General features: G+C 63.4%; 101 protein-coding genes, 1 tRNA gene and 1 riboswitch (2 of these 103 running past the window's edge). Of the genes, 45 read left to right on the forward strand and 57 right to left on the reverse strand.

The genetic code is table 11. The features are described from left to right. The 3 genes from ACWTU9_RS02315 to ACWTU9_RS02325 all read left to right on the forward strand — a co-directional run. Positions 1–1012 carry the 3' portion of a DegQ family serine endoprotease gene (locus tag ACWTU9_RS02315; RefSeq protein ID WP_455856906.1) on the forward strand. The gene continues 515 nt to the left of window position 1, outside the view, so only the last 1012 of its 1527 coding nucleotides appear in the window; its start codon lies beyond the left edge, outside the window; it ends in the stop codon at positions 1010–1012. A gap of 131 nt (positions 1013–1143) precedes the next feature. Beyond that, positions 1144–1755 (forward strand): molybdopterin-dependent oxidoreductase, encoded by a 612-nt coding sequence (locus tag ACWTU9_RS02320; RefSeq protein ID WP_455856907.1) that lies wholly within the window; start codon positions 1144–1146, stop codon positions 1753–1755. Then, the gene (locus ACWTU9_RS02325) at positions 1752–2492 is read left to right on the forward strand and encodes an FAD-binding oxidoreductase (protein WP_455856908.1); all 741 of its coding nucleotides are present in this window, start codon (positions 1752–1754) and stop codon (positions 2490–2492) included. The genes ACWTU9_RS02320 and ACWTU9_RS02325 overlap by 4 nt, the downstream gene beginning before the upstream one ends. Positions 2493–2505: 13 nt before the next feature. Here the strand turns inward: ACWTU9_RS02325 and ACWTU9_RS02330 are convergent, their stop codons facing one another. From ACWTU9_RS02330 to ACWTU9_RS02360, 7 genes are all read right to left on the reverse strand, one after another. Beyond that, positions 2506–3975 carry a nucleotidyltransferase family protein gene (locus ACWTU9_RS02330; protein ID WP_455856909.1) on the reverse strand — a complete coding sequence of 490 codons (1470 nt, stop codon included), beginning with the start codon at positions 3973–3975 and terminating at the stop codon, positions 2506–2508. Then, complete coding sequence (locus tag ACWTU9_RS02335; RefSeq protein ID WP_455856910.1) at positions 3972–4646, reverse strand: glycosyltransferase family 2 protein; 675 nt, start codon at positions 4644–4646, stop codon at positions 3972–3974. Before ACWTU9_RS02335 ends, ACWTU9_RS02330 begins: the two co-directional genes overlap by 4 nt. Further along, complete coding sequence (locus ACWTU9_RS02340) at positions 4646–5398, reverse strand: glycosyltransferase family 2 protein (RefSeq protein ID WP_455856911.1); 753 nt, start codon at positions 5396–5398, stop codon at positions 4646–4648. Before ACWTU9_RS02340 ends, ACWTU9_RS02335 begins: the two co-directional genes overlap by 1 nt. Next, entirely contained in the window at positions 5395–6444 is a 1050-nt protein-coding gene (locus ACWTU9_RS02345; protein WP_455856912.1) for a serine kinase, read from the reverse strand. The genes ACWTU9_RS02340 and ACWTU9_RS02345 overlap by 4 nt, the downstream gene beginning before the upstream one ends. A gap of 50 nt (positions 6445–6494) precedes the next feature. Beyond that, complete coding sequence (locus ACWTU9_RS02350) at positions 6495–6920, reverse strand: PqqD family protein (RefSeq protein ID WP_455856913.1); 426 nt, start codon at positions 6918–6920, stop codon at positions 6495–6497. 149 nt (positions 6921–7069) lie between these two features. Beyond that, positions 7070–8170 (reverse strand): 2Fe-2S iron-sulfur cluster-binding protein, encoded by a 1101-nt coding sequence (locus tag ACWTU9_RS02355; RefSeq protein ID WP_455856914.1) that lies wholly within the window; start codon positions 8168–8170, stop codon positions 7070–7072. Positions 8171–8248: 78 nt separating this feature from the next. Further along, positions 8249–9496 (reverse strand): aromatic ring-hydroxylating oxygenase subunit alpha, encoded by a 1248-nt coding sequence (locus tag ACWTU9_RS02360; protein WP_455856915.1) that lies wholly within the window; start codon positions 9494–9496, stop codon positions 8249–8251. Between the two features lie 117 nt (positions 9497–9613). Beyond that, a riboswitch (cobalamin riboswitch) is annotated at positions 9614–9815 on the reverse strand. A 499-nt stretch (positions 9816–10314) separates the two neighbouring features. Here ACWTU9_RS02360 and ACWTU9_RS02365 point away from each other — a divergent pair. From ACWTU9_RS02365 to ACWTU9_RS02375, 3 genes are all read left to right on the forward strand, one after another. Continuing rightward, entirely contained in the window at positions 10315–10518 is a 204-nt protein-coding gene (locus ACWTU9_RS02365; RefSeq protein WP_455856916.1) for a DUF680 domain-containing protein, read from the forward strand. Positions 10519–10599: 81 nt separating this feature from the next. Then, positions 10600–10803 carry a DUF680 domain-containing protein gene (locus tag ACWTU9_RS02370; protein WP_454587540.1) on the forward strand — a complete coding sequence of 68 codons (204 nt, stop codon included), beginning with the start codon at positions 10600–10602 and terminating at the stop codon, positions 10801–10803. Between the two features lie 117 nt (positions 10804–10920). Beyond that, positions 10921–11160 carry a DUF680 domain-containing protein gene (locus ACWTU9_RS02375; RefSeq protein WP_455856917.1) on the forward strand — a complete coding sequence of 80 codons (240 nt, stop codon included), beginning with the start codon at positions 10921–10923 and terminating at the stop codon, positions 11158–11160. Positions 11161–11234: 74 nt separating this feature from the next. Here the strand turns inward: ACWTU9_RS02375 and ACWTU9_RS02380 are convergent, their stop codons facing one another. From ACWTU9_RS02380 to ACWTU9_RS02400, 5 genes are all read right to left on the reverse strand, one after another. After that, complete coding sequence (locus ACWTU9_RS02380; RefSeq protein WP_455856918.1) at positions 11235–12347, reverse strand: ABC transporter ATP-binding protein; 1113 nt, start codon at positions 12345–12347, stop codon at positions 11235–11237. A gap of 65 nt (positions 12348–12412) precedes the next feature. Beyond that, positions 12413–14077, reverse strand: coding sequence for a beta-galactosidase BglA (bglA, locus tag ACWTU9_RS02385; protein ID WP_455856919.1), 1665 nt, complete (start codon positions 14075–14077; stop codon positions 12413–12415). Positions 14078–14082: 5 nt separating this feature from the next. Further along, entirely contained in the window at positions 14083–15237 is a 1155-nt protein-coding gene (locus ACWTU9_RS02390) for a carbohydrate ABC transporter permease (RefSeq protein WP_352555766.1), read from the reverse strand. 1 nt (position 15238) lies between these two features. Beyond that, positions 15239–16252, reverse strand: a complete 1014-nt coding sequence (locus ACWTU9_RS02395; RefSeq protein ID WP_454575933.1) for a carbohydrate ABC transporter permease — start codon at positions 16250–16252, stop codon at positions 15239–15241. Between the two features lie 204 nt (positions 16253–16456). Continuing rightward, positions 16457–17812, reverse strand: coding sequence for an ABC transporter substrate-binding protein (locus ACWTU9_RS02400; protein ID WP_455856920.1), 1356 nt, complete (start codon positions 17810–17812; stop codon positions 16457–16459). A gap of 364 nt (positions 17813–18176) precedes the next feature. On the opposite strand from ACWTU9_RS02400, the gene ACWTU9_RS02405 reads away from it, so the two are divergent. Next, positions 18177–19199: a substrate-binding domain-containing protein gene (locus tag ACWTU9_RS02405; RefSeq protein ID WP_455856921.1), complete on the forward strand. Its 1023-nt coding sequence runs from the start codon at positions 18177–18179 to the stop codon at positions 19197–19199. An 856-nt stretch (positions 19200–20055) separates the two neighbouring features. On the opposite strand, the gene ACWTU9_RS02410 is transcribed toward ACWTU9_RS02405, so the two are convergent. Continuing rightward, entirely contained in the window at positions 20056–20787 is a 732-nt protein-coding gene (locus tag ACWTU9_RS02410; RefSeq protein WP_455856922.1) for a hypothetical protein, read from the reverse strand. 625 nt (positions 20788–21412) lie between these two features. On the opposite strand from ACWTU9_RS02410, the gene ACWTU9_RS02415 reads away from it, so the two are divergent. From ACWTU9_RS02415 to ACWTU9_RS02430, 4 genes are all read left to right on the forward strand, one after another. Then, positions 21413–22759 (forward strand): NAD(P)/FAD-dependent oxidoreductase, encoded by a 1347-nt coding sequence (locus tag ACWTU9_RS02415; protein ID WP_455856923.1) that lies wholly within the window; start codon positions 21413–21415, stop codon positions 22757–22759. A gap of 206 nt (positions 22760–22965) precedes the next feature. Beyond that, a complete protein-coding gene (locus tag ACWTU9_RS02420) occupies positions 22966–23142 on the forward strand; it encodes a hypothetical protein (RefSeq protein ID WP_192255001.1) in 177 nt (58 codons plus the stop codon). 175 nt (positions 23143–23317) lie between these two features. Beyond that, the gene (locus ACWTU9_RS02425) at positions 23318–23884 is read left to right on the forward strand and encodes an OsmC family protein (protein ID WP_455856924.1); all 567 of its coding nucleotides are present in this window, start codon (positions 23318–23320) and stop codon (positions 23882–23884) included. Next, positions 23884–25176: an NAD(P)-binding domain-containing protein gene (locus ACWTU9_RS02430; RefSeq protein ID WP_455856925.1), complete on the forward strand. Its 1293-nt coding sequence runs from the start codon at positions 23884–23886 to the stop codon at positions 25174–25176. Before ACWTU9_RS02425 ends, ACWTU9_RS02430 begins: the two co-directional genes overlap by 1 nt. A 21-nt stretch (positions 25177–25197) precedes the next feature. Here the strand turns inward: ACWTU9_RS02430 and ACWTU9_RS02435 are convergent, their stop codons facing one another. The 13 genes from ACWTU9_RS02435 to puuE all read right to left on the reverse strand — a co-directional run bounded on the left by ACWTU9_RS02435 (position 25198) and on the right by puuE (position 39752). Then, positions 25198–26580, reverse strand: a complete 1383-nt coding sequence (locus ACWTU9_RS02435; RefSeq protein ID WP_455856926.1) for a S8 family serine peptidase — start codon at positions 26578–26580, stop codon at positions 25198–25200. A 139-nt stretch (positions 26581–26719) separates the two neighbouring features. Next, a complete protein-coding gene (locus ACWTU9_RS02440; RefSeq protein ID WP_455857124.1) occupies positions 26720–27388 on the reverse strand; it encodes an anti-sigma factor in 669 nt (222 codons plus the stop codon). Between the two features lie 14 nt (positions 27389–27402). Further along, positions 27403–27969, reverse strand: coding sequence for a sigma-70 family RNA polymerase sigma factor (locus ACWTU9_RS02445; RefSeq protein WP_352555779.1), 567 nt, complete (start codon positions 27967–27969; stop codon positions 27403–27405). A gap of 147 nt (positions 27970–28116) precedes the next feature. Continuing rightward, entirely contained in the window at positions 28117–28956 is an 840-nt protein-coding gene (locus tag ACWTU9_RS02450) for an alkaline phosphatase family protein (RefSeq protein ID WP_455856927.1), read from the reverse strand. Positions 28957–29073: 117 nt separating this feature from the next. Then, on the reverse strand, positions 29074–30729 hold the full coding sequence (locus tag ACWTU9_RS02455) for an ABC transporter ATP-binding protein (RefSeq protein WP_454587524.1): 1656 nt from the start codon (positions 30727–30729) through the stop codon (positions 29074–29076). Beyond that, positions 30729–31556 carry an ABC transporter permease gene (locus ACWTU9_RS02460; protein ID WP_455856928.1) on the reverse strand — a complete coding sequence of 276 codons (828 nt, stop codon included), beginning with the start codon at positions 31554–31556 and terminating at the stop codon, positions 30729–30731. The genes ACWTU9_RS02455 and ACWTU9_RS02460 overlap by 1 nt, the downstream gene beginning before the upstream one ends. 8 nt (positions 31557–31564) lie before the next feature. Further along, positions 31565–32524: an ABC transporter permease gene (locus ACWTU9_RS02465; RefSeq protein ID WP_454575943.1), complete on the reverse strand. Its 960-nt coding sequence runs from the start codon at positions 32522–32524 to the stop codon at positions 31565–31567. Positions 32525–32540: 16 nt separating this feature from the next. Further along, positions 32541–34127 carry an ABC transporter substrate-binding protein gene (locus ACWTU9_RS02470; RefSeq protein ID WP_454587522.1) on the reverse strand — a complete coding sequence of 529 codons (1587 nt, stop codon included), beginning with the start codon at positions 34125–34127 and terminating at the stop codon, positions 32541–32543. 154 nt (positions 34128–34281) lie between these two features. Continuing rightward, positions 34282–36267: a CocE/NonD family hydrolase gene (locus tag ACWTU9_RS02475; protein WP_455856929.1), complete on the reverse strand. Its 1986-nt coding sequence runs from the start codon at positions 36265–36267 to the stop codon at positions 34282–34284. Positions 36268–36363: 96 nt separating this feature from the next. Next, the gene (locus tag ACWTU9_RS02480; RefSeq protein WP_455856930.1) at positions 36364–36957 is read right to left on the reverse strand and encodes a nucleoside deaminase; all 594 of its coding nucleotides are present in this window, start codon (positions 36955–36957) and stop codon (positions 36364–36366) included. A gap of 4 nt (positions 36958–36961) precedes the next feature. Next, the gene (locus ACWTU9_RS02485) at positions 36962–37462 is read right to left on the reverse strand and encodes an ureidoglycolate lyase (RefSeq protein WP_455856931.1); all 501 of its coding nucleotides are present in this window, start codon (positions 37460–37462) and stop codon (positions 36962–36964) included. Then, positions 37459–38322, reverse strand: coding sequence for a bifunctional allantoicase/(S)-ureidoglycine aminohydrolase (locus ACWTU9_RS02490; protein ID WP_454587518.1), 864 nt, complete (start codon positions 38320–38322; stop codon positions 37459–37461). Before ACWTU9_RS02490 ends, ACWTU9_RS02485 begins: the two co-directional genes overlap by 4 nt. A gap of 11 nt (positions 38323–38333) precedes the next feature. Then, positions 38334–39752 carry an allantoinase PuuE gene (gene puuE / locus ACWTU9_RS02495; protein ID WP_455856932.1) on the reverse strand — a complete coding sequence of 473 codons (1419 nt, stop codon included), beginning with the start codon at positions 39750–39752 and terminating at the stop codon, positions 38334–38336. 183 nt (positions 39753–39935) lie between these two features. Here puuE and uraH point away from each other — a divergent pair, with 183 nt between their 5' ends. From uraH to xdhC, 4 genes are all read left to right on the forward strand, one after another. Then, complete coding sequence (gene uraH / locus ACWTU9_RS02500) at positions 39936–40310, forward strand: hydroxyisourate hydrolase (RefSeq protein ID WP_454587516.1); 375 nt, start codon at positions 39936–39938, stop codon at positions 40308–40310. Between the two features lie 3 nt (positions 40311–40313). After that, positions 40314–41795 (forward strand): xanthine dehydrogenase small subunit, encoded by a 1482-nt coding sequence (xdhA, locus tag ACWTU9_RS02505; protein WP_455856933.1) that lies wholly within the window; start codon positions 40314–40316, stop codon positions 41793–41795. Further along, positions 41795–44152: a xanthine dehydrogenase molybdopterin binding subunit gene (gene xdhB / locus ACWTU9_RS02510; protein ID WP_455856934.1), complete on the forward strand. Its 2358-nt coding sequence runs from the start codon at positions 41795–41797 to the stop codon at positions 44150–44152. Before xdhA ends, xdhB begins: the two co-directional genes overlap by 1 nt. A gap of 62 nt (positions 44153–44214) precedes the next feature. Then, a complete protein-coding gene (gene xdhC / locus ACWTU9_RS02515; protein WP_455856935.1) occupies positions 44215–45225 on the forward strand; it encodes a xanthine dehydrogenase accessory protein XdhC in 1011 nt (336 codons plus the stop codon). 13 nt (positions 45226–45238) lie between these two features. On the opposite strand, the gene ACWTU9_RS02520 is transcribed toward xdhC, so the two are convergent. The 3 genes from ACWTU9_RS02520 to ACWTU9_RS02530 form a co-directional block, all read right to left on the reverse strand. Beyond that, positions 45239–46492 (reverse strand): LLM class flavin-dependent oxidoreductase, encoded by a 1254-nt coding sequence (locus ACWTU9_RS02520; protein ID WP_455856936.1) that lies wholly within the window; start codon positions 46490–46492, stop codon positions 45239–45241. Beyond that, complete coding sequence (locus tag ACWTU9_RS02525) at positions 46489–47403, reverse strand: LLM class flavin-dependent oxidoreductase (protein ID WP_455856937.1); 915 nt, start codon at positions 47401–47403, stop codon at positions 46489–46491. Before ACWTU9_RS02525 ends, ACWTU9_RS02520 begins: the two co-directional genes overlap by 4 nt. A 168-nt stretch (positions 47404–47571) precedes the next feature. Next, positions 47572–48492, reverse strand: coding sequence for a LysR substrate-binding domain-containing protein (locus tag ACWTU9_RS02530; protein ID WP_455856938.1), 921 nt, complete (start codon positions 48490–48492; stop codon positions 47572–47574). A gap of 139 nt (positions 48493–48631) precedes the next feature. On the opposite strand from ACWTU9_RS02530, the gene ACWTU9_RS02535 reads away from it, so the two are divergent. The 4 genes from ACWTU9_RS02535 to ACWTU9_RS02550 are packed head-to-tail and all read left to right on the forward strand — an operon-like array spanning position 48632 to position 52998. After that, a complete protein-coding gene (locus tag ACWTU9_RS02535; protein WP_455856939.1) occupies positions 48632–49849 on the forward strand; it encodes a urate hydroxylase PuuD in 1218 nt (405 codons plus the stop codon). A 2-nt stretch (positions 49850–49851) separates the two neighbouring features. After that, positions 49852–51171 carry a guanine deaminase gene (gene guaD / locus ACWTU9_RS02540; protein ID WP_455856940.1) on the forward strand — a complete coding sequence of 440 codons (1320 nt, stop codon included), beginning with the start codon at positions 49852–49854 and terminating at the stop codon, positions 51169–51171. Positions 51172–51223: 52 nt separating this feature from the next. Continuing rightward, positions 51224–51727 carry a heme-degrading domain-containing protein gene (locus ACWTU9_RS02545; RefSeq protein ID WP_455856941.1) on the forward strand — a complete coding sequence of 168 codons (504 nt, stop codon included), beginning with the start codon at positions 51224–51226 and terminating at the stop codon, positions 51725–51727. Then, the gene (locus ACWTU9_RS02550) at positions 51724–52998 is read left to right on the forward strand and encodes a glycerate kinase type-2 family protein (RefSeq protein WP_455856942.1); all 1275 of its coding nucleotides are present in this window, start codon (positions 51724–51726) and stop codon (positions 52996–52998) included. Before ACWTU9_RS02545 ends, ACWTU9_RS02550 begins: the two co-directional genes overlap by 4 nt. Before the next feature lie 9 nt (positions 52999–53007). Here ACWTU9_RS02550 and ACWTU9_RS02555 read toward each other — a convergent pair whose 3' ends face one another. From ACWTU9_RS02555 to ACWTU9_RS02570, 4 genes are all read right to left on the reverse strand, one after another. Next, positions 53008–54474 carry a UdgX family uracil-DNA binding protein gene (locus ACWTU9_RS02555; RefSeq protein ID WP_455856943.1) on the reverse strand — a complete coding sequence of 489 codons (1467 nt, stop codon included), beginning with the start codon at positions 54472–54474 and terminating at the stop codon, positions 53008–53010. A gap of 2 nt (positions 54475–54476) precedes the next feature. Then, entirely contained in the window at positions 54477–55712 is a 1236-nt protein-coding gene (locus tag ACWTU9_RS02560) for a putative DNA modification/repair radical SAM protein (protein WP_455856944.1), read from the reverse strand. Positions 55713–55800: 88 nt separating this feature from the next. Further along, positions 55801–57186 (reverse strand): glutamine synthetase family protein, encoded by a 1386-nt coding sequence (locus tag ACWTU9_RS02565; RefSeq protein WP_455856945.1) that lies wholly within the window; start codon positions 57184–57186, stop codon positions 55801–55803. A gap of 77 nt (positions 57187–57263) precedes the next feature. Further along, positions 57264–58646: an aspartate aminotransferase family protein gene (locus ACWTU9_RS02570; RefSeq protein ID WP_455856946.1), complete on the reverse strand. Its 1383-nt coding sequence runs from the start codon at positions 58644–58646 to the stop codon at positions 57264–57266. 156 nt (positions 58647–58802) lie between these two features. Here ACWTU9_RS02570 and ACWTU9_RS02575 point away from each other — a divergent pair, with 156 nt between their 5' ends. Then, on the forward strand, positions 58803–59255 hold the full coding sequence (locus ACWTU9_RS02575; protein ID WP_455856947.1) for a hypothetical protein: 453 nt from the start codon (positions 58803–58805) through the stop codon (positions 59253–59255). 3 nt (positions 59256–59258) lie between these two features. Here the strand turns inward: ACWTU9_RS02575 and ACWTU9_RS02580 are convergent, their stop codons facing one another. Both ACWTU9_RS02580 and ACWTU9_RS02585 read right to left on the reverse strand, forming a co-directional pair. Further along, positions 59259–60233: a WD40 repeat domain-containing protein gene (locus tag ACWTU9_RS02580; protein WP_455856948.1), complete on the reverse strand. Its 975-nt coding sequence runs from the start codon at positions 60231–60233 to the stop codon at positions 59259–59261. A gap of 251 nt (positions 60234–60484) precedes the next feature. Then, entirely contained in the window at positions 60485–61543 is a 1059-nt protein-coding gene (locus tag ACWTU9_RS02585; protein WP_455856949.1) for a CobW family GTP-binding protein, read from the reverse strand. A gap of 423 nt (positions 61544–61966) precedes the next feature. On the opposite strand from ACWTU9_RS02585, the gene ACWTU9_RS02590 reads away from it, so the two are divergent. Next, the gene (locus tag ACWTU9_RS02590) at positions 61967–62437 is read left to right on the forward strand and encodes a MarR family winged helix-turn-helix transcriptional regulator (protein WP_112621551.1); all 471 of its coding nucleotides are present in this window, start codon (positions 61967–61969) and stop codon (positions 62435–62437) included. A 15-nt stretch (positions 62438–62452) separates the two neighbouring features. Here ACWTU9_RS02590 and ACWTU9_RS02595 read toward each other — a convergent pair whose 3' ends face one another. Then, entirely contained in the window at positions 62453–63313 is an 861-nt protein-coding gene (locus ACWTU9_RS02595) for an AraC family transcriptional regulator (protein WP_455856950.1), read from the reverse strand. 47 nt (positions 63314–63360) lie between these two features. Between ACWTU9_RS02595 and ACWTU9_RS02600 the strand changes: the two genes are divergently transcribed. From ACWTU9_RS02600 to ACWTU9_RS02620, 5 genes are all read left to right on the forward strand, one after another. Then, positions 63361–63768, forward strand: coding sequence for a DUF2000 family protein (locus ACWTU9_RS02600; RefSeq protein WP_455856951.1), 408 nt, complete (start codon positions 63361–63363; stop codon positions 63766–63768). A gap of 331 nt (positions 63769–64099) precedes the next feature. Further along, the gene (locus ACWTU9_RS02605) at positions 64100–64984 is read left to right on the forward strand and encodes a DMT family transporter (protein ID WP_455856952.1); all 885 of its coding nucleotides are present in this window, start codon (positions 64100–64102) and stop codon (positions 64982–64984) included. Between the two features lie 65 nt (positions 64985–65049). After that, a complete protein-coding gene (locus ACWTU9_RS02610) occupies positions 65050–66072 on the forward strand; it encodes a LacI family DNA-binding transcriptional regulator (RefSeq protein ID WP_454576025.1) in 1023 nt (340 codons plus the stop codon). Then, a complete protein-coding gene (locus ACWTU9_RS02615) occupies positions 66069–67052 on the forward strand; it encodes a 2-hydroxyacid dehydrogenase (RefSeq protein WP_455856953.1) in 984 nt (327 codons plus the stop codon). Before ACWTU9_RS02610 ends, ACWTU9_RS02615 begins: the two co-directional genes overlap by 4 nt. Before the next feature lie 90 nt (positions 67053–67142). Further along, positions 67143–67553, forward strand: coding sequence for a hypothetical protein (locus ACWTU9_RS02620; RefSeq protein ID WP_455856954.1), 411 nt, complete (start codon positions 67143–67145; stop codon positions 67551–67553). Between the two features lie 10 nt (positions 67554–67563). On the opposite strand, the gene ACWTU9_RS02625 is transcribed toward ACWTU9_RS02620, so the two are convergent. After that, entirely contained in the window at positions 67564–68337 is a 774-nt protein-coding gene (locus ACWTU9_RS02625) for a gamma-glutamyl-gamma-aminobutyrate hydrolase family protein (protein WP_455856955.1), read from the reverse strand. A gap of 292 nt (positions 68338–68629) precedes the next feature. On the opposite strand from ACWTU9_RS02625, the gene ACWTU9_RS02630 reads away from it, so the two are divergent. Continuing rightward, a complete protein-coding gene (locus tag ACWTU9_RS02630) occupies positions 68630–69739 on the forward strand; it encodes a TRAP transporter substrate-binding protein (protein ID WP_455856956.1) in 1110 nt (369 codons plus the stop codon). An 82-nt stretch (positions 69740–69821) separates the two neighbouring features. Here the strand turns inward: ACWTU9_RS02630 and ACWTU9_RS02635 are convergent, their stop codons facing one another. From ACWTU9_RS02635 to ACWTU9_RS02650, 4 genes are all read right to left on the reverse strand, one after another. After that, entirely contained in the window at positions 69822–70850 is a 1029-nt protein-coding gene (locus ACWTU9_RS02635; RefSeq protein WP_455856957.1) for a zinc-dependent alcohol dehydrogenase family protein, read from the reverse strand. A 19-nt stretch (positions 70851–70869) separates the two neighbouring features. Then, entirely contained in the window at positions 70870–72648 is a 1779-nt protein-coding gene (locus tag ACWTU9_RS02640) for a TRAP transporter large permease (RefSeq protein WP_455856958.1), read from the reverse strand. Then, entirely contained in the window at positions 72645–73250 is a 606-nt protein-coding gene (locus ACWTU9_RS02645) for a TRAP transporter small permease subunit (RefSeq protein ID WP_455856959.1), read from the reverse strand. Before ACWTU9_RS02645 ends, ACWTU9_RS02640 begins: the two co-directional genes overlap by 4 nt. A gap of 198 nt (positions 73251–73448) precedes the next feature. Then, positions 73449–74354: a branched-chain amino acid ABC transporter permease gene (locus ACWTU9_RS02650; RefSeq protein WP_455856960.1), complete on the reverse strand. Its 906-nt coding sequence runs from the start codon at positions 74352–74354 to the stop codon at positions 73449–73451. A 144-nt stretch (positions 74355–74498) separates the two neighbouring features. On the opposite strand from ACWTU9_RS02650, the gene ACWTU9_RS02655 reads away from it, so the two are divergent. The 6 genes from ACWTU9_RS02655 to ACWTU9_RS02680 all read left to right on the forward strand — a co-directional run bounded on the left by ACWTU9_RS02655 (position 74499) and on the right by ACWTU9_RS02680 (position 83226). Next, positions 74499–75110 carry a CGNR zinc finger domain-containing protein gene (locus ACWTU9_RS02655; protein WP_455856961.1) on the forward strand — a complete coding sequence of 204 codons (612 nt, stop codon included), beginning with the start codon at positions 74499–74501 and terminating at the stop codon, positions 75108–75110. Beyond that, a complete protein-coding gene (locus ACWTU9_RS02660; protein ID WP_455856962.1) occupies positions 75103–75633 on the forward strand; it encodes a hypothetical protein in 531 nt (176 codons plus the stop codon). The genes ACWTU9_RS02655 and ACWTU9_RS02660 overlap by 8 nt, the downstream gene beginning before the upstream one ends. A gap of 220 nt (positions 75634–75853) precedes the next feature. Next, positions 75854–79324 carry an indolepyruvate ferredoxin oxidoreductase family protein gene (locus ACWTU9_RS02665; protein ID WP_455856963.1) on the forward strand — a complete coding sequence of 1157 codons (3471 nt, stop codon included), beginning with the start codon at positions 75854–75856 and terminating at the stop codon, positions 79322–79324. A gap of 141 nt (positions 79325–79465) precedes the next feature. After that, positions 79466–81781, forward strand: coding sequence for a putative bifunctional diguanylate cyclase/phosphodiesterase (locus tag ACWTU9_RS02670; protein ID WP_455856964.1), 2316 nt, complete (start codon positions 79466–79468; stop codon positions 81779–81781). Positions 81782–82171: 390 nt separating this feature from the next. Then, positions 82172–82936, forward strand: coding sequence for an N-acyl amino acid synthase FeeM domain-containing protein (locus ACWTU9_RS02675; RefSeq protein ID WP_454587484.1), 765 nt, complete (start codon positions 82172–82174; stop codon positions 82934–82936). Positions 82937–83076: 140 nt separating this feature from the next. Further along, complete coding sequence (locus ACWTU9_RS02680) at positions 83077–83226, forward strand: DUF3096 domain-containing protein (protein WP_127866594.1); 150 nt, start codon at positions 83077–83079, stop codon at positions 83224–83226. A 9-nt stretch (positions 83227–83235) separates the two neighbouring features. On the opposite strand, the gene ACWTU9_RS02685 is transcribed toward ACWTU9_RS02680, so the two are convergent. Further along, a complete protein-coding gene (locus tag ACWTU9_RS02685; RefSeq protein WP_455856965.1) occupies positions 83236–84051 on the reverse strand; it encodes an alpha/beta fold hydrolase in 816 nt (271 codons plus the stop codon). A gap of 284 nt (positions 84052–84335) precedes the next feature. On the opposite strand from ACWTU9_RS02685, the gene ACWTU9_RS02690 reads away from it, so the two are divergent. From ACWTU9_RS02690 to ACWTU9_RS02705, 4 genes are all read left to right on the forward strand, one after another. Next, entirely contained in the window at positions 84336–84560 is a 225-nt protein-coding gene (locus ACWTU9_RS02690) for an aa3-type cytochrome c oxidase subunit IV (RefSeq protein ID WP_454587482.1), read from the forward strand. A gap of 81 nt (positions 84561–84641) precedes the next feature. Beyond that, positions 84642–85892, forward strand: a complete 1251-nt coding sequence (locus ACWTU9_RS02695) for a Re/Si-specific NAD(P)(+) transhydrogenase subunit alpha (protein WP_455856966.1) — start codon at positions 84642–84644, stop codon at positions 85890–85892. Beyond that, on the forward strand, positions 85892–86317 hold the full coding sequence (locus ACWTU9_RS02700; protein WP_455856967.1) for a proton-translocating transhydrogenase family protein: 426 nt from the start codon (positions 85892–85894) through the stop codon (positions 86315–86317). The genes ACWTU9_RS02695 and ACWTU9_RS02700 overlap by 1 nt, the downstream gene beginning before the upstream one ends. Positions 86318–86323: 6 nt before the next feature. Then, positions 86324–87721 carry an NAD(P)(+) transhydrogenase (Re/Si-specific) subunit beta gene (locus tag ACWTU9_RS02705; RefSeq protein WP_455856968.1) on the forward strand — a complete coding sequence of 466 codons (1398 nt, stop codon included), beginning with the start codon at positions 86324–86326 and terminating at the stop codon, positions 87719–87721. A gap of 66 nt (positions 87722–87787) precedes the next feature. Here the strand turns inward: ACWTU9_RS02705 and ACWTU9_RS02710 are convergent, their stop codons facing one another. Then, on the reverse strand, positions 87788–88705 hold the full coding sequence (locus ACWTU9_RS02710; RefSeq protein ID WP_455856969.1) for a hypothetical protein: 918 nt from the start codon (positions 88703–88705) through the stop codon (positions 87788–87790). Positions 88706–89044: 339 nt separating this feature from the next. Between ACWTU9_RS02710 and ACWTU9_RS02715 the strand changes: the two genes are divergently transcribed. Then, on the forward strand, positions 89045–90475 hold the full coding sequence (locus tag ACWTU9_RS02715; protein ID WP_455856970.1) for a hypothetical protein: 1431 nt from the start codon (positions 89045–89047) through the stop codon (positions 90473–90475). Positions 90476–90522: 47 nt separating this feature from the next. Here the strand turns inward: ACWTU9_RS02715 and gyrB are convergent, their stop codons facing one another. From gyrB to ACWTU9_RS02730, 3 genes are all read right to left on the reverse strand, one after another. After that, positions 90523–92994 (reverse strand): DNA topoisomerase (ATP-hydrolyzing) subunit B, encoded by a 2472-nt coding sequence (gene gyrB, locus ACWTU9_RS02720; protein ID WP_455856971.1) that lies wholly within the window; start codon positions 92992–92994, stop codon positions 90523–90525. A gap of 145 nt (positions 92995–93139) precedes the next feature. Then, positions 93140–95770: a caspase family protein gene (locus ACWTU9_RS02725; protein ID WP_455856972.1), complete on the reverse strand. Its 2631-nt coding sequence runs from the start codon at positions 95768–95770 to the stop codon at positions 93140–93142. Between the two features lie 89 nt (positions 95771–95859). After that, positions 95860–96426, reverse strand: coding sequence for an NADPH-dependent FMN reductase (locus ACWTU9_RS02730; protein WP_455856973.1), 567 nt, complete (start codon positions 96424–96426; stop codon positions 95860–95862). Positions 96427–96642: 216 nt separating this feature from the next. On the opposite strand from ACWTU9_RS02730, the gene ACWTU9_RS02735 reads away from it, so the two are divergent. Next, a complete protein-coding gene (locus ACWTU9_RS02735) occupies positions 96643–98013 on the forward strand; it encodes a cytochrome P450 (RefSeq protein ID WP_455856974.1) in 1371 nt (456 codons plus the stop codon). Positions 98014–98032: 19 nt separating this feature from the next. On the opposite strand, the gene ACWTU9_RS02740 is transcribed toward ACWTU9_RS02735, so the two are convergent. The 7 genes from ACWTU9_RS02740 to ACWTU9_RS02770 all read right to left on the reverse strand — a co-directional run bounded on the left by ACWTU9_RS02740 (position 98033) and on the right by ACWTU9_RS02770 (position 104356). Then, complete coding sequence (locus tag ACWTU9_RS02740) at positions 98033–99013, reverse strand: complex I NDUFA9 subunit family protein (protein WP_455856975.1); 981 nt, start codon at positions 99011–99013, stop codon at positions 98033–98035. Positions 99014–99117: 104 nt separating this feature from the next. Next, positions 99118–99570, reverse strand: coding sequence for a DoxX family protein (locus ACWTU9_RS02745; protein ID WP_455856976.1), 453 nt, complete (start codon positions 99568–99570; stop codon positions 99118–99120). Positions 99571–99899: 329 nt separating this feature from the next. Beyond that, positions 99900–100901 carry an Ldh family oxidoreductase gene (locus ACWTU9_RS02750; protein ID WP_455856977.1) on the reverse strand — a complete coding sequence of 334 codons (1002 nt, stop codon included), beginning with the start codon at positions 100899–100901 and terminating at the stop codon, positions 99900–99902. A 106-nt stretch (positions 100902–101007) separates the two neighbouring features. Beyond that, a complete protein-coding gene (locus tag ACWTU9_RS02755) occupies positions 101008–101817 on the reverse strand; it encodes an ABC transporter permease (RefSeq protein ID WP_455856978.1) in 810 nt (269 codons plus the stop codon). Then, on the reverse strand, positions 101817–102530 hold the full coding sequence (locus tag ACWTU9_RS02760; protein WP_455857125.1) for an ABC transporter permease: 714 nt from the start codon (positions 102528–102530) through the stop codon (positions 101817–101819). The genes ACWTU9_RS02755 and ACWTU9_RS02760 overlap by 1 nt, the downstream gene beginning before the upstream one ends. Before the next feature lie 158 nt (positions 102531–102688). After that, positions 102689–103486 carry a transporter substrate-binding domain-containing protein gene (locus ACWTU9_RS02765; RefSeq protein WP_455856979.1) on the reverse strand — a complete coding sequence of 266 codons (798 nt, stop codon included), beginning with the start codon at positions 103484–103486 and terminating at the stop codon, positions 102689–102691. 54 nt (positions 103487–103540) lie between these two features. After that, the gene (locus ACWTU9_RS02770) at positions 103541–104356 is read right to left on the reverse strand and encodes an ABC transporter ATP-binding protein (RefSeq protein ID WP_454587466.1); all 816 of its coding nucleotides are present in this window, start codon (positions 104354–104356) and stop codon (positions 103541–103543) included. A 214-nt stretch (positions 104357–104570) separates the two neighbouring features. Between ACWTU9_RS02770 and ACWTU9_RS02775 the strand changes: the two genes are divergently transcribed. The 4 genes from ACWTU9_RS02775 to ACWTU9_RS02790 all read left to right on the forward strand — a co-directional run bounded on the left by ACWTU9_RS02775 (position 104571) and on the right by ACWTU9_RS02790 (position 108551). Continuing rightward, the gene (locus ACWTU9_RS02775) at positions 104571–105443 is read left to right on the forward strand and encodes a dimethylarginine dimethylaminohydrolase family protein (RefSeq protein ID WP_455856980.1); all 873 of its coding nucleotides are present in this window, start codon (positions 104571–104573) and stop codon (positions 105441–105443) included. After that, positions 105413–106081, forward strand: coding sequence for a TetR family transcriptional regulator C-terminal domain-containing protein (locus tag ACWTU9_RS02780; RefSeq protein WP_455856981.1), 669 nt, complete (start codon positions 105413–105415; stop codon positions 106079–106081). Before ACWTU9_RS02775 ends, ACWTU9_RS02780 begins: the two co-directional genes overlap by 31 nt. Continuing rightward, positions 106078–107658, forward strand: a complete 1581-nt coding sequence (locus tag ACWTU9_RS02785; protein ID WP_455856982.1) for a 5-guanidino-2-oxopentanoate decarboxylase — start codon at positions 106078–106080, stop codon at positions 107656–107658. The genes ACWTU9_RS02780 and ACWTU9_RS02785 overlap by 4 nt, the downstream gene beginning before the upstream one ends. Before the next feature lie 185 nt (positions 107659–107843). Then, the gene (locus ACWTU9_RS02790; RefSeq protein WP_455856983.1) at positions 107844–108551 is read left to right on the forward strand and encodes an SDR family NAD(P)-dependent oxidoreductase; all 708 of its coding nucleotides are present in this window, start codon (positions 107844–107846) and stop codon (positions 108549–108551) included. 113 nt (positions 108552–108664) lie between these two features. On the opposite strand, the gene ACWTU9_RS02795 is transcribed toward ACWTU9_RS02790, so the two are convergent. The 4 genes from ACWTU9_RS02795 to aroA all read right to left on the reverse strand — a co-directional run bounded on the left by ACWTU9_RS02795 (position 108665) and on the right by aroA (position 113781). Beyond that, complete coding sequence (locus tag ACWTU9_RS02795) at positions 108665–109486, reverse strand: MOSC domain-containing protein (protein WP_455856984.1); 822 nt, start codon at positions 109484–109486, stop codon at positions 108665–108667. A 151-nt stretch (positions 109487–109637) separates the two neighbouring features. Beyond that, entirely contained in the window at positions 109638–111335 is a 1698-nt protein-coding gene (gene rpsA / locus ACWTU9_RS02800) for a 30S ribosomal protein S1 (protein ID WP_112563700.1), read from the reverse strand. A 204-nt stretch (positions 111336–111539) separates the two neighbouring features. Further along, a complete protein-coding gene (gene cmk / locus ACWTU9_RS02805) occupies positions 111540–112190 on the reverse strand; it encodes a (d)CMP kinase (protein WP_455856985.1) in 651 nt (216 codons plus the stop codon). Positions 112191–112422: 232 nt separating this feature from the next. Next, a complete protein-coding gene (aroA, locus tag ACWTU9_RS02810) occupies positions 112423–113781 on the reverse strand; it encodes a 3-phosphoshikimate 1-carboxyvinyltransferase (RefSeq protein WP_455856986.1) in 1359 nt (452 codons plus the stop codon). A gap of 206 nt (positions 113782–113987) precedes the next feature. Between aroA and ACWTU9_RS02815 the strand changes: the two genes are divergently transcribed. Then, a complete protein-coding gene (locus tag ACWTU9_RS02815; protein ID WP_142867911.1) occupies positions 113988–114383 on the forward strand; it encodes a TIGR02300 family protein in 396 nt (131 codons plus the stop codon). A 173-nt stretch (positions 114384–114556) separates the two neighbouring features. Beyond that, positions 114557–114615: transfer RNA gene (locus ACWTU9_RS02820), tRNA-Ala, on the forward strand; it runs 17 nt beyond the window's last position.

Below are 114615 nucleotides of genomic sequence, written 5' to 3' on the forward strand. Positions count from 1 at the left end.
GGCGGACAAGCCGCTGCCGACCGTCAAATGGGGCGATTCCGACAAGCTCATGCCGGGCGATCAGGTGCTCGCCATCGGCAATCCGTTCGGCATCGGCACGACGGTCACCGCTGGCATCGTGTCGGCGCGGGGCCGCGACCTCAACAGCGGGCCGTTCGACGATTTCATCCAGATCGACGCACCGATCAATCACGGCAATTCCGGCGGCCCGCTGGTTGATGTCGCGGGCAATGTCGTTGGCATCAACACCGCGATCTATTCGCCCAATGGCGGCAGCGTCGGCGTCGGCTTCGCCATTCCGTCGGACCAGGCGCAGAAGGTCGTCGCCAAGCTGATGAAAGGCGGCAACATCCAGTACGGTTATCTCGGCGTCCAGATCCAGCCCGTGACGCCGGATGTGGCCGGCGCCGTCGGCCTCGACCATCCCGGCGGTGCGCTGGTTTCAGAGGTTACCGAAGGATCGCCGGCGGCAAAGGCCGGCATCAAGACCGGCGACGTCATCACCAGCTTTGCCGGAGAGCCTATCAAGGATCCCAAGGACCTGTCGCGCGCCGTCGCCGATGTCGCGCCCGGCGCGAAGGAAACGCTCGATGTCTGGCGCGGCGGCAAGACGGTGCAGATCTCCGCCGATGTCGGTCGCAACAGCGACGATGTGAAGACGGCCTCCACCGAGGGCGACAATCAAGAACCGTCGGCCGGCCAGGCGCTACGCGTGCCCTCGCTTGGCCTTGGCCTGACCGACCTCACGCCCGATATCCGCGAAGAGCTGAACCTTGCGTCCAACCAGCGTGGTGCCGTGGTCGAGCGCGTCAATCCGGACAAGGCGGCCTCGAATGCCGGCCTGCAGCCGGGCGATGTGATCGTTGCCGTCGACCAGTTGCCGGTGCGCAACGCAAGGCAAGCCAACCAGGCGATCGCCGAGGCCGGCAAGTCGGGCCGCAGGTCGGTGCTGCTCTTGGTCGACCGCGGCGACGCGCAGATCTTCGTCGCCGTGCCCTTCGCCGCCGGCTGAGGCATGAAGCGGCAGGTTCGCCGGCGCAGCCGACGACCCTGCTTTTCGGCCAAAATTCCTGTTGCCCGCCGGGACGTCTTCGAGAACACTGCGGCAGGCCAGCAACGGCCTGCTGCAAACGGACAGTCCCAATGGTCACTCGCGGTTTTTCCTCCGGTCGAAAGCCTCCAACCGAGACCGACGCGCGCATTCCGCCCGGGCAATATCTCGAACCGGGTTTTCCGGTGCTGTCGGCGGGGCCGACGCCCCGGGTGCGCACCGAGGACTGGTCGTTCACGCTCAAGCATGGACCACGCCCGATCAAGAAGTGGAACTGGGCCGAGTTCAATGCGCTGCCCGTGACCAAGATGACGCGCGATATCCATTGCGTCACCGCCTGGACCAAGTTCGACACCGCCTGGCAAGGCGTGCTGGTCGACGACATTCTTGCCGATGCCGGCATCGAAGCGCCGACCGGCTTCCTGCTGGCGCATGGGTATGATGGCTACACCACCAACGTGCCGGCCAAGGATCTTACCACCGGCAAGGCGATGGTGGCGCTGCTCTACGAAGGCAAGCCGATCACGGCTGACCATGGCGGGCCGGCGCGGCTCCTGGTGCCGCATCTCTATTTCTGGAAGTCGGCCAAATGGCTGAACGGGCTGCAATTCACCGAACGCGACGAGCCGGGCTTCTGGGAATTGCGCGGCTATCACATCTATGGCGATCCCTGGCGCGAACAGCGCTATAGCGGCGATCCATGAGCGAAGCGCCGCAATCTCCCTGGCAGACGGCGAAAATCACCCGGATCGAAAAGCGCACGCCGCGCGTCACCAGTTTCTTTTTCGCGCTGTCGCGGCCTTTCGCCTATCGCGCCGGACAGCATGTCGATGTCAGGCTGACGGCGCCGGACGGCTACCAGGCGCGCCGCTCCTACTCCATCGCCTCGGCGCCGGAGAGCGGCGCCACAGTCGAACTGGCGATCGAGAAACTCGACGACGGCGAGGTCTCGCCCTTCTTCCACGAGGTGGCGACGGTCGGCGACGAGATCGAGCTGCGCGGGCCGCTCGGCGGCCATTTCGTCTGGTCCGATGGGGATGGCGGGCCGCTGCTTCTGGTCGGCGGCGGTTCCGGCGTGGTGCCGCTGATGGCGATGGTGCGCCACCGGAGCTTGCGCAAATCGACGGTGCCGGTCGCACTGATGTTTTCGGTGCGGGTCTGGGACGAGGTGATCTTTCGCGACGAGCTGATCGGCCTCGACGACCGCCGCGACGGGTTCGACCTGGTGCTGACGCTGACGCGCGAGGCGGCACAGCGTCCGTCCGACTATTCAAGGCGCATCGACACGGCCATGGTAATGCAAGCGCTGGCGCGGCTGCCGCAACCACCGACGCTGGCCTTTGTCTGCGGCTCGAATGCCTTCGTCTCGGCCGCCGCCCAGGCGTTGATCGACGCCGGCTTGCCGGCGGAAATCATCCGCACCGAGCGCTATGGCGTCTGAGTAGGTCCGCTCGTTAGGCGTGCAAAAACCGCGCCGACAGCAATTGGAACGGCAACGCGCCATAGGCGGCGACGTCAGCCTCATTGTCCCAGTTTCGGAATTGGCGCGACGGCCGGGCTTCGAGGACCAGCGCCTGGCCGGCGGTCTCCAGCTTCACCCGGCCGCGAAACCGCAGCACCTTTTCGCCGCCGGCGCGGCTGATCGCCATCGAGCGCAACCGCGCGATATGCCGGTCGCCGGCATTGATCTCCATCTCGATGCGTCGGCGAACCGGCGGAACGACGATCCGGACGGTGATGTCCAGCATCATCTCTCCAGCCCTGTCGGCATGCGGAAGAGCCTGCGAAAGCGCAAATGGCGGCGGCACCGGCCTTGCCTTGTACGGCATCGACCTGCCACGCCAGACAAGTTCGGGTGCCGGCTGCAGGCGGCCTTTCCTGCGTTTCAGGCGCAACTGCTTGGCCAAGCCGCGGGAAAGCCAGACCAGGCTGCCGAAATCGGTGCGCGGCTTGGCCTGCAGGACCGAAGACCAACGCGACAGGCCGGCGCGATCGGCCATCGCCACGGTTCTGGCGAGTTCGGCCGGCGGCACCGCGATGCCGATCTCCAGGCTGAGGTATGAGAGCGCCACCGCAGCGGCGACGGCCAGGCGGCGCCTGGCGACTACGTCGGCGAACACCTCCCAGTCGACTTCGCCCCCTTGAATGGCGACCGCACAGTCGACCAGCCAGTCGCTGTGGGTATGGGCATCGAGGCCGCCATGCCCGATGGCGAGCGCCATGCGGTCAGCAGGCGAGGGCACGAGCAGGTTCACACCATTGAATTCGGCTGCAAGCGCGCGCTGCCAGATCGCCAGATCGTCCTCGGTGCTTTGCTGCGACCCGTCATAAGCGAACTGGTGCAGGTCGATGTCGCCGAAACTGCCCTTGAAGAAGTTCATCGAGCGCAGCGACGCCAGTCTGGTGCGCAGATATTGCGGGCTGACGCCGGTGGCGATCTGCCAGTCGCGCTCGCTGAGCACGTCGAAGGCTGCAACCATGTCTTGCGGGCGCACCAATATGTCGATGTCGTGCGCCACCCGGCCGCGCTGCGCCGACGCGTCGACGGCGATGCGGCTGGCGCCCTTGATCAGCATGACGGCGCAGCCGGCATCGATCATCGCCTGCAAAGCCGGCTCGGCCTCGCGCATCGCCAGCCGCGATTTGGTCCACAGCATCTTTTGCAGACCGACCAGACGGGGGTGCGCCGGATGGGCGGCGAGCTTGCGGCCGAACCTGTCGGATATCGCCGCCAGCAGCCGGTGCTCACGAAAGGCAACCTGGTCGATGTCGTTCTCGTCGAGCCAGCGCGCGGCGCAGCGGCCGGCGGCCTCCTCGTCGGGCAGCAAGGCAGCCTTCAACAGCTGGTCGAGGCCGCCGGTCGGCCACGACCAGCCATAGTCGGGAAACCGGCGGCCGATGCGGCGGATCGTCGTGGCAGTCAATTCTCAACCGCCTTGTTTCGCGCCCGGCGCTGCATTGCCAGCCGGACGACTTCGAGATAGCCGCGGTCGCGCGAGTCGCGGCCATAGGACAGGCTGCCGGGCCTGATGCGGCGCAAGGCCAGCACGTCGTCCAGCATGTCGAGCACAAAGCCCGCTTCGCGCGTCCGGGCGATCCAGTCGATCATCTCGCCGCGTCCGCCCGGCGGATCGATGATCGGACCGACCGCCTCGGCCACCTCCCGGCGGATCATCATCGTCGTGCGCGACCAGCCCGGTACAGCGGCAGCCTCAGCCACATCGGGCCGGCTATCGCGGAAACTGCGCATATGGGTAAAGACACCCGCCGTCGCCGGAAATCGCTCGAAATGCGCAAGCTGTTTTTCGATCTTGGCCGGCAGCCACAGATCGTCGGCATCGACCGTCGCCACCAGCGGTGTCGACAGCGCCGATATGCCCTTGGTGGTGGCGCTGCCGGGGCCGGCATTGTCCTGGCGCAGCAGCGTCACCGGCATGTTCAGCGTGCCGATCACAGCGGCAAGATCGTCGCTCGAGCCGTCGTCGACGACGATTATGGCATTTGGCTTGACAGTCTGGGCAGCGACCGAGCGCAGGGTCTCGGCGATGGTGCCGGTCGCGTTGAACGCAGGGATGACGACGCCGTAGCTGGCCATTACGAGAACCGCCAATCAGCGAGTGGCCTCAGATCGAAGATGCCTTCGATCGGCCGCAGCGATGGGTCGGCCTCGCGGCGCTTCATCGATTTGAAGACGGCGCGCATGAATTCGCGGGATTGGACATCGGCTTCCCTTGTCATGTTGCCGGGATGGCGTCGGTAGTAAAGCGCGACCGTATCGGGCATGACATATCTAGGGCCGCTTTCGAAGATGCGCAGCAGGTAATCGGTGTCCTCGGCCTGCTTGAAATCCGTATCGAAGCCGCCGATCCGGTCGACAAGCCGGCGCCCGAAAAGGCCGGCAGACAAATGAATGCCGCGAACCGTGATGCTATGGCTGCCGGCTTCGGGCTCCAGCGTATCATCGTCTATGCCGTCGACCAGCATCATCAGCGAATAGGTCAGTTCAAGGCAGGGATCGTTCTCGAAACAGGCAAGATCCGCCTTGAAGCGGCCCGGCGGGGAAATGTCGTCCGAATCGAGGAACGACACCAGTGCGGTCTGCGGCAGCAATTGCCTGAGACCGGCGTTGCGCGCTCGCGTCACCCCTGCGTTTTCCTGCTGGAAAAGGCGAATGCAGGGTGCCTCCGCGATCAGCGAGCGCACCACCTCAGCCGAGCCATCGGTCGACCCGTCATCGATGACGATGATGTCGAGGTCGGCGGCATCGCGCTGTCTGAGCAGCGAGCGCAGCGCAGAGCCGACATAGCGCTCGCGGTTGTGGACCGGCATGATCACGCTCAGCTTCACGACAGGCCCCGAACCAGGAAATCGGCAATCGCGCCGGCAATCTCGCGCGGCTCGGTCCCCAGCGACAGCCGGTAGCACGGCAGATCGCGAGCGAGTTCGCTGAAAAAGCGAAAGCCCGCCTCCCGCTCGCCCGGCATTTGCACGATGCCGGACGGCGCCAGCGCAATCATGGCGTCCTTGCGCGCTATGGGCATGATCGAGCTTTTCGTACCTCCACTGATATGGGGCACCATCAACGCAATAATGTCCAGACTCGCAGGAATTCGCCGGGATGCAATCTCGTCAATGTGAAAGGCGTGCTTGCCTTGCCAGTTCAGGGGTTGGTACGATTTCAGCCTGCGGTCCAGTTGCAGCCGCCTGAATCCTTCCGGGTCCTGCTTGAGCGTGGCAAACAGCGGATACGCCGTCACGTCTTCGGTCCTGTCTATCAGCACATAGTCGTCGCCGACGCTGTCGAGCCCGTTGATAAGGCCGGCGACGACAGTTCCCGATTTGCCGGCACCACCGGAGCCGGCCAGCAGCACACCCTTGCCGCCGATACCGAGGGTGCCGGCATGGGTGAGCCGCATGCCGCGCGCCGCATATTCCCAATGCAGGAAGGCCCGCAGCGGCGCCCCTTGTTCCCATGGCGGGAAGGCGTCGGCCGACATCATCAGTTGCGCCCCGACATGGCGTTGCGGATCATGGAACTGCCAGAAGTCGAGGTCGTGATAATAGCTGCCGCGCAATCCGGCCTCGGCCAGCCGGTTGGCAAAGGCATGATGGTTGTACTCGCCGCGGCCCCAGCTCGCCGGGGCGGCAACGCCGGCTATGCCCGGATGGGCGACGAAAATGCGGCAATCGCCGGATGCAGATGAATTGTCCGGAGTCGGTATGAAGGCGCGGCCCATGGCGTCCGCCAGCGCGCCATGATAGAGATGGACGGTCAGATCCAGCCAGGGCAACCGAACCTTGGTGGTGACGGGATAGCATGCAGCGGCGTCTTCTGCCGCCGCCAGCACATGGCGGGCATAGTCCGGCAGGGTTTGCAGCGTGATCGAGGGCATGGCCTGATTGTTCCAGCGTCCGGCACCGCGCCGGGTCGCCCGGGAAATGTCTATGCCTGCTTCACCGCAGGCCAGCCGAGCGGTTCCTCGACCTCATGGATGGGATCGACGATGATAAGATCGGCAAGATCGTCATGGACGTCGACCTTGAGCGGCTCACTGGTGGCGGCGAGTTCGGCCGCGAGCTCGCTTGAGAGCGGCTGCTCCGCCGTTTCGGCAGGCGCGAGCAGCCCGAAGTCGACCAGTCGCGCAATGAAGCTGTCGAGGTCAGCAGAACCGATCGTCGCTGCGCCGCCGGCGCTCGCTCCGACCAGCGACTGGGCGGCGACTCCTGACGACAACGCCTGCCATACCCGGCTGCCGGAATCGGAAAAGCCGAAATATTTGCCGTTCGAAAGGTCGAGAACGACGGCCTCGCCATCGAACGATTCGAAAACGATTTCCTTGCTCGCCACCGCGTAGACCCGCTGCTGCATCGCTTCTTCCCCGCCGCAGCCGCCCGGAACAGGCCGCTCATGTTACACGATTTGCCGGGCTCCCCTGAAACTGCGTCTAACCAGTTGGTCTTTCTTTGGCAAGTCAAGGCCCAGCGAGGACGGCCAGGGTGGCGGCGTTGTCAGTTCGATCAGGCCTCGATTTCGAGCGCCGACAGCGGTTTCGAGCAGCAGGCAAGGATGAAGCCGTCCTCGATCTCATGGTCGAGGATGCCGCCATTGTGGCTCATCTCGACAGCGCCGGAGACCTTCTTCACCTTGCAGGTGCCGCACAGGCCGAACTCGCAGGCGGCTGGTATCCGCACGCCAGAGGCGCGCGCCGTCTGCAGCACGGTCTGGCCAGCGACGCAGGCGGCGTCGACCTCCGAAAGCGAGAAGCGGATCGGTGTCACGGCTTCGACAGGAACAGCGGTGCCGTCTTCAGCTGGTGAGGCAAACGGCGCTGGGACTTCCTCCACCGCAGGCGCGGCAAAACTCTCCTGATGATATTTCGTCATATCGAAGCCGGCGGCATCCAACATGCCGCGCACGGCGCGCATGAACGGATCGGGGCCGCAGCAAAAGATCTCGCGTTCGCGGAAATCGGGCGCCAGCAGCGGCAGCCGGATCGCGTCGATGCGGCCCATATGACCGTACCAGCCTTCACGGCTCGAGCGTTCCTCGATCATGAAGCCGAGCGACAGGCCGGGCATATGGCCGCCGAGCAGTTCGAGTTCCTTGCGGAAGATGATCTCTTCGGCACGCCGCGCGCAGTTGACGAAGCCCACATCCGTCCATGGCGCGCAATCGTTCAGCCAGCGCAGCATCGACATCATCGGCGTCACGCCGGAGCCGGCAGAAATGAACAGATATTTTGCCGCCGGGTGGCTGTGCAACGAAAAATCGCCGGCCGGTCCATAGGCCTTGACGTGCGAGCCGGGCACCAGATGGTCGAACATCCAGCGTGTGCCGATGCTGCCGGCCTGTGCCTTCACCGTCACCGCGATCGAAAACGGCCGCGACGGCGAGGATGACAGCGTGTAGGTGCGCATCAGCGGCCCGTCCGGTGTCGGCAGCTCCAGCGTCACGAACTGGCCCGGCTTGTAGCGGAACCAGGTCTGGTTGTCGGAGCGGAAGGTGAAGGTCTTGACGTCAGGCGCCTCGTCGCTGACGCCGATCACTTCCAGCACCTGCAGCTTGTCGTTCCACGGCGCCATCTGGTCGAGATGGCGATAGAGCCCAAGATCCGTCATCGCATTCATCCCTCAAGTCCTTTTGCTCTGCTCATGTCATGATCCCAAAACCGCGAAACACTTTTGGGCGACATGAGCTCACGCCACGCTGCGCAGCGCCGGCCGGCCGCCTTCGGCAAGACGGGGACCGATGAAGCCCGCGTACCATTCGACGAATTGGATCACGCCACCCTCGTGCAGCTCCGAATAGGGGCCCGGCTCATAGGCCGGCGACAGGATGCCGAAGGCGTTTTCCTCGACGATGCGGCGGTCCTGGTCGTTGGTCTCGGTCCAGACATGCGTGAGCTCTTCAAGGCTGTAATCGACGCCCTCGATCGCATCCTTGTGTACCAGCCACTTGGTTGTCACCGCGGTTTCGGTGGCGCTGATCGGCAGCACGCGGAAGGTCACGGCATGGTCGATCAGGATGTGGTTCCAGGTCGTCGGATAGTGGTAATGCATCAAGGTGCCGATGCGATCGGCGGCAACGGTGTCGGAAAGGTTCTTCGTCACCGCGCGCTTTCCCGTCATCGTATAGCTGACGGCATCGCGCAGCAGCGGCGCGCGGGTGGCGCGATATTGTCCGGCCGGATCGATGCGGAACTTGCTCGGCAGGCCCGCCGCCTCACATTTTGCCCAGTGCGCCACCATCTCCGGGTCGCTGTCTGCGCCCTGCACACCGGTCACGGTCGGCGCTTCCGGAAATGTCTTGCACAGTTCGGGATGGTTGCCGGCGCAGTGATAACACTCGCGGTTGTTTTCCCAGACCAGCTTCCAGTTGCCCTTCTCGATGATCGTGCTCTCGAAGGCGACCTTGGCTTCATTCAGCCGGTGCGGCTTGAGGTACGGTTCGATCATGGCCCGCATCGGCGCGAAGTCTGCGGGTTCTTTCGCCAGGCAAATGAAGACGTAACCGGCCACACTTTCGCAGGCGACCGGCTTCAGGCCGAACTGGCTCTTGTCGAAACCCTCGGCCATCTGGCGGGCAAACAGCAGTCGGCCATCCAGCTCGTAGGTCCACTGGTGATAGGGGCAGACGAGCTTCGCCGCCGTGCCTTTCTCAGTGTTGCAGACGCGGCTGCCGCGATGACGGCAGGAATTGTGAAAGGCGTTGATGTTGCCCTTCTGGTCGCGGACAAGCACCACCGGATAGTCGCCGATCTGCACGGTGATATAGCTGCCGGGCTTCGGCAGCTCGCAATCATGGCCGATGAACAGCCAGTCGCGATACCAGATCAGCTCCATGTCGAGCTTGAAGTAGTCCGGGTCGGTGTAGAAGGGCTGCTCGAGCGAATAACCTTGCTTACGGCTGTTCAAGAGCCTCTGCATGTCGTTGCGCGCATCCATAGTTCTGTCCTCATGGTTCAAGGACTGAACTTGGTGGTGATGGAGGAAGGATCGGCTGCAGGCCAGCGCGATGCCGGACATGCACTATCCACCTCTTGACCGCCCACCGCGATCAGTCGAGTTCAAGTATCTCGGGCTGGTTTCCGGGCTCTGGAGTTGTCCTGCGGACCATCGCGACACCTTCCCAGGCTTCTCGCCCAGTGGTCTCCCGTTGCGACTTGAACTCCACCACCGTTGCGGGGGCAGCGCCGGATTCTGACCGGCTTCCCAATTCTCCGCTCCGTCGTCACGAAGCGGCACCTGAGATGCGATCATCTAATCACGGCAGCGGTCGCGACATCGGCATGAAAGCGACATCGTCTCCATGCGGCGCGACACGCATCGCATGCGCATAGGCTGGCGACTGCGGGGCCGAAATCCTGATTTGGCGAGCGATCTTTGCTGTTTCGAATCGCCTCTTATCCGGCTCTTGGCCGGGTCAAAAAAGACCAACAGTATCGAAAAGTGACTATTAGCAATTTCTAAAATCGAACCGAACGGTTCGTTTCTGTTGACAATGCGTGCAGGACGGTGTGAACGCTGACGCCCTGACACACTCGGTGAGCCTGATGGCGCTGTTACGTAAGGCTTTGTATTATTTGCATAAAACGAGATGGTAGGCATGCTTACGAAAATTACAAGAGGTGAAGTCATGGCCCAGCCGGAACAACTTCGTGATTGGAAACCAGCCTCTGGCTTTCCCACATCGGGCCTGTCCGAACGACGCGAATTCTCCCACCACACGCCGCTAGACGGACAGACAAACTGGAGTGCTAAAAATGAAAAAGATCATCCTCACTGCCGCCGCCGTTTTGGCCGTCACCGGCAGCGCCTTCGCTAGTAGCGACAATTACGGTTCCAATGGAGCGAACCAGCCCACCGCAGCGGCTGACGGCTCGTATACGGCTTCCATTCAGAAGTCGGCGCCCGTTGATAAGCGGCCCGTCGTTCAGGGCAGCGACCGCAACCTCTTCGGCCATTAACAGCTGATCCCGATCCAAACAAAAAGAGTGGCGGCCCATCCGTCGCTGTTGGGATCTCCAAGAAATTCAGGAGTATTTGAAATGAAAAAGATTATCCTCGCTGCCGCCGCCGTTGTGGCCATTTCCGGCAGCGCTTTCGCCGCCAGTGACAACTATGGTTCGAACGGTGCCAACCAGCCTGCGGTTACGTCGACCGACAGTGGCCACACGGCTTCGGTTGCGAAGTCGGATTCGGCTGCTCAGGCCCCCGCACAGGGCGCCGACCGCAACCTCTTCGGCCGCTAACGGCCGATCGGGATCCGACCTCAGGGTTTTCCAACAACGATCCCGGTCGAACATCGAACAAATCGCAGAGCGGCGGGATAGCCGCTTTGCCGCATGATGAAACTCAGGAGACCTGAAATGAAGAAGATTGCTCTTGCTGCCGCTGCGCTTTTGGTTGCCGCCGGCAGTGCTTACGCCCGCAACGATAATGTCGGCTCCAGCGCCGTCGACAACCAGGCGACCGCCAACGTCGACAACACACGGACGTCGTCGGTTCCGAACACCGGTTCGCCGGTCTACAAGCTGTTGAACTCGTCGGGCGACGTACAGAAATCCGTGCCGCAAGGCAGCGACCGGGACCTCTTCGGCAACCGCTAACAGCCGAAGTTTCCAAAAAAAAGCGGCGGGCCTGGCCCGCCGCTTTTTTTCATGCCGATACGACGAGCCGACTCTCAGGCAGCCTTCACTTCCACCGGCTTGAGCGAGAACGAGTGTCCGTCGGCATCGAAGATGTGCAGGTCGCCGGCATCCGCAGTCAGCCGGAGCTTTGCACCGCGCTTGACCTCGACATTGCCGGGCAGCTTGGTCACCAGCGGCAGGTCGGCGCGGCCGATGTCGATATAGACCAGCTGGACCTCGCCGAGCTGCTCGACATAGTCCACCACGCCTTCGAAGAGATATTCCGTGCCGGTGGCGACCGACAGATCCTCCGGCCGCACGCCGAAGCTGACCGCCGCACCCTTGGCGGACGCCGGCGTTGCGATCGGCACTGTCGCCTTGCGGCCGCCGACATGGCTGACGACGGTCGGGTCGCCCGTCTTGTCGATGGTCGCCGGCAGGATGTTCATGGCCGGCGAGCCGATGAACTGGGCAACGAACAGATTGCCGGGCTTCTTGTAGAGGTCCATCGGCGTGCCGACCTGCTCGATATGGCCGTCCTTCAGCACCACGATGCGGTCGGCCAGCGTCATGGCTTCGACCTGGTCATGGGTGACGTAGATCATGGTCGTGTTGGGCATCGATTCCTTGAGCTTGGCGATTTCGATGCGGGTGGCGACGCGGAGCGCGGCGTCGAGGTTCGACAGCGGCTCGTCGAACAGGAACACCTTCGGGTTGCGCACGATGGCGCGGCCGATGGCGACGCGCTGGCGCTGGCCGCCCGACATCGCCTTGGGCAGACGGTCGAGATATTTGGTCAGTTGCAGGATTTCCGCTGCCTGCCGCACCCTTTTGTCGATCTCGGCCTTGCTTTCCTTGCCGATCTTCATCGAGAACGCCATGTTGTCGTAGACGGTCATGTGCGGATAGAGCGCGTAGGACTGGAACACCATGGCGATGCCGCGCTTCGAAGGCGGCACATCGTTCACGACCTCGCCGGCGATCTTCAGCTCGCCGGAGGTGATCTCCTCAAGCCCGGCGATGGACCTCAGCAAGGTCGACTTGCCGCAGCCCGAAGGGCCGACAAAGACGATGAACTCGCCCGACTTTATGTCGAGGTCGATGCCATGGAGAATGTGCAGATTGCCGTATGATTTCTTCACTTGTCTCAGCGTGACATCGGCCATGATTTCCTCCCAGTGATTTCCCTAGAGAACCCAGATTTCCTCAAGAAATTCCGCTTCGTCAAAACTCAGTCGATACGCCCGAACCAGGCGCCGTAGCCGCCGAGGCGGATGGAGCCTGTGCCGGATTGTCCCGAAAAACCGTGTCCGGCCAAGGGCTGCAGCGCCTGGCCGCCGAGATCGACCTCGGCCGGCCTGCTGCCCAGATTGAAGACGCAGACGATTTGCTCGTTGCCCTCGCGGCGGGTGAAGGCGACGGTGTCGCCCTCGCTTTCGATGAACTCGATGTCGCCTTTGGCCAGCGCCGGATGCTGGCGGCGGAAGCCGAGAAAGCGCCGGTAGTGCTCGAGCAGCGAGGCGGCGTCGCCCTGCTGCACGTTGACCGCTTGCGACAAATGCTTGCCCGGTACCGGCAGCCAGGGCTTGGCCGTCGAAAAGCCGGCATTGCTGGCGGCTGCATCCCACACCATCGGCGTGCGGCAGCCGTCGCGGCCCTTGAATTCGGGCCAGAAGCGGATGCCGTAGGGGTCCTGCAGATCCTCGAACCTGAGCTCGGCTTCGCCCAGCCCAAGCTCCTCGCCCTGATAGAGGCAGACCGAGCCGCGCAGCGACATCAGCAGCGCCGAGATCACCTTGAGATAGGCGGCCGGATCGGCCTCATCGGCGGCCCAGCGTGAGGCCGGACGCATCACGTCATGATTGGAGAAGGCCCAGCATGACCAGCCATCGCTGGCGACCTTGCCGAAGGCCTCCAGCACTTGACGCACCTTGGCGGCGCTGATCTTTTCCGGCGCCAGGAAATCGAAGGAATAGCACATGTGGACGCGCTTGCCGCCGGCCGTGTAGGCGGCGACCACTTCCAGCCCGCGCTGCGAATCGCCGACTTCGCCGACGGCCGCAGTCGCCGGATATTCGTCGAGCAGCGCCCGGAACCGTTCGAGGAAGGCAAGGTTCTCCGGCCGGCTCTTGTCGTAGATATGGTCCTGATAGTTGTAGGGGTTGACCGCAGGTGCGGTCTGGTCGTTACGCTCTTCCGGCGGCAGCGGCGGATTGTTCTCCAGCCCCTGGCTGTGGAAGTAGAAATTGATGGTGTCGAGGCGGAAGCCGTCGACGCCGCGCTCCAGCCAGAAGCGGGTGACGTCGAGCAGCGCGTCCTGGACTTCCAAATTGTGGAAGTTGAGGTCCGGCTGTTCGGACAGGAAATTGTGCAGATAATATTGCTGGCGGCTGGTGTCCCACTGCCAGGCCGAGCCGCCGAAGATCGACAGCCAGTTGTTGGGCGGCGTGCCGTCCGGCCTGGCATCCGCCCAGACATACCAGTCGGCCTTCGGGTTGCTGCGGCTGGCGCGGCTCTCCTTGAACCATGGATGGATGTCGGCAGTGTGCGACAGCACCTCGTCGATCATCACCTTGAGGCCCAGGTGATGGGCTTCCGCAACCAGCGCGTCGAAATCGGCGAGCGTTCCGAACATCGGGTCGACGTCGCAATAGTCCGAGACATCGTAGCCGAAATCCTTCATCGGCGACTTGAAGAAGGGCGAAATCCAGATGGCATCGACGCCCAGCGAAGCGATATAGGGCAGCCTGCGGATGATGCCCTTGAGATCGCCGATGCCGTCGCCGTTGGAGTCCTGATAGGAGCGCGGATAGATCTGGTAGATCACCGCGCCTCGCCACCAGTCGCGATCGACGGCGAGATCTGGCTTCGAGGTCGCCTTCAAAGCGGATTGCATTACTCTCAACCTCCTTTGACCGAGCCGGCAAGCAGCCCGCGTACGAAATAGCGCTGCAGCGAGAAGAACACGATCAGCGGCACGATGATGGTGACGAAGGCCGATGTCGTCAGGATTTCCCAGTCGCCGCCGCGCGAACCGAGCAGCGCATTGAGCTTGGCGGTCAGCACGATCTGATCGCCCTCGGTACCGAGGAAAACCATCGCCACCAACAAATCGTTCCACACCCACAGGAACTGGAAGATGGCGAAGGAGGCCAGCACCGGGAACGACAGCGGCAGCACGATCTTGACGAAGATCTCGAAGTCGCTGGCGCCGTCGATGCGCGCGGATTCCATGATCTCGCGCGGCAGGCCGGCAATGTAGCTGCGCAGGAGATAGATGGCGAAGGGCAGGCCGAAGCCGGTATGCGCCAGCCAGATGCCGAGATAGGTTTTCGACGGCACGCCGAAGAAAGTGCCGACGCCGTTGTAGAGTTTGAGCAACGGAATCAGCGACATCTGCAGCGGTACGACCAGCAGGCCGATGATGACGGCGATCAGCAGCGCGCGGCCGGGAAAGCGCATCCAGGCCAGCGCATAGGCGGCGAAGGCCGCGATCAGAATCGGGATGACGGTCGCCGGAATGGTGACGGTCAGCGAGTTCATGAAGGAGCGGCCGATGCCTTCGGAAAACAGCACCGTGTTGTAATTGTCGGTGGTGAATTTTGGCGGCGCCGACGAGGCATAATAGACGCGCTGGCCGCGATCGCCTTCGAAAGCCTTGGGCGAGCTCATGACGAACGTCCCGTCGGCATTGAGCTGCAAGGTCACGCCATCGCCGAGATCGGCGGCCGTGCCGGCCGGATATTGCGTCGGCGCAGCCGACTTGACGCCGAAGGCGCTGATGTTGCGGGCGGCAGCATCGCCGAAGATGTTGCCGGCAAGCACGAATTTGCCATCCTTCTCGACCTGCGCCGAGGCCGGCGGCAACCGGCCGGCTTCGGTCTGGGTGGAGCTGGAGAACGAGTTCCACCAGCCCGAGGCGATGATCTGGTCCTTGTCGCGCAGCGAGGAGACCAGGATGCCGAGCGTCGGGACGGTCCAGATGGCAACGAAGATGAGCACGGCGATGTGGACGCCGAAACGGCTGGCAAAGGATTTTCCGGTCGCAACGGCCATCTCAATGCCCTCCCGTCTCTTTGTTCGCCTGGCGGATGTTCCAGACCATGATCGGGATGACCGCGATCATGATGATGATGGCGATGGTGGCGCCGCGGCCGAAATCACCGCCGCCGCGGAACATCCAGTCGAACATCAGATTGGCCAGCACCTGGCTGTTCCATTGGCCGTTGGTCATGGTCAGCACGATGTCGAACACTTTCAGCACCAGGATGGTGATGGTCGTCCAGACCACGGCAATGGTGCCCCAGATCTGCGGCACCATGATTTTCCAGAAGATCTGGAACGGGTTGGCGCCGTCGATGACAGCAGCTTCGAGGGTCTCCTCGGGAATGCCGCGCAGCGCCGAGGACAGGATGACCATGGCAAAGCCGGTCTGGATCCAGATCAGGATGATCATCAGGAAGAAATTGTTCCAGAACGGCAGCGATATCCAGACCTGCGGCTGGCCGCCGAAATACTGGATGATGGCGTTGAGCAGGCCGATCTGCGTCTGGCCCTCGCCGCGATATTCGTAGATGAATTTCCAGATCACGCTGGCGCCGACGAAGGAGATCGCCAGCGGCAGGAAGATCAGGCTCTTGGCGATCGTGCCCCACCAGATCTTGTCGGTGAGCACGGCGATGATCAGCCCGAGGAAGGTGCACGCCGCTGGCACCACCGCCAGCCAGATGATGTTGTTGAGGATCGAGTTGCGGAACTCGCGGTCGCCGAACGCCCATTCATAGTTGGCGAGGCCGACGAAGTGCTGGCCGCCGCGATCGAGGAAGGACAGCCAGAGCGTCGCCACCACCGGGTAGATCAGATAGACGGTGAGGATGATCATTGCCGGGCCGACGAACAGCCAGGGACGAACCAGCCCTTGCCGGCGCAGATTGTCGATGGCCGCAGCCCCGGCGACGCCGCGCGACGGGAAAATCAGGTCGACCAGCTTGTTGGCGCCCCAGAAATAGGCGACGCAGCCGCCGACGCCGATGATGATGACAAAAATGGCCGAAAGAATCTGAGCCGCCATGGGTCCCTCTCCCTGCGCATGATCGGCCGGGCTTTGAACAGCCCTGGCGATGTGGCGATGCGCCGATTTAAGTTATTCGGAACGAACGAACGCAAATCGGTCCGGCGAACTGCGCCGGTCTGATCCGGGCCAACGGGGCCCGGATCCAGTCTGTGGAGGACGTCCTGAAAACGGCAGCCTGAGCGGCTGCCGATTTGCCGCTGATTACTTGATCGCGTCCCAGCTCTTCTGGATGTCGGTGGCGACATCCTGGGCCGACTTGCCGCCGACCAGGTCGATCATGCCGGTCCAGAAGGCGCCGGCGCCGATCTTGCCCGGCATCAGGTCCGAACCGTCGAAGCGGAAGGTGGAGGCATTGGCGAGGATTTCGCCCTGCTTCTTCAGCGCGTCGCTGGCATAGGCATCCTTGTTGACCGACTTGAGCGGCGTCACGAAGCCGCCCTGGGCCATCCAGATTTCATGCGCCAGCGGCATCTTCAGGAATTCGATGAACGCGCGGGCACCCTTGCTGTCTTTCGTGATCATGGCGAGCGTACCGGCGCCGAGAACGGGAGTGCCAAGGTCGGGCTTCGAGGCGTAGGGCGGGAAGTAGAAGAAGTCGGCGTCCTGCCCAACCTTGGTCCCTTCCGGGAAGAAGGTCGGGATGAACGAGGCCTGATGATGCAGGTAGCATTTCGGCGGCACCGAGAAGAGGCCCTTCGGGCTGTCGCGGAAGTCGGTCGCGGCAACCGCCTTGGCGCCGCCATCGACCATCTTGTCGTCGGTGGCGATCTTGCCGAAAATGTCAATGGCGTTGACCACCGCCGGATCGTTGAACGGAATCTCGTTCTTCACCCACTTGTCGTAGACGTCAGGCGTCTGCGTGCGCAGCATGATGTCCTCGACCCAGTCGGTCGCCGGCCAGCCGGTGGCGCCGCCCGAGCCGAGACCGATGCACCACGGCGTGCCGCCGTCGGCGATGATCTTCTTCTCGAGATCCGCAAGCTCTTCCTGGGTCTTGGGAACCTTGTAGCCGGCTTCCTCGAAATTGTCCGGCGAGTACCAAACCAGCGATTTCACGTCGGCCTTGTAGGGGAAGGCGAAGAAGCCCGGCTTGCCGTCCTTGTCCTTGAAAGTGCCGAGGTCGACCCATGACTGGCCGGCGCCGTAATTGTCCTTCACCCATTTGGCGGTGTCGTCGCCCAGCGGCGTCAGCAGGCCCTTGGAGGCCAGGTCCTGGATCAGGCCCGGCTGCGGCAGCACGGCGATGTTGGGCGGGCTGCCGGCCTGGGTGTCGATGACGATCTGCTGTTCGTAATTCTCCGACGAGGAGTATTTGATCTCGGCGCCGGTGGCTTCCTGGAAATATTCCAGAACCGTGCGGATGAGGCCCTCGTCCTCGCCGCGCCATGGCCCGAAGATGGTCAGCATCTCGCCCTTGAGATCGACCTTTTTCAGCTCTTCGTAGTTGGCCCAGTTGAAGCGCTTGTCTTCACCCGGCTTGAACTTCAGTTCGGCTTGCGCCGGCAGGGTCAGGGCGAGCGTTGCAAACGCGGCGCCAAGCAGAAGCATCTTCTTCATCGCATTCCTCCCAGTGGTCACATATATCAGGACGGAACCTCCATTCCGTCCGCCGACGCCGCAGGACTGTGACTCACTCAGAAAGGAACCGCAACCTTTCGAAAGAGTCTTCCAAAGCGCTTTGGTCTTTTTGATCTCGCCATTGAATCCAATGGAAGTCAAGAGGCTAGGAGCCAAATCGATTTAATTTCGGGCCGCAACACTTGATAAAGTGCAGTGCAGCATAGTTTTTTGGCAGCGCAACAGCAAATTATGCTTCAATCTGGCCGGACCAGTGCGTATGGTCGCCAAGCTCGGCTGCGCCCATCACGGCGCCCGCGTGGATTCAAAATTAAAAGCGCTTTGAGGCTTGGAGGCCTCCCGGGTGAACCTGAAGCAGCTCTCCCATATGCTGGCTCTGTCGCAGACAACGGTCAGCCGCGCGCTGAACGGCTATCCGGAGGTCAACGAGGAAACCCGCCGGCGCGTGGTGGATGCCGCCAAGCGCCACGGCTACCGGCCCAATCCGAGCGCGCGCCGGCTGGCGACCGGCAAGACCGGTATGATCGGCTATGTCCTGCCGACCGGCGCCTCCGTCGATATCGACCCGCATTTCGTCGAATTCCTTTCCGGCCTGGGCGACTATGCCCGCTCGCACGAACTTGACCTCGTTCTGTCGCCGGCAGATGCCGACGACCAGGAGACCACCTATCGACGCATCGTCGCCAACCGACAGGTCGACGCCGTCTACATCTCCTCGCCGCGGCCAGCCGACCGGCGGGTGGCGCTGGTCAACACGCTGGGCATTCCCTTCATCGTCCATGGCCGCAGCGACGGCTTCGACTTCGACTACCCGTTCACAGACATCGACAATGAGGGCGCCTTCCACGAGGCGGCCCGGCTGCTGGTCCAGCTCGGTCACCGCCGTTTGGCCCTGATCAATGGCGATGACCGCGAAACCTTCGCCATCCACCGTGAGCGCGGTATGCGCCGCGCGCTGGCCGCCAGCGGCCTGACGCTCGGCGAGCGCCATGTCTGCTCGGTGACGATGACCGAGGAGAACGGCTATCGCGCCGCCCGGCGCCTGCTCGAACAGAGCGAGCCGCCGACAGCGATCGCCTGCTCCAGCCTGATCATGTCGCTGGGCGTCGTGCGCGCGGTGCGCGACCTTGGCCTGACCATTCCCGGCGACCTGTCGCTGATCGCCCATGACGATGTCTTCCCATGGCTGAAGCCGGAAAACTTTTCCGTGCCGCTGTCGACGACGCGCTCCTCGATCCGCCTCGCCGGCGCCCGCGTCGCCGAGCGGCTGGCGGCGCGCATATCGGGGCTGGAAGAGGGCGCGCGCGGCGAGGTCTGGCCGGTCGACCTGGTGGTGAGAGGCTCGGTGGCCGGCGCGCCGGGTTAAACCAGAACTCTCAATCGCTGGAAGCGACGACCTTGGTTCGACACAGACTCGCCGTCTGTCGTCCAGCCGACAGGCACTCGTTATGTTACCGCGGTGACCCTTCCCGCCGCATCGAGGCGACATGTGACTTTCGCTTGTCGCACTTGGATATCGCCTTGGCGCGCGTACTGTATTCGCACCTCGATCGGCGCCATCAGCGCAGCGTGACGTTGGCGCATTGGACCGGCACTCACCGCCGACACACGCAAGGCGCCAAGCGGCGTTGCGGCAGACACGATCGCCGCGCGGCAGGCGCTCACGACTGCGGGCGTCGCCCCGGGTTTCGCTTTCAATGATGCCAGGGGCCCAAAGGGATAGCCCGTGATAATCCTACCGAGCTCGCCGCGCCCGGCTTTGGAGGGCTTGAGGGTGGATGGCAGGTCGATGGTGCGCGTGGCGCTATTGGCCGAAACAACGGCAGTGTTGTCTGGGGCCGGGCTGCCGCTTGTAGCCGCCGCAGCGGCGGACGGGTTCTTGGTACCTGTCGATACGCTTGCGCTTGCGTTGCCCAAATTGCCGCCAGCATCGACACCGACGCCAAGCGACCCGTTGCCCGTGCCGACCGATGCCCCAACAGTTGTTCCGCCCACACCGTCGACGCTCGCACCCACCCCCACAGAGACGCCCTGCTGACCGGCGCTCACTCCGGCCCCGACCCCGAGACCGCCGACCTTGCCGCCACCCCCCACGTCAACGGCCGACGCAGGTCCAGTGGCTACTCCGATCATTATTGCGACTGCCACGTATTTGTACATTGCGGGATTCCTCCTGCGGCACAGGTCTGGGCTCGCCCCAGCCGCACTCTTGGCGTTCACCATCAAGGCCCCTGCGGGGTCGGGAGCAATGCGTCGGGAAGGGTAATGGTCGTCGCCACCACAACCCGTTTTGACGATTTCTGAACCTTCTTGTTCTTCTCCTGCAACCCCGGTTGACGGGCCGGCTGGCTTGCAAGTGGACCTGCCGCGACCCGAGCTTCGGTTGCGTGCTTGATACGCGCGATGCGACGCACACTTTGGGCTTTGACGAGCTCGATCGCCTTGCGCGCAGCGCTGAGGTTGATGGCCATGCGGACAACCTTTTCGCGCGCTTGCTCCAAAGCAGCGCTCAACTCTGCGGAAGCCTGCTTTGCCGCGTCGCGTTCCTGGAGGGCACCGTCGAGATCACGCACGACTGATTCCGTCCATGCGCGTTCCAGCTTCAATGCGTCGCCGGCCTGCTTCAAAGCGGCCTCGGCCGCCTGTCGGCCCTTTTCGGCATTGGCCCGTTTGGCCGCAGCCAGATCTGCGCTTGTCTTGTTGGCGTCGCTGGCCTGGCGGGCTAAGGTGAGTTCGTGTTCGGAGAGCTCAACCCTGTGCCGCTCCTCATCGAGCGCTCGGTTGAGGGCTTCGTCTCTTTGACCCGCCTCCTTCAAGGCTTGTCCCTGCTTGGCCGCAGTGTCGGCAGCTACGCGTGCCTGCTCACTGGCGTCGCGTTCGGCGCGCTGCATCAAGTCCAGTTGCGCTTTTGCCGCCGCCAATTCGCTCTGCGCTGCAACGAGCTTCTGCTGCATTGCGGCGCCATCGTCTGCCGGAGATATCAGCCACAGCAGCAATATGCATAAGGGAATGGCGCTCCACCTCCAGTGGCCCATGCTAAAATGAATCCAGGCCGGACGCGTGTCGCCTTGGAGCTCTGAAGATGATCCACCTCTGAACGTCAATGGCGCGAACCTCGCTGCTAGTTATTCTCACCACACTCAGGACCACGCCATTCGGTCGTGCTTGCGGTGAGCAATTTCAGCATGCCAGTTCTCTTCGTATGAACCGATTTTGGCCGAAGGGAAACTTGCACTAATTGAGATTGTTCCCAATGCTTGTGCCAACTACCTAATAAGGCTTAGGTGTCCAAAAGGCGTAGGTGACCGGCTGGTGGTTGCTGAAGGTCAACGTGCCGTGCGACCGTTGCGGGCGCCTTCCCTTGGTCGGTATTCCTGTGTGATGGTCGGAGACGTGACTCCCATCGAAGGAGATTGCCATCATGTACGACTAGATCATCGCATAGCTCGGCATAGGAGGCCTGCGAAGGTTTCAGAGCTTTGCTGTCGTGGGACAATGGTCTGCCTGGACCTGTCCTTGATTTGGCTTGTAGGGGGTGGCAACCAGTAAGCCATCGACCAGTCATCCAGGGTGTATCGCTTGCCCAAATTCCCGTTCTCCGAAACGGATCCAATCCAACATCCTGGGCCACCGCCGAAGAGTTCGGAGGTGGTGATCGTTGGCGGCGGTGTTATCGGCGTAACGACGGCGCTTTTCCTGGCGCAGCGCAACATTCCGGTGACGCTGCTGGAGAAAGGCCGCGTTGCAGCCGAGCAGTCCTCCCGAAACTGGGGCTGGATCAGAAAGCAGGGACGAGACGCCGACGAGTTGCCCATCGTCATCGAGGCTATTCGCCTGTGGCGGCAACTGGCCGAGGAATGCGGCGAAGACATCGGGCTGGCCCAGACAGGCGTGACCTATCTGGCTGAGACCGACAAGGACATGGCCGGCTTCGAGGCGTTCATGAAGATCGCCGCGATCCATGATCTCGACACCCGCCTCCTGGACGGTGACGAAACCGCGAAGTTCATCAAAGGCATGTCGCGCAGGTTCAAAGGCGCGATGACGACGCCGTCCGACATGCGTGCGGAGCCTTGGCAGGCGGTGCCTGCGCTTGCCCGGCTTGCCGTGCGAAAAGGAGTCAAAATCGTAGAGAATTGCGCAGCGCGAACCCTCGAAATCTCAGGTGGCAAAATCAAGGGCGTGTGGACCGAGGCGGGATACATCGAGGCCTCCAGCGTATTGGTCGCGGGCGGCGCGTGGTCATCCCTGTTCTTGCGCAGACACGGCGTCTCCATCCCCCAACTCAGCGTCAGGGTAACCGCAGCCGCGACCGAGCCCTTGCCCGAAATCTATCCGGGCGCCGCAGCTGATGAACATATCGCTTTCCGGCGCAGGCAGGATGGCGGCTACACGCTCGCCGCCGGCGGCAGCCATCTGCTTTACGTGGGGCCTGACGCATTCCGGCACGCCACCAAATATCTTCCCGCCCTCAGGGGCAATCCACTGGGAACACGCTACTTTCCGTTCGCTCCATCGGGCTACCCCGATGCCTGGTCGACGCCGCGCGATTGGGCGCCGGATTCGCGAAGCCCTTTTGAGAGAATGCGAGTGCTCAGCCCGGCTCCTGAACCGGCCCGTCTGCGTTCGATAGAACGCAGATTCAAACGTCTTTTTCCGCAATTCGAGACGGTTCGCCTAAAGGCCGGCTGGGGCGGCATGATCGACGCAATGCCCGACGTCGTCCCCGTCGTGGATCGCGCGCGGGCAGTCGGCGGTCTTTTCATCGCGACGGGGATGAGTGGTCACGGCTTCGGCATCGGGCCTGGCATAGGTCGCGTCGTCGCCGACATGATGCAGGGAAACGCGACGGGGCACGACCTCAGCCGTTTCCGACTGTCGCGCTTTTATGATGGAAGCCCTGTCCGGTTGGGTCCGGCCCTCTGAATTGGTCACGCGTAACTTCTTCTTCGTCAGCGCCTTCGCGTCCAGCCACCCGTAGCCGGAATTCCTCGCGCTGGTCGTCTGCGATTTTGTTACCGAGTGCCGGTTTTGGTGTAACTTTGCAGATACAAATGTGGAGCATTTAACAGACTGTTGAGCGACTCCTCGGGCATATCCCCGACGCGCCCAAAGCTCTACAGGAGATGAAGATGTCAATGTTTGAAACGGTCGCGCGCTATGGAGCGGCCATCAAAAACGCCCGGGAAGCACGAAAATCCGAACGCGTTCTGAATAGCCTGCCGTTGGAAATTCAAAAGGACATTGGCTGGCCGGTTACACCGCGCCAGAAAAGGCTCTCGTCCAACAGTTGGGGCAGGATCCTCTGAACGTGGCCCCCCAAACCTCAGCGATCCCTGGAGTTCGGCCTTGCCGGAGTTACGCCAGCGCAGCGCTTCGCCAAGGCGATTCCACGCTCACTCCCATGCTGCGCACAACACGCCCGTGAGAAGACATTCCGTCCGCTGCAAGCCGGACCCTCACCTGTCAACAGGAGTACGACATATGACCAAACACACGGAAACCGCTACAAATGGTGTCAACGTAGCCGCCTTGCTTGGCGCCCGCGACGCGCTGAAGGATGCCCCCGAGGCCGCCCGCTTCAAGTGGCGCGCGACCAGTGAGTGGGTCAAGGGGACCCACAATCGAGCTACGGTCGACGGATTCTTCGGCCTTGGCGCGGAACAACAGCATCGCCAGACCTACAAGTTCGAGTCCGATCACCCCGAAATCTTTGCATCCGAGGACAAGGGGGCGACACCGGTCGAGTTTGTGCTGGTCGGCCTGGCCGGCTGCCTGACCGCGGGTATCGCGGCTGTCGCGCAAAACCGCAACATCCAGCTCCACTCGGTCAAGGCGACGCTCGAAGCCAGCATGGATATCCAGGGCATCCTCGGCATCGATCCGGACGTGCGCAATGGCTTCGACGGCATCAAAGTGCATTACGATATCGACGCGGACGCCAGCGCAGAAGACATAGCCGCTCTTGTCGCGCAGTCGCAGAAGCGCTCGGCCGTCTTTGACGTGATCGCCAACCCAACCGATGTCACGGTCACATCGAGCAAGTCCTGATGAGCGAAAGCACATCGCGCGGGATCGCCGGCACCGTTGACGTCGTCGTCATCGGTGCCGGTCACTCGGGCCTGGCGATGAGCTATCTGCTGGGCCAGCACTCGCTCAGGCATGTGGTTCTTGAGCGAGGCGAGGTCGCGAACAGCTGGCGCACGGAACGCTGGGATTCGCTGCGCTTGCTCACGCCCAACTGGATGGCGCGGCTCCCCGATTATCCATACCAAGGCGACGACCCGGACGGCTACATGAGCGCCGGGCAGGTGGCCGATTTCATTTCCGATTACGCCACACATACATCGGCACCGGTTCTGACGCGCACCACAGTCGCCAGAGTTGTGCAGAGCAGCCACGGCTTTCGGGTGGAAACCCAAAATGGAGACTGGCTGTGCCGTGCCGTTGTGCTCGCGACTGGCGCCTTCAACAAGCCGGTCATACCGCGACTGGCCGAGGCCATGCCCGCGACCCTCGGACAGCTGTCGGCTCACTCCTACCGCAATCCGGGGCAACTTGCCCCTGGGGGCGTGCTGGTCGTTGGGGCATCGGCGACAGGCCTGCAATTGGCGCAGGAGATTCAGCTTAGCGGCCGGCCCGTCACGCTCGCGGTGGGCGAACACGTCCGGCTGCCGCGCGCTTATCGAGGTCGCGACATCCAGTGGTGGATGCTTGCGACGGGCGTACTCGACCAGCGGATCGAAGACGTTGACGACCCCGACCGCGCCCGAAGGGTACCATCGCCGCAGCTTGCCGGCACATCAGACCGCGCCACGCTCGACCTCAATGTCCTACAGGGGCAAGGCGTTAAAATCGTCGGACGCCTGATGGGCGTTCGAGACGCAACAGCCCAGTTTTCCGGATCGCTTCGCAACGTCTGCGCGCTCGCCGACCTCAAGATGAACCGGCTGCTCGCTTCAATCGACGAATGGGCAGAGGCGAATGCATTCTTCGGCGTCGGTCCCGTCGAGCGTTTTGCCGCCACTGCAATCGGCGTCGCGCCGCAACTGAAGCTCAAACTCGGCGAAGACATTCGCACGGTGCTGTGGGCCACCGGTTTTCGACCTGACTTTTCCTGGCTGGACTTGCCGATCTTCGATCGCAAGGGCGACCTCAAGCATGATCGAGGCGTTGCTGAGGTTCCCGGGGTCTATGTGGTGGGACTGCCATATCTACGTCGTCGGAAATCGAGCTTCATTCACGGTGTCGAAGACGATGCGCGGGAACTTACCGCCCATCTGACCAGCTATCTCGACGGGACGCTCAAGCGTGAGATGCCACTGCGCGCTGTTGCCACGTGAAGCGGACCGCGCGCCGCAAACTCACTTCTTCGCCGCTTCAGCCGCCTTGGTGTCCAGCAACCCGTAGCCGAAATCATTGTCCCGCCCCTTCGGGCCGAGATCCCTCGCGGTGGCGGCCAGCGCCTTTTCGATATCGTCGGCCGAGCGCTCGGGTGCGGCGTGGATCAGGTTGGCGATCGCACCGGAGACGATGGCGGCGGCAAACGAGGTGCCGGTGACGACGTCCGAGCCGGCGCCGCTCGGCGCAACCATTTCGACGCCGGGCGCGGAGATGAAGACGTAGGCGCCGCGATTGGCCTGCTGCATCAGCCCGTCCTTGGCATCCGTGGCTGTCACCGCGATGACGCCGTCATAGGCGGCCGGATAGCCATAGGGCGCCTTCGGACCGTTGTTTCCTGCGGCGGCGACGAGAATGATGCCGAGCCCACGGGCATTGCGGCAAGCGGTGGCGAGCAGGTCGTTCTTGGGGCCGACGAAGCTCATATTGATGATCGAGACGTTCTGGTCCGCCGCCCAGTCGAGCGCCGACAGGATGACATCCATGGTCGACTTGCCGCCTTCGAAGGCCCGCGCATGGTAGATCCGCGCGCCGGGCGCCATGCCTTCGAGCGCACCGACGCCGGCAATCAGCCCGTCAACCGAGGTTCCGTGGTCACGCTTTTCGATCGGCACATTGGGCATGGCGTCGAACTGGTCGGCAATGACGCCGGCCAGCGCCGGATTGGTGTCGTCAATGCCGGTGTCGATGACGGCGACGCGCACGTTTTCGCCGCTGGCCTTCTTGTTGTCGAGCTGGATGCGCTCGAAGGCATAGTTGACGATGCCGGCCGCCTGTTGCAGCGAATAGACATGGTTGGGCTCGCGCCGCTGGGTGCGGCCGTCGGCGGCCAGCTGCGCCAGCACGGTGCCAACCGGGCGGCCATCGGGGATGCCGAAGCGCACCAAAGTAGTGCCGAGCAGACGCGACTGGCGCTGCGAGCGCACTTCAAGGCCGAAAGAGGCTGCGATCTGCTGGACGGCGCCGGCATCGCCATCGATGGTCACCAGCACTTCGTCGGGCACGAATTCGCCGACCACGGCGCGGCGCGGCGCAGTCGCGACAAGATCGGTCGGCGAAACGATCGCTCCGCCGGCCGGCGGTCCGGCCTGCGAGTCGGCAGGCGGCGCTGACGGCCGAGGCGTCGGCACCGGCGCTGCGGAAGCGGGTGGATTGGGAAACAGGTCGACGATCAGGGCCGGAAGGACAACAGTGCCCTGGTCGCCGCCCGCTCCGCCATTTGCACCATTGTCGTCCTTGGGGCAGTCGGCAGCCGCCGCACTGGCCGGGTCGGTGCAGTCGGTCTTTGTGCGGCCGGCATTGGGATCTTTGGTCTGCGCCGACGCAGGCACGGCGGCGATTGTCATCGCCGCCGCCAGAGCAATTCCAAGAAAAGTGCGTAGCGGTTTTCTGTCCGGAATTGCGTCAAAACAAAAAGATAGAGCGGTCCGGCGTTTCGGTGAAACGGTGAACCGCTCTAGGAGTGCTGCAAATCGAATGACCGCCTTAGCTGCCATCAACCGGTTTCCTTCCCTCGATCACAGTCTCCGTGAAAGGCTGGGCGGCAATAAGGCCGACGAGCTTGGCGTAGTCTGCTCCGGTCTTGGCCGGGATGGCGATGCGGAAGACGCCCGAGGCGGTCGGCCCGCCGGCGATCTTCAGCCCGTTCTGGTCGAGGAATATGGCGATGTCGGACATCCTGGCCTCCGGCTTGAACTTGACCAGCGCGAAGGGCAGTTTCGCCAGGTCATCCTCGGCCCCGGCAATCTCGAAATCATTGCCCTTGCCGCCGGTGTGCACGTAGGACTGCACCACCACCAACGCCAGCAAGACCGCGGCTGCCGCCCAGGCGACGCCGACCGGCACCGCCATGAAACGGTCGAACGCCTGCGCCAGCCAGGAACGGCCCGCCGGGGCGCGCGCCGGCCCGGCCTCGGCGTCGAGCGCCTTGGCAAAGCGGCTGAGCGCGGCGGCCGGCGGCCGGATCGCTTCATTGGCGGCAGTGGTGCCGGAGAACTCGGCCTCGGCCTCGCCAAGCGCCGCCATCGCGGCCGGATCTGTTGCCAGCCACTCTTCGACGGCTTCGAGGTCGGAACCTTCCAGCGAGCCGTTCAGGTAGAACGGCAGCAGCGTTTCCATTTCGTCGCGGCGCGACATCTTTTCAGCGGCGCTCATATCTTCAGGATTGCTCATGGCCACCCCCTATCGTAACCGGCGGCCTTCAGGGCTTCGCCGAGTTTCTTGCGGGCGTAGAACATTCGGGTCTTGACGGTGGCGACGGGGATGTTGAGCACCTCGCCGATCTCCGTCACCGACTGTCCGTGGTAGTAGGCAAGGTCGATCACCGAGCGGTGTTCTTCCGGCAAGGCATCGACGAAGCGCCGCAAGGCGGCGCCCTTGTCTTCCTTCATGGTGGCGACTTCGGGCGTGTCGGCGCTGTCGGGAACCTGCGCCGCATCGTCGTCGTCGATCCAGTCTTCCTTCTTCTTGCGCAGCATCGAAAGCGCCTTGAAGCGGGCGATGCCGAGCAGCCATGTCGAGACTTCCGAGCGTCCTTCGAAGCCGGGCGCCTGGCGCCACAGCTCAAGAAAGACCTCGTTTGCGATATCGTCGGCCATCATTTCCGATCCTGTCTGGCGCGCCACGAAGCGGTAGACCCGCGCGTGATGACGCATGAACAGCAGCCGAACAGCGGCACGGTCGCCCTTCGCGACCCGGTCGACAAGCGCGCGATCAGTCTCGGTCGCTGCCGTCATGGCCGGTCGAGCCGCCTGGCTCCTGTTAGCTCTGTCGCCGATCGTGCCAAAAAGGTTCATCCTTCCGCCAAAGGAATTTTGCGGAAGCTAACCGAAGAAGATGTGTGTTGCCAGTGGGGGCTGTGGGGGAAGGGAAGAGCGCCCAGCTCAATCCAGAAAAGCCTTCGCCTTCATCGTCGCCGGCACTGCCACGCCCAGCCGCTTCAGCACGGTCGGGGCCAGCTGCAGCTGGTCGAGCAGCGTATCGGCCTCCGGCCCTTTGCCTTGCCCGAAATAATACAGCGCGAAATCCTGCATTTCGTCGTCATGGCCGCCATGATGGCCGCGGCCTGTCTGGCCGTGGTCGGCGGTGACGATCACCTCGTAGCCGGCTTGCCGCCAGCCTGGCAGGAAGGCAGCCAGCATGCCGTCCATCGCGTAGACGGCATGATCCATCTCGTGGCAGTCATGGCCGAAGCGGTGGCCCATCGAATCCAGCGTACAGGTGTGCAGGATGCCATAATCGATACCGTGGCGCCGGGTCAGCATGGTCAGCGTCGCAAACAGGTCGACATCGCTCGGCGTCATCTGGTTGCGCAAATTGTAGCCGGTCATGGTGTGGAAGCGGCCATGCGTGATCGGCCCATCCGGCTCGTCGAACTCCATGTCCTCGACCAGGTCGAACGGATAGGAGCGGAAGAATTCGGACCAGTAGGAGTGCGTCACCGCGCCGGTCTTGCCGCCAGCCTTGCTGACCTCGGAGAAAATGTCCGGCTTATCGACGAGAAATCGGTTCTCGTTGGACAGGATGCCGTGTTCCTGCGGCGAAACCCCGGTGTGGATCGAGGCATAGCAGCAGGCCGAGGTCGACGGCAGCACCGAGCGCATCTTCCAGACCTTCGCCTCGCCCGACTGCACCCAGCCCTCGAGATTGCCCATCAGCCGGCGCCAGTTCCGGTAAGGCACGCCGTCGAGGACGATGAGGAGAAGCTTGGTCTCGAGCGCCATGACGGCTCCGGGCGATTGGGCAGAGACAAGGGCCTGTTGCCTTTAGGCGGCAGGCCCTCTTCTGTCATGGGGCCAGACGTTCGGCCAGTGCGTGTAGATGCTCGCGCAGTGCTTGCGTCAGTTGCCCGCGCTTGCCATGCGCCGTCCCTTGATCGCCTTTTCCAGCCAGCCGATTTCCATCTCGGGAACGGAAGACAGCAGCAGATCGGTATAGGCGTCGAAGGGCGGCGTCAGCACCTTGCTCTTGGCCCCATAGCGCACCACCTCGCCGCGATACATCACCGCGATCGAATCGGCGATCGACTTCACCGTCGCCAGATCGTGGGTGATGAAGAGGTAGGCGACCTTCTCATGCTGCTGCAGGTTCAAAAGAAGCTTGAGAATGCCGTTGGCCACCAGCGGGTCGAGCGCCGATGTCACCTCGTCGCAGATGATCAGCTTCGGCTTGGCGGCAAGAGAGCGAGCAATACAGACGCGCTGCTTCTGGCCGCCGGACAATTCGGCCGGATAGCGGTCGAGGAAGCCCTTGCCCATCTCGATCTCGTCGAGCAGTTCGGCCACACGCTTGTCGCGTTCGCGGCCGCGGATGCCGAAATAAAACTCGAGCGGTCGGCCGATGATGGTGCCGACGGTCTGGCGCGGGTTCATCGCCACGTCGGCCATCTGGTAGATCATCTGCAATTGCCGCAGATCCTCCTTCGGCCGGTCGGCGAGCCGGTTGGCGAGCGGCCTGCCGTCGAACGTGACGGTGCCTTCCTCGGGCGGCAGAAGCCCGGTGATGGCGCGCGCCAGCGTTGATTTGCCGGAGCCGGATTCGCCGACGACGGCCAGCGTCTGGCCCGGATAGATGTCGACCGAGACGTTCTTCAGCACCTTGACATGGCTGCCGCCATAGGCGGCGGTGACGTTCTTGACCGAGAGGAACGGCGCAGTACCTGGTTTCTGTTCGGCGTGCTCGATCTCATGCACGGAGACCAGCGCATTGGTATATTCCTGGCGCGGCTCCTTGATGATCTGGCGGGTGCCGCCCCATTCGACCAGCCTGCCATGGCGCAGCACCATGATCTCGTCCGAGACCTGGGCAACGACGGCAAGATCGTGGGTGATGTAGAGCGCCGCGACATGGGTGTCTCGGATAGCGTCCTTGATCGCCGCCAGAACGTCGATCTGCGTCGTCACGTCGAGCGCGGTGGTCGGCTCGTCGAAGACGATCAGGTCCGGCTCCGAGCACAGCGCCATCGCCGTCATCACCCGCTGCAACTGGCCGCCAGAGACCTGGTGCGGGAAGCGTTCGCCGATCGTTTCGGGGTTTGGCAGGCTGAGCTTCTTGAACAGCGCAATAGCGCGCTTCTCCGCCTCGGCCCGTGTCGCTGTGCCGTGCAGCAGCGTGGCTTCCACCACCTGGTCCATCAGCTTGTGCGCCGGGTTGAAGGCGGCAGCCGCCGATTGCGCGACATAGCAGACCTCGCGGCCGCGCAATTTGCGGAAACCTTCCTTGCCGCCCTTGAGGATGTCACGGCCGTTGAGGAGCACCTCGCCGCCGGTGATGCGTACACCGCCACGGCCATAGCCCATCGACGACAGGCCAATGGTCGATTTGCCGGCGCCGGACTCGCCGATCAGGCCGAGCACCTTGCCCTTTTCCAGCGTCAGCGAGACGTCGTGCACCAGCACGATGTTCTTCGGCGCCTCGCCGGGGGGGAACACTGTCGCTTCGATGCGCAGGTTGCGAATATCGAGCAGCAGGCCGGGCTTTGCTTTTGTGTCGGCCATCACCCGCGTCCTCCCTTCAGGCTTGTCGTGCGGTTGAGGATCCAGTCGGCAACAAGGTTGACCGAAATCGCCAGCGCCGCGATCGCGGCGGCGGGGAAGAGCGCGGCCCCAATGCCGAACACGATGCCGTCCTTGTTTTCCTTGACCATGCCGCCCCAGTCGGCATCCGGCGGCTGTACGCCAAGGCCGAGGAAGGACAGCGTCGACAAGAACAGCACGGCATAGATGAAGCGCAGGCCGAGTTCCGAAACCAGCGGCGACAGCGCATTGGGCAGAATCTCGCGAAAGATGATCCAGCCGCTGCCTTCGCCGCGCAATTTGGCGGCTTCGACATAATCCATGACGTTGATGTCGACGGCGACTGCGCGCGACAGCCGATAGACGCGGGTCGAGTCGAGAACGCCCATCACCAGGATCAGCGTCACCAGATTGGTCGGCAGCACCGAGAGCACAACGAGCGCCATGATCAGCGTCGGGATCGACATCAGGAGGTCGACGAGACGTGACAGCAACGTGTCGAACCAGCCGCCGAACACGGCCGCCGAGAAGCCGAGTATGGCGCCGAGCGAGAAGGACAGCGCGGTGGCCAGCACCGCGATGAACAAGGTGACGCGGGCGCCATAGATCATGCGCGACAGCAAATCGCGGCCGAGATTGTCCGTGCCCAGCCAATGCGCGGATGACATCGGTTCCCAAGGGACGTCGCTGACAATCTCGGCATTGCCGTGCGGCGCGATCCACGGCGCGAAGACGGCTGCCACGACAAACATGGTGGTTAGCACGATGCCGATCAGCGCCGGGATGGGGATGCGTTTGATATCGAGCATGCCCGCCCCTATTTCGGATGTCTGAGGCGCGGATTGGCGACGATCGCCCCGATATCCGCAATGATGTTCAGGCTGATATAGACGGCCGCAAAGATCAGGCCGACCGCCTGCACCACCGGCACGTCGCGCTTGGTGACGTGATCGACCAGGTATTGCCCCATGCCGGGATAGACGAAGATAACCTCGACCACGACGACGCCGACGATGAGGTAGGCGAGGTTGAGCATGACGACATTGATGATCGGCGCGATCGCATTGGGGAAGGCGTGTTTGCGGATGACGTTGAAGGCCGACAAGCCTTTCAGTTCCGCTGTTTCGACATAGGCCGACTGCATGACATTGAGGATGGCCGCGCGGGTCATTCGCATCATGTGGGCAAGAACAACCAGCGTCAGCGCGGCGGCCGGCAGTGCGATCGCCTGCATGCGCTCGCCGAACGGCATGCCGTCATAGACCGTGGAAATTGCCGGAAACCATTGATATTTGACGGCAAAGAAAAAGACCAGCACGTAGCCGATGAAGAACTCCGGGAAGGACGTAGAAGCGAGCGCCAGGCCGGAGATCAGCTTGTCGACCCAGCCATTGCGGTAGCGCACCGCGATCAGGCCGAGGATGATGGCCAGCGGCACGGCCACGATCGCTGCCCAGAAGGCGAGGAACAGCGTGTTCCACAGCCGCCCCTTGATCGAGGTCGCAATATCCTGGCCGCTCGACATGGCGGTGCCTAGATCGCCGGTCAGCGCGCCCCCGAGCCAGTGGAAATACCTGATGTAAGCCGGCTGGTTCAGGCCGAGCTGCTCGCGCAGATTGGCGAGCGACTCCGGCGTCGCCGACTGTCCGAGAATGGCTTGTGCAACGTCGCCGGGCAGGATTTGCGTGCCGGCGAAGATCAGGACCGAAACGGCCAACAGGAGGACGATGCCCAGCGCAATGCGCTGGGCCACCAGTTTCACGATGGGTGAGGACATCTCCGCAAGGCCGGGCTCAGGCTTCGAGCCAGCACTTTGCCAGGGCGTAGCCGTTCATCAGCTCCTGATGCGGATCGTCGACCCAGCCGCCGACCTTGGCGCCGGTTGCGTCGATGAACTGATTGAACATCGGCAGGATCAGGCCGCCCTCGTCGCGCACCATGACGGCCATGTCGTGGTACATCGCCTTGCGCTTGGCCTCGTCGAGCTCGGCGCGCGCCGCAAGCACCATCTTGTCGAAGTCCGGGCGCTTGAAACGCGTGTCGTTCCAGTCGGCGGTCGACAGGTAGGCGGTGGAGTACATCTGGTCCTGGGTGGAGCGGCCACCCCAGTAGGAGGCGCAGAAGGGCTGCTTGTTCCACACCTCGTTCCAGTAGCCGTCGCCGGGCTCGCGCTTGATCTCGAGCTTGATGCCGGCCTTGGCGGCGCTCTGCTGGTAGAGCTGGGCTGCGTCGACGGCGCCCGGGAAGGCGACGTCGGAGGTCCTCAGCAGCACGGAACCATCATGGCCCGACTTCTTGTAGTGGAACTTGGCCTTGTCCGGATCGTACTTGCGCTGCTCGATTTCGGTGAAAAGCGGATAGGAGGCGTTGATCGGGAAGTCGTTGCCGAGCGAGCCGTAGCCGCGCAGCACCTTGTTCAGCATCTCCTCGCGGTCGATCGCCAGCTTCAGCGCCATCCTGAGGTCGTTGTTGTCGAACGGCGCCGTGTTGCAATGCATGATGAAGACGTAGTGGCCGGGGCCGGCATGGTTGCGGATGGTGACGCCCGGAACGCGCTTGATCAGGTCGACGATCTTCGGCTCGACGCGGTTGATCATGTTGACCTGGCCGCCCTGCAGGGCCGCCGTGCGCGCCGTCGCGTCGTTGATGACGACGACTTCGATCTGATCGGCATGGCCCATCTTGTCGCCCTGCCAGTAATTGGCGAAGCGCTCGCCGACATGGCGCACGCCGGGCTCGTTGGTGACGATCTTGTACGGGCCGGCCGAGATGCCGCCGTCGGGCTTGTCCTTGCCGCCGTTGGGCTGCACGATCAGGTGGTAGTCGCTGAGCAGATAGGGAAGGTCGGCATTGGCCTCCTTCAGCGTCAGCACCACTTCCTTGCCGCTGGCCTTGATGCTCTCGATGCCCTTCATGTAGCCGAGCGCGCCCGACTTCGACTTCTCGTCGGAATGGCGCTCGAGCGTGGCGGCGACGTCCTCGGCGGTCACGGTCTTGCCGTTGTGGAACTCGACGCCGTCGCGAATTTTCAGCGTCCACACCTTGGCGTCGTCCGACGAGCCGATCTCTTCGGCAATGCGGTTCTCGAGCTTGCCCTCGGGCGACAGCTCGACGATCATTTCGCCCCAGCACTTGCCGAAGGCGAACGGCACCTGGGTCATCATCAGCGCCGGGTCGAGGCTGTTGGTGGATTCACCGCCGACCAGGCCAGCCTTCAGCGTGCCGCCCTTGACCGGGCCTTCCGCGCGAGCCGCGCTGGAAAGCAGCATATTGGCAAAGGGTGCGGTGACGCCGAGCGCGGCAGCGCGGCCGAGAAAATCACGGCGGCTGAGCTTGCCGGACGCAACACGCCGGCTGAGATAGTCGAGTTCGTTTGTCATGATGAGTTCCTCACTCTGTTGGTTTCGACCTTGTGGTCGTTTCTTATTTTCTTGTGAGGGGAATAATGACCGTAAGGGAAAGCCGTAAGCAAGACCGAATGCGACATGCCGTGGCGTAAATCGCACGTCGCAACTGGACCAGTCGAATTTGCGCTCAGAGCAGGTCGCGCGGGATCGTCTCTTCGAAATCGCGCTCGAAAACCAGCGTTTCGCCCTCATAAGCCTCGATTCTGGCACTGACGGTGAAGTTTTGCGCGTCGCAGCGCATCTCGGCCGATGTCTCTGTGCGCACCGACCATCCATTTCGCGACAAGGTCTGCGTCCAGTGCGTCCGGCCCGAGGCCGACAACGGGTCGTCGGGATGGATCGTCCAGCTCTCGCGGGCAATGCTGCCATTGGCCAGCCCGTGCGCGAGATCGCGCACTTCGCCGAAATCATCCGTGATCGACAGGGTGACGATGCCGGTCTTCTCGTCGCGGTCGATGTGGCGTTCGGAATTCGCCGCACGGACCGTCTCGGTCGCCCAGGGCGTGGCGCCTTCGGGGGCTTGGAATGAAACTTCGTCAGATTTTGCCAGCGGGCGCAACGGCAGTCTCAGCGTCGCCGCCGAAAGGTCGATCCGCACCGGCTCGGGCGACGGCCAGATCATCGGCCAATAGGCGTTGGAAACGGCGATGCGCAGGCGGTGTCCAGCCGGAATGCGGTAGGCGCACTGGTCGAGGATAACGCACGCCGACACGGTCTCGCCGGGTACCAACGCTTGCGGAAATTCATGCGAGTTGCGGTGGGTGAGATTGAGCACACCGTAGGAGATCAGCTCCGAAGCGCCGTCGGGATGGACGTCGCAAAGACGCACCGCGATGTTGGCTTGCCGGCGGTCAGAGGAAAGGCGCATCTCGACCTCCGGCGCGCCGACGATGTCGAGTGCCTCGGCGAGCACAGGCTGGTCGAAGCAGACCGACAGCGCGTCGTCGGGGCGCTGGTCGCCCGGCAGCTCCGGACCGAAGGTGAAGGGGAAATATTCGCCGCCGGCGAGTCCGCAGCTTTGCGGTGTCGCAACGATCGCCGGCTTGGCGCCGGCGGCGATGAGTTCGATTGCCTCGACCTTGATGTTGGGCGACGGCCACTCCTGCTCCGCGATCCAGTGGCCCGGCCGCTCCGGGTGCCAGCGCGCCGGCCGCACTGAGTCCATGACATAGGCGCGGTAGTCCGGGTCGGTCTCGACGCCGGTGTCGACGCCTTTCAGCCAGCGGTCCCACCAGCGCAGCGCCTCCTGCAGGAAGCCGATGGCGGGTTTGGGTCCGGCATAGTGCGGGTATTTGTGGATCCACGGCCCGACAATGCCTTTTGCCGGCGCCTGGATGTTGGTGACGAGGTGCGAAATCGTGTTGCGGTAGCCATCATGCCAGCCGCCGATCGACAACACTGCGGCTTTGACCGCGGAGAAATCCTCGCAGATCGAACCACGCTTCCAATAGGCATCGCGGTGCTGGTGGCTGAGCCACAACGGCAGAAGGAAGGGCTGGTTCTCCAGCCGCGTCAGCCACAGATCGCGCCAGCGGTTGTCGCCGGCGATCAACGGATCCGGCGGCCGCGACGAATAGGAGAGCATGGTCGAAGCCCAGCCGAAATTCTCGGTCAGCAGGCAGCCGCCCTTGTAATGGATGTCGTCGGCATAGCGGTCGACGGTCGAGCACAGGCTGATCACGGCCTTCAGCGCCGGCGGCTGCATCGCCGCCACCTGCAAACAGTTGAAGCCGCCCCAGGAAATACCCATCATGCCGACGCTGCCGTTGCACCAGGGCTGTGTGGCCGCCCAGGCGATGACGTCGCAGGCGTCCTGCAATTCCTGCTCGGAATACTCGTCGTCCATCAGCCCTTCGGAATCGCCATTGCCGCGCATGTCGACGCGGATCGAGGCGTAGCCGTGGCCGGCGAAATAGGGATGCGTCAGCTGATCGCGAAAGATGGTGCCGTCGCGCTTGCGGTAGGGCAGGTGCTCGAGGATCGCCGGCACGGGATCGCTGCTGGCATCTTCCGGCATCCACACCCGCGCCGACAACCGGCAGCCATCCGGCATGACGATGCCCATATCCGGAAATTCGACGACCTTGCGGGGAAATTCAGTGACGGTTTTCATGCGCTGGCATAACGCCCCGCCAGCCCAAGACTTTCAATCGCCATTCGCGACTGGAGCAGCGAAAAATGCGACCTGGCCGCAGCCTGCTTCACGACCTCAGTTCAACGGAATCTCGTTCTCGGCCTTGCTGTCCTGATAGACGCCCGAAAGCGCGTCGTAGCGCGCCGATATCTTGCCGATCCGCCCCTCCAGCCTTTCGCGCTCGGCCTGCGGCAGTGCCCGCACCAGTCGGCGAATGGAAAAACTCTTCCAATAAGCATTCTCGGCATTGTAGCCGCCGGGATCGAGGGTGAAGACCTCTTTCAGGATCTTCAGATCGTGCGGGATGGCAAACGAGTCGCGCGAATCCTCGTGGCTGAACAAATAGTAGAAATTGTCGAAGCCGGTCCAGGTGATCGCCGACAGGCACAGCGAACAAGGCTCATGCGTGGCGATGAAGATGGCGTCCTTGGTGTCGACACGCTCCGCCTTCGGCATTTCATAAAAACGCTTCAGGCAGTGCACCTCGCCATGCCAGAGCGGGTTTTCCATCTCGTTGTTGGTTTCGGCCAGCACCAGCGAGCGGTCGCTCTTGCGCAGGATCGCGGCGCCGAACAGCTTGTTGCCGTGGGCCACGCCGTCAGCCGTCTTCGGCACGATGTCGTGCTCGATGACGTCGAGCAGGCGGTCGATCAGCGAAATGTCGGTCATTTACTCAGGTCTCGTCAGGGAGATGGATCTCGTAGGGGTGCGAGAAGTGGAACTCTTCGAGGTTGGAACCGTCGCCGCCGCGGTCGACGATGACGAAATCCTGGGCTTCGCCGAGCGGCGTCAGCACGCCGTGCCAGAGATTGCGGGGGTAGTTGATGCCCTGCCCGGGCGCTGTGATGAAGGCGTGCGGTTCGCCCGGACCGTCCTTGCCGTCATGGCAGACGATGACCAGGAACGGGCGCGGCGACAGCGGAATAAAAGCCTGGCTGCCGAACGGATGCCGCTCGACCATGGTCAGTTTCAGCGGCAGTTCGTAAGGCGTACCGCGCACCATCGAGATCAGCACGCGCGAATTCGGGCCCGCCGCCTCAGCCGTGGCCAGGTCGTGATAGCGCTCGGCGCGGCCGGCGTTGATCGGATAGTGGTTGTCGCCGCCCATGTCGATGACGTCGCCGAAGCCGGCAAAGCTTTCGCGGGTCAGCGGCCGCGCTGCGATTCGGGTCACCGCGCGCGACCGCCGAAGCCCGCGCCGCCGAGCTTGGCGTGCCGGTTGACGTCCTTGTAGAGCAGATAGCGGAATTTGCCGGGGCCGCCGGCATAGCAGGCCTGCGGGCAGAAGGCGCGCAGCCACATGAAGTCGCCGGCCTCGACCTCGACCCAGTCCTGGTTTAGACGGTAGACCGCCTTGCCCTCCAGCACATAGAGCCCGTGTTCCATCACATGCGTCTCGGCGAACGGGATGACGGCGCCGGGCTCGAGCGTGACGATGGTGACATGCATGTCGTGGCGCATGTCGGCTGGATCGACGAAGCGCGTCGTCGCCCAGCGGCCCTCGGTGCCGGCCATCGGGCTTGGCGCCACCTGCTGATCGCTGCTGAAGAAAGCTTCCGGCGCGTCGATGCCGTCGACCGCCTCATAGGCCTTCCTGATCCAGTGGAAGCGCACGGCCTCTCGGCCTTCGTTGCGCACCGTCCAGCCACTGGCCGGCGGCAGGAAGGCAAAGCCGCCGGTTTGAAGCACGTGGGTCTTGCCGGCCAGCGAAACGGTCAACTCGCCTTCGACCACGAACAGCACGCCCTCGGCGCCGGCGTCCGGCTCCGGCCGGTCGCTGCCGCCGCCAGGCAAAACCTCGACGATGTACTGCGAAAAAGTCTCGGCGAAACCCGACAGCGGCCTTGCGATGATCCAGGCCCTGGTCTTGTCCCAGAACGGCAGCGGGCTGGTGACGATGTCTTGCATCACCCCTTTGGGGATGACCGCATAGGCCTCGGTGAAGACCGCGCGACCGGTCAAAAGCTCGTTCTGGCCGGGATGGCCGCCATGCGGCGCATAATAGGTTCGCTCGGTTGTCTTGATCATATCCATAGTCCTGAACCCTATTGCGGGAGCATGTCTTTCAGGCGGAGCAGCGCGATGCGCTCGACCTGTTTGCAGGCGGTATCGAGTTCGACGCCACGGCTGTTGCCGATGCGCGCTTCGAACTCGGCGAGGATTTCCTCCTTGGTCTTGCCCCGCACCGCGATGATGAAGGGGAAGCCGAAGGTGGTGACGTAGGCAGCGTTGAGTTTGGAAAACAGCTCGCGCTCCTTGTCAGTCAGCGCGTCGAGGCCGGCGGAAGCCTGTTCCCTGGTCGATTCCGCCGTCAGACGCCTGGCCTTGGCCAGTTTGCCGGCAAGATCGGGATGGGCGTTGAGCACGCCGAGCCGTTCGGTCTCGCTGGCGGCGCGGAAGACGCGGCAAAGCGCATTGTGCAGGCCGCCGGAGCTGTCATGCGCGGGTCCAAGCTCCAGTTCATAGGCACGTTCGGCGACCCACGGCGAATGTTCGAACACGCCGCCGAATGTGTGGACGAAGGTCTCGAATTCCATCTTCGACGGCTTGAGCGCAGGCGGCTGGTAGGGATGGTGCTCCCGCCAATGCCTGGCGATATCGGTGCGCCGTGCCAGCCACACCTTGTCGTGCGATTTCACATAGTCGACGAAGCGCTTCAGCGCGGCCACCCGGCCGGGACGTCCGACGAGGCGGCAATGCAGGCCGATATTCATCATGCGCGGCCGGCCGGCTTTGCCTTCGGCATAGAGCGTGTCGAAACTGTCTTTCAAATAGGCGAAGAACTGGTCGCCCGAATTGAAGCCCTGCGGCGTAGCGAAGCGCATGTCGTTGGCGTCGAGCGTGTAGGGGATGACGAGCTGCGCGCCGCCCTCATGCTCGAACCAGTAGGGCAGTTCGTCGTCATAGGTGTCCGACACATAGTCGAAGCCGCCTTCTTCGGCGACCAGCCGCACCGTGTTGATCGAGGTGCGGCCGGTGTACCAGCCGGTTGGCCGCTGTCCGGTCACCTCGTAATGCAGCTTGATCGCCGCTTCGAGGTCGCGGCGCTCATCCTCGGCGCTGTGGTCGCGATAGTCGATCCATTTCAGCCCGTGCGAGGCCATTTCCCAGCCGGCCTCCTGCATGGCCGCGACCTGGTCAGGCGAGCGGGCAAGGGCGGTGGCCACGCCATAACAGGTCACCGGCACATCAGCCTCGCTGAACAGGCGTAACAGCCGCCAGAAGCCGGCTCGCGCGCCATATTCGTAGATCGATTCCATGTTCCAGTGGCGCTGGCCGACCCAGGGCGCGGCGCCGACGATTTCCGACAGGAAGGCTTCCGACGCTTTGTCGCCGTGCAGCACGCAGTTCTCGCCGCCTTCCTCGTAATTGACGACGAACTGCACGGCTATATGCGCACCACCCGGCCATTTCGGATCCGGCGGATTGGCTCCGTAGCCGCGCATGTCTCTCAAGTAACGCATTGCCCCTCCCTGCCGGACGCTGCCGGAAGTTGTGATCAGGATAGTCGAAAGGGCTGCCTGCGCATTCCCCCGAAATTTTTGAAAGTGTTTTTGTGCCACTCCGCTCGACCGGGACTTATGCATCGCCTTTAATTGGCGCACAATTCATTGCTTTGTTCGACCGTACCGAAATGGGAGGCGCCAGTGGCAGAAACGTCGAAAGCCGATGGCGGACGTCTGACGACGCATGTGCTCGACACCGCGACCGGCAAGCCGGCGGCGGGCCTGTCGATCGCGCTTTATCACCTCGAGGGCGACGCGCGGACACATCTGAAGACCGTTGTCACCAATGCCGACGGCCGTTGCGATGCGCCGCTGCTGGCAGGCGCGGAGTTCCGCCTCGGCGAATACGAACTGGTCTTCGCGGCCGGCGACTATCTGCGCGGCCAGGGAACAAAATTGCCGGAACCGGCCTTCCTCGACAGCGTGCCGATCCGCTTCGGCATGGCTGCGACAGTGCATTATCATGTGCCATTGCTTATCTCTCCCTATGGCTATTCGACCTACAGGGGGAGCTGAAGCATGGCCAAGATCACCATACGCAACGAGATCCGCTTCATCCTGAATAGCAGGGATGTGGCGCTGTCGTCGGTGGCGCCAGACGCTACCTTGCTCGACTGGCTGCGGCTCGATCGTTCCCTGCGCGGCACCAAGGAAGGCTGCGCCGAAGGCGATTGCGGCGCCTGCACCGTGCTGGTCGGAAAACTCTCGGCCGGCAAGCTGGTCTATGAAAGCGTCAATGCCTGTATCCGCTTCCTCGGGTCGCTCGACGCCACCCATGTCGTGACTGTGGAGCATCTGCGTGGCGCGCCTGGCCAGCTGCATCCGGTGCAGCAGGCAATGGTGGATTTCCACGGCTCGCAATGCGGCTTCTGCACGCCAGGCTTCGTCATGTCGCTCTACTGCCTGTGGATGAAATCGCCCGATCCGTCGAATGCGGAGATCGAAAAGGCGCTGCAGGGCAACCTCTGCCGCTGCACCGGTTACGAGGCAATCATGCGCGCGGCTCGCGCCATCTCCAGCTACGGCAAGGCGGCGAAGGATCCGCTGGCGGCGGAGCGTGAGGCGATCACGGCAAGGCTCGAAGCGGTGCGTGATGGCGCCCGCGTGGAGATCGGCACCGGCAAGCAACGACTGATCGTGCCGGCCAACGCCGACGATTTCGCCGCCGTGCTGGACAAAGAGCCGAATGCGACTGTCGTCGCCGGCTCGACCGATGTCGGGCTCTGGGTAACCAAGCATATGCGCGACATTTCACCGGTGGTCTTTATCGGCAATCTCGACGGGTTGTGCGCGATCTCCGAAGACAACGACGTCATCACCATCGGTGCCGGCGTCACCTACACCGACGCCTTCGCGACACTGGCCAAGCGCATCCCGGCTCTGGGGCCATTGTTCGACCGCATTGGCGGCGAGCAGGTGCGCAATATGGGAACGATCGGCGGCAACATAGCCAACGGCTCGCCGATCGGCGATATACCACCGCCCTTGATCGCGCTCGGCGCGCAGCTGACGCTGCGCCGTGGCAAAAAGCGGCGCACCATCGCGCTCGAGGATTTCTTCATCGCCTATGGCAAGCAGGACCGGCAGCCGGGCGAATTCGTCGAGGCCGTGCATGTTCCCGTGCCGGCCAAGGGCACAAAGTTTGCCGTCTACAAGATCACCAAGCGCCGCGACGAGGACATCACCGCGGCCCTCGGCGCCTTTTTCCTCGACCTGGCCAAGGATGGCACGGTGGCCGACATATGCATTGCCTATGGCGGCATGGCGGCAACCCCCAAGCGCGCCTTCGGCGTCGAAAAGGCGCTGCTCGGCAAGCCTTGGACGGAAGCGACAGTGGAGGCCGCTATGGACGAATATGCTGCGGATTTCACCCCGCTGACCGATATGCGGGCATCGGCCGAATACCGGGCGCTTGCGGCCAAGAACCTGTTGCTGCGCTTCTTTGCCGAGACGACGGGATCGAAGGCGCCGTTCCAGGTGTCACGCAACGAGGCAGCCTGATGAACAAGCACGCTTCCCCCAACCTCAAGGCGCAGAAGATTTCCGGCGGCGTCGCCACTGACCAGCGCCATGATTCCGCGCACAAGCATGTCAGCGGCACCGCTGTTTACATCGACGATCTGCCGGAACCGGCGGGCATGCTGCATGGCTGCCTCGGTCTGTCGACGGCCACGCATGCGACCATCACCAAAATGGATCTGTCGGCAGTGCGTGCAGCGCCGGGCGTCGTCGACGTGCTGACCGCGAGCGACGTGCCCGGCGAAAACGACATCTCGCCGACCGGCCGTAACGACGAGCCGGTGCTGGCCGACGACAAGGTGCAGTTCTACGGCCAACCGATCTTCTGCGTTATTGCCAAAACGCGCGAGGAGGCGCGCCGGGCCACGCGGCTCGCCAAGGTCGAATACAGGCCATTGCCCTTCGTCACCGACATTGGCGACCTCGATCCGCGCAAGGACAAGCTGGTGACGCCGCCGCTCACCTTGAAGCGCGGCGATGCCGCTGCCGCGATCAACGCGGCGCCGCGCCGGCTGAAGGGCAAGATGCGCATCGGCGGCCAGGAGCATTTCTATCTCGAAGGCCATATCGCCGTTGCCATTCCGGGCGAGGACCAGGACGTCACCATCTATTCCTCGACCCAGCATCCGAGCGAAGTGCAGCATATGGTCAGCCATGCGCTTGGCGTGCCGAGCAACGCCATCACGGTGGAAATCCGCCGCATGGGCGGCGGCTTCGGCGGCAAGGAGACGCAAGGCAACCAATTTGCCGCATTGGCGGCGATCGCCGCGAAGAAACACCATCGCGCGGTCAAGATCCGGCCCGACCGCGACGACGACATGATCGCCACCGGCAAGCGCCATGATTTCCTCGTCGACTACGAAGTCGGCTTCGACGACGACGGCAACATTCTGGGCGTCGATTTCATGTTCGCAGCGCGCTGCGGCTTTTCCTCGGACCTCTCCGGCCCGGTCACCGACCGCGCGCTGTTCCACTGCGACAACACCTATTTCTGGCCGGCGGTGCATGCGCAATCGGCGCCGCTCTATACCAACACGGTGTCGAACACGGCGTTTCGCGGCTTCGGCGGCCCGCAAGGCATGGTCGGCGCCGAACGCGTCATCGACGAGGTCGCCTTTGCCGTCGGCAAGGACCCGCTCGAAATCCGCAAGCAGAATTTCTACGGCACCGGTGGTGATAAAGAGGGCCGCAACGTCACGCCCTATCACCAGACGGTCGAGGACAACATCATCCACCGCATCGTCGCCGAGCTGGAGGCGAGTGCGGACTATGCAAGCCGCCGCCGCATCATCCAGGCTTTCAACGCCAACAGCCGTTTCATCAAGCGCGGCCTGGCGCTGACGCCGGTCAAGTTCGGCATCTCGTTCACCGCCACCCACTACAATCAGGCCGGCGCACTGGTGCATGTCTACACTGACGGTTCGGTACATCTGAACCATGGCGGCACCGAGATGGGGCAAGGCCTCTATGTCAAGGTGGCGCAGGTGGTGGCGGAGGAGTTCCAGATCGACCTCGACCAGGTCAAGATCACCGCAACCACGACCGGCAAGGTGCCCAACACTTCGGCCACCGCGGCGTCGTCCGGTTCCGATCTCAACGGCATGGCGGCGCAGAACGGCGCCCGCCAGATCAAGGACCGGCTGACCGATTTCGCCGCCGAAAAATACCAGGTACCGCGCGACCAGGTGCTGTTCCTGCCCAACCGGGTGCGCATCGGCAATCAGGAGATCGCCTTCGCCGACCTTATCAAGCAGGCATATCTGGCCCGCATCCAGCTGTCGGCGGCAGGCTTTTACAAAACGCCGAAAATCCACTGGAACCGCGACAAGGGCGAAGGGCGCCCCTTCTACTATTTCGCCTATGGCGCCTCGTGCTCGGAAGTCTCGGTCGACACGCTGACCGGCGAATATGTAGTCGAGCGCACCGACATCTTGCACGACGCCGGCCGTTCGCTGAACCGTGCCATCGACCTCGGCCAGATCGAGGGCGGCTTCATCCAGGGCATGGGCTGGCTGACCACGGAAGAACTGTGGTGGGACGACAAGGGCCGGCTGCGCACCCACGCACCGTCGACCTACAAGATCCCGCTGGCATCCGACCGGCCGAAGATCTTCAACGTCACGCTGGCCGACTGGCCGGAAGCCAGCGAGCCGACGGTGCACCGCTCCAAGGCGGTCGGCGAACCGCCCTTCCCGCTCGGCATGTCGGTGCTGCATGCGCTGTCGGATGCGGTGGCCAGCGTTGCCGATCACACAGTCTGTCCACGCCTCGATGCCCCGGCGACGCCGGAACGTGTGCTGATGGCGATCGAGCGGCTGAGAGGCGCAAAGCCGGCCTGATCGAGCCAAAACGTGCAAATTCAGGCCGGAAACGCTATGTTTCCAAGGTGGGAATGCAGACAATGAACTCGAAAGTGCAAAGCCTGAAAGCGTTTCTCGGCAGCGCCGGGCGGCTTGCCTTGGTCGAAGTGGCCGGCACCAAGGGCTCGACGCCGCGCGAGAAGGGCGCGTTCATGCTCGTCTCGCAGGCAGCGATTTTCGGCACGATCGGGGGCGGCCAGCTCGAATACATGGCGATCGACAAGGCCCGGCAGATGCTTTTCTCCCCCCTCGAGGGGGAGATGGCCGCGAAGCGGCCAGAGGGGGTCCTCTCAGAAGGCACTGCTAGGGCGTCGCGCACGGCCGCAACGACCCCACCCGGCGGCTTCGCCGCCACCCTCCCCTCGAGGGGGAGGGGAACCCGCATCGAGGTCGATGAAACCTGCGCCACGCTCAATGTGCCGCTCGGCCCGGAGATCGGCCAATGCTGCGGCGGGCGCGTCGAAGTGCTGATCCGGCTGGTCGATGCCACGCTCACGGCCGAGCTGATCGCTGCTGCCGAAGCCGAGGAAGCCCATCTGCCGCATGTCTATATCTTCGGCGGCGGCCATGTCGGCCAGGCGCTGGCCGCGGCGATAGAACTCCTGCCGGTTCAGGCCGTCGTCATCGAAACCCGGGCCGAGGCGCTGGAAGGCATGCCGCAAACTGTCGAAACCCGGCTGACGCCAATGCCGGAGGCCGAGATACGCAATGCGCCCGCCGGCACGGCTTTCGCCATCCTCACCCACGACCATGCGCTCGATTTCCTGATCGTCGCCGAGGCGCTGAAGCGCGACGACACGGCCTACGTCGGCATGATCGGCTCAAAGACCAAGAAAGCGACATTCAAGCACTGGTTCCTGAAATCGGCGGAGGGCACGGAAGCGGAATTCGCCCGTCTCGTCTCGCCGATCGGCGGAGACGCGGTCAAGGACAAGCGCCCGCCGGTGATCGCTGCATTGGCGGCCGCCGAGATCATGACGGCGCTGGTCGTTCACAACGCCGCGCCAAATGTCGACCATCAGGTTAGACGAGACAAAGAAACAGCGGGCTAGGTTTTCGCCGCAACTAGGCGGGCCGCTTCAACCCCAGATGCGCGCGCAAGGTGCTGCCTTCGTATTCCTTGCGGAATAGCCCACGGCGCTGCAGTTCCGGCACCACCAGTTCGCAAAAGGCATCGAGTTCGCCGGGAAAATAAGACGGCATGACATTGAAGCCGTCGGCGCCGCCGCCTTCGAACCGCGCTTGCAATTCGTCGGCGACCTGCGCCGGCGTGCCCACGATGCGCCAATGGCCACGCGCGCCGGCAAAGTGACGGGCGAGCTGGCGGATGGAAAGCCCGTCGCGGCGCGATTGCTCGACCACCAGCGCCTGCCGGCTTTTCATGCCCTCCGTCTCCGGCAATTCCGGCATCGGCCCGTCGATCGGATAGCGCCAGAGATCGGAAATGCTGAGATAGCTGGACAGCAGCGCCACGCCGACATCGTCGGGGATCAGCGCCTGCAGTTCCTCATGTTTCTCCTGCGCTTCGGCCTCGGTTTCCGCCACCACGGGTGACACGCCAGGCATGATCTTGATGTCGTCGGGCTCGCGCCCATAGGCAGCCATGCGGCTCTTCAGGTCGTCGTAGAAGGCTTTCGCTTCCTCGAAGGTCTGCGCCGCCGTGAACACGACATCGGCGGTGCGGGCGGCAAGGTCGCGGCCGACATCCGAGGCGCCGGCCTGGACCATGACAGGAGCGCCCTGCGGCGAACGCGGCAGGTCGAGCGGGTCGCGCACCGAAAAGCTCTGGCCATCATGGCCGGAAAGTCGGGAGCCTTGCCAAAGTCCTGACACCACCTCGGCGAATTCACGCGCGCGTTCATAGCGGTCGGCATGGGGCTTGAGGCCTGTCGCGCCGAAATTGGCGGCTTCGATGGGGCTTGCCGACGTGACCAGATTCCAACCGGCGCGGCCGCCGCTTAAGTGATCGAGCGACAGAAAAGTTCGCGCCAGGCCGTAGGGCTCGTTGTAGCTGGTCGACGCCGTCGAGACGAGGCCGATGCGGCTGGTCTGCACGGCGAGCGCCGAAAGCAGGCTGATCGGCTCGAAGCCGATCGAGCGCGAGGTCTGGCTGGCAATGCCGACATTGGCTTCGCGCAGACCGGCGGCGTCCTCGCAGAACACCATGTCGAACTTCGCCGCTTCCGCCGTGCGCGCAAGCTGGACGTAATGGTCGATGTCGATACCGGCGGTGACATGCGCCTTGGGGTGGCGCCAGGCGGCGATGTGGTGGCCCGTCGCCCACAGGAAAGCGCCGAGTTTCATCTGGCGGGTGCTCATGGCCTGCCGCCCTCACCGAGCCCAAGGCGATCGCGCAGCGTCTTACCAGATTGTGTTTTGGCAAATCCGTGTCGCTTGAGTTCGGGCAAGAGTCGTTCGACAAAATCCTCTAGGGCCGCAGCCCGGGGCTGCACGGCCAAGACGATCCCGTCGCAGCCACACGAGAGGCACAGGGCTTTCAGAATGCCGACGTCGAGTTCCGGCCGCGCATCCGCGGTCGCCAGCACCTTGATCGTCATCGGGTCGCGCCCCGCGTCTTGCGCCTTGCGCTTGAGCTCATCGGAGGCAGCTTTCGTTTCCGGAGGTTCACGCTCGTCCAACAACACGAAATCGGCGCGGCGGCTTGCAAAATCGAGTTCAGCCTCTGTCAGACCGGACATCACCAGCACTGGCCTGTCCTGCGGCGATCGGGCGACATTGAGCGGCCCGCGCACCGAAAAGAATTCGCCGGTGAAATTCATGGAGTGCATCTTGTCCGGGTCATGGAAGCGGCCTGCCGTCTTGTCGAACAGCAGCGCGTCGTGTTCCCAGCCAATCCACAACAGTCGCACAACGTTGATGAACTCCCGGGCGCGACGACGGAAATCATCGTCGGAAAAACCTTCGGGCCGGCTGAAATTCTCTGCCTCGCGTGGGGTCTGCGTCAACGTGGCGTTCCAGCCGATGCGGCCATGGCTGATAATGTCGAGGGACGCGAAACGGCGCGCCAGATTGTAGGGCTGATGCACGAGCGTCGAGGCGCTGGCCACCAGCCCGATCCGGTCAGTCACCGTCGCTAGCGCCGCCAGCAGCGTCGTCGCTTCGAACGGGCTGCTTGACGGCCGGTCCGCGGTGTCGGAGATGATGACCATGTCGACGCCCGTGGCTTCCGCCTGCCGCACGAAGTTGCTGATCCGGCCGAAATCCAGCACGGCCTCTGCGTTGGCGGCAGCGATGTTGAGCGAAAGGGCGAGATGCATCGCATCAACCTAAGTTCGCTGCCGCGCAAGGCAAGCCCGGCGAATGGACCACAAGGCCGGCACTTGCCTGCCAGCCCGGTCACCAATAGGGCGATCCGCTGTGCCCGTTGCCGCCGCCCCTCACTTTCCAGCCAGAATATCCCTGATCAGCCGCTGGCAGCGCTCAGCCATGAAGTCGAGCAAAAGCCGCACCTTGGGATCCTGCAGCTTTTTGTGCGGATAGACGGCGGCGAACTGCACCGGCGTCGGCGGCGTGCTGGCCAGGATGACCTGCAGCCGCTGGTCGCGGATGAACGGTTCGACCTCGAAGCGCGGCTTGTTGATGATGCCGCGCCCGGACAGCGCCCAGCCGGTCAGCACGTCGCCGTCGTCGGTGTCGTAGGGGCCGTGCACCTCGAATTTCTGCGGGCCGGACGGCGTTTGCAGCGTCCAGACATATTCGCGCGCCCCGGAGTAGCGCAGCATCAGGCAGTCGTGCTTCTTGCCGATCAGTTCCTGTGGCTCCACCGGTTCGCCGCGCGCTTCCAGATATTTCGGCGCCGCGACCAGCACACGCTCGCATTCCATGATGCCGCGCATCCTCAGGCTGGAATCCTCGATGATGCCGAGCTTGAAGGCGACGTCGATGCCTTCCTTCATGATATCGATGTTGTGATCCGAGAGCCTCAGCCGCACCTCGATATCGGGGTATTTGTCGTGGAAATCCGGAATGCCTGACGCCACGAGCCGCCGGCCGAGGCCGAGCGGCGCCGTCACCCGGATGGTTCCGCGCGGCTGGCCGGAGAGCGCCGAGACCGCGGCTTCCGCCTCGGTGATCGCTTCCAGCACCTGCTTGGCGCCGGAATAGAACACGTTGCCGTGCTCCGTCGGCATCAACTGCCGGGTCGTGCGGTTGAACAGTCTGACCCCAAGGTGTTTTTCCAGTTCCTTGATGCGGTTCGACGCGACCGCCGGCGAAATGCGCATGTCGCGGCCCGCCGCCGACAGATTGCCAAGCTCGACGACGCGAACGAAGACGGCGATGTTGTCGAGATAGGCCATAAGATTTTCGTGACTCTCAAACGGCTTCGTGGGATCAACCTACTATTTTCCATTTTTTTTTGAAAGTCATCGTACACCTCGCCTCTTTTCGTTTGCGTACCACACCGTAAAGTCAGCCAATCGGCAGGGACGATTTCACATGATGGATTTCGCGATTTTCTGGGACTGGCTGAGCTTTGCCGTGCGCTGGCTGCACGTCGTCACCGGCATCGCCTGGATCGGCTCGTCCTTCTATTTCGTCGCCCTCGATCTCGGCCTGCGCCAGCGCCCCGGCATGCCGGTCGGCGCCTTCGGTGAGGAATGGCAGGTGCATGGCGGCGGCTTCTACCACATCCAGAAATATCTGGTGGCGCCGGCCGAAATGCCCGAGCACCTGACCTGGTTCAAATGGGAATCCTACGCCACCTGGCTGTCCGGCTTTGCCATGCTGTGCGTGGTCTACTATGCGGGCGCCGACCTGTTCCTGATCGATCCCAACGTGCTGCCGATGTCGGTGCCGGTCGGCATCCTGCTGTCGATGGCCACGATCGGCGTTGGCTGGGTGGTCTACGATCTGCTCTGCCGTTCGCCGCTCGGCAAAAGCGACACCGGCCTGATGCTGGTGCTCTATGGCGTGCTGGTGTTCATCGCCTGGGGGCTGACGCACCTGTTCACCGGCCGCGCCGCCTTCCTGCATCTCGGCGCCATCACCGCCACGATCATGTCGGCTAACGTCTTCATGGTGATTATCCCCAACCAGAAGATTGTCGTTGCCGACCTTATTGCCGGCCGCAAGCCCGATCCGAAATACGGCAAGATCGCCAAGCAGCGCTCGTTGCACAACAATTACCTGACGCTGCCCGTGCTGTTCCTGATGCTGTCGAACCACTATCCGCTGGCGTTTGCGACGGAGTTCAACTGGGTCATCGCCTCGCTGGTGTTCATCATCGGCGTGCTGATCCGGCACTATTTCAACACCGTGCATAAGCGTGCCGGCAACCCGCACTGGACCTGGATGGCGGCCGCCGTGCTGTTCATGATCATCATCTGGCTGTCGACAGCGCCGAAAATACTGACCGGCGAACCCAAGGCGTCCGCTGCGGCCGAGGTCTACATCGCCTCTTCGCATTTCCCGGCCGTGCGCGACACCGTGCTTGGCCGCTGCTCGATGTGTCACGCGGCCGAGCCGGTTTATGAAGGCATCTACCAGGCGCCGAAGGGCGTGATTCTCGACACCGACGCCGGCATTGCCGAGCATGCCCGCGAGATCTACCTGCAGGCTGGGCGCAGCCATGCTATGCCGCCGGCCAACATCACCCAGATCAGCGACAAAGAGCGGGCGCTGCTGGTCGCCTGGTTCGAAGGCGCGGGAAAATAAGCATGACCTCCACACTTCTGCGCGGCCGCACGCTGAGCTTTTTGCGCTGGCCCCAAGCCATCGACGACCATGCCGCGTGGCGCTATGAGGAGGATGGCGGCCTGCTGATCCGCGATGGCCGGATCGCTGCCGCCGGCGCCTACGCCGATGTCGAAAGGCAGGCCGGCGAGGGCGTAAAGAAGATCGATCACCGGCCGCACCTGCTGCTGCCGGGCTTCATCGACGCGCATGTGCATTTCCCGCAGATGCAGGTCATCGCCTCTTATGGCGCCGAGCTGCTCGACTGGCTGAACACCTACACCTTTCCCGAAGAGACAAAGTTCGCCAACGCCCAGCATGGCCGCCGCATAGCGCGGCTGTTCCTGGACGAGATGGTGCGCCACGGCACGACGACTGTCGCCGCCTATTGTTCCGTGCACAAGGCCTCGGCCGAGGCTTTCTTTGCCGAATCGCACGACCGCAACATGCTCAACATCGCCGGCAAGGTGATGATGGATCGTAACGCGCCGGCAGGCGTGCTCGACACGCCGCAATCCGGCTATGACGATACGAAGGCACTGATCGCCGAGTGGCATGGCAAGGGCCGCCAGCATTATGCGATCACGCCGCGCTTCGCCATCACCTCCTCGCCCGAACAGCTCGAGATGTCCGGTGCGCTGTGTCGTGAACATCCCGATTTGCACATGCAGACGCATCTGTCGGAAAACCACGCTGAGATCGCCTTCACGCAAAGGCTCTATCCGCAGGCGCGCGATTATACCGACGTCTACGAGCAGTACGGGTTGTTGGGGCCAAAGAGCCTGTTCGGACACTGCATCCATCTGTCGGAGCGCGAAGCGGATGCGTTGTCGGACTCAGGCTCGGTGGCGGTGTTCTGCCCGACCTCGAACCTGTTTCTCGGATCCGGCCTGTTCGACTACCAGCGCTTTCGCCGCCGCGACAAGGCACTGCGCATCGCGGCGGCCACCGATGTCGGCGGCGGCACCAATTACTCGATGCTGCGCACCATGGACGAAGGCTACAAGGTGATCGCGCTGAATGGCGAGAAGCTGAACCCGTTCCAGTCCTTCTGGCAGATAACGCGCGGCAATGCCGAGGCGCTGTCGATGGCGGACAAGGTCGGCACCCTGGATCAAGGCACCGATGCCGACATCACCGTGCTCGACGCCCGTGCGACGCCGGCGATGCGGCTGCGGATGGAGACGGTGCAGACGCTGGCCGAGGAATTGTTCCTGCTGCAGACGCTGGGCGATGACCGCGCTGTGCGCGAAGTCTATGTCGCGGGGCGGCCGGCGAAGAGCGACATGACCAGTCAGGCTTGACCCCACGGCAGCCATCGGTCAAACCGTGTGGCGACATTTGACAGGGAACACCATGGCCGCTGCGGACGACATCGCGCTGATCCAGAAACAGGAAGAGACGCTGGTCTTCCCGACCTTCGACGAGGCCGTCGCCTTTAAGATAGGCGCGGCGATCCGTGAGCGGGCGCTGGCCGAGGTCATGCCCATCATCGTCGACATCACGCTGTGGGATCGCCCTCTGTTTTATGCCGCGATGCCGGGTTCGAACGCCTCCAACCCCGACTGGGCGCGGCGCAAGATCAACGTGGTCAAGCGTTACCTCAAAAGCACCTACCGTCTGGTGTTGGAACAGCAGCGGCCGGACCGCACCTTCAAGATCGGCGAGGGTCTGGACATCGCCGACTATGTGCTGGCAGGCGGCGGCTTTCCGATAAGTGTGAAGGGTGCCGGCGTCATCGGTGCGATTACGGTCTCCGGTCTGCCCGAACGCGAGGACCATGGCGTCGTGGTCGAGGCGATCTGCGCCCATCTGGGCGTCGACCCGCGCAAACTGGCTTTGCCGCCGGAAACAAAATGACCGATCCCAAGCCTTTCCTCATTTCGATCTTCAAAGCCGCCGTCGCCGCCGCCGATCCGGAGCGGACGATCCGGGATCATCTGCCGGCGAAGCCCAAGGGACGTACGATCGTTATCGGCGCCGGCAAAGGCTCGGCGCAGATGGCGGCGGCGTTCGAGAAGGTCTGGGACAGTCCGATCGAAGGCTTGGTCGTCACCCGTTACGGCTATGGCGCCAAATGCGAGCGCATCGAGATCGTCGAAGCGGCGCATCCGGTGCCGGACTCGGCCGGGCTTGAGGCCTCGCGGCGACTGCTTGAGAAGGTGCAGGGGCTGACGGCTGACGATCTGGTCGTGGCGCTGATATCGGGTGGCGGCTCGGCTCTGTTGCCATCGCCTGCAGCCGGCCTGACGCTGGCGGACGAGATCGCCGTCAACGAGGCGCTGCTTGCTTCCGGCGCGCCGATTGCCGCGATGAACACCATTCGCAAGCATGTCTCGACCATCAAGGGCGGCCGGCTGGCCGCGGCCGCCTGGCCGGCCAAAGTGGTGTCGCTGGTGGTCTCCGACATTCCCGGCGATAATCCAGCTTTGGTCGCCTCCGGTCCTACTGTGCCGGACACTGGCAGCCGCGCAGATGCGCTGGCCTCGATTGCGGCCTACGGCATGAAACTGCCCGAAGCCGTCATGGCGCATATTAATTCGCCGACCGCCGATGCGCCAAGTCCTGGGGATGAGCGCTTTTCACGCAATGAAGTGCATCTGATCGCTTCTGCCGGCGTGTCGCTGGAAGCAGCAGTGGCGGAGGCAAAACGCCAAGGCATCGAAGCCGTCATCCTCTCCGATTCCATCGAGGGCGAAGCGCGTGAGGTGGGTGGTGTGCATGCCGCCATTGCGCGCGAGGTGGCGACGCGCAACCGGCCATTCCAGAAGCCAGTGCTGATCCTGTCGGGCGGCGAGACAACGGTCACTTTGCGCGCCCCCATTGACGGGAAAAGGGGCAAGGGCGGCCGCAACTCGGAATTCCTGCTGGCTTTCGCCATTGGCATCAGCGGTGCGGACAATATCCATGCCCTGGCCGCCGACACCGACGGCATTGACGGCTCGGAAGACAATGCCGGCGCCTTCGCCGATGGTTCGACGGTGTCGCGCATGCGTTCAGCCGCCGTCGACGCCAAGGCGATGCTTGCGGGAAACAATGCCTGGACGGCGTTCAATGCCGTCGGAGATCTATTTGTGCCGGGACCTACGGGCACGAATGTGAATGATCTCAGAGCAATCCTGATCAGATAGGCGAACCGCTCAAGCCGCCATCAGCCGCTTCACCTGCTTCATATCCTGCAAGAACCGTTCGCGCTCGGCTTCCTTGTCTGCCGGCTCGTGGATGCGCAGTATGAAGGATGGATGGATGGTGATGAACACGCGCAAACCATCCTCGCGCTCGATCACCTGACCGCGCATTTTCGTCACCGGGATCGCCTTGCCCAGCAGCGACAGCGCCGCCGTTGCGCCAAGCGCTACCGCAAGGTCCGGCTTGATCAGGTCCAACTCCCTGTCGATCCACCAGCGGCAGGCCTGCACCTCACCGGCATTCGGCTTGGAGTGGATGCGGCGCTTGCCGCGCGGCTCGAATTTGAAATGCTTTACGGCATTGGTGACGTAGACTTTTTGCCGGTCGACACCGGCATCGTCCAGGATCGCATCGAATACCTTGCCCGCCGGCCCGACGAAAGGTTTGCCGGCGAGGTCCTCCTGGTCGCCCGGCTGTTCGCCGACGAAGACCACCCTGGCATTGTCAGGCCCCTCGCCGACCACGGTCTGTGTCGCGTCGCGCCACAGCGGGCAGCGGCGGCAACTCTTCGCGGCTTCGCGCAATTCGGAGATCGTGCTGGCGTCATCGTCCGGCGCCTCGGCGGGCTCGCGCTTTGGCCAGTGTTTCGCCTGCACCTTGGCGTGGTGCGGCGCCGGCGTCGTCGGCATTCTGGCAATCATGTCACTGGCGGCCTTGTCCGCTCCTGCGATCAGATCTGGAATGAGCGAGGCCTCGGGAAGGTTCCGCCAATATTTCTTCGGCATCTCCTTTTGCATGGCCTTCACCTTGAGCCGCGCCGGGTTGAAGATGTTTTCGAAATAGGTGAGCCACAGCGCCTCGGCGTCGTCTTGCGTCGGCGCATCGCCCTTGGCGGCGCCCGGGCCGATGGCCAGCCTTTCGCCATCCCAGTCGGCCGAGGCGTAGGGCGTCAGGATGGTCCAGCGCATGCCCGTAAAACGCCTGATGAAGAAATCCGCGTTGCGCTCGACGATGAAATGCTCCGGTTCGAACCAGGCGACATAGCGCTCCTCATTGCCGTCGCCGATCTTCCGGAAGCGCACGAAGGCATGCATCTTGTGACTGTCGCGCCGCACCGCCTTTTCCATGGCTTCAAGCCGCCTGGTGTCGGGATCGGAAGCGATCGCCAGCAGCTTCGGCTCGGCGCGCAGGCGCCACAGCATCCGGTAAAGAAAAGCAAACCGGGTCGGATCGGAATGGCAAAAAGCGGTTTCGGCATGCGCGATGAACTCGCGCGGCACGACGAGTTGCGCGCCGGCCGGCACGTCCGGCAGATCGTTTTGCGGCGCATTGGAACAAGTCGAGACATGCCAGCTGATATCCTCTGGCCGGACCTCGTTCAGCGCCAGCCGTCTCGCCGCGTCGCGCCAGCCGGCAAAATCGGTCTCGCTGGCGAGCCGCACGCTGAATCGGGCAAGATTGAATTGAGCCGGCTGCATGATCAAAACAGCGACAGCTGTTCGCAGGATATTACGATCGTATCGCGCAGAGCGGTCTTGTCGGTCAGCCCGCCCGGCGACCAGCCTTCCGCGATGATGAAAGGCCGCACCTTGGCGATCGAATGACAGATACGTCCAAGATCTTCGAGCCGCAGCCGCCGATGGCGGCGGGTTTCCAGGATTTTTGCCACCACCTTGGTGCCGAGGCCGGGTACCCGCAGCAGCGACTCGCGGTCGGCGCGGTTGATGTCGACCGGAAATCGTCCCCGGTTGCGCAGCGCCCAGGCGAGCTTGGGGTCGATGGCGAGATCGAGCATTCCGTCGTTGCTGCCGGCGAGGATTTCTGGTTGTGAAAACCCATAGAAGCGCATCAGCCAGTCGGCCTGATAAAGCCGGTGTTCGCGCATCAGCGGCGGCTTTTGCAGCGGCAGCGACGATGACGAATCCGGGATTGGACTGAAGGCGGAATAATAGACCCGCCGCAAATGATAGCTGCCATATAACCTTGCGCTGGTGTGCAAGATGCCGTCATCGGACGTCTTGTCGGCGCCGACGATCATTTGCGTCGACTGGCCGCCCGGTGCGAAGCGTTCGCGCTTTTTGGTCCTCAGCGTCGGCTCAGCCTTTTCCTCCATCTTCTGGCGTAGGTTCGCCATGGAAAGGCGGATCGTTTCCGGCTTCTTCTCGGGCGCCAGTTTCTTGACGCCTTCGTCGGTCGGCAGCTCGACATTGATCGACAGCCGGTCGGCATAAAGCCCGGCCTGCTCGACGAGTTCAGGCGAGCTTTCCGGAATGGTCTTCAGATGGATATAGCCGGAGAATTTCTCTTCGAGCCGCAGCCGCCTCGCCACTTCGACCATTTCGGCCATGGTCTCGTCGGGCGAGCGGATGACGCCGGAGGACAGGAACAGGCCCTCGATGTAGTTGCGCTGATAGAAATCCATGGTCAGCTTCACCACCTCGTCGATGCTGAAGCGGGCGCGCCGCACATTCGAGGACGAACGGTTGATGCAATAGCTGCAATCGTAGATGCAGAAATTGGTCAGCAGGATCTTCAAAAGCGAAATGCAGCGGCCGTCCGGCGCATAGGAATGGCAGATGCCCATGCCTTCGGTAGAGCCGATGCCGCCCGACTTCAGCGAGTCTTTCTTCGCCGAGCCCGATGAAGCGCAGGAGGCGTCGTATTTGGCGGCATCGGAGAGGATTGCCAGCTTTTCACGGACGGTGAGTGCGCTCATCCGTTCATGATATGTTCTGTTGCGTTAAATTGCTACCTCATTTGATGCAGGCAGCGATAACGTGATCGCGGCCTGACAGTTCCGCCCATCACACTTCGTGCAGATAGAGGTGGTAGTCGAGCTCGCTGACGGTGCGGGCGACGCGCAGATATTCGGACTGCTTGATCGCCACGAAGGTGCGGTGCAGGTCTTCGCCCAGCGCCTCTTTCAGGAAGCTCGACGCCCGGGCCGCCTCGATCGCGGCGCGCCAGTCGACCGGCATGGTCGTGCGCGTGACGGCTGCTTCATAGCCATTGCCGGTCGTCTCCGGACCGGGATCGAGACCTTCATCCAGTCCCTTGACGATGCCGGCCAGCACCGTCGCCGCGATCAGATACGGGTTGGCATCGACGCCCGACGGCCGGTGTTCGATACGCCGGTTCTTCGCGTCGCCCGCCGGCACGCGCAGTGCCACGGAACGGTTGTTGACGCCCCATGTCGGCGCCACCGGCGCATAGGATTGGGATACGAAGCGCCGCCAGGAATTGGCATGCGGCGCAAACACCAGCATCGATTCGGCCATGGTCTGGATCAGACCGCCGAGCCCTTGCAGCAGCGGCAGCGACCAGCTTTCACCGCCAGCTTCGGCAAAGACGTTTCGGCCGTTCTTGTCCTGTAGCGAGACATGGAAATGCATGCCGGAGCCGGCGTATTTTTCGATTGGCTTGGCCATGAAGCAGGCGGTGACACCGTGGCGGCGCGCCTGCGCCCGCACCAGCCGCTTCAGCATCACCAGATCGTCGGCCGCCCGCATCACGTCCTTGCGGTAGTTCAGCGTCAATTCGTACTGGCCGGGCGCATATTCGGAAATCACCGTCTCGGCCGGAATGCCTTGCGCCTTGGCCGCGGCATAGATGTCGGAAAACAGCGGCTCCATGCCGTGAAGATGGTCGACCGAATAGACCTCGGTCTTGGCCGAGCGGCGGCCGTCGAGCACGGCGTCCGCCGGCTTTACCTTGCCGTCGGCGTCACGCTCATTGGCCAACAGAAAGAATTCGAGCTCGAAGGCGCCGGCGGGATAGAGGCCCTTGGCTGCCAATATGTCGACCTGCCTGGCCAGCGCCAGCCGCGGGTCCGACGACATTGGTTGTCCGTCGAGATGGTACATCGCCATCAGCAGCTGGCCGCGCGGCGGGCTGGTGCCATAGAGCGGCACCAGCGTGCCGGGGATTGGCCATGCCCTGAGGTCGCCGTCGCCGGTCGTCCAGATCAGCCCGGTCTCGTGCACATCCTCGCCGGTGATGTCGAGGCCGAGGATCGAGATGGGCATGTGGCGGCCGCCCTCATAGATGCTTTTCAGCTCATGCCGGCGCACGATCTTGCCACGCCCGACGCCATTGGCGTCGGTCAGCACGATGTCGAAAGCTTCGATTTCAGGATGGGCGTCAAGAAAGGCTTGCGCCTCGGCGGGCGTCGAGCCCGAAGGTGAAGTCATGATTACTGTACTCAAGGTTTCCTTGGCGGTCCGTTCGGTAGCCGCCCGTTCAGTCGCCGTCCATTCACTCGCTTGTCTCATGCCGTCAGCCTTGCCGCAACCGTGGCGAAGGCGGTGATCAGCCGGTTGACCTGGGCGCCGGTGGTGGCCGGCGAGATAAGCATCATGTTGTGGAAAGGCGCGATCAGCACGCCCTGGTTGACCAGCGCGACATGGACCGCCGCTTCGAGTTCCGGCGCGTGCGCAGTTTCGGCTTCGGCCCCATTGCGCAGCGGGCCGGGCGAGCAGATGAACTCGACTCGAGCGCCGACACGGGCGACATGCCAGGGCAGATTGTAGCGGTCGATGACCCCGGTCAGCCCGGCGTCGAGCCGCAGCGCCAGACCGTCCATACGGACGTAATTCTCTTGCGTCATCACCTCTTCAAGCGTGGCGCGCATCGCCGCGAATTGCAGCGGGTTGGCCGACAGCGTCGTGCCCATGCCGGAATAACCGGGCTGCTTGGTCCTGTTGTAGTCGGCGTAGCGGCTGGCGACCTCGTCGCTCATGCCCCACACGCTCGCCGGCACGCCGCCGGCAATCGGCTTGCCCAGCACGAAGAAGTCCGGGTCCAGTCCGAATTTTCCGGTGTAGCCGCCCGGGCCGGTGGAGATAGTGTGGGTCTCGTCGATCAAAAGCAGCGTGCCGGCCGCACGCGTCAGCCGGCGCAGCGCATCGTGAAAGCCGCGATCGGGCAGCACCATGCAGGAATTGGTCAGCACCGGCTCGGTGATGACGCAGGCGACGTCCTCGTCTTTCAAGGCGGCTTCAAGCGCCGCAACGTCGTTGAATTCAATGACCTTCGCGGTCCTGGTCAGGTCGCGGAATTCGCCCGCCAGTCCCGGCCGGTTGACGGCCTTGCCGTCGACCAGCCGCACCATCGTCTCGTCGACCGAGCCGTGATAGCAGCCATTGAAGACCAGGATCTTTTCGCGACCGGTGATAGCGCGGGCAACCCGCAGCGCGAAGCGATTGGCGTCGGTGGCGGTGGTGGCGATCTGCCAGAACGGCAGGCCGAAGCGCTGCGTGAGCAGCGGCCCGATGGCCAGCGCATCCTCCGAAGGCAGCATATAGGTCAGGCCGCGTCCGGCCTGGCGGCGGATGGCCCGCGCCACCGGCGGCGGCGAATGGCCGAACATCGAGCCAGTGTCGCCGAGGCAGAAGTCGTCGAGCCTGATACCGTCAATGTCGGTGATGGTGGCGCCCTTGGCGCTGTCGACCAAGATCGGGAACGGCGTCGGCCAGTCGTTCATCCAGTGCATCGGCACGCCGCCGAAGAAGCCTGGCAGGCCGTTGCCTGCCTTGGCTGCCGATTTCGGCCGCGCCTTGCGGAAGGCTTCCGCCTCGCTTGTCCGCAATGCGGCGATGCGGGCAGCGCTGATGCCGCCGGTCGATGGGCTGGAATGGTCGGTTGACTGCATGAAGATCCCTCTTGGCAAGCACTCTAGCCAATCGCCATCTCAAACCGCAATTGGCCGCCGGGTTGCCCTGCATTGGGTCAGCGGCACCAGGCCGGCCTTGACCTTGACGCAAAGCCCGGTGCCAATGCGGTTGGCTTGTGGTTCTGGAGGGAGAAAATGCGGGCAATCGTTTCAACAGCAATGCTTCTGCTATCGGCTGGTACGGCCTTCGCATCGGGTGGCGTATGGTGTTCCGTTGACGGCAAGGCGGTAAAATTCGAGGTCGGCGCCGGCGTCACCACCGGCATGGGTGGACCGACCTTCAATTTTCGCGGCGATCTGGAAATCGTCGGCAGACCGGAAGGCGACAGCCTGCGCAAGACCATGTTTGAGGATTCGAACCTCACCCAGTACTGGCTGGACGACAAGGAATTGCGGCTGAACATCTACCACGAGACGGAGGTGAAAGACGCCATCAATTCGGTGGAACTGACGATCCTCACCAAGGCTCGCGACGAAGGCGAATATGTCGGCCGCTACACGCTCGCCATATATGACGCCGCGGCCGATACAGAAAAGGACGGCAAGCCCAAGACCTTGACCGGCAAGGTGTCGTGCGGGGCCGAATAAGGCTTAAGCAGAGATGTCGATGACGCCGCAATCGCCGGCAGCGCTGCCGAAGGCGACGCGGCGCTCTTCCTTGTCCCACATCATCGATGTGATGGCGCCCTTGCCCGGCCGGCGCAACAGCACTTCCCTGGCGTCGGCGAAGCGTACAGCCATCACCATGCCGTCATCATAGCCAACGGCGACGACATCCTGGCTCGGATGGCAGGCGACCGCGGTCACCATGGCGTTGCCGCGCGTGCCGAGCTCCAGAGGCGCCTTGCCCATCGGGCCGTCCTTGCCGGAAAACGGCCAGACAATCGCTGCCGGCGCACCGGAACTCGCCAGCCATTTGCCTTTGACGCTCCATGACAGGCTTTTGACCTTGCCGGGGTATCCGGTCATGCGCATGTGCTTGCCGTCGGCCAGCTTCCAGCCATGCAGCGCATTTTCCTGCATGGTGGTGACGAGGAAGGAGCCATCCGGCGAAAAGGTGATGCCGGTGTGGGCGCCGGCCCATTCGAGCTCCACCGGCTTGCCCTCGGCGGCCGGGAAATGCAGCGTCGCGCCATTGTAGCGGGCGACGCCGAAGCGCATGCCCTTGGGCGAAAAGGCCAGCCCCTCGACCGAACGCGGATGGACAAACTCCTTGGTCTTGCCGTCGGCAAAGCGCACGAAGGCGGTCTTGCCCGTGGCATAGGCGATGGCGCCTTGCGGACCGGCTGCAACGCTGGTGATCCATTTCTTGCCGGCGCTCGCCAGTTCGCTGACATTGCCACCTGCCGTAACGGCAAGAATCTTGCCGTCCTCGCCGCCGGTGATCAGCCGGTCATTGGCGGCATCGTGGAAGGTGGAGAGCAGGCCGTCATTGGCCTGATTTGTCTTGTGGCCATTGTCGAGCCGATGAATGGCGCCGTCGGCCAGCGCAAAATGCGGCACGTTGTCGAGGAAGATGGCGGCGAGGCAATGGCCATCGAGATCGAGGGGGGCAACTGTGGGCATCAGAACCGTTCCAATGAAGTTTGTCGCCACCCCCTGAAAGCACCCAGCGCGGCCAGGTGTGGCGCCAACCTTCTCGCCTTGTGGGAGAAGGTGGATCGGCGCGCAGCGCCGAGACGGTTGAGGGGTGGGCGAAGGATCGCCGTCGGTGCCAAGCTGGAGCACCCCTCATCCGACCTCGCTTCGCGAGGCCACCTTCTCCCACAAGGGGAGAAGGAAAGAAGCGGCAGCGCTAGCTCTATAAGGCTTGGAAATCAACCCGCCTGGCAGGCGTCAAAACTCTTCTTCAGACGCTCGGCGTCGAGCTCGCGGCCGATGAAGACCAGCCGGCTCTCATGCTTCTCGCCGTCCTTCCAGGCGCGCTGATGGTCGCCTTCGATGATCATGTGCACGCCCTGGATGACATAGCGCTCGTCGTCGCCCTTGAGTGCGATGATGCCTTTCAGCCGCAGGATGTTGGGGCCTTCCATCTGGGTGATCTTCTCGATCCAGGGGAAGAATTTCTTCGGGTCCATCTCGCCGCCGCGCAGCGAAACCGACTGCACCGTCACGTCATGGATGTCGGAAGGGTGCGCGTGATCGTGGTGATGATGGTCGTGGCCGTCGTGATCGTGATTGTCGTGATCATAGTCATGGTGGTCGTGATCATGATCGTGCGCTTCGAGGAAATGCGGATCGTTTTCCAGCGCGCGCGACAGGTCGAAGGCGCCGCGGTCGAGCACTTCGGACAGCGCCACACCGGCCCGCGTGGTGCGGTGGATCCTGGCCGCCGGGTTGATGGCGCGGATGGTCGCTTCGACCTTAGCCAGTTCTTCCGGCGTCACCAGATCGCTCTTGTTGAGCACGACGACATCGGCGAAGGCGATCTGGTCCTCGGCCTCCCTGGAATCCTTGAGCCGGAGCGGCAGATGCTTGGCGTCGACCAGCGCAACCACCGCGTCGAGCTTGGTCTTGGAGCGCACGTCGTCGTCCATGAAGAAGGTCTGCGCCACCGGCACCGGGTCGGCGAGACCCGTGGTCTCGACGACGATGGCGTCGAAACGGCCGGGGCGGCGCATCAGGCCTTCGACGACGCGGATCAGGTCGCCGCGCACCGTGCAGCAGACGCAGCCATTGTTCATTTCGTAGATTTCCTCGTCGGATTCCACGATCAGCTCGTTGTCGATGCCGATCTCGCCGAATTCATTGACGATGACGGCATAACGCTTGCCGTGGTTTTCCGACAGGATGCGGTTGAGCAGCGTCGTCTTGCCGGCGCCGAGATAGCCGGTGAGAACGGTCACGGGGATTTGCGTCGTCTGTGCATCGCTCATGTCTTGCCTCGAAATGGCTGGGCCGCGGAATTCCGGGCCGCAAAATGGGATTGTCGGCCTGATATAGGATGTGTGGCGGCCTTTTGCACGAGGCAAACCGCCTTGGCGTTTGACCCAGGGGTGTCGGAGCGGATGGGTGGACCGACATGTCACCCGTGCGAGGGATGCGGACCGTCCAAGGCGTCGCCTGAAACACCTCGTCGTCGACCTGTTCGGAGCCGCGCCGCGTCAAACCGTTGCAATCGCCTTGGCGGAAACTTGTTTGTCATCTAACTGAAATAAACATCTGGCATCACCACCGTGGGCACCACAAATGCTTGCCGGCAAAGCTGTTTCGAAAGCCGGAATCTTTTTGATCGTCGATTGCCAACCGGCCGGCTGCGTCTATGCTGCACGCACCGGTACGGCCGAAGAGGGATCACCATGGCCAAGGCGGACAAGACTGCAACGATGAGCCGGCTGCATTCGGCGGCAAGGCTGGCAAGGACCGCGCTGGCGGCGCGGCTTCTGGCGCACGGCTTCTATGCCGGCCAGGACCAGATCATGCTGACGCTCGACCGCGAGGACGGCCAGACGCCCGGCAATCTCGCCGGCCGCCTCGGCGTGCGCCCGCCAACCATCACCAAGACCATCAACCGCCTGCAGGCGCAGGGCTTTCTCGAAAAGCGCGCCTCCTCGGCGGATGCCCGCCAGGCGCATATATTCCTCACCGACACCGGCCGCGAAATCATCCACGCCATCGAAAAATCGGTGAAGAAGACCGAAAAGCAGGCCTTGAAGGGCCTCGACAAGAAAGAACAGAAGACGCTGTTCAAGCTGCTCGCCCGCATCGAAGCCAATCTGTCGAACGAAGAGCTGGTGCTCGTCGACGACGAGACCGACATAGACGATTGATCGGCATGTCTTGAGCTAGGCCGCCACCGAAGGTCCGCGCACAAGCGCCGACCAGCGCCCGGGCGTCAGGCCGAATGCTTTCTTGAAATGTCTGTTGAAATGGCTCTGGTCGCTGAAGCCGGCGCCAACAGCAATCTCGGCCAGCGGCTCGCCTGCCTCGATCATCCGTCTTGCCTTTTGCAGCCGGCGCATCAACAGGAAACGATGCGGGCTGGTTGAATAGGTCGCGCGGAAATGCCGTGACAGCGCATAGCGGTCGAACCCGGTGACGGCTTCCAGCTCATCGGAACGGACGGGCCGCTCGGCATTCTCCTCGAGATAGTCGCGCGCCAACGCCGCGGCGCGCCAAGCCGTCTTTCCCATCGGCTTTGCCTTCTGTCCGGCATGGCGCCCCAGATGCTGCGCCAGCTCGGCAACGAAATCCGTAACGAACAACTCGTCCAGTTCCTCGTCGAGGGGCGACAGTGCCGAAAACAGCGTGCCGCGCAAGGCAGGATCGCTCACCACCGCATCCCTGACAAAAGGCAGCGGCGCGCCATCGAGGCAGTCGAGCAGCAGCGACGGCTCCAGATAGAGGATCCGGTAGCGCAAGCCGTCCTCGGTGCCGGCACCGCCATCGTGCACTTCGTCAGGATGCAGCACAATCACCTGTCCGGGCAGGCTGTGGTTGACGGCGCCCCGATAGTGGAAGCGCTGCACACCGGACAGCGTCACGCCGACGGCAAGCGTATCGTGGCGGTGCAGGTCGAAGGCGTTGCCATGGAAATGCGCTTCTATGCGCTCAATGCCGGCGCGGCCGGGCGCGGCCACGATGCGATCATCCGCGCACGAACGTTCAAGACCCTGTGCCGCCTCACCGTCTATACCCTGCGCCATCGCCTATCCCTGCCCTTCATGGGCTTGCTCCCGGAGTCTTGATTTTGGTGTTCGATACAAAATTTGCAATCGTGCTGCGCGACGATCTCGCCGTCTGGCAGAAGCTCAACGTCACCGCCTTCCTGACCAGCGGCATCGTTGCGCAATTCCCCGACATCATCGGCGAGCCCTACCGCGACCGCGCCGGCAATCTCTACAATCCGCTGTCGATCCAGCCGGTCATCGTGCTTTCGGCCGATGGGCCGACGCTCAATGCCATCCACCGGCGGGCGCTGGAGCGCGGCGTGGCGACGTCAGCCTATGTCGAGGAGATGTTTGCCACCGGCTTCGATGCGGCCAACCGTGCCGTCTTCGCCGAGTTTGCGCCGGAAGACGCCAGGATCGTCGGCATCGCGCTGCGCGCCGACAAGAAGCTGGTCGACAAGATTATCAAGGGTGCCCGCATGCATGCCTAGGGTGTGTCGATGTTCAGGTGAGGCTGGCCTGCAAATGGCGGTTTTCTGCGCTTCCGGTACTCGCGTACGAAAAGTACGCTCCGTTCCGGTTCTCGAAAACCACTATTTTCCGCTCAGCCCGACCTGAATCTCAACGCACCCTGATGCGCGTGCGCAAATTGGGCCCGATGTTCTGAGCCTGTGCCCTGCGCCTGTTGTGCCAGTCGCTTTTGACTTGCCGGACACAGGCGATTGCCGCAAAGGTAGGCGGCCATCCTCCCTGCCCGGCCTGACATTGAACGTTCCCGCAAAATCAGACGAAAGCGCAACGCCGCCCGCGGCGATGCTGTTCATGCTTTCGACCTATGTGTTTTTCACCTTTCTCGACACCTCGAGCAAGTATCTGGTGCTGGCCGGCGTCTCGGCGCTGATCGTCGCCTGGGCCCGCTTCACCGTCCATGTCCTGCTCGTCGGTGTCTTTCTGCGCGGCTGGCGCGAGCCGTCGCGCTTCCGCGCCAACAACCTGCCCGCCCATATCCTGCGCGGGGGTCTGCTGTTCGGCTCGACCATGTGCAACGTCATGGCGCTCAAAACCCTGCAGCTGGCCGAGACCACCTCGATCTACTTCTTCGGCCCGATGGTAATCACCGCCCTTGCCGGACCGCTGCTTGGCGAATGGGCGGGATGGCGGCGCTGGCTGGCGATCCTGTCGGGCTTTGTCGGCGTGCTGGTCATCACAAGGCCGGGCGTCGGCGTTTTCGGCGTCGGCCATCTCTTTGCGCTCGGTTCGATGCTGTCGAACTCCTTTTACGTCATCATGACGCGGCGCATGTCGGCCAGCGAAAGCTCGGAGAGCCTGATCCTGTTTTCGGCGCTGGCGCCGGCCGTGCTGCTTTTACCCATGCTGCCTTTCTCACATCAGCTGCCGCAGGATGGCTGGCACTGGTTCATCCTGGTGATGCTGGGCGTGTTCGGCGCCGGCGGCCACTGGCTTCTGGTGCAGGCCTACCGCCTGGCGACCACCACAGCGCTGGCGCCATACCCCTATTCGCAGATGGTCTGGATGATCCTGTCCGGCTGGATCATCTTCCACCAATTCCCCGACCGCTGGACGCTGGTGGGTGCTGCCATCATCGTCGCCAGCGGCCTCTACATCATCCATCGCGAGCATCGTCTGCGGCTGCATAACAGGACTACTGTCGACGTCGAGGCGGAGGCGCTGGCGAAAAAACTTTGATTTGCTCCGAATCCGATGGCATAACGCCGCATTTAAAAAATTTAAAAAACTCGGGGAGCGAAGGGCTGGCACAGAAGATCAAGCTTTCGACGATCGCGGATGCGCTTGGCGTGTCCACGGCCACGGTCTCCCTCGCCTTGCGCGACAGCCCGCTGGTCGCAGGCAGCACGCGCGACCGCATCAAGGAACACGCTCGCGCCATCGGCTATATCTACAATCGTCGCGCAGCATCTTTGCGCACCTCGCGCTCGGGCATTGTCGGGGTCGTCGTCCACGACATCATGAACCCGTTCTTTGCCGAAATTCTGCGCTCGATCGAGAGCGAGCTCGACCGCAGCCGGCAGACCTTCATCCTGTCCAACCACTACGACCAGCTGGAAAAACAACGCACCTTCATCGACACGCTGCTGCAGCTCGGCGCCGACGGCGTCATCATGTCGCCCGCCATCGGCACACCGGCTTCCGACATCGTCATGGCCGAGGAGAACGGCCTGCCGGCGGTGCTGATCGCGCGCACCGTCGAAGGCGCCGACGTGCCGGTGTTCCGTGGCGACGATGCCTATGGCACAGGACTTGCCACCAATCATTTGATCTCGCTCGGCCACAAGCGCATCGCCATGATCGGCGGCACCGACCAGACTTCGACCGGGCGCGACCGCTACCAGGGCTATCTTAACGCCATGGAAGCCGCCGGACTGGAAGTCAGGCCGTCCTGGCGCATTCCCGGTCCGCGCACAAAGCAGGGCGGATTCGAGGCGGCTGGACAGTTTTTGGCGCTGAAAGACAAGCCAACCGCCGCCTGCTGCTGGAATGATCTCGTCGCCATAGGGCTGATGAACGGCATTGCCCGCGCCGGCCTGGTGCCGGGCGCCGACATCTCGGTCACCGGCTATGACGATCTCGAGGAGGCGGCCATCGCGACACCGGCGCTCACCACAGTCTGGAATGGCCAGCGCGAGGTCGGCCGCCGCGCCGCCAGCGCGCTGCTCGACAAGTTGAACGGACAGGCGGTACGGCCGTCACAGGAACTGATCAAGCCGGAACTGCATGTGCGCCAGTCGACCGGCAAGCCGGTGGAGCGTGCATGACCAGGCCTGAGCAGCTGCACTCGGTCGCCGTTCTGGTGCCGGGGCATTTCAACGACCATGCGGTCGAGCGCATTGACCGCACCTTCAGAAGAGTCAAGATCGAACGCGCCGATCCGGCGCTGGTCACCGACGAAATGCGCCGTGACGTGCGCGCCATAGCGTCCTTCGCCGGCGTCAACGCGGCATTGATGGATGCACTGCCCAACCTCGAACTCATCGCCTCCTTCGGTGTCGGCTACGATTCGGTGGATGCCGTCCACGCGGCCAAGAAAAACATCATGGTCACCAATACCCCCGATGTTTTGACCGAAGAGGTCGCCGACACCACGATCGGCCTTTTGCTCAACACAGTGCGTGAGCTGTACACCGCCGAAAAATGGCTGCGCGACGGCAGCTGGGTGAAGAAGGGCAACTATCCGCTGAGCCGGCTGACCTTGCGCGGCCGCCATGTCGGCATTTTCGGCATGGGCCGCATCGGCCTGGCCATTGCACGCCGGCTGGAAGCCTTCGGGCTGCCGGTCGCCTACCACAACCGGCGCAAGGTTGAAGGTCTCGCCTACCAATACCACCCGACGCTGAAGGGCCTTGCCGAAGCGGTCGATACGCTGATTTCGGTGGTGCCGGGCGGCGCTTCGACCGAAAAGGCGGTCAATGCCGAAATCCTGGCAGCGCTCGGCGCCAGTGGCGTCTTCGTCAACATCGGCCGCGGCAGCACGGTCGATGAGCCGGCACTCGCTGCAGCCCTTGCCAACGGCACCATCGCCGCCGCCGGGCTCGATGTCTTTGCCGACGAACCGAATGTGCCCAAGGCCTTGCTCGAAGCGCCCAACACCTCGCTGCTGCCGCATGTCGGTTCGGCCTCGCACCACACGCGCCGCGCCATGGCGGATCTGTGCGTCGACAATCTGGTCTCATGGTTCAGCGAGCGCCGGCCGCTGACGCCGGTGCCCGAGACGGTGAATGTGAAGGCGACCGGTTAACGCCGGCGCGCGACGGCCACATTTATTAACGTCGGCTTAACCCTTCGAAATGATTATTCACCCAATGCGTGTGCGTGGATGAATACCAGAATGAAGATACTTTCCGCATCGATCGCCGTCGCGGCGCTGTTCGGCGGCGTTCAGCTGTTTCAGGGTAGCGGTGGCCAAAGCGCTGCCGACGAGATCACGCCATCCACCAGCTTCAGGCTGGTCGCCAATGGCGACGAAGGTGACTGCGCGGTTACCCGCGGCGCCGCGATCAACGATGGCCTGTCGCTGTTGACGGTGGCGCCGAACTGCCGCCGGCTGCTGCCCGGCATCGAGCGGGCGAAATTCTGGCGCGAGGAGCAGGACGGCACGATCGCCTTCAGCACCGACGGCATCGACCCGATCGTCACCTTCTCGGTCGCCGATGGCGATGGCTACGAATCCTACGCGCCTGCCACGCCGCTGCTTTCGCTGGCGACAACCGATGATCGGGATCAATCCGCCGGCAATTGATCGTCGGGATTTACTCGGCCGCTGCCCGCGCGCCGGCTTTCGCCGCCGCATGCAGGCGCACCGCATCGCCGAAAGCGCGGAAAATCCTGGCCGAGTTGCTGTCCGACTTGACCCAGTATTCGGGGTGCCACTGCACACCGACGGCGAAGGCGCGGGCGTCCTTCACCGAAACCGCCTCGACCGTGCCGTCATCGGCAACGGCTTCGATCTGCAGCTTTGAGCCGAGCCGGTCGATCGCCTGGCGGTGCAGTGAGTTGACCTTCATCTCGCCGGCGCCGAATACGCCGGCCAGGCAGCTGCCGGCCTTGATCGAAATGGTCTGGTGAATGGCGAAACGTTCGTCCTGGTTGTCACTCACCGGGGCGCGGTGGTCGAGCGAACCCTCGCGTTCCTGGATCTCGGTGCCAAGCGTACCGCCCAGCGCCACGTTCAACTCCTGGATGCCGCGGCAAATGGCGAGCAGCGGCACGCCGCGCTCGATCGTCTTGCGGATCAGCGGCAGCGTGGTGGAATCGCGGGCTGGATCGTAGGGGCCGTTGGCCTCGCTGGCGTCGCCGCCATAGAGCGAGGGATGCACGTTGGACTTCGAGCCAGTGACCATGACGCCGTCGACCGACGACAGCAATTCGTCGAAATCGAGCCGGTCGCCGAAGGACGGCACCAAGAGCGGGAACACGCCGGCGCCGGAAAGTGCCGCCTCGATATATTGCTGCGGGGCGGCATGCCAGGTGTAGTTGTCGAACTGACGGACGTCGGTCGATATGGCGACGAGCGGCTGGTGCATTTTGGGTCCGGATTCCCTTTGAGGCGAAGCGAATAGCTATTGTGCCTGCAAAATAGGCGATCCGATGGCGCTTTTCCATGGCAAGTTTCGTTGTCTCGCATGGGCCACGCAATAAACGTTAGACTATAGTTGCAGGCCGGGCGCCCGCCTCACGGATTTGTCGCCGGTGCCGCCTTCAAATCTCCCTGCCATGCTGGACTCGACCCCTTGCCCGTGTATTGTTTCGGGCAAACCGATACCGGGCGAGGAGATGTCCCGATATCGGTTTGTTGGTCCAATAGGGAGGAACTGCATGGATCGTCGTTCATTCATCCGCAAGGCCGGGGTCACCGGCGTGGGCGCCGCGGCGGCTGCCGCCACGCTTGCTGCGCCGGCAATCGCCCAGTCCAATCCGAAGGTGACATGGCGGTTGGCGTCATCCTTCCCCAAGTCGCTCGATACGATCTATGGCGGCGCGGAAGTCTTCTCCAAGATGCTGTCGGAGGCGACCGACGGCAATTTCCAGGTCCAGGTCTTCGCCTCCGGCGAGCTCGTTCCCGGCCTGCAGGCAGCCGACGCGACCACTGCCGGCACCGTCGAGGCCTGTCATACGGTGTCATACTATTATTGGGGCAAGGACCCGACATGGGCGCTGGGTGCGGCGGTGCCGTTCTCGCTCAATGCGCGCGGCATGAATGCCTGGCACTACCATGGCGGCGGTATCGACCTGTTCAACGAGTTTCTCGCCACGCAAGGTCTTTTCGGCCTGCCGGGCGGCAACACCGGCGTGCAGATGGGCGGCTGGTTCCGCAAGGAGATCAACACCGTCGCCGACCTGTCCGGCCTCAAGATGCGCATCGGTGGCTTTGCCGGCAAAGTTGTCTCGAAGCTCGGCGTCGTGCCGCAGCAGATCGCCGGTGGCGACATCTATCCGGCGCTGGAAAAGGGCACGATCGACGCCGCCGAATGGGTCGGGCCCTATGACGACGAGAAGCTCGGCTTCTACAAGGTTGCGCCATACTACTATTATCCCGGCTGGTGGGAAGGCGGCCCGACCGTCCATCTGTTGTTCAACAAGGCGAAATACGAAGAGCTTTCGCCGGCCTACAAGTCGCTGGTGCACACCGCCGCCCAGGCGGCGGATGCCAACATGCTGCAGAAATACGACTTCCTTAATCCTGCGGCAGTGAAGCGGCTGGTGGCCGGCGGTGCGAAATTGCGCCCGTTCACCCCGGAGATCATGGCTGCCTGTTTCGAGAAGGCCAATGAGGTCTACACCGAGATGGAGGCCTCCAACGCGCCGTTCAAGAAGATCTGGGACTCGATCAAGGGCTTCCGCAAGGAGCACTATCTGTGGGCGCAGGTGGCCGAGTACAATTACGACACCTTCATGATGGTCCAACAGCGCAACGGCAAGCTGTAGGGGCACTGGCCACATCCAAGGAAACCCCGGGCGGCTCGGCCCGGGGTTTTTCTTTGCCTGACGTGGCCTGATGCCGAGTGCTTCAGTCCTTGCCCGGCACCACCAGCACCTTGACCTCGCCGGGCGCTGCCGGATTGGAGATCACCGAGGGGGCTTCCTCGAGGCCCACCTGTCTGGAAATGAGCTTGTCGATCTCGATTGAGCCGGACGCGACAAGGTCCGCTGCCCGCCTGTGGGTGAACGGGTTGATGAACGAGCCAAGAACCTTCAGTTCGCGAAACAAGAGGTCGAAAGGTTCGAAGGGTACCTTCATGCCTTGCGGCATCACGCCGACAATCACGACCGTGCCGCCCGACTTCGCCAGCCGCATCGATTGCCCGACGGTTTCGGGCACACCGGCACATTCGAGCACCACGTCGACCCCACCCGGCACAAGGCCGGCCGGCCCGGCAATGGCCTCAATCGGATCAACGGTGCTCGGATCGACCGTCGCCGTTGCGCCGAGTTCTTCGGCGAGCGCGCGGCGGGAGGCCTGCCGCGTCGACAGGATGATTGCCGGCGCTCCTGCGAGCCTGGCCAATTGCACGGTGAGCAGGCCGATGACACCGCCACCGAGCACCACCACTGAAGCGCCGGGCCTGATGCCGGCAAGGTCGACGGCGTGCAGGCAGCACGCCAGCGGCTCGCAGAAGGCGCCATGCGTTGGCTTGAGGTTCGCAGGCAGAAGGAAAGCCTGGCTCTGCGGCATCACGACATAGTCGGCGAAGCCGCCATCGCGATGGATGCCGATGGCCCTGAGATTGCTGCACAAATTGACGCGGCCGGCCCGGCAATGGCTGCAGCGCCCGCAGGAGATGTTGGGGTCGCCGGTGACGCGGTCGCCGACGGCGATGCCGGAGACCGCTTCTCCGACGGCCTCGACGATGCCGCAGAATTCGTGACCAAGTGTCATCGGCGGACTCGAAGGGAACTCGCCGTGGAGGAGGTGACGGTCGGTGCCGCAAACACCACAGGCTTCGATGCGCACGAGAAGGTCCTGCGGCCCCGCAACGGGCTTGTCCACTTCCCGTAGCGCAATGCTGCCCACGGCTTCCAGACGCACGGCTCTCATCGCTTTATCCGGTTCGGCATCAGTTGAAACTCGGCGGCTTGGACAGATCCGTCGCCGGCGGCGCCGGGTTGGCTGGCGGCGTCTCGCCGAAGTTCGGTGGCTGCGACAGATCGTTCGAAGGTGGTGCCGCGGGTGATGCGCCGCCATCGGCCGGCGGAGGCGTGCCGAGAGGCGCAAGGCCTGGCATGTCCGGCAATTTGATCTCGATCGTGCCTGGGTCGACGGCGGCACCCTTGTAGCGCATGACCATTTGCGGGAAGGTGATGGTAAGCCCGATCATGATCACCTGGATGCAAACAAAGGGCACCGCTCCCCAATAGATCTGGCCGGTGGTGACCGGCGCGATCTGCTTGCCGGTGAGGCGGTCGAGATAGGGCACGCGGGCGGCGACCGAGCGCAAGTAGAACAGCGCGAAGCCGAAAGGCGGGTGCATGAAGGAGGTCTGCATGTTGACCCCGAGCAATACGCCGAACCAGATCAGGTCGATACCGAGCTTGTCGGCGGCGGGCGCCAAAAGCGGCACGATGATGAAGGCGAGCTCGAAGAAATCGAGGAAGAAGGCGAGCACGAAGACCAGGATGTTGACCCCAATCAGGAAGCCGACCTCGCCACCTGGCAGCGATGTCAACAAATGCTCGACCCAGACGTGGCCGTTGACGCCGTAGAAGGTGAGCGAGAACACCCGCGCGCCGATCAGGATGAACAGCACGAAGGACGACAGCCTCGTTGTCGAAGCCAGTGCCTGCTTGATGACATCCAGCGACAGCCGCCCCTTCATCGCGGCCATGGCAAGGGCGCCAACCGCGCCCATGGCGCCGCCTTCGGTCGGGGTCGCGATGCCGAGGAAAATGGTGCCCAGCACCAGGAAGATCAGCGCCAGCGGCGGGATCAATACGATGATCACCTGCTGCGCCAATCTGGACATCATGTTGATGTTCAGGCCCTTGTCGGCGATCGCCACAACGTAGATCAGGATCACGCCGACGCTGGCGCCGAGGATATCGGCATTGTCGCCATGCGCCGGCGCGAGATAGCGGTAGGCGGCGTAGGAGACAGCCACCGTCACCAGCAGCGCCGCCAGCAGCGACAGCACGCCGTGGCCGAGCGTGCGGGCCGCCAGCGGCAGCGCCGGCATCGAGTGCGGCCGGACGATCGACACGATCAGGATGTAGAGCGTGTAGAGTCCCGTCAGGACCAGGCCCGGGATCAGCGCGCCGGCATACATGTCGCCGACCGACCGTCCAAGCTGGTCGGCGAGCACGATCAGCACCAGCGAGGGGGGGATGATCTGGGCGAGCGTGCCCGAGGCGGCAATCACACCCGAAGCCACGCGCCGGTCATAGCCGTAGCGCAGCATGATCGGCAGCGAGATCAGACCCATGGCGATGACAGAAGCCGCCACGACGCCGGTGGTGGCCGCCAGCAGCGCGCCGACGAAGATCACCGCATAGGCAAGGCCGCCACGGATCGGCCCGAACAACTGGCCGATCGTGTCGAGCAGGTCCTCGGCCATCCCGGATCGCTCGAGCACAATGCCCATGAAGGTGAAGAACGGGATCGCCAAGAGCGTGTCGTTGGACATCACCCGGCTGCCGTAGAAATTGTCGGGCAGCGCGTGCAGCAGCGGCCAGGCCAGATTGATCGAGCCGCCCGAATAGGGCGACAGAAGCACGCCGATGCCGAAGAACATCAGGCCGTTGGCGGCCAGCGAAAACGCCACGGGATAGCCGATCAACAGGAAGATGACCAACGAAGCGAACATGATCGGCGCCATGTTCTGGGCGATGAACTCGATCATGGACGCGCCTCCTGGGCGAGCGCCTTGGCTTCTTCGGCGAGGGCTTTCGCCTCGAGCTCCGCCTGCTCATGCACCGATATGAACGGGTTGGGATCGTCCATGTCGCCACGCATGATGGCGATCTTCTTGATGATCTCGGAGATGCCTTGCAACGCCAGCAGGAAGAAGCCGACAAGCAAGATCGCCTTGGCCGGCCAGATGATCAGCCCACCGGAATTGTTCGACATTTCGCCATTGCGGAACGACAGCGACACGTAAGGCACGAAATAGATCACCATCAGCGTCACGAACGGCATCAGGAAGAAGAGATGACCGAGAAGGTCGATCCAGTGCTGCACGCGGCGTGAAAACATGCCGTAGACGATGTCGATGCGGATGTGGTCGTTCTGCTTCAGGGTGTAGGCGGCGGCCAGCATGAAGGCGGCGCCGAACAGATACCACTGCAGCTCCAGCCAGGCGTTCGACGATGTGTCGAACACCTTGCGGATGACGGCATTCGCGGCGCTGACCAGGATCGACACCAGAATGAGCCAGGATATCCACCTGCCGATGAACTCGTTCACACGGTCAATCGTTCTGGATAGAGCCAGCAGCCCTGCCATGCATTCCTCCCTGGTGTCGAAGGCGCGCCGGCTCCCCTTGTTTTCCGTCGCGCCGCTGTGGCCCAACGGTATGCCGCGCGTGGTTCGGCTGGTCAACATGGCACAGGCGCGATCAACGCCGTTGTGACGGGAGGCAGGGGATAAAGTGCCGACCGGCTGCTGCGTCATGCAACCAAAGTCTGACACCCAATGCGGCGATCAGGCGATCTTCTGCTGGTCGCGGCCGGGACCGATCAGCACAAGTGCTGCGACGAGGAACAGATACATCCAGCCATCGCGCCATTCGATCGGGAAATAGCCGGCCCATAACGACTCCGCCATGCCGAAGGCGGCCGCACCCAGCGCCGCCCGCGGCGGCGAGAGATAGCCCCCCACTGCCGTCACGAACAGGATCTTCAGTCCGTAGACGAGGCCGGAGCCGAAGCTGACATTGCCGTAGTAGAGGGCAGCCATGACACCGGCCAGCGCGGCGCAGAAACCGCCAAACAGCACCGCATGCCGGAACACCCTGCGCACATCGACACCGCACAAGGCTGCCGTGTGGGGATCGTCGGAGACGGCGCGCCAGCGGCGACCGAAGCCAGAGCGGGCAAACGCCCATGCCGCGACGACGATTGCCGCCAGAACAATCGCGCAGTCGATGAGCTGGATCAGCGTCAGCGTCGCCTTGAAGCTCGCATCCTGAGCGAAAACGATGGGTTGCGCCAGCATCGGCGGCAGCCACCAGTCATGCGTGTCGGCGGCAATGCGGCTTGCTTCCGACAGCACCAGCAGGATGCCGAGCGTCGTCACCACGATCGCGTTGGGCGTGCGGTCGGCCAGCGGTTCGAAGACGTTGCGCGACAGCACGTGGCTGATCAGCGTGGCATAGAGGAAGGCCGTGACGACGCCGAGCACGACCGCCGCCAGCAATGTCAGCCACAATGCCTGATAGCCGAAGGCCACGGTCAGGATCATCGTCTGGCCGCAAAAGGCGAACAGCGCGCCATAGGCGAGGTTGGTCCGGTGCAGGATGCCGTTGGTCAGCACGTAGCCAAAGGCGAGCAGCGCATAGAGCGCGCCCGAATGCAGCCCGTTCAGCACCTGCTGGAAGAAATAGAGCATCGATAGCCTTCAGAGCGTGTCGCCCAAAAGTGCGAAGCGGTTTTGGGGCAACGACGTGCTCCAGCAAAATTCCGCGGAGCCTCGCCAAGGTTTGCATCGTAGAATCTAACTTGTCAAACGCGATTTATCGGTTAGATTTCCGATATGACGGTATCCTGGACCCCGCATCGCTTCACCGGCGGCGTGCTTGCGCTCGACACGGCCAACACCGTGGTGTTGCGCAACGATCCCGAAAAAACCTTCGACCGCTTTGCCGATCCGGCCGAGATTGCGCGCTTTGCCGAGGCCGCCAGCGGCTTTCGCGGCGCCGAGCTTGGCGGCAGGCGGCTGGCGGCTGCCGCGCCGGACATGATCGCGCCAGTGGTACTGTCGATCCGCGAGACGACCGACCGGCTGTTTCGCGGCGCCGTGTCGAAAGGTGCGCTTGCCGCCGGCGACCTCGCCCCTTTTCTAAAAGCCTGCGCCAAGGGCCTCGATCAGAGCCCGGCCGAGATCGGCGCCCCGGGCAAGCCGTTCGGCGATCCGGCGACGCCGATCGCCTTTGAGGCGGCGCTGGCGGTTTCAGCCTTGTCGCTGCTGCGCGACGACACGGTTTCCAGGCTCAGGATCTGTCCCAATTGCAGCTGGCTGTTCGTCGACAGGAGCCGCAATTCCAGCCGCCTCTGGTGCGACATGGCGGTGTGCGGCAACCGCCAGAAAGCAAGCCGCCACTATCGCCGCCGCCGCACGACGGCCCATGAGGTCAACAATGCGTAGGGGTGTTTTTCGTTCGATCCTTGTCGGCGCAGCACTCACTGCCGCCGTTGCGCTCGGCGCCTGCCGTGACACAGGCGGCGATGGCAAGCTGTTCGAGGTTTCCGGCAAGGTCGTCGTCTTCAACTACCGTCTCGCCCGGGCGACCTATGTCGTGACGCTGCGGCCCCTGCAGCCGATGGGCGAAGGCCAGGTTGCGGTCGCGAGCTTCCAGAATCCGGCCGGCGGTCCTCCCCTGGTGGTCGAGCAGAAGGTCTGGCCGAAGCTCGACAAGGTCAGCCTGGAAAGCCCGGCGCTGACCTGCATCGTCAAGGACAAGCCCTATGCGATTTCCATCAGCATCAGGGGTCCTGACGGCACGTTCCTGCAGAAGATCGACACCACGTTGATCTCGACAGAGGATCAGTCGATCCTGCCCGATCGTCCGCTGGTGGTCGACCAGCTCTATACTGCCAATCCCGACCTTGCCGGCCACCCCGACGGCAAGCTGCCCGGTGAGCCCAAGCCGGATTGCTCGAAAGGCTGACGCGTTTTGCCCGACGCGACTGAGTAGAAATTTTCGGTCGCCGGACAACCGCCGCGGATAGGTTTCGTGCGGGAGCCGTGATGACGGCAGACCGTTCGTTGCGCTTTGCCTGGCACTTTCGATTTCGTTTGACCTGCCTTGCAAGCGGAGAAAGACTGCGCCATCTCACTCCTACGTTGGCTGCATGCCCCCCTCGCAGCCTCCGCAGAGGAAATGCCTGATGACGCTGCACGACGTCGCGCTCGACGACAAGTTCGATCTTGGTAAGGAGCGCATCTTCCTGTCCGGCGCGCAGGCGGTTATCCGCATGCTGTTGATGCAGCGCGAGCGCGACCGCCGCGCCGGCCTCAACACGGCCGGCTTCGTTTCCGGCTACCGCGGCTCCCCGCTCGGCGGCCTCGACATGCAGCTGTGGCGGGCGAAAAAGCAGCTGGCGCAGGCCGATATCGTCTTCCAGCCCGGCCTCAACGAAGAGCTTGCCGCCACCGCCTGCTGGGGCTCGCAGCAGGCGGAATTGCTGGGCGAAGGCACGCATGACGGGGTGTTTTCGGTCTGGTACGGCAAGGGGCCGGGCGTCGACCGTTCAGGCGACGTCTTTCGCCACGCCAACCTCGCCGGTTCGTCTAGACATGGCGGTGTGCTCGCTTTGATGGGCGACGACCACATGGCCGAATCCTCGACCAACGCGCACGCCACCGAATTCCTTTTCGTCGACACCATGGTGCCGATCCTCAACCCGGCCGGTGTCCAGGAGATCATCGACTACGGGCTCTACGGCTTTGCCATGTCGCGTTTTGCCGGCACCTGGGCGGCGATCAAATGCGTCAAGGACAACATCGAATCGACGGCCTCCGTCGATGCCGGGCTCGAACGGCTGAACATCGTCGTGCCGGAGTTCGACATGCCGCCCGGCGGCCTCAACATCCGCCATGAGATCGACATGCTCGGCCAGGAGGAACGGCTGCATGAGCACAAGCGTGCCGCCGCGTCCGCCTTCATCCACGCCAACGGACTGAACCGCATCGTCTATTCCGGCGGCCGCAGCCCGAAGCTCGGCATCATCACGCTGGGCAAGAGCTATCTCGACGTCCGACAGGCACTGGAAGACATCGGCGTCGACGAGGCGGCCGCCAATCGGATCGGCATCCGCCTGTTCAAGGTCGGCTGTCCTTGGCCGCTCGACCTGCAGCACATCTCCGAATTCGCCCGTGGCCTCGACACCATCGTCGTCGTCGAGGAGAAGCGGTCGCTGATCGAGGTGCAGCTGCGCGAAAACCTCTACGGCACGGCCACCCAGCCCGCCATCGTCGGCAAGAAGGACGAGCGCGGCGACTGGCTGTTTCCGGCCAAGGGCGCGCTCGACCCCAACGAGATCGCCATTGCGCTGGGCGAGCGGATCCTTCGCACCATCGGCCCGTCGGAAGAGATCGCCGCGAAGGTGGCGAAGCTGCGCCAGTTCCAGGCCATGCTCGCCGATACCAGCGATATCGGTTCGCGCACGCCATTCTTCTGTTCCGGCTGCCCGCACAATTCCTCGACCAAGGTGCCCGACGGCTCGATCGCCGCCGCAGGCATCGGCTGCCACTTCATGGCCCTGTGGATGGACCGCAACACGGTCGGCTTCACCGCCATGGGCGGCGAAGGTGCGCAATGGGTCGGCCAGGCGCCGTTCTCCAAGCGCGACCACATTTTCCAGAATCTCGGCGACGGCACCTACAACCACTCCGGTACGCTGGCGATCCGCTTCGCGCTGTCGACCGACGCCAACATCACCTACAAGATCCTCTACAACGACGCTGTCGCCATGACCGGCGGCCAGCCGCATGAGGGCGGCCTGACGGTCGACATGATCGCCAGGCAGGTGCGTGCGGAAGGGGTAGACCGCATCGCCATCGTCACCGACGAGCCGGACAAATATGCAGGCAAGGCCGAATTCCCGGCCAATGCCACCATCCATCATCGCGACGACCTCGATCTCGTCCAGCGCCAACTGCGCGACGTCAAGGGCGTTTCGGTGCTGCTTTACGACCAGACCTGCGCGGCCGAAAAACGCCGCCGCCGCAAGCGCGGCACCTTTCCGGATCCGGACAAGCGGGTGTTCATCAACGAACTGGTCTGCGAGGGCTGCGGCGATTGCGGCGTGCAGTCGAACTGCGTCTCGATCCAGCCGGTCGAAACCGAGTTCGGCCGCAAGCGCAGAATAGACCAGTCGAGCTGCAACAAGGATTTCTCCTGCGTCAACGGCTTCTGCCCGTCCTTCGTCACCGTCCACGGCGCCAAGATCCGTAAGGCCGAAGGCATTGCCGGGCGGACCGATCCGCTCGACGGCGTACCGGTCCCGGCCGAATTCCCGCTCGGCAGCGAGGGTTGGGCGGCGATCATCGACGGCGTCGGCGGCACCGGCGTCGTCACCATCGGCGCGGTGCTCGGCATGGCCGCCCATCTCGAGGACAAGGGCTGCGGCATGATCGACATGGCCGGCCTCGCCCAGAAGGGCGGTTCGGTGTTCACCCATGTCCGCATCGCCCGCACCCCGGACGATATCCATGCCATCCGCGTTTCGGCCGGCAAAGCCGACCTGGTGCTGGGCTGCGACCTCGTCGTGTCCGGCGCCAAGAAGGTGCTTGGCGCGGTGCGCGAAGGCCATACCATCTTCCTTGCCAACACCGCCGAGATCATGCCGGGCGAATTCGCCCGCTCGGCGGATTTCTCGCTGCCGATCGAGCGGCTGAAGAAGGCGATCCGCGCCGCCGCGGGCGACGACAAGGCGCATTTCTTCGACGCCACGCGCACCGCCACGCAATTGTTCGGCAATTCGCTCGGCGCCAACATGTTCATGCTCGGCTTTGCCTTCCAGCATGGCGGCCTGCCGCTGTCGGCGCAAGCCGTTGAAAAGGCAATCGAATTGAACGGCGAGGCGGTGGCGATGAACATCGCCGCATTCCGCTGGGGCCGCCGCGCCGCGCATCAGCCGGATTTCGTGCGCGGACTCATCGCCCAGCCGGACAAGACCGCGCCGATCGCCGAGACTCTGGACGATATGATCGACCGCCGCATCGCTTTCCTCACCGCCTATCAGAACGCCGCCTACGGGAAGCGCTACGCTGAAAAACTGGCCGTTTTGCGTGCCGCTGAAGCAAAGGCCGTGCCCGGTTCGACGGCGGTGACCGAAGCGGCGGCCAAAAACCTGTTCAAGCTGATGGCGATCAAGGACGAGTATGAGGTGGCGCGGCTCTACACCGACGGATCCTTCGCCACGGAACTGTCAAAGCAGTTCCAGAGCTACGAAAAACTCGAATTTCATCTGGCGCCACCGATCATGGGCAGGCGCGGCAATGACGGTAAGCCGAGGAAATCGAACTTCGGCCCGTGGATGATGAAGGGTTTTCGCCTGCTGGCGGCGCTGAAAGGCTTGCGCGGCACGGCTTTCGACGTGTTCGGCTACAGCGCCGAGCGGCGCATGGAGCGGCAGCTTCTGGCCCGCTATGAGGCAGATCTGGAGCTTATCGCGGCGGCACTTGCGCCGGGCAGGATCGAGGCCGCTGTGGCGCTGGCCTCGGTGCCGGCGCTCATTCGCGGCTACGGCCATGTCAGGCAGGCCAGCGCCGAAAAGGCCGATGGCGAGCGCAAAAGGCTTGTCGAGCGGCTGGCCAACACCCCGGCGCGGCCCGAACTTCAGGCCGCAGAGTGATTGACACGCCTTGTTTACCTGAAGCTTGATTTCCCAATCTGTACTGCATTTGCCCGCCCTCGGCAAACGGGCCAAAGCCGCTGTTCTAAGCCTTTCTTAAGGCGGGTGTGGCATGACGAGGCTTAGCGTTGGGCCAACGGTATGGACAGAGCAAAGACCGAAGACATCCCGGCGGATGTTTATATCCAGTTTGTGCGGGCGTTGTCCGACAACGCCTACATGCTGGTGGTCGGCGGCGTATGCTACTGGATCCTCGGATTGACGGTCTACGTGCGGACGCACGATCCGCTGTATCTTGGCTTCGCCTTCCTTCTGTTGTCGATCAGCCTTTGGCGTTACTTCAGCATCCGCAGCTTCCGCAGGAGCGGCAGCCCTATACCCACGGTCGAAAAGGCAGAGGCGTGGGAACGCGGTTACATTCTCAAAGGCAGTGCGCAGGGCCTCGCGTTGGGGTCGTTGTGTTTCGTGTCGATCTACCTGCGGCCCGATGACTTCGCCGAACTGGCGTCTGTGTCGTTGGCATTGACCACCCTGCTCACCGTTGTCGGCCGAAGCTACGGGTCCAGGCGCATGGTGCAGATTTTTTCCGTGACCCTCATTGGGCCAGCAGCACTTGCGCTCTTCCTGCGCATGGACGTCCCCGACTTCATCCTCGGGCTGATGATCATTCCGACGACAATCGTCACCATCAGCAGCGCCGACCATGTCCGCAACGTTCTGTTCTCGGCGGTCATCGGTCACGGGCAGGCGAAGGAGTTGGCACAAAGGTTCGATCGGGCGCTAAATACGATGTCGCATGGCCTTGTCATGCTCGACTCGAACGGGAAGGTGGTCGTCGCCAACGCCGAGGCAGCACTTTTGATGTCATTGAAATCGCCGGGCACGCTGCTGGGGCGGTCGATCCACGGCCTCTTGATGCGCGGCGTTGCCGGCGGGATGCTGGCCCCGAAGGACTGCCGCTACATCGAGGCGCAACTGACGCGCGCCCTGCGCGAAGGCCGCGACCGCAAGGTACTGGTTTCGCTCGCCAACGGCCAGTACTACGAGTTCTCGGCGCGCGAAGGCAATCAGGACCTCGGCGTCATCACCTTCGAGGACGTCACCGCCCGCGTCGAGGCTGAAGAAAAGATCCGCTTCATGGCGCGCTTTGACAGCCTCACCGGCCTGCCGAACCGCGCCTATTTCCACGAACTTGTCCATGAAGCCATGGCCTCCGGCGAGCAGGAGCGGCTCTGCGGTCTGGCGGTGCTCGATCTCGATGACTTCAAGAGCGTCAACGACACCCTCGGCCATCCTGTCGGCGACGGGTTGATCTACGCAGTGGCCGAGCGTCTCGCGGCGGTTGCCGGACCGGGCATCACGGTCAGCCGCTTCGGCGGTGACGAGTTCATGATCTTCTTCGACCGCGTCGAGGACGAGAGCCATCTCAGCACCCTCCTCGACCATATATTCGCGGACCTGCAGGGTGAGGTGGACGTCGCCGGCCACGGCTTGCGCATCCAGGCCAGCGGCGGCGCGGTGCTGTCCAAGGTCAAGGACACCGATGTTGATGCCATGATCGTCAAGGCCGACCTTGCCCTCTACAAGGCCAAGGAGCTCGGCAAGAACAGCTGGAGGCTGTTCGAGGCGGCCATGGATGCCGCCTTCCGCAATCGCCAGCTGATGAAGGCCGATCTGCGCAACGCCGTGCAGGCCAGGGAATTACGCGTCGTCTATCAGCCGATCGTGGCTGTAAACACCATGCGCATCGCCAGTTGCGAGGCGCTCTGTCGTTGGGACCACCCCGATCTCGGCCCTATCTCACCCAGTGTCTTCATCCCCCTGGCCGAGGAGATGGGTATCGTTTCCGACATAAGCACTTTCGTGCTGGAGGCCGCGTGCGCCGAATGCGCCAAATGGCCGGCCCAGACCAGCGTGTCGGTCAACCTTTCGGCCAAGGATTTCCGCAATCGCGACGTTGTCCAGAAGGTTCGTGACGCGCTTGCCAGTTCGGGGCTCGCCGCCAGGCGCCTCGAGATCGAAGTCACCGAAACCGCCCTGCTCGACGACAAGTCGCTGACACGCCAGTATATCGAGGAAATGAAGCAGCTTGGGGTTCGCATCGCGCTCGACGATTTCGGGACCGGCTACTCCAGCCTGAGCTATCTGCACAAGCTGCCGCTCGACAAGATCAAGATCGACCGCTCTTTCCTGGTCGATGTGAACCAGAACCGGCAGTCGCTCGACCTTCTGAAGGGCATCGTCGGCTTGTCCCGGACATTGGGCCTTTCGGTCACCATCGAAGGGGTCGAGACCTTCGAGCAGCTGAAGACGTTGGTCCATTTGGTCAAGCCGGACTTCGTGCAGGGCTTCCTGTTCGGCGCCGCGCTCAGCGCATCGGGCATCGAGACGATGTCGAGCGTCACATGGCCGTTTGCCGCTGACCTGCATCTCGCCGGCAAACGGACAGCCAGCTAAACGCAATTCCAGGAAAAATGATGCAGTTTTCCGACCGGAATCGCGTCTGAGCAAAAGCAATTCCAGGAAAAGGGTGAAGCGGTTCTCCACCTGGAATTGCATTTAAAAACAGAGAGCAATTGTTCACTTGATGAAATGACGACCGCTCATGCGTCGTCCAAGCCCGCTAGTCCGGCGCTTTCAAGATCTGACTTCAGAATCGTTTCGATGACCGCCGCAAGGCCGGATCAGGCAACCACCGGCTGCGCCATTTGCTTTTTCGTGTCCAAAATCGGTGAACGACCGCAGCCGTTAAGGTTAACAAGCGGTAAATAAGCAATGTTGAATTTTCAGCTTGTGTCTCATTTCAACTCGAATAGCCTACTTCCAGGCGGAATTCGAGGACTGGCAATGGATACTGCAAGGAAGATTGCGTCGGCTGAGGCCAGCGCGAGGATCGACTCGGCACTCAACCGATCCATGATGCAATTACTGGATCATGTCGAATATCGTCTCATTACCGGGGGCGAAGATCTGGAGGCGATCTACCGACTCCGCTATAAGTCCTATCTGCGCTCAGGTATGTGCGGCCCGATCGCCAGCGGCATGTTCGAGGATCGCTGGGACGATCTGCCCAATTCCTATCGGTTCGGTGTCTACTGCTACGGCGAATTGGTCAGTACAGTGCGCCTCCACTATATTTCCAGTGACCAGCCATACTCGCCTTCGACCGACGCTTATCCCGAAATATTGCTTCCCCGGCTTGCCCGCGGGGAAACCTTCATCGACGGAACCCGCTTCGCGACAGATCCCGACAGCGCGCCTGCGCCCGGAGTGCTGCCTTTCCTGACGCTCAGGATTTGCATGGCGGCCTACTGTTATTTTCGCCAGACCGCGATGTTTATCCCGATTAAGTTGGAGCATTCAGCTTTTTATGCCCGCTTCTTCAGCGCCACGCAGAGGACCGCGGGCAAGGTGTTTCCGGGCGTTCTCCCTCCGCTCGCACTATTCGAAATTCCCGGCAATGAAGAGAATGTTCAACGGATACTCGACCGGTTACCGTTCTTCAGATCGACAGCGACGGAGCAAAGGCTGATGTTTGGCAATCCGGCGATCAACCGGCTGACACCTTTGTCCATTGTGCCAACAGCGAAATACTACCGGGACGCCGCCTGACCGGATATTCATTCTCGCGCCATGGACCTTTCCGGTGGCTTCGTCGTTATTGCTTGTGGCGGCGGCGCCGCGTCCGTGGTGCTGCGTACCCCTGCCTGAAAGGCGGTTCCTCCGAATTGTTCACGTGAAAGCATGCCGACATGACCATCCACTCGCTCGCGCTTACCCCGCTCATCTCCCTGATCGCCGGTGTGCTGATCCTGGTGATGCCGCGGCTCCTCAACTACATCGTCGCGCTTTATCTGATCGTTGTCGGGCTGCTCGGGCTGTTCCCGCATCTCGCCAGCTGAAGGAAGCTGTCAGCCGGCGAAGAAGCGTAGGGCTGCGGCCACGATCGCTTCCGGCGCATCTTCCTGCATGAGATGGCCCGAGCCTGGAACCAGCGTCAAGGCGCAATCCGGAAGCTTGGCTGAGAGCGCCTCGCCGCTGCGGGGCGATATCCAACGGTCTTCCTCCCCCCACAACAACGACACCGGGCAGCGGAATGCACGGAAAAGCGGTTCGATTTCGTCAGTGTAACGCTGATCCATTTGGGCGATCTGCCGATAGAAAGCCGCCTGGCCCACGGGCCCGGTCCATGGCGCGATGTAGGGTCCCAGGTCGCTGTCGGATAAAGGCCTGTGTGCGGCGCCCGCAATGTATGCTTTCAGGATCGCCGCGTGGATGTAGTCCGGCATGCCAGCGAAAGCGGCCTCATGCTGCCGGACATGCTGGACAAAGGGTGAGCCCCAGGGACGCACCGCAACCGGGTCGATCAGCAGCAGCCGTTCATAGTCGCAGCCGTCGATCAGATGCGCGCGCAAGCTCGTGGCGCCACCGAAATCATGGGCAATGACTTTCGGCCGCCCGAGTTCCCAGAAGGCCAGCATCGCCGCCAGCGCCTTGTTCTGGATGCCCAGCGAAACGTCCTGGCCTTCCCGTTTTTCCGAGCGACCGTAGCCGGGAAAATCATAGAAATAGAGCGTGTAATCGCGCGCCAGCTCGGGCGCGACCCTATGCCAGACATGCGAGGAAAACGGCGTGCCGTGCACCAGCACCAGCGGCGGGCCGGAACCGGCTGTACCCCAGGCAATGCCAGTGCCATACCAGTCAAATGTCCGTGTCGGCGAGATCATGGCGCTTCATCTGTCCGGCGGATGGTCAACGGCAATTCGAGGAGGAGCCTACCGGTTTTCCGGTCGGAACTGCCACAGGACAAAAGCTAGGGCGTTGAACGATACCGTCAAACGTCGGACCGCTCCCTGCATCGCCGGCCGAAACAGCCGGCGGCGCACCCGCGACGACAGCGCTTTCAACATTCCTTTGAGGCTGTTGTCACTGGTCGTGCGGCAATAGCGCCATTGCCCTCGGCCCGGCTTTTCGCTATGTGCCTCAAAGATGTCTTCGAAGGGGTATTCCTATGGCTGATCACACGCCGACCGGTCCTGTCGAACTGGGCGCGAAGATGGATTATGCGGAGCACGACCGCACCTATCACGGGTTCCTGGCGCTGGCCAAATACGGCTCGCTGTTTTGCGGCGCCCTGCTGTTGGCCATGGCTTTCGGCTTCTTTGCGGGCGGCTTCTTCTCGGCGACCATCCTGTTCTTGCTGATCCTGGCCGCCGGCGCCTTCATTCTCCGATAGACTTTCAGACCCTGTGCCGGAAGGCCGCCGGACTCCGGCTGCCATGTTGCGCAAACAGGTTCCAGCCGAAAGGATCGTGCGGTGGGACAGACGGTTTTCATCCCTCGTGAGCTCGACGCCAGCGAGCCGCGGGTTGCCGCCTCGCCGGATACGGTGAAGCGGCTGGCGGCGCTGGGCTTCGACGTGATCGTCGAGACCGGGGCCGGCACTAGGTCGCGCATTCCCGACGAGGAATTTGCCAAGACCGGTGCTGTGATCGGCAAGGCCTCGGATGCGGGCCGGGCGGATGTGGTGCTGAAGGTGCGCCGTCCCACCGACGCCGAGTTGAAAGGCTACAAATCGGGTGCGGCGGTCATCGCCATCATGGATCCCTATGGCAACGATGCCGCGATCGCGGCCTTGGCCAAGGCCGGCGTCACCGCCTTCTCGATGGAATTCATGCCGCGCATCACCCGGGCGCAATCGATGGACGTGCTGTCCAGCCAGGCGAACCTTGCCGGCTACCAGGCGGTGATCGACGGCGCATCGGAATATGACCGGGCGCTGCCGATGATGATGACGGCGGCAGGCACGGTGCCGGCGGCGAAGATCTTCATCATGGGTGTCGGCGTTGCTGGCCTGCAGGCGATCGCCACCGCGCGCCGCCTCGGCGCCGTCGTCACCGCCACCGACGTCCGTCTCGCTGCCAAGGAACAGGTCGCCTCGCTCGGCGCGAAGTTCCTCGCCGTCGAGGACGAGGAGTTCAAGGCGGCCGAGACTGCCGGCGGCTACGCCAAGGAAATGTCGAAGGAATATCAGGCCAAGCAGGCGGCGCTCACCGCTGAGCACATCGCCAAGCAGGACATCGTCATCACCACGGCGCTGATTCCCGGCCGTCCGGCGCCGAAGCTGGTGTCGGCGGCGATGGTCGCCTCGATGAAGCCGGGCTCGGTGATCGTCGACCTCGCCGTCGAGCGCGGCGGCAATGTCGAAGGCGCGATTCCAGGTCAGGTGGTGACCACGGCCAACGGCGTAAAAATCGTCGGCCATCTCAACGTGCCCGGCCGCGTTGCCGCATCGGCCTCGCTGCTCTACGCCAGGAACCTGTTCGCTTTCCTCGAGACGCTGGTCGACAAGGCCACCAAGACGCTTGCCATCAAGCGCGATGACGAATTGGTCAAGGCAACGATGCTGACCGATGGCGGTAAGATTGTGCATCCGGCCTTCGCCAAGGCAGCGGAACAGCCCCGTGTCGAACCGGCGGCGATCCCGGCCAAGACCATGGTCGCCGACGCTGCGCCGAAGAAGGCCGCGCCGAAAAAATCCGCCGCCAAGCCGAAGGGGATCGCGTGATGGATCAGACCTTGCAGAAAGCCCTCGACCAGCTCGACCAGGCAAGTGCCGCCGTTCGGCTGGCGGTGCAGAACCTCGCCAATGCGCCCGGTGGTGCCGAAGCGGCGGGTGATGCCGCGCATGCACTGTCGGGCGGCGCCATCGATCCTTTCGTCTTCCGCTTCGCCATTTTCATTCTGGCGATCTTCGTCGGTTATTACGTCGTCTGGTCGGTGACACCCGCCCTTCACACGCCGCTGATGGCGGTCACCAACGCCATCTCCTCGGTCATCGTCGTCGGCGCGCTGCTGGCCGTCGGCATCTCGGCCTCCGGCATTGCCACAGGCTTCGGCTTCGTCGCGCTGATGCTGGTCTCGGTCAACATCTTCGGCGGCTTCTTGGTCACCCAGCGCATGCTGGCCATGTACAAGAAGAAGGACAAGTAGAGCGCCATGAACGCCAACTTCGCTTCCTTCCTCTATCTGGTCTCCGGCATCCTGTTCATCCTGGCGCTGCGCGGCCTGTCGCATCCGACCACCAGCCGCCAGGGCAATCTCTACGGCATGATCGGTATGGGCATAGCCATTGCCACCACGCTTGCGCTCGCCGTCCCTTCGGCCGGTGGATTCGGCCTGATCGTGCTCGGCCTCGCCATTGGCGGCGGCGTCGGTGCGGTCACCGCGCGCCGCATCGCCATGACCTCGATGCCGCAGTTGGTCGCCGCTTTCCACTCTCTGGTCGGCCTCGCCGCCGTCATGGTGGCGGCTGCTGCGATCTACGCGCCGGAAAGCTTCGGCATCGGCACCAATGGCGACATCCACGCCCAGGCGCTGATCGAGATGAGCCTCGGCGTCGCCATCGGCGCCATCACCTTCACGGGGTCGGTCATCGCCTTCCTGAAACTCGACGGCCGCATGTCGGGCAAACCGATCATGATCGGCGGCCGCCACATCATCAATGCCCTGCTCGGCATCGCGCTGATCGTGCTGATCGTGCTTCTGGTCACCACCGAAGCCAAGCTGGTGTTCTGGTTGATCGTCGCCGCGTCACTGGTGCTCGGCGTGCTGCTGATCATCCCGATCGGCGGCGCCGACATGCCGGTCGTCGTGTCGATGCTGAATTCCTATTCCGGCTGGGCGGCCGCGGCCCTCGGCTTCACGCTCGGCAATCTGGCGCTGATCATCACCGGCGCGCTGGTCGGCTCGTCCGGCGCCATCCTGTCCTACATCATGTGCAGGGGCATGAACCGAAGCTTCATCTCGGTCATCCTCGGTGGCTTCGGCGGCGAGACCGCCGCAACCGCCGATGACGGCGTCGAGCGCACGGTCAAGCAGGGCTCGGCCGACGACGCCGCCTACCTGATGATGAACGCGCAGAAGGTGATCATCGTGCCAGGCTACGGCATGGCGGTCGCCCAGGCACAGCACGCGCTGCGCGAAATGGCCGACAAGCTGAAGGCCAATGGCGTCGATGTGAAATACGCCATCCATCCGGTCGCCGGCCGCATGCCCGGCCACATGAACGTGCTGCTGGCCGAAGCCAACGTGCCCTATGACGAGGTGTTCGAGCTGGAAGACATCAATTCCGAGTTCGCGCAGGCCGATGTCGCCTATGTCATCGGCGCCAACGACGTCACCAACCCGTCCGCTCGCGACGACAAGTCATCGCCGATCTACGGCATGCCGATCCTCGACGTCGACAAGGCGCGCACCTGCCTGTTCGTCAAGCGCTCGCTCGGCTCGGGCTATGCCGGCATCGACAACACGCTGTTCTACAAGGATGGCACCATGATGCTGCTCGGCGACGCCAAGAAGATGACCGAGGAAATCGTCAAGGCCATGGATCACTGATCCGGCCAGCCGAAGATTGCAGAAAAGCCCGGCTTCGCGCCGGGCTTTTTATGTTGAATAGGCGACTCAGCGGTTGGTCAGGAAAACCGCTTCCTCGTCGTCGCGCTGCCTGCCTCCGAGCGCCGCGGCGGCACTGGCGATGAAGGCGCCGATGACAAGCGACAAGGCGCCGAGCAGGGCGAAGGTGGCGCTGCCTTTTCTGGCGGTGTCGGCGGCCTGCTTCGCCTTGACCTTGGCGTCCTCGACCTTGGCGACCAGCGCGTCGACACGCGCCTTGGCGTCGGCCTCGGAGAGACCGGTGCGCGCGGCGACCAGCTGCGACAGATAGGTCTTGTCGTCAGCCGAGATCTCGCCTGCCGCGGCACTGGCGATGAGAATGCGCGAGGCCTGTCCGGCCGCTGCGGCGTCGCTGTCCGGATTGGCCGCCGCGAGCTTGGTGGCATCGGCGGGCCGGAACAGCGAATCCACGAGATAGGACGTCGCATTGTCGGCCGATGCGCTGCCGGCATTTGCGGACGCTCCAGCCGATGCGCCCATGGCGGCGCCCGACGCCACAGTCGAAGCCGCCTGCACACCTGACCCGATCACAGCAGACAGCGCCGAACCGAGCACGCCTACGACCAGCAATGTCGCCAGCGCCCAGGCGAGGAAGCCGTGCGCGGTATCGCGGAAATAGACCTCGTCGGTGTGGATGCCTACCCATTTGGTCCGCAGGCGTCCGGCAAGATAGCCGCCGACACCGGAGGACAGCCATTGCACGACGACCAGCCAGATAGCACCGGACACGGCGAAGGTGGTGAGCGAGGCGCCGGATCCAGACCATGGCGATACCATGGTCAACCCCAGCCCCGAGCCGAGCAGCATGAGGATGAAGGTCAGCGTCGAGGCCGCGAAAGCGCCGGCGATGATAGGCCCCCAGCTAACGGCTGTAGCGGAGGACTCTTCTGAAGCGGATAGGTCGATAGCCGATACGGTGGGCTGCATCGACGCCTCCTACCGTACGAACAGCATGATGAGAATGATGATCGGGATCGGAATACCGAGCAACCAGAGCAAAATACCGCGTCCCATGAAAGCCTCCCTGAGAAAATCGTGATCGATGGTTTCACAATGTCTTTCAGCGACTTCCGTTCCGGCGGGCGTTGAAATGATTTTGTTTGCCGGGAATGGAACTATTTGGCGCTTCGGCGAGCCAAGCTGCCAAAACTGTTGATTGGCCCCGGCCGGTCCGAATGGCCAGCGGCCTGTTGGCCAGAGGCGGGTTCGGGGCTAGCATGGCGAAATCCAGCCGTATCGACGGGCTTGCCGTCAACGGAGACGTTGGTGCCCAAAGCTGCCGTATCGCCGGTTTCCAAGAAAGCGCCGCGCAAGCTCAGCCAGGCGGTTGTGATCGTGCATGGCATGGGTGAGCAGCGGCCGATGGGTACGCTGCGGGGTTTTGTCAGGGCCGTCTGGAGCACTGATCTCAGCCGTGCCGAGCCCCACGCCCAGATAGCCGATCCGGCCGAACCTGGCGCCAGGATAAACCAGAGCTGGATCACACCCGACCGGCGGACCAATTCGCACGAACTGCGCCGCATTACCACGCCTTACGATATCGGCCACCGTCGCACCGATTTCTATGAACTCTATTGGGCCGACATCACCCAAGGTACGACACGTGGCCGGCTCGCTGCCTGGGTGACCAACCTTTTGTGGCGCAAGCCCGCCGACATCCCGCCCGACGCCCGCAAGCTTTATCTTGTGACGCTTTTCATCGTCATCCTCATTCTCGGCGCAGCGCTGATGCTGGCGCTGTCGGCCTCCTTGACCACCAGCCTTGTGGTCACCGCTCTCGCCTCTTTTGTCATCTGGGCGGTGGACCAGTTCGGCCTGCCCTATTTCGGCGATGTCGCCGCCTATGTGCGCGCCGAGGCGGCAACGGTCGAGAAGCGGGCGCTGATCCGCAACCGTGGCCTGACGCTGCTCAGGCGACTGATGATGGACAAGAGTTATGACCGCATCGTGCTGGTCTCGCACAGCCTGGGGTCGATCATCGCGTATGACCTGCTGCAGATCTTGTGGGCCGAGTTCCGGCCACGAAAACTGGAAGCTGTTCGCGACAGGGCGAAGCTGGAAGCGGTCGAGGCCGTGGACAAGGCGACGCTCGGTTCCGACGGCTCGGCGTGGCCTGCGAGCCTTGAGGATCTCGCCGGCTTTCGGCGGGCCCAGTGGGCGCTCTACCAGCAACTCCGCACCAAGGATGACGACCATCCGCTGCCATGGAAGATCAGCGACTTCGTCACCCTTGGCAGTCCGCTTTCCCACAGCGAATTCCTGGTGACCTACAATCTCGCCGAGTTCAGGCGCGGCCTTGCCGAGCGGCTGTTTTCGGCCTGCCCGCCGATTGCCGATGGCGGGAAGGCCGGCGGCAGCGTGCTATACCAGGAAGGACACAGCCCCGCAGGCAAGGCGCAGCGCGCGGTGCATCATGGCGCGGTGTTTGCGGCGACGCGCTGGACTAACGTCTTCGATCGCGGCAATGGCTGGGCGACAGGCGACCCTATTTCGGGACCGATGACGGAAAATTTCGGCCCCGGCGTGGAGAACATCCAGGTCGAGCTCAAGGGTTCGCTCGGCCGCGTCTTCACCCACACGCTTTATTGGTCATTGACGGCAACCGGCGACGAGGTTGCAGCGGGCACGGCGCCGCGCTCGCATCTGCAGGTGCTGCGCGATGCTGTCGATCTCGGCCGGAAGCTGGAGCCGAGCTGAGGCGGAGTCGCTCTGAGGATGACGAAGCGACGGAAAGGCGCCTGCCCTCAAATATCCAGATTGGCGACCGACAGCGCGTTGTCTTGGATGAATTCGCGCCGCGGCTCGACCTCGTCGCCCATCAGCCGCGAAAACAGCGAATCCGCATCGGTCGCATCATTGACCTTGACCTGCAGCAGCGAGCGCACATTCGGGTCGAGCGTGGTTTCCCAGAGCTGCTCGGCGTTCATCTCGCCAAGGCCCTTGTAGCGCTGCATGGTCAGCCCCTTGCGCCCGGTCGCAAACACCGCGTTGAGCAGCGCCAGCGGCCCCGAAATGGTTTCGGAGACATCCTTGCGGCGCAGCACCGGCGGCTCACCATAGACCTCGGTGAGGCGCGGCGCATAGCGGTCCAGCTGGCGCGCGTCGGCTGAATTGATCAGCCCGGCGTCGAGCTGCGCGAATTCCTTGACGCTGCGCACCGTGCGCTCGAACACATAGCCGCCGACGCCTTCATTGGAGGTCGACAGGCGGCCGGTCCAGCCGCGTTCGGTGTCCTCGGCAATGATGTCGAGGCGCTGGGCGACGCGTTCGGCCATGGCGTTGGCGCGACCGAGGTCGTTCAAAATGTCGGCATTGAGCGCGCCGGCAATCGCCGCCTGTTCGACCACGCCCCTGTTGTAGCGCGTGTGCAGTCCGTTGATCAGCTGGCGCACCGCCAGCGCGTCGTCGATGGAGCCGCGCAGATCCTGTCCGGCCCTCGCCTCGCCTGAGGCAAGCGTCAGCGACGCCTCTTCCAGCCCCGAGCCGATCAGGAACTCCTCGAAGGCGCTTTCGTCCTTGATGTATTGCGAGCTCTTGCCGCGCGTCACTTTGTAGAGCGGCGGCTGGGCGATGTAGAGATGGCCGCGCTCGATCAGCTCCGGCATCTGCCGAAAGAAGAAGGTCAGCAGCAGGGTCCTGATATGGGCGCCGTCGACGTCGGCGTCGGTCATCAGGATGATCTTGTGGTAGCGCAATTTGTCGGCATTGAACTCGTCCTTGCCGATCGAGGTGCCGAGTGCGGTGATCAGCGTGCCGATCATCTCGGAGCCGAGCATGCGGTCGAAGCGCGCGCGCTCGACATTGAGGATCTTGCCGCGCAACGGCAGGATCGCCTGGTTCTGGCGCGAGCGGCCGCCCTTGGCCGAACCGCCAGCCGAGTCACCCTCAACGATGAAGATTTCGGATTTTGCCGGGTCGCGTTCCTGGCAGTCGGCGAGCTTGCCGGGCAGCGAGGTGACGCCGAGCGAGCTTTTGCGGGTGATATCGCGCGCCTTGCGTGCGGCCTCGCGCGCCGCGGCCGCCTGGATCACCTTGTCGATGACCACCTTGCCTTCGGTCGGGTGTTCCTCCAGCCACGTGCCGAGCGCCTCGTTGACCAGGCCTTCGACCACCGGACGGACTTCCGACGAGACCAGCTTGTCCTTGGTCTGCGAGGAGAACTTCGGGTCGGGAACCTTGACCGACAGCACCGCCGTCAGGCCTTCGCGGCAATCGTCGCCGATCAGCGCCACCTTTTCCTTCTTGGTCAGGCCCGACGACTCGCCATAGCCGGTGATCTGGCGCGTCAGCGCGCCGCGGAAGCCGGCCAGATGGGTGCCGCCGTCGCGCTGCGGTATGTTGTTGGTGAAGGCCAGCACGTTCTCGTGGTAGCTGTCGTTCCACCACATCGCCACTTCGACGGTGATGCCGTCGCGCTCGGCCTTGATGGCAATCGGCTTGTCGATCAGCGGTTTCTTGACCCGGTCGAGATATTTGACGAACTCTTCCAGGCCGCCATCATAGTGCAACTCGTGGCGCACGACGTCAGCATGGCGGGCATCGGTCAAGATGATGCGCACGCCAGAATTCAGGAAGGCAAGCTCGCGCAGCCGGTGCTCCAGCGTGCCGAAATCGAACTCGACCATGGTGAAGGTCTCGGACGACGGAAAGAAGGTGATCTCGGAGCCGCTGCGCCCTTCATAGGTGCCGGGCTGCTTGTCCTGCTCGTAGCTGCCGGTGGCCTTCAGCGGCGCATCGGAATTGCCGTGCGTGAAGCTCATTTCGAAAATCTGGCCGTTGCGGCGGATCTTCAGCTTCAGCCAGGCCGACAGCGCGTTGACCACCGAGACGCCGACGCCATGCAGGCCGCCTGATACCTTGTAGGAATTCTGGTCGAACTTGCCGCCGGCATGTAGCTGCGTCATGATCACTTCGGCCGCCGAAATGCCTTCGCCGGTGTGGATATCGGTCGGAATACCGCGGCCATTGTCTATAACGGTGACCGAACCGTCGGGATTGAGCGTCACCGTCACCAGGTCGGCATGGCCGGCCAGCGCCTCGTCGATGGCGTTGTCGACCACCTCATAGACCATGTGATGCAGGCCCGAGCCGTCGTCGGTATCGCCGATATACATGCCGGGCCGTTTGCGGACAGCGTCCAACCCCTTCAAAACCTTGATGGAATCGGCGCCGTATTCGGCCTCAGCGCCGTTGGCGTTGTCGCTTTGATCGCTCATGAAAACCTGTCTGATTAATGCCGCATGTCCAGCGCGAAATAATGGCTTCGAATCACGCCGCTTTGATGGCCTAGATATAGGCGCAAATGGCCTGTTTTCCAAGGTTTGCAGGGATTTCAGGGCCGAATCTCAGGCCCGCAGCCGGCTATTTTTTTCGAGCGTTGGAATGAGCCAGAAGGTTGCGCAAATATTTGATCATGAATCTGTCCCCGGGCGCCAGCCGGCCAGTGCGGTCAAGCTCCAGCGTCAGCTTGAGCGCCTTGGTCAGCGCCGCCTTCGGATCCCTCGCCACATAGGCATAGGCGACGTAGGCGCGCGCCAGATCGATTTGCCAGATCGCATTGTTCGGATCGGACTGGGCCAGTTTCTGGGCAATGGCGAGGCTGGCTTCGAAGGCAGCCTTGGAACCCTCAAAGTGACGTCGGTCAGTTTCCAGATAACCGATCTTCTGCAGGGTGATCGACTTATCGCGTTGCCAGTTCGAATTGGCAGGATCGAGCCTGGCCAGCCGGTCGGCTATGGCAAGACTGTCCTGATAGTTTTGCAGAGCACCGCCGGCATCGCCCTGCTCTCTAAGCACCTCGGCGACCTGTTCGAGACAGACCGACAGGTCGCGCTGCCAGTCCGTGTTGCCGGGATCGATGGCGGCAAGGTCGCGCGCCGTGGCCAGCGCCTGCTGGAAGGACTCCAGCGCGGGCGGCCAGTCCTTCTGGTCGCTGTAAGCTTTGCCGATCTTGGCGTAACCGACCGATAGGTCGCGCTTCAGATCGGTGTCGTTTGAGTCGCGTCGCACAAGCGCTTCGGCTATCCCCTGGCTCTTGTTGTAGGCGTCGAGCGCACCGGCCGCGTCGCCACGCTCGCGCAGAACGTCGCCGATCCTGGTGTAACTCACGGAGACAGCTTGCTGGTGCCTTGGGTCATCGGGGTTGTTCTGCGCCAGCGCCAGCCGAATTCTCAGGCTCTCTTCGAATGCCGTCTGTGCGCCGTCCAGCTGGCCGGCGGTGCGGGCAAGATCGCCGATTTCGTCATAGGTAATGGTCAGGTCGCGCAGCAGATAGACGTTGTTCGGCTCCGCATCGGCCAATTGCTGCTTGATGGCCAGGCTTTGCTGATAGGCTTGGGCTGCCGCACCCACGTCGCCTTGCGTCGCCAGTACGTTGCCGATCTTGTCGTTCGCCATGGCCAGATCGCCGAGCCAGGGGGTTTTGTCCGGAACCCCTGCGGTCAGATCCTGCAGCATGCCCCTGGCCGCCTCATAGTTTTGCAGGGAGGCCGGCAGGTCGCCTTGCGCCATCTTTATGTTGGCGAGCTTGATATGGCTGATGGCGAGATCGCGCTTGACGCTGGGGTCGGTTTCCTGACGCGACCGCTGCTCGAGATTGGCCAGCAGTGCCGTAAAGGCGCGGCCAGCTGCTTCGACATTGCCGACCGTCGTGTAGAGGATGCCGAGTTCCTCCATTGTGCGGCTCTGCCGGTCGGCCTGCTCCAGGCTGAGCGAGGTCTGCCCTGCCTCGCCGTAGAGCGACAGCACCGTTTCATAGTCCTTGATGGCGGTGGCATAGTCGAGGCTGGCGCGAGCCGCACCGCCTGACAGAAATCGCGTCGCGGCCTCGGATAGTGTCCGGCTGGCAAAATTGGCCTTCAATGCCTGGCGCGAGACATTGTCGACGTCGGCGGCCTTGGCGAGGATCACGCGTGCGCCGTCGAAGGCGCCGAGTGACAACTGGTCCTCGGCTTGGCGGCGCAGTTCGGTCACCTTCGGGTCGTCGGCGGCCAGCGTCGTCATCTCGCCACGCACTTTGACGAAGGCGTCGGCGGCCTCGCGCAGCTTGGCGTCCAGGCTTTCGCCGGAGAGGTGGCTGGTGTCGGAACTGATCAGCGCGCCATAGAGCGGCGCCAGCGGCATGTCGGCGTCGCTGGCGATCCGTTCGACCGCGCCGCGCATTTCCGGCGTGACGTCGGCCATGGCGAGCAGCAGCCGTTCGCGCTCTGGCAGTTGTTCCTTGGCCGCCGAGGCGAAGAACAGCTTCGGCAGCCCGCTCTCGACATAGGGCAATTGCTTGCCGCGGCTGAGGTCGTAGACCTCCTGCTGCACCAGCGTCAGCACCGAGCGGATTTCGAGCCCGTCCGTGTCGAGATATTTGGCCAGCGCCGCGGTGAAAGGCGAATTCGCGTCGGTGCCGTCCGCAGCCGTCTCGCCGGGCGCCGCCGAAAAGGCGAACAGGATGTTTTCCGCCTTGCCGACGCGTCCGAGGCCCGGCTTGATCTTGTCCACCATATCCTTGATCAGCGACGTCGCGCCGCGTCCTTCGCCGCTGCCGCCCGCGAACGGATCGCTGCGGCAGGCGTCGAGCACGATCAGCCCGACCTTTGCCGTGGCGGCCACGGCATCGCGCACCTCTTCCAGCGGCAGGCTGGTCTTCTCCAGCTGGTCGAGCGAGGAGGCATCGGCGTCGACCGGCAGAAGCCGGTTGTCGCCGGAGATTTCGACGCCGTGGCCGGAAAAATACACCAGCGCCACATCGGCGCCCTTGGCGTCCTCACGAAAATCGTCAAGCGCGCGGCGCATGCGCCGCAGGTCCCGATTGGTTTCGAGAACAACCTCGAAGCCGAGCTTCTTCAGCGCCGCTTCCATTGCCTCGCCGTCATTGACCGGATTGGAGAGCCTCCGCACCAGCCGGTAGTCGTCATCGGCAATGACCAGCGCCACGCGCCGCTCCGCCACCGCGGTGGCGGTGGTCGCAAGCATCAGCAGCAAGGCAAACAAAAACCGCAAGTCGAACCGCCCCGGCTCAGTCACCTGCCGACCATTTCATCTCTTTATGGCATGAGCAAGCCGCGCTTTTTGGCCGAAAATCGGCCCCTTCAGGCGCGCATCGGTTTCAGCGCCTCGCTCCAGCGCAGCAGCTCGTCCAGCATCGTCTTGGCCCCGCCAGCCACGTGCTCGCTGGCGTTGAAGGCGCCGTTGTCGTCCAGCAATTTCTGATACAGTGGCAACGCGACACCTTCAGGAATCGGCATGATGCCGACCGCGGTCAGCAGCGGCTTCAGCGCCTGCGCCGCGCGCAGGCCACCGGAGACGCCGCCATAGCTGAAGATGGCGGCTGGCTTGTACTTCCACTCGCGGAGGAGGTAGTCGATCGCGTTGACGATCGCCGGCGCGACGAAATAATTGTACTCCGGCGCCACGAACACAAACGCATCGGCGGCATCGATGGCCTTCGACCAGGCCTTGGTGTGGTCGTTCTGGTAATTGCCGAGCCTGGGGTGATGCGGTTCGTCCAGAACCGGCAGCTGGAACGCGGCAATGTCGGTCAGCACCGGCTCGAATTTGCCGTGCTCACGGGCAAACCCCTCCAGCCAGTGGGCGAAGACCGGCCCGGCGCGACCCGGCCGCGTGCTGCCGATGATGATGTTCAGCTTGTGCTTCAAGGCGGGCTCTCCTGGGCGGTTGGCAGTATCTGTTGGTGACTGTCACTACGGCAGAGTGTCCGGCTCGACAAGGCGGATCCGTTTCACAGATGGTCACGATCCGATGAACACACTGCCGGTCGAAGCGTGCCCGCGCTGCAGCGTTCCAGTCTGCCCTTCGGTCACATGGACGCCCGGATTGCCAGCCACTACATTGAGGCATCAGCGGAGTACCTCATGGACACGCAGCCCGTCCCCTTCGTGCCGCCGGCGCCCAAGCCGCGCACGACGCCGCCTTCGACGCTGGAGATGATGCGGATCGTCTACCGCAATCCGCTCGAACTGTGGGGCGAGCACACCTACAACGAACCCTGGATTTCGGCGAATGGCGTCGGCGGACATCTGATCGTCGCCAACGATCCCGGCCTCATCCGCCACGTGCTGATCGACAACGCCAAGAACTACAAGATGGCCACCGTACGCCAGATGATCCTGCGCCCGATCCTGCGCGACGGCCTGCTGACCGCCGAAGGCGAAGTGTGGAAGCGCTCGCGCAAGGCGATGGCGCCGGTGTTCACGCCGCGTCACATCTTCGGCTTCGCCGAGCCGATGCTGCGTCGAACGATGCAGTTCGTCACCCGCTACGAAAATGGCGGCATGTCCGATATCGCCCACGACATGACGCTGCTCACCTACGATATCCTCGCCGAAACGCTGTTTTCCGGCGAGATTTCGGGCGAGCCCGGCAGTTTCGCGCAGGAGATCGACCGCCTGTTCGAGACCATGGGCCGTGTCGATCCGCTCGACCTTTTGCGCGCGCCCGAATGGCTGCCGCGGCTGACCCGCATCCGCGGCCGCAAGACCATGGCCTACTTCCGCAAGATCGTCGCCGATACGGTCAAGATGCGCGAGGAGCGGCTGAAGCGCGACCCCGACACAGCGCCGCAGGATTTCCTGACGCTGCTGCTGAGGGCCGAAGGCCCCGACGGGCTGACGCGGGCCGAGGTCGAGGATAACATCATCACCTTCATCGGCGCCGGCCACGAGACGACGGCGCGGGCGCTCGGCTGGACGCTCTACTGCCTCGCCGAAGCGCCATGGGAGCGCGAAAAGGTCGAGCGCGAGATCGATGCCGTGCTGGCGCGCGAGCCAGACCCGACGAAGTGGCTGGACGCCATGCCGTTCACCCGCGCCGCCTTCGAGGAGGCGCTGCGGCTCTACCCGCCGGCGCCGTCGATCAATCGCGAGCCGATCGAGACGGAGACGTGGAACGACCTGGTGCTTCCGAAGCGCGCCGCCGTGCTGGTTATGCCCTGGGTCGTGCACCGGCACAGAAAACTGTGGGACAGGCCCGATGCCTTCATGCCCGAGCGCTTCCATCCGGGAAACCGCGAGAAGATCGACCGCTTCCAGTATCTGCCGTTCGGCGCCGGTCCGCGCATCTGCATCGGCGCCAGCTTCGCCATGCAGGAAGCGATCATTGCGCTGGCCATCATGCTGGCGCGCTTCCGCTTCGATGCGACGGCGGAAACGAAGCCGTGGCCGGTGCAGAAACTGACGACGCAGCCGCAGGGCGGCCTGCCGATGCAGGTAACGCGGCGCGCTTAACGGGCGCGACGCCCTGCTACTATGCGATGCTAGCAGGCTTGCGCTGGAACTGGCCGGCGGCGCGGAAGCGCCAGAGGTAGCTCGGCAGGATGGTGCCAATCGACTGCGGCTGGATGTCGAGGCCGGCAAGCGTCCGGTTGGCCTTGTTGGCCGCCTCCGAGACGATGTTGTGTTCGCGCAGCTGCAGCACCTGGTCTTTGGTCAGCAGCGGATTGGGCAGCAGGCCGAGGATCGAGGCCTGCAGATTGGCCACCCACCACGGCACCGGCACCAGCAGCCGCTTGCGCTCGATCACGGTCAGCAGCTCTTCCATGCACTGCTTGAAGGTGAGCACTTGCGGCCCGCCGAGCTCGTAGATCTGGCCGCCCTTGACCTTGCCTTCGACCGAGCGCGCAACCGCCTCGGCGACATCGCCGACATAGACCGGCTGGAACTTGGTCTGGCCGCCGCCGATCAGCGGCAGCACCGGCGAATAACGCGCCATGTCGGCGAAGCGGTTGAAGAAGCTGTCCTCCGGTCCGAAATTGATCGAGGGGCGGAAGATGACGGCGTCGGGGATGGTTTCCAGGACTGCCTTTTCGCCAAGCGCCTTGGTGCGCGCATAGTTGGATTCGGCGTTGAGATCGGCGCCCAGCGCCGAAATATGGGTGAGGCCGGCGCCGACCGAGCGCGCGGCTTCGGCGACGGCGCGGGCGCCGAACTCGTGCACGGTGTTGAACTTCTGCCGGCCGCCCTCATGCAGGATGGCGACCAGGTTGATGACGTGGTCGGCGCCCTGCACGGCGCGGTCGACCGACCAGCGCACTCGCACATTGGCCTGCACCGGCTGGATCTGGCCGACATTGCCGAGTGGCTGCAGATGTCCCGCAAGATCGGGCCTCCGCACCGGAACCCGGATGCGGTAGCCGCGCTTGGCCAGCGCCCGCACGATGTGGCGGCCGACGAAGCCGGAGCCGCCGAAGACGACCACGAGCTTGGGGATCTGCAGGATTTCGGTCATGGCTGGCTCCGGCGCTCGAAAGCTTGGCTGAAGCCGTTTCATAGTCCGTTTTGGGCCAAAGGCAAAGGGCGACGCGTCGTCGCTGCCACCCCATTTCGTCCTTGTCAGAATGCCTTGCCGATACGCGCGTCGACCGATTGGCGGTTGCCGCCGCGGATGACGAAGAACAACAGGATCGTCGCCCACAAAAGCGACTTTTCAGCGCCGGAAAAGCCCTGGCCGACAGTGATCCAGTGGAACCAGATGGTGACCAGAAGGACAAACATTCCGGCGAAGGCGGCCGGCCGGGTCAGCAGGCCGATGGCAATGAGCATGCCGCCGAAGAACTCGGTGCAGGACAAAAGCAGCGACCAGAACGCGCCCGGATAGAAACCGAGGCCTTCGACCATCTCGGCGGCGCCGAAGGGATTGGTGATCTTCTGCGAGCCGTGGATGGTGAGAAACCCACCGGCAACGACGCGAAGCAGGGTTTCCACGCCGTCATGCAACGACGAATACAGGCGGCCAAACACTGGGATGATCAGTCTGCCGCGGGAAGCGTCGGTGGTTATGGACATCGTAGCTCCTGTTGTTGTGATGACCCCCTCGCAAACGCCCGATGGCTCCCATCAAGTCAAGTTAACAAAAGTTAACTTTCGCCATCATGTTTTAGCGCACGGAGCACGAAACGCAGAAAACCCCGCCGAAGCGGGGTTTTCCGGGTGACGCAACGGTCGAGACAGGGCGCAACGGGGCGGCTAACCTGAGACGGCATACCCCGCCCCGGCCCTAAACGCATCCGACAGAAGACACCGACCGGGCAAACCCGACCCGGCAGCTATTGGTCGTTGCGATCGGCAGAAAGGTTCAGCCAAGGCGCGAAGAAATCTGTTGCGAGCAGAACTGTTCAGCCCGAATAGCGCTCGGCGAATTCGGAAATGCGCTGCACCACCGCCTTGGGCGCGTTTATGCCGCGGGCCTGCGCCTTCTCGGCTGCTTCGGCGCGGGCGCGGCCCGGCACGTGCACGCCAAAGCGCCGGCGCAGCCGGTCGAGCTGGTCCTTCATGCGCTGCTCGAAATCCGGATCAAGCAGTTTGGGCTCGATGGCAAGCACGAACAGGCCGGTTCCAGGGCTGTCCGGTCCGCCGGTGAACCACGGCGCGTCGAGCGACCAGTTGGCCCCCGAAATGCCGGCCGCCAGCACCTCGACCATCAGCGCGATGTTGGCGCCGCGCTGGCCGCCGAAGGCGAGCATGGCGCCTTTCATGGCGGCGGCCGGATCCGTGGTCGGGTTGCCGCTGGCGTCCAGCGCCCATCCCTCCGGGATCTTCTTGCCGTCCTCGGCCGCCTTGCGGATGTTGACGAAGGCGGTGGCGCTCGAGGACTGGTCGATGACCAGCGGCGCGCCATCGGCGGCCGGTGCGGCAAACGACATCGGATTGGTGCAATAGACCGGCTTGACCGAGCCCGAGCCGGCAAGCACGGCCGGCCCGTTGGTGGCGGCGAAGGAGACCAGTCCCAGTTGCGCCAGACGCCCGGTGAAATAGCCGAGCGCACCGCACGTATAGGCGTTCTTCTGCGAGAAGATGGCGACGCCGAACAGCTTTGCCGCCTTGGCGAGGTCGTCGATGGTGCGGTCGAAGCCGGTATGCGCCAGGCCGCCGCGCGCGTCGGAGAGATAGACGGCGAGCGCCGGCCTGGTGATGTCAGGGTCGGCATTGCCGTCGATGCGTCCGGCTTCCAGCGCTTCGAGGTAATCGATGAAGTGGGTCAGCCCGACGGTCGACAGCCCTTCCGCCTCGGCGGCGATGATCGAGGCGGTAAGTGACTTCGCGGCCTCTTCATTGGCACCGGCACCGAGTGCCGCCATCCGGCACAGCCCTGTTGCCTGGTCGAGAGAGAGTTGCATGGTGGGTCCCGGTGAATGGTGAATGGTCGATAGTGAATGGTCGTCTTAAGCGAGGCCGCGAAAATTGCGACCCTTTTCCGCGGATCATTCACCATTCACTACTTCACTACCCAATCTTGTTCGGAATCCGTGCCTCGATCTTGCTGAAGGCAAATACCAATATGCCGGTGATGATCATGTAGATCAGCGCCAGCAGCAGCAAGGGCTCGTAGGTGAGGTAGGTGTCCTGCCGCACCTTGGACGAGACGGCGAAGATGTCGATGACGCTGATCGTCGCCACCAGCGGCGTCGACTTCAATTGCAGTACGGTTTCACCGGTCAGTGTCGGCAGCGCGCGGTAGATGGCCTGCGGCAGCCAGATGCGGCGGAAGATCTTCCAGCGGCTCATGCCGAAAGCGCGGGCTGCCTCAAGCTGCCCTTTGGGTACGCCGGCAAAGGCGCCGCGCATCACTTCGCCCTCGTAACCGGCGAAGGACAAGGTCAGCGCCAGCACGCCATAGGGCCAGGCCTGTCTGAGATACGGCCACATCCAGGATTCGCGGATCCACGGATACTGCGGAAACAGCGAGCCCAGACCGTAATAGAGCAGCCACAACTGGATCAGCAGCGGAGTGCCCCGGATGACGGTGCAGAATGTCTTGGCGGGGGCGGAGGACCAGAAAGGGCCTGCGGCCTGCGCCAGCCCGAGCGGCACGGCAAGCAGGAAGCCGAGAAAGCAGGTGACGGCCAGGATCCACAGCGAGCGCCAGATGCCAAGCAGTCCCATTTCATAATATTGCGGCAGCCAGTCCCAGCGCATGAAGAAGGCCGCGCCGAGAACCAGCGCCATCGCGATCAGGATCAGCACGATGCGATGCGGCTGCAGCCATAGCGACGTCCGCGCCGCAACGTTGATGATGGTCGCGTCTCCGGCCATCAGCGCGCATCCTTTAGCGAAGGCATGCCGCGCCGCGACCAGGCCTCAAGGCGGCCGATGAGCAGGTTCGAAACGAGCGAAAGGATGAGATAGAGCACACCTGCGGCGACGAAGAAGGTGAAATAAGCTTTGGTGACGCCCGCGGCCTGCCGCGTGGCCAGCGCCAGTTCGTAGAAACCGACGACCGCCAGAAGGGCGGTGTCCTTCGTGGCGATGAGCCACAGATTGGCGAGGCCCGGTATGGCGAAGGGCAGCATCGCCGGCAGCGTTATGCGCCGCAGCATCAGCCCGGGTGACATGCCATACGCTCGGGCAGCTTCGATTTGCCCCTGCGGGATGGCCAGGATCGCACCGCGGATCACTTCCGTGGAATAGGCGCCCTGGACAAAGCCGAGCACGGCAATGCCTGCGGCAAGGCCGCTGATGTCGACGCGCTGATAGCCCATTGCGGTCAGCACCTGGTTGATCAGGTCGGTCCCGGCATAATAGAGCAGCAGGATCAGCACCAGTTCGGGTACGGCGCGCACCACTGTCGTGTAGACGGCGAGCAGGTCGCGCACGACCGGGCCGCCATAGAGCTTACCAAAGGCGCCGCCGGTGCCGATCAGGAGACCGAGGCACGTGGCGCCCAGCGCGATCTCGATCGAATGGAGCAGTCCCAGCAAAAGAGTTCCGCCCCAGCCCGGTGGGTTGGGCGAGAGAAGTTCGATGATGCCGGCCGCGGAGGCCGAAAGAAGTGCGTCGATCAGCGTCGCCCCCGGATTGCTGACTCTAACCGCCGACGGCAGCGCCGGCGGCAAGCATGTCTGGGAAAGATCGGGCAGGGAGGCATGGCGCTGGCGCCATGCCTCGCTAGCTCATGCGAGGATCGTCAGTTCGACTGCGCGCCGCCGCCACCATAAATGTCGAAATCGAAGTACTTCTTCGAGATCTCGTCATATTTGCCGTTGGCGCGGATCGCCTTGATGCCGGCGTTGATCTTGCCTTTCAGTTCGGCGTCTTCCTTGCGCACGCCGGCGCCGACGCCCGGCCCGAGCACCTCGTCATCGGGAGCAACCATGCCCTTCAGGTCGCAGCAGGCCTTGCCCTGGTCCGACTTCAGGAACTCGCCGAGCGCGATGGAGTCGGCCTGCACCGCATCGAGGCGGCCGGCGGCCAGATCGTTGTTGGCTTCGTCCTGCGTCTGGTATTCCTTGATTTCCTGCGCGCCGGTGAAGTGCTTCTTGGCGTAGACTGCATGCACGGTCGAGACCTGGACGCCGACCACCTTGCCCTTGAGGTCGTCTGGCGTAGCGCCGAACTTCTGGTCCTTCGGGCCGATGATGGCGGTCGGTGTGTTATAGTACTTGTCCGAGAAGTCGATCGTCTTCTCGCGTTCGGCGGTGATCGACATCGAGGAGACGATGAGGTCGATCTTCTTGGTCGTCAGCGCCGGGATGATGCCGTCCCAGGCGACAGGCGTGATGACGCAGTCGAGCTTCTCCTCGGCGCAGACGGCGTCGATGAACTCGATTTCCCAGCCGACCCATTTGCCGGAAGCGTCCGGCGAGGTGAAGGGCGGATAGGGCTCGGCGGCGACACCGATCTTGACCGGATCGGCTTTGGCCACGCCCATGGCGGCGACGCCGAGCAGCAGCGCTGCGGCGAATGTTTTCAGAACAGTCTTCATTTTCACGACTCCCAGTTTGTTGTTGGTTCCCGGTTTTCTTCCGTCCCGGCTTTCCTAGCCGATGTTGCGGATGAACTGCTTCAGCCTTTCGGATTTCGGTGCGCCGAAGATCTGCTCCGGCGGCCCCTCTTCCTCGACCAGCCCGTTGTAGAGGTAGACGACATGGGTCGCGACCTCGCGGGCGAACTTCATTTCATGCGTGACCAGCACCATGGTGCGACCCTCGCGCGCCAGGTCGCCGATCACCTTCAGCACCTCGCCGACCAGCTCCGGGTCGAGCGCCGAGGTCGGCTCGTCGAACAGCATGACGCGCGGATTGATGGCCAAGGCGCGGGCGATCGCAGCGCGCTGCTGCTGGCCGCCGGAGAGATAGGCCGGATAGACGTCGCGCTTTTCGGCGAGGCCGACGCGCGCCAGCAGCTTTTCGGCTTCCCTGATCGCGACGTCGCGCTTGACGCCCAGCACGTGCACCGGAACCTCGATGACGTTCTCGATCAGCGTCATGTGGCTCCACAGGTTGAAGTTCTGGAACACCATGCCGAGCTTGGAGCGGATGCGCTCGATCTGCCGGCGGTCGGCGGGCACGGTGTGGCCATGGCTGTCGGCCTTGAGTTTGATCTCTTCGCCATTGACGCGGATGATGCCGCTGGTCGGATTCTCCAGGCAGTTGATGCAGCGCAGCAGCGTCGATTTGCCTGAGCCCGAGCCGCCGATGATGGCGATCACCTCGCCGTCGCGCGCCGACAGCGAAACGCCCTTCAGCACATGCAGCTGGCCGAATTTCTTGTGCAGGTTCTCGACATGGATGGCTTCGGCGGCGCTATTCTGCGCCTTGCCGGATTGGACTGCGGCGGCTCCCACGGCGCTCACCGGGTGACCTCTACCACAGGGCCGACCGTAGATCGTCGAACGTCCATCCGGCTAATCAACATACGCTGTAATGCCCACTCCAGACTTCAGCATGGACCCAACAGCGCGAGCCCGTCAATCCCGCTCATTACGGCACTTGCGGCCTTATTGTGCAAGTGTATAAATAGCTTTCGATGAAATTTTCCCGATTTTTTTCACCTTGAAAAGGGCACTGATGAGCGCTTTCGGATCACAGTCCATGGCGGCGCCGTTGCGGCGTGTGCTGATGCGGTCGGCGGCCAACGCCATGCGCGATGCCGACAGAGCCTCCTGGCACTATGGCCCCGGGTTCGACCCGGCGAAAGCCGCCTCGCAGCACGCGGTCCTTGCCGAGCTGGTAGCGGCTTCCGGCGCCGAAATCGAATGGATCGAGGACAGGGCCGACGGCCTGTCGGATTCGGTGTTCACTCACGATCCGTCGCTGATGACCGACCGCGGCGCGCTGATCCTGTCCATGGGCAAGCCGTTGCGCGCCAGCGAGCCTTCGCTGCATGAAGAAACCTACAGACGCCTCGGCATTCCGATCCTCGGCCGCGTCGAGGCTCCCGGGCAGGTCGAGGGCGGTGATTGCGTATGGCTGGATGCCCGCACGCTGGTGATCGGGCGCGGTGTGCGCTCCAATCAGGAAGGCATCCAGCAGGTCTCCAACCTGCTGACGCCGCTGGGCATTTCCGTCTACGGCTTCGATCTGCCGCTGTGGCAGGGCGAGGAGGCGTGCCTGCATCTGATGTCGGTGATCAGCCCGCTGGCCGATGACCTCGCTTTGGTCTATTCGCCACTTTTGCCGGCTCCGTTCTATCAGTTGCTGAAGGCGCGCGGTATCCGGCTGGTCGAAGGCGACCCGCAAGAGTTCGCCGCGTCCAACGGCCTCAGCCTGAACGTGCTGCCGACCAGCCCGCACAAGGTCATTGCCGTCGCAGGCTTTCCCAGGACCAAGGCCGCGATGGAAGCCGCCGGCTGCACGGTTGAAATCTTCGAAGCGGATGCGCTCTGCATCGCCTGTGAAGGCGGGCCGACATGCCTGACGCGGCCGATCCTGCGGCAATGAATGAGCGCCGCAAGTTCCGCCGCGAGGGCGAGGAGCGGCGGCGGCAGGATTTGATCGACGCGACCCTGGACAGCGTGGCCGAACACGGCCTGGAGGGCGCCAGCCTACGCACCATCGCCTTGCGCGCCGGCGTCACCGCCGGGCTGATCCGGCACTATTTCCCGGGCAAGGAAGAATTGCTGAAGGAAGCCTACGCGGCGCTGATGGGCCGCATGACCGAGCAGGCGAAGGCGGCATTGCTCATGGAGAACGCCTCTCCGCGCCAGCGCCTTGCGGCCTTCGTCACCGCCAACCTCAACGCGCCGATCATCGACGCGCGGGTGTTTTCGCTCTGGGCAACCTTCATCGGCCGCGCAGGCGCGGATCCGAGCCTGGCTCGCGCCCATCGCGAAGGCTACCTTGGCTTTCGCAACGAGGTCGAAGCGGTCGTGGCCGAAGTGCTTGCCGCCGAACGGCGCAAGCCGGACGCAAGTGAACTCCGCCGCCACGCCATCGCGATCAACGCCATCCTCGACGGACTCTGGATAGAAGGCTGTCTGGCCGCAGAGATGTTCTCGCCTGGCGAATTGGCGGCGATCGGCGTCAAAGCCATAGAGGCCGAGCTCGGCCTCGCGCCGCAAAAGGGAGAAGGCCAATGACCACCATCGGCGAAGCGCTGATCTCACTCCTCGAAGCGCATGGCGTCGACACCGTCTTCGGCATTCCCGGCGTCCATACGGTCGAGCTTTACCGCGGCCTGGCGCGCTCGAAGATACGTCACATCACGCCGCGCCACGAACAGGGCGCCGGCTTCATGGCCGATGGTTATGCCCGCGCCTCGGGCAGGCCGGGCGTCGCCTTCGTCATCACCGGACCGGGGTTGACCAACACCATCACCGCCATGGGCCAGGCACGCGCCGATTCCGTGCCGATGCTGGTGATTTCGGGCGTCAACGCGATGCCGACGCTGGGCAAGGGGCTGGGCTTCCTGCACGAACTGCCCGACCAGCGCGGCATGATGGGAAAGGTGGCGCTGTTTTCGCAGCGCGTTACCGAGGCGAGCGAATTGCCAGGCGCTTTGGCGCAGGCGTTTGCGCTGTTTTCGTCCTCGCGGCCGGGGCCAGTGCATATCGAAATCCCGACCGACGTCATGGTCAAGCCGGCCGACGGCATCGCTGCCATGCTCACCAATGCGACACCGCCGGCGCCGGATGGCGTGGCCGTTGCCGACGCCGCCAGGCTGATCGCAGCGGCGCGGCGGCCGCTGATCCTGGCCGGCGGTGGCGCCAAGCGCTCCGATGAGCCATTGCAGCGCCTGGCCGAGCGGCTCGGCGCGCCCGTCGTCCAGACCGCCAATGCGCGCGGCCTGCTGCACGCGCATCCGCTTTGCGTACCCGCAAGCCCCAGCCTGAAAGCTGTGCGTGCGCTGATGGCCGACGCCGATCTGGTCATCGCGGCCGGTACCGAGTTCGGCCCGACCGACTATGACGGTTACAGTGATGGCGGTTTCGTGCTGCCGGCCAACCTGATCCGCATCGATATCGGCGCCGACCAGCTTGCCCGCCGCCCGGTGAGTGTCGGTATCCAGGCCGATTGTGCGGAGGCGTTGCATGCACTGCTTGCCGCGCTCGGTCCCGATCATGCGGCGGCGAAGGACGGCGAAACGCGTGCCGACGCGGCACGAAAGACGGCTTTTGCGGAATTGAGCCCGGCCTATGCCGCGCAGGTGCATGCGGTGGAAGCGATCCGCGACGCCTTGCCGGGCGCCATCATCGTCGGCGATTCCACGCAGCCGATCTACGCCGCCAATCTTTACTACGACCACGACCGGCCGGGCGGCTGGTTCAACGCCGCTACCGGCTTCGGCGCACTCGGCTACGGGCCGCCGGCAGCGATCGGTGCGGCGCTCGCCATGCCGGGCGTACCGGTGGTCTGTCTCACCGGCGACGGCGGCTTCCAGTTCACCTTACCAGAGATCGCTGTTGCGCTCGATGCGCCGGCGCCGGTCATCTTCGTCGTCTGGAACAACAGAGGCTATCGCGAGATCGAGACCTCGATGCTCGATGTCGGCGTCGAACCGGTCGGCGTGTCGCCGGCGCCGCCGGATTTCTGCAAGCTGGCCGAGGCCTATGGCATATCAGCCGAACGGCTTGCCGGTACTGCTGAGCTCGCCGATGCGCTCAAACGCGCGCACGCAACTGGCCTGCCCCATGTCATCGAAATCACCATCGACTGACGCTTGACCGCGCGCCGGATGTCCATGCGCGGGTCAAAGGGGACGGTCGGCTGCTTCGAGCGATGCAAAGACGCAACACTGCCATGTCGAGATGGCGGTTGAGTGATCGCGCGAAAGAGGCGACGCTCTGCGTCGGCGCGGCATAACGACAGACATAATCATAAAAAACGACAGGAGCGTCGAGGATGACGGAAACACTTCAGGGAAAGCATATCGTGGTGACCGGCGGCACCGGGGCACTCGGCGCAGCGGTCGTCGGCAAACTATTGGCCGACGGCGCGATCTGCCATGTGCCCAATGCTCACGCGTCGGCCCCCTCGCATTTTCCCTTTGTGACCGACGATCGCGTCCGGCTGGCGCACAATGTCGATCTTGCCGATCCCGCCAAGGTCGATGCCTTCTACGCCAGCGTTCCGGATCTGTGGGCCTCCATCCATCTGGCCGGCGGCTTTGCCGCAGCACCTGTGGAAAAGATCGAATCCGCATCCTTCGCCGAAATGATGGACACCAACGCCCGCACTACCTTCCTGTGCTGCCGCGCCGCGGTGCGCTCGATGCTTGGCTCGGCTACGGCCGGCCGCATCGTCAATGTCACGGCGCGCGCCGGGCTCGACCCGCGCCGCGGTTCCGGCATGGTTGCCTATGCCGCCAGCAAAGCGGCGGTGGCGGCGATGACGGTGGCAATCGCGGAGGAGCTGAAGCACAAGGGCATTCTGGTCAATGCTGTCGCACCCTCGACGCTCGATACGCCCGCCAACCGTGCCGACATGCCGGATGCCGACATCACCAAATGGGTCAGCCTGGAAGCAGCCGCTGAAGCCATCACCTATCTGGCATCGCCGGCCAATCTGGCGATGAGCGGCACGCTGGTGCCGCTTTACGGACGCGCCTGAGGGGCGGCCGTGGGGCGACTCATTTGCAGACGAGCTTGCCTATCTGCAGCTTGGACTTGCGCGGCCCGGCATCGGTTCCGCGCTCTCGTCATCGACGATAAAAGAACCTGCGACTATGTCAGGTTCGAGACTCCCGCCTCCATGACCTCGACTGCGTCGCCGATCGCGATTGTACCGGCGTTGTTCGGTATCGCGTTCTGACCGAAGATGATGCCACCCTTGGCGGAGCGGTGGAGTTTGCCCAGCGTCTGCAACGGCTCGCGCGGGTCCGGCTGCTCGCCGCTGTGCGGGTCGCGGGTGGTGATGACACAGCGCGAGCAGGGTTTTGCGATGCGCAGCTCGACAGCGCCGATACGGATCGTCTTCCAGCTGTCTTCAGGCCAAGCGCCTTCCGCGTCGACAACGATGTTGGGGCGAAACCGCGCCATCTCGATGGGCCTGGCTAGATGGCTGTTCAGATGGTCCAGCGAGCCCGTCGTGGCCACCAGCAGCGGAAAACCGTCGGCAAAGCCGACGTAATCTCCAGGCTCGCCGAATTCAGGGTCGACCGGCCGGTTTTGCGGATCGTCGAAATAGACGAGATCGACGGGCCGGCCAAGAATCGTGGAGAGATAAGCGCCGGCGGCTGGATCACACGACCGCGCGGCAACCATATCCTTCCAGATCTTGACCTGACGGAGTGCAGCACCCGGGCCTGGAGCCTCGACGGCGTGCGAACCATGCCTGTCATGTTTCAACAGGATGCCCGTGCCGCGATGCTCGACGTCGATCGTCGTCATATCAGGTATCTGGCGAATGGTGAGGAACTGTCCGTCCTTGTCGACGACCATCCAGCGGCGGTCTCCGGCCATGCCCATGGTCTCGATCTCGGCGCTCTGCACGGCATGGCCACGCAGGCTCTTGACTGGATAGCGATAAATTCCAACGACCTTCATGCGCATGCCCCTATTGCCAGGAGCGCGGAGTTGAAGGGATTGCACGGTCCTTGTCTTGTGCCAGTGCCGCGAAATGAAAAAACCCGCGAGCCTTGCGGTCCGCGGGTTTCTTGTTTCAGGCCGCGCGCGAGGCGCGGCAGGCAGCCAAAACTTAGCTGCCCTGCTTCTTCAGCGCGGCGCCCAGGATGTCGCCCAGCGAAGCGCCGGAGTCGGTCGAGCCGTACTGAGCGACTGCTTCCTTCTCTTCGGCGATTTCCAGCGCCTTGATCGAGACCTGCAGCTTGCGGGTCTTCTTGTCGAAGGCGATGACGCGAGCGTCAACCTTCTGGCCGACGGTGAAGCGCTCGGGGCGCTGCTCGTCGCGGTCACGGCTGAGGTCGGAACGCTTGATGAAGGTCTCGATGCCGCTGTCGACCAGCCGCACTTCCAGACCGCCATCCTTGACGCCGATGACTTCGCAGGTGACGACCGCGTTCTTGCGCAGTTCGCCTGAAGTCGCCGCTTCGCCGACCGTATCCTTGGCCAGCTGCTTGATGCCGAGCGAGATGCGCTCCTTGTCGATGTCGACGTCGAGCACCTGCGCCTTGACCATGTCGCCGCGATTGTACTCTTCGATGACCTGCTCGCCCGGACGGGTCCAGTCGAGGTCGGACAGGTGCACCATGCCGTCCACGTCGCCTTCGAGGCCGATGAACAGGCCGAACTCGGTCTTGTTCTTGACCTCGCCCTCGACCTGGCTGCCGACCGGATGGCTCGAGGCAAAAGCCTGCCACGGATTCTCCAGCGTCTGCTTGAGGCCGAGCGAGATGCGGCGCTTGGCCGGATCGACCTCGAGCACCACCACGTCGACTTCCTGCGTCGTCGACAGGATCTTGCCGGGATGCACGTTCTTCTTCGTCCACGACATTTCCGAAACGTGGATGAGGCCTTCGATGCCCGGCTCCAGCTCGACGAACGCGCCGTAGTCGGTAATGTTGGTGACGGTGCCCTTGATCTTCTTGCCGATCGGGAACTTGGTGCCGATCTCGGACCACGGATCCGACTCGAGCTGCTTCATGCCGAGCGAGATGCGGTGGGTTTCCTGGTTGATGCGGATGATCTGCACCTTGACCGTCTGACCGATGTTTAGGATTTCGGTCGGATGGTTGACGCGGCGCCAGGCCATGTCGGTAACATGCAGCAGGCCATCGATGCCGCCGAGGTCGACGAACGCACCGTAATCGGTGATGTTCTTGACGACGCCTTCGACAACCTGGCCCTCTTCGAGGTTCTGCACGATTTCCGAACGCTGTTCGGCGCGGCTTTCCTCAAGCACGGTGCGACGCGACACAACGATGTTGCCACGGCGGCGATCCATCTTGAGGATCTCGAAGGGCTGCGGGTTGTGCATCAGCGGGGAGACGTCGCGGATCGGGCGGATATCGACCTGGCTGCGCGGCAGGAAGGCCACGGCGCCGTCGAGGTCGACGGTGAAGCCGCCCTTGACCTGGTTGAAGATGACGCCTTCGACGCGCTCACCCTTGGTGAACTTCTCTTCGAGCTTGACCCAGCTCTCTTCGCGGCGGGCCTTGTCGCGCGACAGGACGGCTTCGCCCAGTGCGTTCTCGATACGCTCGACCATGACCTCGACGGTATCGCCGACCTTGAGCGTCGAGTCCTTGCCCTTGACGCCGAATTCCTTCAGCGGCACGCGGCCTTCGACCTTGAGGCCGACATCGATGATGGCCATGTCTTTTTCGATCGCCAGGATCGTGCCCTTGACGACCTGACCTTCGCCGGAGTGACCGGTGGTAAATGATTCTTCGAGCAGGCTCGCGAAATCGTCGCGAGTGGGATTTGCAGCTGACATATTTTCTCCTGGAGTGCCCCGCATCTTAAGCGGGACGGGCGCCGTGGGTTAGCGTTGCGTTGGCCTGCCGGCGTTCCGGGCTACAAAAGCCCTGGGCCGCCTAGGCGGCAATTCCGGCGCATGAAGAATGCTGGCAGGCTGGTTCGTGCCCGATATGGTATTTTCTTCGCTTCCGGCAACGGAAAACGCGACGAAAACCTTCCATCAGGCTTTATCTCTCTTGGCCAAGGCGTCGTCGATGATCGTTTTGGCCGCCAGAAACGCGGCCTCTATAGCCATTTCGGAGGTATCAAGCAAGTGCGCGTCGGCGGCGGGCTTCAGCGGCGAGTCGGCGCGGCCCATGTCGCGCTCGTCGCGGCGCCCGATATCGGCGAGGATTTCGATGAAATTGGCAGTACCGCCGATGCTCTCGATCTCCGCCAGCCGGCGCTGCGCCCGCACCTCGGCACTCGCCGTCACATAGAGTTTGATGTCGGCGTCGGGGCACACGACGGTGCCGATGTCGCGCCCGTCAAGCACGGCGCCTGGCGGCGTTTTGGCGAAATCGCGCTGCTTCTCGACCAGGATGCGCCGCACCGTCGGGTAAACCGCGACCTTCGACGCCGCTTCGCCGACCGCATGTGCCGAGAGAACCGCCCGGTCGAGCTTTGCCAGGTCGACCTGGCGTGCGGCGGTTTCGGCTGCCGAGACGTTGTCGAGCGGCAGCGCATGCTGGAGCAGCGCATAGGCGACCGCGCGATAGGTGAGGCCGGTGTCGAGCAGGTTGAGGCGATAATGGTCAGCAAGGCGGCGGGCCAACGTGCCCTTGCCGGCGCCTGCGGGGCCGTCGATGGCGATCGTGAAGACGTGGGTCATTGATAGGCCAACGAAAGGCACAGGCGTCGCGATCCTTCGCGCCCCCCTCTGTCCTGCCGGACATCTCCCCCACGAGGGGGGAGATTGGCAGTTCTGGCGCCCCGCTCAATTCTGCAACGTTGGTGACTGGCGAAAGCCGCGGCGACAGCTGATCTCCCCCCTTGTGGGGGAGATGTCCGGCAGGACAGAGGGGGGCGCTGTCCCGCCAACATTTCAGTTTGGCCCAGGCCCATTACCCAATCTCCGCGCCTAGCCCCTTCATCAGCCCCATGAACTCCGGAAAGCTCGTCGCGATCATCGCAGCGTCGTCAATGGTCACCGGCTTTTCCGTCGCCAGTCCCATGACGAGAAAGCTCATGGCGATACGGTGGTCGAGATGGGTCTGCACGGTCGTGTCCTGGCCGTTGGGATGGCCACCTAGGCTCCTGCCGTCAGGCTTGCCGCGTACGGCCAAGCTTGCCTCACCCTCGGTGCAGTCGACGCCATTGATCTTCAGCCCGTTGGCGACCGCCGACAGCCGGTCGGATTCCTTGACCCGCAGTTCTTCCAGCCCCTGCATCAGCGTCTCACCCTCGGCAAAGCTCGCCGCCACCGCCAGCACCGGATATTCGTCGATCATCGACGGCGCCCGCTCGGGCGGCACGGTGACGCCCTTGAGCTCGGAGTAGCGCACGCGCAGATCGGCAACGTCCTCGCCGCCGGCATTGCGCGGGTTCAAGATGTCGATCTGGCCGCCCATTTCCTGCAGGGTCAGAAGCAAGCCCGTGCGGGTCGGGTTCATCAGCACGTTCTCGATCACGATGTCCGAACCGGGCACGATCAGTGCCGCGACCAGCGGGAAGCCGGCCGAGGACGGGTCGCCGGGCACCGCGATGATCTGTCCTGTCAGCTTGCCCTGGCCCTCGATGAAGATGTGGCGCACGCCGCGCTCGTCAGTCTCGACCGACAGATTGGCGCCGAAACCCTTGAGCATCTTTTCGGTGTGATCGCGCGTCATCACCGGTTCGATCACCGTGGTGATGCCCGGCGTGTTGAGGCCGGCGAGCAGCACGGCTGACTTGACCTGCGCCGAGGCCATCGGCACGCGGTAAGTGATGGGTGCTGCGTGCTTCGGCCCATGCAGCGTGATCGGCATGCGGTCGCCGGGCGTTGCCTTCAGCACCTGCACGCCCATCTGGCGCAAGGGTTCGAGCACGCGACCCATCGGCCGGCCCGACAGCGAGGCGTCGCCGATGAAGGTCGTTTCCATGTCGTAAGTGCCGACAAGTCCCATGGTGAGGCGCGAGCCGGTGCCGGCATTGCCGAAGTCGAGCGGGCCTTCCGGCTGCAGCAGCGCGCCATTGCCGGTGCCGCGGATCACCCATTCGGCGCTGCGCTTCTCGATATGAGCACCCATCGCCTTCATGGCCGCGGCCGTGCGCATCACATCCTCGCCTTCCAGCAGGCCGGTGACACGGGTTTCGCCGGAGGCAAGGCCGCCGAACATCATGGAGCGGTGTGAAATCGACTTGTCGCCCGGCACGCGGGCGGTGCCTGAAAGGGCTGGGGATTTGCGGGCGGTGGCCGGCTTGGCAGCGGCGGCGTGAGACATGGAATTTCCCTGGACGGAATGCCGGCGCACCGGCGCTTTTCATTTGTTGCGGCGGTCTCGTATCACGGCGGGCACAAATGGTCATCCCCATGGTCGTCACTTGGCGCGAGGCCTTTCAGGACTTGGTTTTGTGACGCCGGCTTTTCGCTTTGACAGCGCGGTAAACTCTGGTTATGGGGACCACTCTTTTATTGACGAGGCTTGCCGTGGCAAAAAACGAACTTGGCACAAAGCGTGTCGACCCTGAGACGGGTCGAAAATTCTACGACCTGAACAAGGACCCGATCGTCTCGCCCTATACGGGCAAGACCTATCCGCGTTCCTATTTCGAGGAAGGCAAGATTGCCGCCATCGAAGAGGAAGAGGAAGTGGCCGAGAAGGAAGTAGACGCCGAGGAAGAAGAAGGCGTTGAAGTCGTCTCGCTTGAAGAGGCCGACGACGATGCCAAGGGCGGAAGCGACGACCTTCCCGATCTGGGCGATGACGAGGACGATGTCGACCTCGGCGACGACGAGGACGATACTTTCCTTGCCGACGAAGAGGAAGAAGACGACGACGTCGCCGACATGATCGGCGTCGGCGACGACGACGACGAGGTCTGATCGGCCGCGGGCATATGCGCCCGCAGGCTTTCTTGAGCTGTGACGAAAAAGCGGTTCTTGCAGGCTTGATATTCAGGGAAGGCGGGGTTAGAAGCCGCCTGCACTAAACGGCGCGGCGTTGAAAACCGCGCCGGACCTCTACGCCGGCAACGGCGCCGGCTGACTGCCGGAGTGGGGCCATAGCTCAGTTGGGAGAGCGCTTGAATGGCATTCAAGAGGTCGTCGGTTCGAT

The sequence above is a fragment of the Mesorhizobium sp. 128a genome, assembly GCF_053848025.1.

Coding starts and splice junctions, on each gene's coding strand:
- ACWTU9_RS02320 (WP_455856907.1), top strand. CDS start 1,144: ATGGTCACTCGCGGTTTTTCCTCCGGTCGAAAGCCTCCAACCGAGACC.
- ACWTU9_RS02325 (WP_455856908.1), top strand. CDS start 1,752: ATGAGCGAAGCGCCGCAATCTCCCTGGCAGACGGCGAAAATCACCCGG.
- ACWTU9_RS02335 (WP_455856910.1), bottom strand. CDS start 4,646: ATGGCCAGCTACGGCGTCGTCATCCCTGCGTTCAACGCGACCGGCACC.
- ACWTU9_RS02345 (WP_455856912.1), bottom strand. CDS start 6,444: ATGCCCTCGATCACGCTGCAAACCCTGCCGGACTATGCCCGCCATGTG.
- ACWTU9_RS02350 (WP_455856913.1), bottom strand. CDS start 6,920: ATGCAGCAGCGGGTCTACGCGGTGGCGAGCAAGGAAATCGTTTTCGAA.
- ACWTU9_RS02355 (WP_455856914.1), bottom strand. CDS start 8,170: ATGACGGATCTTGGGCTCTATCGCCATCTCGACCAGATGGCGCCGTGG.
- ACWTU9_RS02360 (WP_455856915.1), bottom strand. CDS start 9,496: ATGGATGCGCGCAACGACATGCAGAGGCTCTTGAACAGCCGTAAGCAA.
- ACWTU9_RS02365 (WP_455856916.1), top strand. CDS start 10,315: ATGAAAAAGATCATCCTCACTGCCGCCGCCGTTTTGGCCGTCACCGGC.
- ACWTU9_RS02370 (WP_454587540.1), top strand. CDS start 10,600: ATGAAAAAGATTATCCTCGCTGCCGCCGCCGTTGTGGCCATTTCCGGC.
- ACWTU9_RS02375 (WP_455856917.1), top strand. CDS start 10,921: ATGAAGAAGATTGCTCTTGCTGCCGCTGCGCTTTTGGTTGCCGCCGGC.
- ACWTU9_RS02380 (WP_455856918.1), bottom strand. CDS start 12,347: ATGGCCGATGTCACGCTGAGACAAGTGAAGAAATCATACGGCAATCTG.
- bglA (WP_455856919.1), bottom strand. CDS start 14,077: ATGCAATCCGCTTTGAAGGCGACCTCGAAGCCAGATCTCGCCGTCGAT.
- ACWTU9_RS02390 (WP_352555766.1), bottom strand. CDS start 15,237: ATGGCCGTTGCGACCGGAAAATCCTTTGCCAGCCGTTTCGGCGTCCAC.
- ACWTU9_RS02395 (WP_454575933.1), bottom strand. CDS start 16,252: ATGGCGGCTCAGATTCTTTCGGCCATTTTTGTCATCATCATCGGCGTC.
- ACWTU9_RS02400 (WP_455856920.1), bottom strand. CDS start 17,812: ATGAAGAAGATGCTTCTGCTTGGCGCCGCGTTTGCAACGCTCGCCCTG.
- ACWTU9_RS02410 (WP_455856922.1), bottom strand. CDS start 20,787: ATGCAGCAGAAGCTCGTTGCAGCGCAGAGCGAATTGGCGGCGGCAAAA.
- ACWTU9_RS02420 (WP_192255001.1), top strand. CDS start 22,966: ATGTCAATGTTTGAAACGGTCGCGCGCTATGGAGCGGCCATCAAAAAC.
- ACWTU9_RS02425 (WP_455856924.1), top strand. CDS start 23,318: ATGACCAAACACACGGAAACCGCTACAAATGGTGTCAACGTAGCCGCC.
- ACWTU9_RS02430 (WP_455856925.1), top strand. CDS start 23,884: ATGAGCGAAAGCACATCGCGCGGGATCGCCGGCACCGTTGACGTCGTC.
- ACWTU9_RS02435 (WP_455856926.1), bottom strand. CDS start 26,580: ATGACAATCGCCGCCGTGCCTGCGTCGGCGCAGACCAAAGATCCCAAT.
- ACWTU9_RS02440 (WP_455857124.1), bottom strand. CDS start 27,388: ATGAGCGCCGCTGAAAAGATGTCGCGCCGCGACGAAATGGAAACGCTG.
- ACWTU9_RS02445 (WP_352555779.1), bottom strand. CDS start 27,969: ATGACGGCAGCGACCGAGACTGATCGCGCGCTTGTCGACCGGGTCGCG.
- ACWTU9_RS02450 (WP_455856927.1), bottom strand. CDS start 28,956: ATGGCGCTCGAGACCAAGCTTCTCCTCATCGTCCTCGACGGCGTGCCT.
- ACWTU9_RS02455 (WP_454587524.1), bottom strand. CDS start 30,729: ATGGCCGACACAAAAGCAAAGCCCGGCCTGCTGCTCGATATTCGCAAC.
- ACWTU9_RS02460 (WP_455856928.1), bottom strand. CDS start 31,556: ATGCTCGATATCAAACGCATCCCCATCCCGGCGCTGATCGGCATCGTG.
- ACWTU9_RS02465 (WP_454575943.1), bottom strand. CDS start 32,524: ATGTCCTCACCCATCGTGAAACTGGTGGCCCAGCGCATTGCGCTGGGC.
- ACWTU9_RS02470 (WP_454587522.1), bottom strand. CDS start 34,127: ATGACAAACGAACTCGACTATCTCAGCCGGCGTGTTGCGTCCGGCAAG.
- ACWTU9_RS02475 (WP_455856929.1), bottom strand. CDS start 36,267: ATGAAAACCGTCACTGAATTTCCCCGCAAGGTCGTCGAATTTCCGGAT.
- ACWTU9_RS02480 (WP_455856930.1), bottom strand. CDS start 36,957: ATGACCGACATTTCGCTGATCGACCGCCTGCTCGACGTCATCGAGCAC.
- ACWTU9_RS02490 (WP_454587518.1), bottom strand. CDS start 38,322: ATGGATATGATCAAGACAACCGAGCGAACCTATTATGCGCCGCATGGC.
- puuE (WP_455856932.1), bottom strand. CDS start 39,752: ATGCGTTACTTGAGAGACATGCGCGGCTACGGAGCCAATCCGCCGGAT.
- xdhA (WP_455856933.1), top strand. CDS start 40,314: ATGGCCAAGATCACCATACGCAACGAGATCCGCTTCATCCTGAATAGC.
- xdhB (WP_455856934.1), top strand. CDS start 41,795: ATGAACAAGCACGCTTCCCCCAACCTCAAGGCGCAGAAGATTTCCGGC.
- xdhC (WP_455856935.1), top strand. CDS start 44,215: ATGAACTCGAAAGTGCAAAGCCTGAAAGCGTTTCTCGGCAGCGCCGGG.
- ACWTU9_RS02520 (WP_455856936.1), bottom strand. CDS start 46,492: ATGAGCACCCGCCAGATGAAACTCGGCGCTTTCCTGTGGGCGACGGGC.
- ACWTU9_RS02530 (WP_455856938.1), bottom strand. CDS start 48,492: ATGGCCTATCTCGACAACATCGCCGTCTTCGTTCGCGTCGTCGAGCTT.
- ACWTU9_RS02535 (WP_455856939.1), top strand. CDS start 48,632: ATGATGGATTTCGCGATTTTCTGGGACTGGCTGAGCTTTGCCGTGCGC.
- guaD (WP_455856940.1), top strand. CDS start 49,852: ATGACCTCCACACTTCTGCGCGGCCGCACGCTGAGCTTTTTGCGCTGG.
- ACWTU9_RS02545 (WP_455856941.1), top strand. CDS start 51,224: ATGGCCGCTGCGGACGACATCGCGCTGATCCAGAAACAGGAAGAGACG.
- ACWTU9_RS02550 (WP_455856942.1), top strand. CDS start 51,724: ATGACCGATCCCAAGCCTTTCCTCATTTCGATCTTCAAAGCCGCCGTC.
- ACWTU9_RS02555 (WP_455856943.1), bottom strand. CDS start 54,474: ATGCAGCCGGCTCAATTCAATCTTGCCCGATTCAGCGTGCGGCTCGCC.
- ACWTU9_RS02560 (WP_455856944.1), bottom strand. CDS start 55,712: ATGAGCGCACTCACCGTCCGTGAAAAGCTGGCAATCCTCTCCGATGCC.
- ACWTU9_RS02565 (WP_455856945.1), bottom strand. CDS start 57,186: ATGACTTCACCTTCGGGCTCGACGCCCGCCGAGGCGCAAGCCTTTCTT.
- ACWTU9_RS02570 (WP_455856946.1), bottom strand. CDS start 58,646: ATGCAGTCAACCGACCATTCCAGCCCATCGACCGGCGGCATCAGCGCT.
- ACWTU9_RS02575 (WP_455856947.1), top strand. CDS start 58,803: ATGCGGGCAATCGTTTCAACAGCAATGCTTCTGCTATCGGCTGGTACG.
- ACWTU9_RS02580 (WP_455856948.1), bottom strand. CDS start 60,233: ATGCCCACAGTTGCCCCCCTCGATCTCGATGGCCATTGCCTCGCCGCC.
- ACWTU9_RS02585 (WP_455856949.1), bottom strand. CDS start 61,543: ATGAGCGATGCACAGACGACGCAAATCCCCGTGACCGTTCTCACCGGC.
- ACWTU9_RS02590 (WP_112621551.1), top strand. CDS start 61,967: ATGGCCAAGGCGGACAAGACTGCAACGATGAGCCGGCTGCATTCGGCG.
- ACWTU9_RS02595 (WP_455856950.1), bottom strand. CDS start 63,313: ATGGCGCAGGGTATAGACGGTGAGGCGGCACAGGGTCTTGAACGTTCG.
- ACWTU9_RS02605 (WP_455856952.1), top strand. CDS start 64,100: ATGCTTTCGACCTATGTGTTTTTCACCTTTCTCGACACCTCGAGCAAG.
- ACWTU9_RS02615 (WP_455856953.1), top strand. CDS start 66,069: ATGACCAGGCCTGAGCAGCTGCACTCGGTCGCCGTTCTGGTGCCGGGG.
- ACWTU9_RS02620 (WP_455856954.1), top strand. CDS start 67,143: ATGAAGATACTTTCCGCATCGATCGCCGTCGCGGCGCTGTTCGGCGGC.
- ACWTU9_RS02625 (WP_455856955.1), bottom strand. CDS start 68,337: ATGCACCAGCCGCTCGTCGCCATATCGACCGACGTCCGTCAGTTCGAC.
- ACWTU9_RS02630 (WP_455856956.1), top strand. CDS start 68,630: ATGGATCGTCGTTCATTCATCCGCAAGGCCGGGGTCACCGGCGTGGGC.
- ACWTU9_RS02635 (WP_455856957.1), bottom strand. CDS start 70,850: ATGAGAGCCGTGCGTCTGGAAGCCGTGGGCAGCATTGCGCTACGGGAA.
- ACWTU9_RS02640 (WP_455856958.1), bottom strand. CDS start 72,648: ATGATCGAGTTCATCGCCCAGAACATGGCGCCGATCATGTTCGCTTCG.
- ACWTU9_RS02645 (WP_455856959.1), bottom strand. CDS start 73,250: ATGGCAGGGCTGCTGGCTCTATCCAGAACGATTGACCGTGTGAACGAG.
- ACWTU9_RS02650 (WP_455856960.1), bottom strand. CDS start 74,354: ATGCTCTATTTCTTCCAGCAGGTGCTGAACGGGCTGCATTCGGGCGCG.
- ACWTU9_RS02655 (WP_455856961.1), top strand. CDS start 74,499: ATGACGGTATCCTGGACCCCGCATCGCTTCACCGGCGGCGTGCTTGCG.
- ACWTU9_RS02660 (WP_455856962.1), top strand. CDS start 75,103: ATGCGTAGGGGTGTTTTTCGTTCGATCCTTGTCGGCGCAGCACTCACT.
- ACWTU9_RS02665 (WP_455856963.1), top strand. CDS start 75,854: ATGACGCTGCACGACGTCGCGCTCGACGACAAGTTCGATCTTGGTAAG.
- ACWTU9_RS02670 (WP_455856964.1), top strand. CDS start 79,466: ATGGACAGAGCAAAGACCGAAGACATCCCGGCGGATGTTTATATCCAG.
- ACWTU9_RS02675 (WP_454587484.1), top strand. CDS start 82,172: ATGGATACTGCAAGGAAGATTGCGTCGGCTGAGGCCAGCGCGAGGATC.
- ACWTU9_RS02680 (WP_127866594.1), top strand. CDS start 83,077: ATGACCATCCACTCGCTCGCGCTTACCCCGCTCATCTCCCTGATCGCC.
- ACWTU9_RS02685 (WP_455856965.1), bottom strand. CDS start 84,051: ATGATCTCGCCGACACGGACATTTGACTGGTATGGCACTGGCATTGCC.
- ACWTU9_RS02690 (WP_454587482.1), top strand. CDS start 84,336: ATGGCTGATCACACGCCGACCGGTCCTGTCGAACTGGGCGCGAAGATG.
- ACWTU9_RS02700 (WP_455856967.1), top strand. CDS start 85,892: ATGGATCAGACCTTGCAGAAAGCCCTCGACCAGCTCGACCAGGCAAGT.
- ACWTU9_RS02705 (WP_455856968.1), top strand. CDS start 86,324: ATGAACGCCAACTTCGCTTCCTTCCTCTATCTGGTCTCCGGCATCCTG.
- ACWTU9_RS02710 (WP_455856969.1), bottom strand. CDS start 88,705: ATGCAGCCCACCGTATCGGCTATCGACCTATCCGCTTCAGAAGAGTCC.
- gyrB (WP_455856971.1), bottom strand. CDS start 92,994: ATGAGCGATCAAAGCGACAACGCCAACGGCGCTGAGGCCGAATACGGC.
- ACWTU9_RS02735 (WP_455856974.1), top strand. CDS start 96,643: ATGGACACGCAGCCCGTCCCCTTCGTGCCGCCGGCGCCCAAGCCGCGC.
- ACWTU9_RS02740 (WP_455856975.1), bottom strand. CDS start 99,013: ATGACCGAAATCCTGCAGATCCCCAAGCTCGTGGTCGTCTTCGGCGGC.
- ACWTU9_RS02745 (WP_455856976.1), bottom strand. CDS start 99,570: ATGTCCATAACCACCGACGCTTCCCGCGGCAGACTGATCATCCCAGTG.
- ACWTU9_RS02750 (WP_455856977.1), bottom strand. CDS start 100,901: ATGCAACTCTCTCTCGACCAGGCAACAGGGCTGTGCCGGATGGCGGCA.
- ACWTU9_RS02755 (WP_455856978.1), bottom strand. CDS start 101,817: ATGGCCGGAGACGCGACCATCATCAACGTTGCGGCGCGGACGTCGCTA.
- ACWTU9_RS02765 (WP_455856979.1), bottom strand. CDS start 103,486: ATGAAGACTGTTCTGAAAACATTCGCCGCAGCGCTGCTGCTCGGCGTC.
- ACWTU9_RS02775 (WP_455856980.1), top strand. CDS start 104,571: ATGAGCGCTTTCGGATCACAGTCCATGGCGGCGCCGTTGCGGCGTGTG.
- ACWTU9_RS02780 (WP_455856981.1), top strand. CDS start 105,413: ATGCCTGACGCGGCCGATCCTGCGGCAATGAATGAGCGCCGCAAGTTC.
- ACWTU9_RS02785 (WP_455856982.1), top strand. CDS start 106,078: ATGACCACCATCGGCGAAGCGCTGATCTCACTCCTCGAAGCGCATGGC.
- ACWTU9_RS02790 (WP_455856983.1), top strand. CDS start 107,844: ATGACGGAAACACTTCAGGGAAAGCATATCGTGGTGACCGGCGGCACC.
- ACWTU9_RS02795 (WP_455856984.1), bottom strand. CDS start 109,486: ATGAAGGTCGTTGGAATTTATCGCTATCCAGTCAAGAGCCTGCGTGGC.
- rpsA (WP_112563700.1), bottom strand. CDS start 111,335: ATGTCAGCTGCAAATCCCACTCGCGACGATTTCGCGAGCCTGCTCGAA.
- cmk (WP_455856985.1), bottom strand. CDS start 112,190: ATGACCCACGTCTTCACGATCGCCATCGACGGCCCCGCAGGCGCCGGC.
- aroA (WP_455856986.1), bottom strand. CDS start 113,781: ATGTCTCACGCCGCCGCTGCCAAGCCGGCCACCGCCCGCAAATCCCCA.